Below are 115343 nucleotides of genomic sequence, written 5' to 3' on the forward strand. Positions count from 1 at the left end.
TTCGCGCGCTGACTGCCCCGGCCATCCGAGTGCCCGACACACAGCTGGCCTTCGAGCTGCCACTGCCCCTGCCCACTCGAGACAATGTGCACGCCCTCGACCTGCGCGGCCGCACGCAAATCGATCTCGAACTCGAGCATCTGCGGCTGGGCGTCAGCGGTCACGCAATCGAACGCTTTCATCCTGTGCTGCAGCGGCTCGGTGTCACCCCCACCCGAGATCTGCTCGCACTGCCCGGCGGCACCCCCGTGCTCATCGCCGGGCTGCGCCGAGCCACCAACACGCCTCCGATGCGCGGCGGGCGGCGAGTGGTCTTCGTCTCACTCGACGACGGCACCGGCCTCGGCAACGTGGTGTTCTTCCACGACGCACAGCAGCGCATCCGCAATCCCATCTTCCGCGCCCAAGTGATGCTTGTGCAGGGCGTCACCCGTCGCAGCGGCCCACGCGGCATCAGCGTCACCGGGCAGATGGCCTGGTCTCTGCCCGATCTCACCGACGACGAAGTGCAGCGCATCGCAGCCGCACAGGCGTGCCCGCCAGCCCCGGCGGCGCCCCGTCATCTACGATTAGAGGCATGACGTTCATCTCGACTCGCGGCCAGATGCCTGCCCGGCAGTTCTCCGAAATTCTCATCGACGGCCTCGCCTCAGACGGCGGTCTGGTCGTTCCTGAGACGCTGCCCACCGTCACCGCAGACACCCTCGAGGCCTGGCGCCCGCTCACCTACCCCGAGCTCGCCGCCGAGGTCATCGGCCTGTTCGCCACCGATCTGCAGCGCGATCTGCCTCGCCTCACCGCCGCTGCGTACGCCCCCAACGTCTTTCCGGCACCCGAGGTGGTGCCGCTCACCCGACTCAACGACTCCCTCACGCTGGTCGGCCTCTCTGAAGGCCCCACCCTCGCGTTCAAAGACCTGGCCATGCAGTTTCTCGGCCAAGCCATTCCGCACGTGCTCGCCCGCACCGGCCGGTGCCTGAACATTCTGGGCGCCACCTCCGGTGACACCGGCTCGGCCGCAGAGCACGCCTTCCGTGGCAAGCCGGGCATCAGCGTGTTCATGCTCTCGCCGCAGGGCCGCATGAGCGCCGTACAGCGAGCCCAGATGTACACGCTGACCGACCCCAACATCCACAACATCGCTATCGACGGCGTCTTCGACGACTGCCAGAACCTGGTCAAGGCGCTCAACAACGACGCCGAGTTCAAAGCTGCCCACGACATCGGTGCAGTCAACTCGATCAACTTCGGCCGCATCGCAGCCCAAACCGTCTACTACTTCTGGGCCTGGCTGCGCACCACCGACTCACTCACCCCCGCCGACCGGGCCGATCTGCAGCTCTCGTTCGCCGTGCCCTCGGGCAACTTCGGCAACATCTACGCCGGCCACCAAGCTCGACGCATGGGGCTGCCCATCCACCGCTTGGTGCTGGCCACCAACGAGAACAATGTGCTCGACGAGTTCTTCCGCACCGGCGTCTACACCCCGCGTTCCCGAGCCGAAACGCTCAGCACGAGCAGCCCCTCAATGGACATCTCGAAGGCCTCCAACCTCGAGCGCTTCATTTTCGACCTGCTCGGCGCCGACGAATTCGCACGACGCTGGCCCGAACTCGAGGCCACCGGCACGCTCGATCTGAGCGACCAGCAGCCTCGGTTCGAGAGCGAGTTCGGCATCGTCAGCGGCACCAGCACTCATGCCGACCGACTGGCCACCATCCGGCACACCGCCGAGGCCAGCGGCGTCATCATCGACCCGCACACCGCCGACGGCGTCACCGTCGCCACCCGCATCAACGAGCCGGGGCTCACCTTGGTACTCGAGACGGCCAAGCCGGCCAAATTCGAGGCCACCGTGGTCGAGGCGCTCGGCGAGAACGCGCCTGAGCTGCCCGCCGAGGTGCGACGTCTGCTCGAACTGCCGCAACACACGGTCGACCTGCCCGACGACGCCGATCAGCTGCGCACCTACATCGACGAGCACACTCGCTGAGGCGCTACGCGACGCTCGCGGGTAAACGGAATCGCCACCAGCGACACCACCACGAACCCGAGCACCAGCACGAAGGCATGCAGAATGCCAACGTGCTCACCGAGCACGCCGAGCAGCGGCGGCCCCACCAGCGACGCCGAATAGCCGAACACCGACACCAGACTGACTCGCCGTGCGGCGTCGGTCGGGTGGTCGGCGGCCAGCGTCATTCCCACCGGAAACCCGAGCGAGGCGCCGAACCCCCACAGCACAACTCCGACGAACGCCATCGCCGGCGTGAGCGCGGTCATGAACAGCACCAAGCCGACTACGGCGATCGAGGCCACGCCCACCAGCGTGCGCTGTCGCCCAAACCGATCGACGATCGGCCCACCGACCACACGCCCGGCCGTCATCGACAGCACAAACAAGGTGTAGACGAGCGCACCAGTGGTGTTGCTCATGCCATGACCGTCCACGGCCGCGAGGCTCAGCCAGTCATTGGCGCTGCCCTCGACAAACGACATGCCCACCATCATCACGCCGATCAGCAGCAACCGGCCGTCGCGCCACAGCGGCACAGAACGGGCAGTCACTGCGGTGGCATCGGTGGATGCCCGCGCACCGCCCAGCGCATCCTGCCGGCCGACTGCCGACTCGCGTCGTAGCCCATCGTCGCGGCGTGGCACCGAGTGCAGCCCACCCGCGGCCCCTGCGGCCACCACGACACCCATGAGTGCGGCGAACACCAGCATCGACACCCCGAGAGCCGCGGCCAGCGCCCCCAGTAGTGCGCCCACGATCGTGCCGGCGCTGAAGCAGGCGTGCATCATCGGCATGATCGTGCGTGCGGTGCGCCGCTCGACCACGGTGGCATCGAGGTTCATCGTCACCGAGGTGCTGCTCAGGCTGAACCCTAGGGCGACCAACGCTGCACAGGTCAGTAGCATCGAGTGCGCCACGTCGACAGCGAGGCCAACCGCTAGCAGCGCCACGGCGGCAGCCGGCAGCGCCACCGACATCATGCGGCGGCTGCCGAGCCGTGCGATGGCTCTCGGTGCGCACACCAGCCCGATGATCGACCCGACCGACAGTCCGGCGAGCAGCACCGCCATGCCAGACGTGCCCACGCTCAGTTGATCGCGCACCTCGGGAATGCGCGAGACCCATGCGGCAGTGGTCAGCCCGGTGATGCCGAACACCGCGAACACGGCGTTGCGCCAGGCGGTCACGGGGCGGCGAGCCTGTCGCTCGTCGATGACGTGAATCGGCTGGGTGACGACCGGGATGGTCTGCGTGATCACCGGGATCGACCCGGTGAGGGTAGCGAAATCAGACACGGGGCATCCTTTCGAGGGGTGTGGCACGGTGGCGGGGTGAAGGTGTGAACAGGCAGGGAAAACCAAGGCAGTCGCCATGGTGTGTGGGGCGGGGTGTGATCGCTGCGCTGCGGTCTGCGGGATGCCGTGGGCCGTTGGCCTCGTGGGCTTGCGTTCACGGCGATTCGCCGGTGAATGCATCGATGCTAAGACCCTGATGGCCCGTGGTGCAAGGGCGAATCACCGCAATCTGTGCAGAGTTCACACAGTCGTGATGTCTGCCACATCCACAGCCGATGTTCAGCATCAGAAATCGACTGTGCTCGACGCAGTCGCGTAGTGTGAGAAATGCACCAAACATGGGAGGCCCACCGAGTGCTTGAGGTCATCAGCTACAACTTGAGAAAGAACCGTGCACTGTGCGAGCTCGATGCACTGGTTGCCGAGCACACACCCGACGTGCTCTGCCTGCAAGAGTGCGATGTCGACCAGCTGCCGAAGCGTTTCGGCGAACTCGAACTCGTCGAGGCGACACGCGGCAACCGTCTCGGGCTTTCGGTGTTCGCCAGCCGTGAGCGCTTCGAGATCGTCTCCACCGACACGTTTCCGCTCAAGAAGTCGCTGCACGATCGCATCGCGGCTCCGGCCAACGAGCGCCTCGTGGCCACTAGGCTGCACGATCTGGCTCGCGACCGCGAGCTGTTGGTCGCGTCATTTCACGGTGCACCACTCACCGCCCGCAACGCCCTGCGTCGCAAACAGATCGCCACCTCGTACGATCTGCTGGCCAGTTTGGGCCCAAACCTGCCCACCTTGATGATCGGCGACTACAACTACCCGTTCTTTCAACGGCACCTCGATCGCCGTATCACAGCCCGCGGCTACAGTCTCAGCGCGAGCGAAGAGGGCACCTATCAGCGCTACAAGATCTTCCGCGGACACTACGATCTGGCCACCACATCGGGCTTCGACGTTGCCGCGCTGACGAGTCTGCCGCAGGGCACCTCCGACCACCGGCCGATTCTGCTGCAGGCAAGCTACTCTCCCACCGTGGTGCCGGTGCTCGCTGGCGCTGGCGCAGCCTGAGCCTTCCCACTGCCCCGCGCAGCCCGGTGCTGGCGCGCCCGCACGCGAGTAGGCTCAAGATATGAGCACCGTCGCAGCTGAGATTCCCACCACCATGCAGGCGTGGCAGGTCGTGCAGCCTGGCCCAGTCGAGACGACCACTCCCGTCGAATTCGTGCAGCTGCCGGTGCCGACACCCGCAGCCGGTGAGATCCTCGTGCGCGTGCTGGCGTGCGGCGTATGCCGCACCGATCTGCACGTCAGCGAAGGCGATCTGCCCGTGCATCGAGACCACGTCACCCCCGGTCATGAGGTTGTCGGCGCAGTCGCCGCTCTTGGTGACGGCGTCACCGGCTTCGAGCTTGGCGACCGAGTCGGCGTCGCGTGGCTGCGGCACACCTGCGGCCAGTGCAAATACTGCCTGTCCGGCGATGAGAACCTCTGCCCCAACTCCCGATACACCGGATGGGATGCCCCAGGCGGCTATGCCGAATACACCACAGTTCCAGCCGCCTTCGCGTATGCCCTGCCCGACGGCTACTCAGATATCGAGCTTGCTCCGCTGCTGTGCGCGGGCATCATCGGGTATCGGTCGCTCAAACGCGCTGCGCTGCCCGAAGGCGGCGTGCTCGGCATCTACGGGTTCGGCGGCTCGGCGCATCTCACAGCACAGGTCGCTCTGGCGCAGGGCGCTCGCGTGCATGTGCTCACCCGCGACGAACAGTCACGGCAGCTGGCGCTTGACTTGGGGTGCGCCAGTGCGGCAGGAGCCTACGATGCCCCGCCCGAACCGCTGGATTCGGCCATCCTGTTCGCCCCTGTCGGCGATCTCGTGCCCGTGGCGATGCGCGCACTCGACCGCGGCGGCACCCTCGCCTGTGCCGGCATCTACCTGAGCGATATTCCCGAGCTGCACTACGAAGCCGACCTGTTCTACGAGAAGCAGCTGCGCAGCGTCACCTCGAACACCCGCGGCGATGCCCGCGAGTTTCTGGCCTTCGCTGGTGCGCACCATCTCGACGTCGATGCGCACCCCTACGCTCTGGCTGACGGACTGCAGGCGCTGCGCGATCTCAAGGCCGGAGCGTTCGCCGGTGCTGCGGTGCTGGTTCCGGACCACTGACGCAGCCGAGGCACCGGCGACGAACAGGGCTGAGCCGCGGGTCAGAGCACCTCGGGGTGCAGCATGCCGCCGATGCGGTCGCGCGTGGCCGGTGAGACGCCTGCCGCCGTGGCGAACTCACTCCATGAGTCAAGCGCTGTGGCGATGGATTCTCGCGTCTGCTTGACGTGCTGCACTTCGAACTGGTCGGCGACTTCGAGCAAATCGTCACGCGTGATGTCACGGAATCGACCGTTGACCGCCAGCTGATGCTGATTGGTCCACTGGCCTCGGGGATTGTAGGCGAAGGTGAGGTCATACGCCGGAGACAGGCGCCAGTTTCCTTGCTCGTCGGCAAGAAATCCGATGTTCTTCGCATGGTCGTCATTGTTCGAGGCCGCGACGTTGAACGCCATGCGACGCCAGATCTCGGTTCGAGTATGCCTCAGCTGATCTGCAGGCAGGCCGAGTTCATCGATGGTCGTGAACACCTGCGCGTAGCTGTTTGCGCCGGATGCTCTGAAATCGACGGCGGCGAGCCCGGTCAACGATTGCAGATGCAGTCGACGAGTTCCCTCGCGATCGAAGCGACGGGTCATGAAGTGCGCTCGACCGTGCTCTTCGAGCAGTCTGGTCGGCGCCATCTCAACGCCGGCTGCCCGTGCCATCTGCGCATAGGCCTGTTCGATGCGCCCGTACTCGCTCGTCTCGCCCAGTTGCTCGTCGATGCCCACGCCGTCGAACTTGAGCAGCCAAGGTTCGGCGTCAGGCCCGGGCGCGATGTGCCCGGAGGTGATCTCGCCAGTGACGGTGTTGAGGTTGATGATGGCCTTGGCTCTTGCTCCTCCAGCGCTCGTGCCCACGTCGATGATCTGTTGCAGGGCGTGTTGGGCTGCGCGCTCGGTCGTCAGCGTCCCATGCACCGCTGCTCGAGCGGCGAGCACCACATCGTTCATGTCGAGTGCGCTGGGCCTTTGTGCAGCCGGCTGCACATCAGGCACGTATTCGAGTGCGCCCATGCCTCGATTGCCCAAATAGGCCAGACGGTCCAGTGCGGTGACACGATCGTGGGGGATGCCCTGCTCGGCCATCCAGGCGTCGATCAGGCTGTTGCCGAAGGCGTCGGGGAGGCTGTCGGCGATCATCGGCGGCAGACCCGAGTAGGTCTCTCGAGGAAGATCGGCGAACGAGAATGGGCGTAGGCGCCTGGGCATCAGCACCGGAGCGAGCTCGACACCTGTGCGCACCCAGGCGGGGTCGTATTCGAAGTCGTACGCGCCTCGGCGGCGGCCCGCTGCGAGCACTCCCACACGCCTGCCCCACGCGAACACCTGCACGACGTCTACTGGAGTGTAACTCATGACTGCCGGTTTCGAGAGACACGGCGAGGACGCGGTGGCAGACCTTCACGCGCGCGCAGCAGTTGCATCGGGGTCGGCCCCGCACCCACTGGGTCGAACGTCTCGAACCAGTCATGTCGCCCCAGCACTCGCCCCACGGCGATCAGTGTGCTGACCGAGGTGTCTGCACCTGCCTCCAGGCGGCGCACTGTGGCGATGCCGAGATTGGCCCGATCCGCGAGTTCAACCTGGCTGAGCCCCTCGGCGATGCGCACCTGGCGCACCTGCTCACCAAGAGAGGTCAGAATTTCAGCAGTCGACGTCATGATCCAAATATATCAAATGTGATCTCTCACGCTCAATTATGCCAATAACATATCTTTTCTGATCAGATACTTTTCTGGCGCTTCGGCTTGGCCCTACAGCTCGATATCTTCGCTGCCTGGTGCTACCTCGAGACGAGACTGCCCGCCACTTCTGGCGCAGCAGGTGCATCCGAAACCTCCGCAGCGTCCGTACGCTCGACCCCGGCATCCTCATGCGTGGCCACATGTTCGGCGAACAGCCCCGGCCACGCCATGATGCCATACGGGGTCTGCGCCACCACGAGCCGGCTGCCCTCGATCAGATGATGCAATGACGTCGCCGTCGACATCGGGTGCGCCGGGTCGGCGATCCAAGCCAGAATCAGCGTGGGCACCGTGATCTTCGACAGCTGCTCGGGCGCCGGCAGGTCGGCCTGCGCCGCCCCGCGCAGCACGGTCGGCAGCAACGCCTCAGCGACCGTCGGGCGGGTGTCTGGCACGTCTGCCAGAGCCGGCGGATTCGCCACCTGCTTGCCCTCGGCGACAAACGCCTCGATGCCCTCACGCTCGACTAAATCGGCCTGCGCCAGATAGTTGCCGGCCTGCGCACGCCGCGTCTGCCACGCCGTCGGTGGGCTCACCAACGTCAGGCTCGCGAAACGCCCGGGGTCGTGAACGGCCGCATGCAGCAGAGTGCCGCATCCCATCGACTGCCCCACCCCATGCACGCGTTCGCCCGGTGCAACGTGATCGAGCAGCGCCAGCAGGTCTTGGGCAAGGTGCGCCCAACGATACGTCGAAGCATCGAGGGTTCCCGTGGAGTGGCCATGCCCGCGAGCGTCATACCGCAAGATGCGATGGTTGCGCAGCGCCCGCCCATGGTCGAGGCCAAGTGCGGCGTCGCGTTCCCGACTCGACGTCAGCCCATGCAGCTGCACGACAAGCGGCCCCTCATCGCCCTCGATGTGGTAGTCGATCGTCACGCCGTCATGTTCAAACCCTGACACCCGCACTCCGTTCGTAGGCCGACGTGACTCTCAGCACGCCGGCCTCAGTTAGCCGCCCCGACGGTGCCGTCTCAACCAGGCCACGGCACGTGACGGGAGATATTCGTGCAAGTCTACCGACATCCGACCGCACAGCACAGGGCAGCAGGCGCGCGAAATGTATCCATCATGTTGCCGTCCACCCCTCGGTCACCGCTGCGCAACCTTCTGCCGGTAGGGTCGCCTCGTGCGCTTGACCAACATCACCCGAGTCACGCTGCCTGCGGGTTGCGTACGCCATTTCGCCGTGACCGCGGGCGACGTGGTGAAACACGGCCTGCCGATGTCGTTCGACCAGCGTCGCCATGTGGGCGAGGGTGATCGCGGCGGCTCTTGGATGGCCTTGACGCTTCGTCTGCCCACCCCGGTTGACGAGCGCCTGCTGGGTCAGGCCTGGATGGTCGTGCTGGCCCGCCATGGCACGCTGCGCACGGTGTTCTCACGCGATGAGAGCGGCCGGCTGCAGCTGAGCGAGCACCTGATGCAATCGGGGCACTGGCACACGCAGCCGGTGCAGCCCGGTCAGCCAACTCGCGACGCCGTGCGCGCTGTGCTCGACCGGCACTGCCGACCGTTCGACGCCCCATCGCACCGCCTGGTGCTCATTGAACCCGATGCCGATGCGCACGACCGGCGCCCAGTGCTGGTGATCGCCTCTGATCACTCGCATGTCGACATGTGGTCGGTGCTGATCATGGCGCGCGACCTGCTCAACGCACTGGCCGCCCTCGATCAGGGCGCCGCCCCGGAGCCACTCGTGGCGCAGGCCGCCAGCGATCAGGCCCCCGACTTCGCCGAGCACACCGCGGCGCTCGACTCCCGCGGCAGCACACCGCCTGAGATCCTTGAGCGGTGGAACGAGATTCTGGCGGTCGAAGACGGCAGGCTGCCCGCGTTTCCGCTCGATCTGGGCGATGTCTCACATCTGGTGCCCGAGGTGGTCGAGGTACGAGACGTGCTCGATACCGCGCAGCTCGCCACGCTCGCCGCGCAGGCCGACGCCCAGGGCGTGCGCCTGCTGCACATGGTGCTCGCCGAGATGACGGCGGTGACCCTCGAGATGGCAGGGCACCCACTGCGCGCGGTGTTCCCCGTACACAGCCGATACGAACCGCAGTGGCACGACGCGGTGGGCTGGTTCGTGACGAATTCCGTGATCGAGTGCACCGCATCCGACGCTCGCAGCTGCGCTGCCGATGTGAAGCGAGCACTGCAGCTCGGGCAGCATCCGGTGGGTCCCGTGTTCGCACCGAGAGGAGGCATGCCGCACACCCCCGGCATGTTCGCGATCTCGTGGCTCGACACCCGACGGCTGCCAGTCTCCCTCGATGCCGGACTCGAGATGCAGTATGTGTCGGCGTCGATGAGCGTCGATGGGGTGATGATCTGGTTCGTGGTGAGCGCCTCGGGTGTGCACCTGCGCTGCCGCTACCCCGGCACACCGCAGGCGACACGCAATGTGCAGGCGTGGTTGACCGCCCTCGTGGAACGGCTGCAGCAGCGCACCAGCGCGCCCCTTGATGCCGAGGTGCGGCACTGCGCGAGCTGAGGCCTCACCGACCTGATGTGGGTTACCACACTCGCATCTTGAGCGCGGAGGCCTTCCATGACTCACTTTAACGCACCTTTGATGCCCGAGGGGCGTCGCCGTCTTGCTGTTCTGATCGTGGATCAGCGTTGGTCGTTGCGGCGGGCAGCGGAACGGTTCACCCGCCGGTGGGGCCGCCGCCCCGACGGTGGCGGGTGGCGGCTCCTGCTACCGCTCACACACCTTCGCGGACGCACTCGGCGAGGGCGTGAAGCACAAATAGACCAAACCCTACCGGCCGCAGACCAGCGGGAAAATCGAACGCTTCAACCACACCCTCGCCACCGAATGGGTCTACGCGAAGCCCTACACCAGCGAGCCCGAACGCACCGCCGCCTACCAGACCTGGCTGCACCACTACAATCACCACAGACCCCACACCGGAATCGGCGGCCAAACCCCCTCAACCCGCGTTCACAACCTCCAGGGGAAGTACATCTAGCGGCTCGGCCTTTGGGCATTCGCCTGAAAAGCTCAGGCTGATCGTTCACAATAGAGGCATGCCCCTGTTCGTCGAGACTCTCGCCACTTTGACCAGGGTGGCTCCATAGTGAGCGCGGCAGATGGCGCAGCGACACCGGCGCCGTTCGACTTGGTCAAAATCAGTGAGCATCTGCCGGCAGGCGAGCTTCGCCCCGGCCTCGAACGTGCCTTCGCCACAGCCTCACCGCGAATCGTGATCGAAGCTCCGCCGGGCTCGGGCAAAACCACGGTTGTGCCGCCAGTCATCGCGAATGTGCTGTCAGCGACCGAGCAGCCACGGGTGATCGTTGCCGAGCCACGACGCCTTGCGGCCCGCGCCGCCGCAGCCAGGCTGGCTCAGCTGAGCCGCACATCCATCGGCGACCTCGCAGGCTACAGCGTGCGCGGCGACCGCAAGGTGAGCGAGCGCACCCGCGTCGAATTCGTCACCAACGGCCTGCTGCTGCGCAGACTGCTTGCCGACCCCGCGCTCACCGGCGTTGGTGCCGTCGTGCTCGACGAGGTGCACGAGCGAGACCTCGACGGTGATCTGGCATTCGCAATGGCTGCACAGATTGCCGATCTGCGCGGCGATCTCGCCGTCGTGGCCATGTCTGCCACGCTCGATGCCGACCGATGGGCCGCACTGCTCGGCTCATCCAGCACGGTGCTCAGCGTCGCAATGCAGCCACATCCGCTGCGCCATCTCTGGGCGCCGCCGCCAGCGGGTGTGGCCAGAATCGACGACCGTGGCATCACCCCAGCATTTCTGACCCATGTCGCCCGCACCGCAGCCCAGGCGTTTCGCACCCACCCCGACGGGTCAGTGCTCGTGTTCGTGCCAGGTCAGCGCGAGGTCGACCGCATCGTCACGCTGGTGCGCGAGCAGGGCATCCTGACGTTGCCACTGCACGGGTCGATGACTGGCCGTGAGCAAGATGCCGTGCTCACTGCCCCGCCCAACGGCGAGCGGCGTGTCATCGTCGCGACCTCCATCGCCGAGTCGTCGCTGACCGTGCCCGATGTGCGCACGGTGGTCGACGCCGGGCTGGCGCGCGAGCCGCGTATGGATGCCCGGCGCGGCTTCTCTGGTCTGGTCACCGTGCCAGCCTCGCAGGCTTCGGTGGCTCAGCGGGCCGGTCGAGCCGCGCGCCTGGGGCCTGGTGTCGCGGTGCACTGCGGTGACGAGCAGTCGTTGGCGCTGGCGCCGGCGCACTCTCGCCCGGCGATCACCACCGCAGACCTCACGTCGACGGCACTCACCCTGGCGGCCTGGGGTGACCCAGAGGGCCTCGATCTGGCACTTCCCGATCGCCCGCCCGTTCAGGCCCTCGACGCAGCCCAGCAGTCGCTGATCGCACTGGGCGCCCTGACCGAGCGCGAGCACGCCGATGGCCACGGCCCCCGGCTGCGCATCACCGAGCGAGGCCGTCGACTGGCGGCCATTCCGACTTCGCCCCGGCAGGCACGTGCGTTGCTCGACGGCGCACCCCTCGTCGGTGCTGCGCGGGCCGCCGAGCTGGTGGCTGCACTCGACAGCGACGCGCGTGCTCCTGGGGCTGACTTCGCGGCGTTGGTGCGGCAATTGCGCAACGGCAGCTCGCCAGCGACATCGAGATGGCGACGCGATGCCGATCGCCTCGCTCGATTGCTCTCATCCAGCGATCACCGGCAAGATCGCACCGCAACCTCAGTGGGCGACGAGCAGGCCCTCGGGCTCGTCGTCGGGCTCGCTTTTCCTGAACGTTTGGCCCGGCTGCGCGCGGGCACATCACATGAGTATGTGCTGGCCTCTGGAACTGCGGCCACACTGCCTCGCGACTCTGCACTGCATGGTGCGGCATGGCTGGCCATCGCCGACGTCTCTCGAGTGGGCGCGAACCAGGGCACCGGCGCGCTGATCCGATCAGCCGCGCCGATCAGTCGCGACATTGCCGAAACTGCCGGCGCCCACTTGCTGAGCGAGAGCATCGAGGCCACTTGGCGCGACGACCGTCTGAAGGCCGAAAGAGTGCGTGCCCTCGGCGGCCTCGAACTCAGTCGCACCAGCGCCCGACTCGCGCAGAGTGATGCACGCGAGCACGTTCGTCGCCTGTTGCTCGGCCCCCTCTCTGCTGATGCGACCGGCCCGGGCACTCACGGTGAGGGTACGCAGGATGCCCCGCTCGGCATCCTGCACTGGTCGCCCGCCGCCGATGAGCTGCGGCGACGTCTCGCACTGCTGCGGCATGTGCTCGGCGACCCGTGGCCCGATGTTGATGACGCGCATCTGGCCCAGCGGCTGGATGAGTGGCTTGCTCCCGAAATCGATGCCCTGGCTGCTGGGCGCCCGGCCCGCGACCTCGATCTCGTCACTGCACTGCGGCGCCTGCTGCCCTGGCCTGATGCTGCTCGGCTCGAGGAGCTCGCTCCAGAGCGGCTCGGAGTGCCTTCGGGCGAACATCATCGGCTGGCCTATCCCCCGCTCAATGCGCCGGATGCTCCCCCTGTGCTGGCAGTCAAACTGCAGGAGTGCTTTGGCTGGCTCGAGACCCCACGCATCGTCGACGGCCGCGTGCCGGTGCAGCTGCAGCTGCTCTCGCCCGCACAGCGACCTGTCGCGATCACTGCCGACCTCGCCTCGTTCTGGGCCGACGGCTACCAGCAGGTGCGCTCCGAGCTGCGCGGACGCTACCCGAAGCATCCTTGGCCCGAAGACCCGCTCACGGCTGCGCCCACACGGCATACCAAGAGACGGCAGCAATAGACCTGTGCTCATGTGTGAACTGCGCTGAGCCAAGTGGAATCCGGCTCGTTGAGCCGCTGCTGCCCTCAGCACGATATCTGGCAGCCCATTTGCGGGCGGTTGGCGGCGAGACCATGAACAGCCTCGCCGCAACACGGACGGGGTAGCCTCCATCGACGATCAGACGCGCCAGACGTAAACGTGCACGGGGCGTCAGAGCTGCATTTGCGTGGGACATGAGTGGCCTCTTGCATGGTGAAGCAATGTATCAACAGCTCCACTTCACAACAGGAAACAACGTCCCTGGACATCACACCTAGTGCGCGGCCTGGCCTGGTACGCAATATCGGTGTGGCCATGCCTCCGATGACTCACACATGTTGCATCAGCCGAAAGCCAAGTGGCGATGAAACACAAAACCCGCCAGACGAATCTGACGGGTTTTTGATAACGAGCTGATGTCTCAACCTTCTCGTGTGGACCTGACGGGACTCGAACCCGTGACCCCCTGCATGCCATGCAGGTGCGCTACCAGCTGCGCCACAGGCCCCTTTCGGGGCTTGGAAACACCCTAAGGTGTTTCAGCCAACTCGACTATGGTAGCAGATCTTCAGCACCTGCGCGAACCGGTTCAGGCTCGGCTTCGGTGATACCAAGATCAAGCACCGGCGCCGTATTCCATATGCGCTCCAGGGCATAGAACTCGCGAGCCTCCTGCTGGAAGGTATGCACGACCACGTCGCCGAAGTTCTGCAGCACCCACTCCCCGACATCGCGACCCTCTCGCCCGCGCTGCTTGACACCTTGCTCGACAAGGGTGTCTTGCACGGCATCGGCGATCGCTGCGACATTGCGCTGGCTCGACCCGGTGAGAATCAGAAAGACGTCGGTGAACGGGTTCAGCTCAGAGACGTCGAGCGCCACGATATCGTGAGCATTGAGTTTGATGGCGGCCTCAGCCGCGGCACGGGCGATCTCGATCGCCTGGTCGGTTGCAGTCATTATCCGAAGATCCTCAGGAGTACGAAGGCGGTCGCGGCGACGATCAGCACGCCGGCACCCACAAGCAGCCAGACGGCCGCGGCGTTGAGCCGCGAATGCTCGGGTGACGAAGGCAGAATCACGTCGCTCTCGTAGCGCCGCACGGTGTCGACCGCAGAGATCGGTCGGTTCTCGTCGGTGATGGGCAGTCGATCTGAGCTGTCGGCCAATGGGTCGCCGGCGTCACGTTCGAACACCGCAGGGATAATGCCGGTGTCGGTGGTCAGCTGCGGCAGTGTGATCGACCCGGTGGTGAGCACCACGTCGCCGGTCGAGTCGAGCGGCAGCGTGAAGTTCTGCTCAGGAGTGCTCGGCAGCACCAGCACGCTTGCCGTGGCCGGCCCGGTTGACACCCCACCGCTCAGCTGCACGGCATCGGCATCGTCTTTGTCTGCACGGTCGGATGCGGAAGCCTTGGTTTCAGGCTTCTCGACAGGCTCGGTGCGAATGAACGAGGCACCCTTGGGAGCGCCATCGCCATCGTGCTGATTCTGTGCGACAACACGTTCGGCGACAGGTGAGCGCTTGGGCAGCACCGCAGCTGCCTTTTCAGCAGAGGTCACCTCAGGTTTGGGCTCAGGTTTGGCAGCAGGCTGGGCCGGAGCAGCAGAGCGAGCCTTGTCGGCAGGCTTTGCCGACTCTTCGGCAGGAGCAGCCTTGGCAGGCTCAGGCCTGCTGGCCCGTGGCTCTTCGGCGAGCAACGGCAGAACAGACGCGCCCTGCTGGGCAGCTGCCGGGCGTGGCGGCACCGGTGCGTCAGCGGCAGGAAGACGCTCGCGGCTGCGGCGCAGCAACGGCTGGGGCGCAGCCTTCTCAGTGACGGGCTTCTCGGTGACCGGCTCGGCCTTCTGCTCAGCGGTAGCGGCTGCGTGTGCATGCGCGCGCGAACGCCGCGCCGGAGCCTCGGTGACCGGCTGCTGAGGTGCAGCATCTTGCTGGGCAGGCTCGGTTGACTCGGCTGCGTGATGATGGCTGGAATGCTGCACTGGAGCATCGGGCTGCGCAGCCTTGGCAGGCTGTTGGGCGGCCTGAGACTGGGCCTCACGCTCAGCGGCGAGTTGACGCTCACGCTCACGCAGCTCGCGCCGGGTCAGCTGATGTTCTTCTGCCACTTATTCCTCGTCATCCTGGTAGAGACCATATTTATTGATGTACTGCACAACCCCGTCTGGCACCAGGTACCACACCGGTTGCCCTGCCGCTGCACGTCGCCGACAGTCTGTCGATGAGATGGCCAGCGCAGGAATCTCCAACAAGCTTACGTCTTCGTGCGGCAGACTCGAAAGCGACAATGGATGCCCGGGTCGGCTCACAGCCACAAAGTGCGCCAGCGGCCACAGCTGTTCGGCGTCTTTCCAGGTCAGAATCTGTTCGATCGCGTCTGCTCCCGAGATGAAGAACAGCTCTGCATCGGGTCGAGCGGCATGCAGATCTCGCAGTGTGTCGATCGTGTAGGTGGGGCCAGGCCGATCAATATCTGCGCGACTCACCGTGAAGCTCGGGTTCGAGGCTGTGGCGATGACCGTCATCAGGTAACGCTGATCAGCGTCAGTCACATCACGGTCGGCTTTCATCCACGGTTGGCCGGTGGGCACGAAGACAACCTCATCGAGGTCGAATGCGTTGGCCACCTCACTGGCTGCCACCAAGTGGCCGTTGTGGATGGGGTCGAAGGTGCCGCCCATCACCCCGAGGCGGGGTCGGCGCTGCTCGGCCATCTATAGGCTCAGCGAAGACTAGTGCTCGCCCTTGCCACCGTGCTCGATCGACTCGAGAGCGGGGTTGGCGGGGATGACCTCGTCGTGATGACGGTTGTAGACATCGCGGAAGCTGAAGACGATGAAGCCGAGCAGCAGGAAGAAGCCCGCAGCGATCAGCGCAAAGCCCCATGCCGGAATAGGCAGGGTGCTCTCATGGTGTGACTCGGCGGCCAGAAGGATCGTGTTGATAGCTGACATAGCTCCCTCGATTTAAAACGTCTCTGCTCATACTACTTGATATGACCATGTGGTCGGTGCACCGAGGCGATCAGGCACGCACCTGCCCGGTGCCGCGCACCAGCCACTTGGTCGAAGTCAGCTCTGGCAGCCCCATGGGGCCCCGGGCATGCAGTTTCTGGGTCGAGATGCCGACCTCCGCACCGAAACCGAATTGCCCGCCGTCGGTGAACCGCGTCGAGGTGTTGACCATCACCACGGCAGAGTCGACCTCGGCCAGAAAACGCTCGGCCGACGCATAGTCTTCGGTGATGATCGACTCGGTGTGGTGCGTCGAGTACTGAGCAATATGTGCCAGCGCCTCGTCGAGCGAGTCGACTACGCGCACCGCCAGTTCAAGGGCCAGATACTCGGTTTGCCAGTCGGCATCAGTGGCCGGCACCACGTCATCGCCCAACGCCTGAGCCCGCTCGTCACCATGCACCGTGACGTGCTTGGCCTGAAGCGCCGCCAGCACTGCCGGCAGCACACGTTCGGCTGCTTTGGCATGCACAAGCACCGTCTCTGCGGCGTTGCACACGCTTACCCGCTGCGTCTTGGCGTTGATCACGATGTCAACGGCCTTCTGCAGGTCGGCAGTCTCGTCGATGTAGACATGCACATTGCCGTCACCGGTCTCGATGACCGGCACGGTCGAGGTCGTCACCACTCGCTGAATGAGTGCGCGACCACCACGCGGAATCAGCACATCGACCAAGCCCCGCGCATGCATCAGCACATCGGCGCCCTCGCGGCCGAAGTCGTCGACGCTCACCACCGAATCTTGCGGCAGGTCAACAGCCTCAAGCGCCTCACGAATAATGCCCACCAGCACCTCGTTGGTGGCCTGAGCCGCACTGCCGCCGCGCAGGGCGACGGCGTTGCCGCTCTTGAGCGCAAGTGCCGCGATATCGACAGTGACGTTGGGCCTGGCCTCGTAGATCACGCCGAGCACGCCAAAGGGTACTCGCACCTGTGTGATCTGCACCCCCGACGGCAGCCGGTGACCGCGCACCACAGTGCCCACTGGGTCGGTCAGACCGATGATCTCGCGCACGGCCGCAGCCAGCTGCGCGATACGCTCCTCGGTCAGACGCAGACGGTCGTGCAGAGCTACCGGCACCTGGTTGGTCACCGTATTCTCGAGATCGATCGCGTTGGCCGCCAGAATGCGCGCCTGCTCGCTGACCAGCCGGTCGGCGATCGCGGCCAAGGCCTGATCTTTGCGATCGCTGGTCAGCGTGGCCAGGGTGCGCGCGGATGCTTTGGCAGCTTGCAACCGCGGGGTCAGCTGCTGCTGGGCAAGTTCGAGTGACATGCGTCAAGTCTACGCGGCGCTCGGTGCGCCAGCGTGATTGACTTTGCGGTTCAAGGCTTCGGCTGGATGCTCGACACCGGCGCCGTGTCTGGGTTGCCTTCGTCGCTCGACTCCTGTTGCGGCAGCAGCGGCAGCTGCACGGTGAATGTGGTGCCCTCCCCCGGCACCGAGTCGACGCGGATGCTGCCATCGTGGGCATGCACCAGCGCCTGCACGATCGAGAGCCCGAGCCCGGTAGACCCCGCCCCGGGGGTGCGTGATCCGTCGCCCTTGGTGAAGCGGTCGAAGATGTGCTCGAGCAGTTCTGGCGGCACACCCGGCCCATCGTCGCGCACCGTGATAACCGCCTGATCGTCGACGCGGTGCGCGCCGAGCACGATATTGGTGCCCTTGGGCGTGTGTACGCGTGCATTCGCCAGCAGATTCACCAGAATCTGACGCAGGCTATTCTCGTCCCCCATCAGCTCGAGGGGCGTGGCCGCATCAAGATCGAGTTGCCAGTGGTGATCGGGGCCGGCGGCATGAGCATCCGCAATGGCGTCGATAAGCAGACCGCGCAAGTCGGTCTCGCGCCGTTCGATCACCGGCTCGGAGTCGAGCCTGGCCAACAGCAACAGATCTTCGACCAACCCCGACATGCGCTCAGACTCGCTCTTGACGCGCCCCAGCTGCTCGGTGGCATGCTCGGGCAGGTGTTCGCGATCGCGCAGCACAAGCTCGGTATAGCCACGGATTGAGGCCAGCGGCGTGCGCAGCTCATGGCTCGCATCGGCCACGAAACGTCGCAGCTTGCGCTCAGAGCGGTTGCGAATCTGAAAGGCTTCGTCGATGTGCGTGAGCATCTGGTTGAAGCTGCCAGCCACACGGCCAACTTCAGAGGTGCCGTCGACGTATTCCTCGGGAATGCGCGCCGAGAGCTGCACCCCTGTCGACGACAGTTCCGTGGCACTGACCGCCTGAGCGGTGGCGGCCACCACTTCGAGAGGGCGAAGAGCTCGACGCAGCAGCACCCAGCCAATGCCGATCGCACTGACCACAGCGATGCCCATAACCAAGAACTCAACGAAGATATATGACGCGATAGTCTGCGAGACCGTGGCCTGCGACACCGCGGTGACGATGCGGGCCCCGGTTGAGTCGGTCTGTGCGATAGCCCGGTAGGTGCCAAGACCCGGCACTTCGACTTCGTAGATGCGACTGTCATCAACGGGCACGGCCAGCAGCGCCGAGACCTGTGCCTGGGTCAGCTGATGATAGGTCGGGGTGCCGCTGTCGTCGATGTAGCCGGCGCGCAGCACACCGTTGCGCACGTCAACGCTGATGGTGCGAGCGCGCTGGGTGCGCTGGGTCAGCCCCGGCGGCAACGGATCACTCGGGTCGATCTGTGAGTCGCCGGTAGCCACAGAGGTCGACAATGACCGTTCTGCGGCCAAGCGCACCTCGGAGTTGAGCTGCCCGTAGAGCGAATTGCTCAGTGCAGAGGTGGTGACCGCAGCGATGATCGTCACGCTCGACAGCAACAGTGCGGCCATGAGCAGCGGCAGCGCTTTGCGCAGCGGCAGTCGTCGGTGCACCCGACGGGCAGTCGGTGCGCTGTCGGCACCGGCCGGTTGCGGGTCGGGGGTGGATGCGCGGGTCACGTCAGGCTGCGGTCGCGGGCTTCAGCACGTAGCCCACACCGCGCACGGTGTGAATCATCGGCTCGCGCCCAGCGTCGATTTTCTTGCGCAGATACGAGATATAGAGTTCGACGACGTTAACCTCGCCGCCGAAGTCGTAGTGCCAGACATGATCGAGAATCTGTGCCTTCGACATGACCTTCTTGGCGTTGCGCATGAGAAAGCGCAGCAGCTCGAACTCGGTGGCCGTGAGCTTGATCTCATCGCCGCCGCGGCTGACCTCGTAGCTCTCTTCGTTGAGCGTGAGATCGCCAACGGTGATGCTCGGGTCGTGCTCTTCTTCGCTCCACTGCCGAGACCGCCGCAGCAGCCCGCGCACGCGTGCCATCAGCTCTTCGATGTTGAACGGCTTGGTGACGTAGTCGTCGGCGCCCACAGTGATGCCCGCGATGCGATCTTCGACCGCGTCGCGCGCGGTCAGGAAGATCACTGGGATCGCCTCATCAATTTCGTGCAGTTTGCGCAGCACCTCGAAGCCCGAGAGATCAGGCAGCATCACGTCGAGAATCACGACATCGGGCCGGTTCTGGCGGGCTGCGGCGATCGCACCACGCCCATTGAGCGAGGTGATCACGTTGAATCCCTCGTAGCGCACCGCCGAAGCGACCAGCTCGAGCAGGTTCGGCTCGTCGTCGACCACCAGCACGGTGACGTCGGATGCCTTGACGGTCTTGTCTGCGTTCTTCGCTGACTGTGTTGGGTTGCTCATGTCTCCACCTCTCATGCACTCTCGACATTACTGAGTGAAGTCTGTGAACGCCTTGTGACACGTCAGTGTCGATGCCGTGAAGCCTACGACTCGTGTGTGAATACCTCGATGGTTTGCAGTGCCCCAGTTGTCGTGAGCTCGTCAGGGGCCGCCTCGGCCGCATGAAACCACGTGCCCACATCGGCGCCGCGAAGTGCCAGGCCCACCTGCTCGGCCGAGGTGAGCAGCACCGGAATACCGGCCTCGGCGGCCAGTCGCGCCGACGCCAGCTTGGTGACCGCTCCCCCGGTGCCGACACCGTTGACCGCGACCGGCGCCACCTCGACACCAGCGAGGTCGTCGTCGAAGGCCACTTCGCGAATCGGCTGGGCACCCGCACGCTCTGGCGGGCGATCATAGAGCGCATCGACATCGCTCAGCAGCACCAATGCGTCAGCGCGAACCAGCACCGCGACAAGTGCGGCCAGTCGGTCGTTGTCGCCGAATTTGATTTCGTGTGTGGCCACCGTGTCGTTCTCGTTGACGATCGGCAGCACACGCAGGTCGAGCAGTCGATCGATCGCCTCTTGAGCATGTCGACGATGGCCGCGCTCTTCGAAGTCGTTTGCCGTCAGCAGCACCTGTGCGGTGACGATGCCAAAGGCGTCAAGAGCCGACTCGTAGCGATACATGAGGCGCCCCTGCCCCACCGCTGCCGCAGCCTGGGAGGTGGCTAAATCGTCTGGCCGACCGTCAAGATTCAGCAGCGGCAGCCCCGTGGCAATTGCACCCGACGAGACGAGCACCACTTCGGTGCCACGCTCGTGCGCGCTGGCCAGTGCCGAGACGAGATGCCCGAGCTGATGCTCACGGTCGCCGGTAATCGACGACGAGCCGATCTTGACAACGATGCGGCGTGCCGCGGGAATCTCTGAGCGCGTAGTGAGGCTCATTCACCACGCTCCTCGTCAACCCGCTCTGCACTCTCTGACGCAGAGGAGGCATCTTCGGCGAGGAAGTCTTCAGGAGAGCTCCACAAGCCAGCCTCTCGCTCAGCCGCCAGCTCGTCTCGGGCTCGTGCCTTCGCATCCATGCGCTCATAGTACTCGGCGCGCTTCTCGGCACGAGTCGGCCGGTGCTGATCGGCCAGACGCGGATCGGTGCCACGCGGAGCAGCAATCTCGGCAGCCGAAGTGATCGTCGGCTCCCAGTCGAACACCATGGCGTTTTCATCGGGCCCGATGACCACGGTCGAGCCCTCGCGAGCCCCAGCACGGAACAGCTCGTCTTCGACACCGAGCTTGTTGAGGCGATCGGCGAGGAATCCGACGGCCTCTTCGTTGTCGAACATGGTCTGAGCCACCCAGCGCTCAGGCTTAGCGCCGCGCACGCGGAAGATCTCACCCTCGAAGGTCTTCTCGCGCGTGATGGTGAAGTCGGGCTGGTCGACCGCTTTGGGCCGCAGCACAATGCGTTCGGGCGTCTGCTCGGCAGCCGCTGCCTTGGCATCGCGCCCACGCTGCACCAGATCGGCCATGGCGAAGGTCAGCTCGCGCAGACCGGCATGGCTCACCGCCGACACGGGGAACACCCGCAGCCCGCGCCCGCGCAACTCGTCGGTGACGAATTCGGCGAGTTCTTGCGCCTCGGGCACGTCAACCTTGTTGAGCGCCACGAGCTGCGGCCGCTGATCGAGCGGAATCTGGTCAGGGCCCACGGGGTAGTCGGCGAGCTCTTTGAGAATCACATCGAGGTCAGAGATGGGGTCGCGGCCTGGCTCGAGCGTGGCGCAGTCGAGCACGTGAACCAGTGCCTCGCAGCGCTCGACGTGGCGCAGAAAGTCGAGCCCCAGACCCTTGCCCTGGCTCGCACCCTCGATGAGTCCTGGTACGTCGGCAATGGTGAAGCGCACATCACCAGACTCGACCACGCCTAAGTTCGGCGCGAGCGTGGTGAACGGATAGTCGGCGATCTTCGGCCGCGCAGCGCTGAGCGCAGCGATCAGGCTCGACTTGCCGGCCGAGGGATATCCGACCAAGGCAACGTCGGCCACGGTTTTGAGCTCAAGACGAATGTCACCGGACCAGCCGGGTGTGCCCAGCAGCGCGAAGCCTGGAGCTTTGCGCTTTGTCGAGGCCAGCGCATTGTTGCCCAACCCGCCCTGGCCGCCTTCAGCGATGGTTACTCGCATGCCGGCTTCGCTGAGGTCTGCAATCACCTCGCCATCAGCGGTGCGCACAACCGTGCCCACCGGAACAGGCAGCACGAGGTCTTCGCCATCGTAGCCGTTGCGATAGTCACCCATACCGAAGCCACCGGCGGTAGCCCGCTGGTGTGGGCGACGGTGGTACGCCAGCAGCGTCGTGGTGCCGGCATCGGCGTAGAGCACCACGTCGCCACCGTCACCGCCCTTACCGCCGTCTGGGCCGGCCAGTGGTTTGAATTTCTCGCGGCGGATCGACACACAGCCGTCACCACCGTCACCGGCAGCAACGTGCAGGGTGACATCATCGACGAAGCTCAGTGCCATGTCAGACTCCTTCTGCGGCGCATTGGCGCCGCCGCGGGGCACACTTCAGCGTAGCGTGCCGCCGTAGACAGAAAGAGGCGAGCCCGCATGCGGACCCGCCTCAGTCAGGGGTGTGCTCGACGACGATTACTCGGCGTCGGCACCCGTGAGAATGTTGACCACGCGACGGCGGCCCTTGCTGTTGAACTCGACCGAGCCCGCAGACAGTGCGAACAGGGTGTCGTCTTTGCCGCGACCCACGTTGGCGCCGGGGTGGAAGTGGGTGCCACGCTGACGCACGATGATCTCGCCGGCGTTCACCTCCTGCCCACCGAAGCGCTTGACGCCGAGACGCTGAGCGTTTGAATCGCGACCGTTGCGAGTAGAGCTCGCACCCTTCTTATGTGCCATGAGAGCGCCTTTCGATGCTTACTTGATGCCGGTGACTTTGAGGCGTGTGAGCTCGGAACGGTGGCCCAGACGACGACGGTAGCCGGTCTTGTTCTTGAAGTGCTGGATGTTGATCTTGGGGCCGCGCAGGTCTTCGACCACCTCAGCAGTGACCTTGATCTTGGCCAGATCGGCAGCCTTGGAGGTCACCTTGTCGCCGTCGACCAGCAGCAGAGCGGGGAGCTCGACGTTGCCCTGGGCATCGGCCTTGACACGGTCGACGGTCACGATGGTGCCGACCTCGACCTTCTCTTGACGCCCGCCGGCGCGCACGATTGCATATACCACGTGTCATCCCTCTTCTTGGAACTCTAGTCTTGAAGCGTGAAGCCTTGTGCTCTGTGACGGCATGACCGGCACGAGCCAACACTCTACTTTACTTGATCACACCAACTCAGGTCAAACAGCCCACGACGCGTGTCGCGGTCAATTTTTGCCTTCGTCGTGCGACGCGGCATCGACTGCTCCCCCGGCTGGCAGCGACGCCCGACGTGACCGACGGCGGCTGCCCGGCGCATTGCCGTCGGGCAGACTCGCCAGCACGTTGGCCAGCAGGCGATCAGTGTCTGGGCTCGATGCGCCCTCACTCTTGGCTGCCGGCTTGGCTTCCGGCAGTGTGAGCACCTGCGAGTCAGCCACTGGCTGTGCTGCAGGCTGCGGCTCGGGCTGCACGGTCACGGCTTCGGGCACGATGGATGCGGTGGCCGGCTTGGCCGGCTCGCCCTCGGCTGCGTGCACCGCGGCTGCACCGGCAGCGGCACCAGTGTTCGACGAAGCCGCCGCGATCGTGCTCGCCGCAACCGCGGCCACTGCTGACTTCACCTCGTCGTTCAGCTTGGGCTGCTGCGCCTTCGGCTGCTGCTGAGCCTTCTTCTGTCGCGACTTTTTGCTGTGGCTCTGCGGTTTCTGCTCTTGAGCCGCGTGCCCGCCATCGGCAAGCTGAGTGAAAGTCTCAGCCAGACCGATACCGATCTTCTTACGCGTCATCTGCACCAAACCAAGCGAGGTGACCTCGGCCACCTGGTGCTTGGTGCGGTCGCGCCCCAAGCACTCGATGAGTCGACGCAGCACCAGATCGCGGTTCGACTCAAGCACCATGTCGATGAAGTCGACCACGACGATGCCGCCAAGGTCACGCAGCCGCAGCTGGCGCACAATCTCTTCGGCGGCCTCGAGGTTGTTCTTGGTGACCGTCTCTTCAAGGTTGCCGCCAGAGCCGACGAACTTGCCGGTGTTGACGTCAATCACCGTCATGGCCTCGGTGCGATCGATGACCAGCGAGCCACCAGAGGGCAGGAACACCTTGCGCTCACTGGCCTTCGCCAGCTGCTCGTTGACCCGGTACTGCTCGAAGATGTCTTTGCCGTTGTGCTCGGCCGGGGCATAGTGCTCGACACGGTCGACCAGGTCGGGCGCCACTGTGTGCAGGTATTTGTCGATGGTCTGCTCAGCGTCTTCACCGCTGACCACCAGCTTGGTGATGTCTTCGTTGAAGACGTCGCGGATCACCTTGATCAGCAAGTTGGGCTCTGAGTGCAGCAGCGCCGGTGCCTTAGCGGTCTCGCGCAGACGCACGATCTCTTCCCACTGCATCTGCAGGCGGCTGATGTCGTGCTCCAGCTGCTCTTTGGTCGCACCTTCGGCGGCAGTGCGCACAATGACGCCCACGTTCTCGGGCAGCGTCTCTTTGAGGATCTTCTTGAGCCGTGCCCGCTCGCTGTCGGGCAGCTTGCGGCTGATGCCGTTCATGCCGCCGCCAGGCACATAGACCAGGTAACGACCGGGCAAGGAGATCTGCGAGGTGAGTCGAGCACCCTTATGGCCGACCGGGTCTTTGGTGACCTGCACCAGCACGATGTCGCCGGGCTTGAGCGCGAGCTCGATGCGCCGCTGCTTGGCGTCGGTGACCTCGGCAGCCTCCCAGTCGACCTCTCCTGAATACAGCACGGCGTTGCGGCCGCGACCGATGTCAACGAAGGCCGCCTCCATGCTCGGCAGCACATTCTGCACCTTGCCGAGGTAGACATTGCCGATCAGCGAGAGGTCGCGCGAATGCGCAGCGTAGTGCTCGACGAGAATGTCGTCTTCGAGCACGCCGATCTGAATACGGTCGTCGGTGGAGCGCACGATCATCTGCCGATCGACTGCCTCGCGGCGCGCCTGAAACTCGACCTCGGTGACACTCTGACGATGACGCCCGGCATCTCGACTGGCATTGCGACGCTGCTTTTTGGCCTCGAGTCGCGTAGAGCCCTTGACCTTCATAGGTGCGTCAATGACCGGAGCTTTCCCAGCAGCATCGCCGGCGCGCTGGGCGTCGGTGGTGCGCGATCGCGAGCCCTCACGATGCCTGGTGCGGCGACGCGATGAGCCAGACTCGTCGGCCTCGGGCTGCTCGCTGTCGTCGTACGACTCAGGCGACGGCTCGGGCAGCACAGGAGCTTGGAAGGTCAGGGCCACGCTCTGCTCGACCACACTCGGCACAGCAGGCGCGTGCTCGACGTTCTGCTCGATCGCACTGAACGGCGAGAACGGGGTGATGTTGGCCAGCGGATCTGTCGCGGCGACTTCGGCTGGGGCCTCAACCTGAGCAGGCTGGGCAGCTGACTCGGGCTGGGAGTCGACTGCGCCATTCGCTGGCTCAGCCGGCTCGTCTGCGGTCGGCACAGCCTCAGCAACCTCGTGCTCAACGGCGTCTGCGGCATGCGCCTCACCTTGAGGGGTCTCGGGTGCGTCGGCGACCTCGGGGGCGCTCGGCTGGGGCGCCGGTGCCTGTGCGACAACGGGCTGCGCGTCGTCGGGCGTTGCCACCTCTGCCTCAGCCAGAGCCTGGGCTGGCTGAGCCTGGGCTGGCTGAGCCTGGGCTGTCGCTGCCGCAGGAGGCTCGGGCGTGTCGCCCGACTGGCTCGCTGCAGACTCGGCCGACTCGGCTGCCCCGTGGCGAGCCACGTGTGCGCTGCGGCCACGACGCGACCGTTTGCCGCCGAACAATGAGAAGAGGCCAGTCTTCTCGTTCTCTGAATTCTCATCCACCATCGCTGGTGCACTCCTGTATCTGCCACTGCCCTGTCGCCCAAGGCCGGCTCTCACGCTGTGCGCCCGGGAGATCCGGGGCGCCAAATTCTCGCGAGGCACGTGCTTCGTGCCTAGTGGCCTCGCCCGCTGCGGTGCAGCTGGGCGGTGGCCGAAAACTCTGCGCGTGCGTGAGGGCGACTCACGCAACTGCCCTCCAGTATCTCATGAATCAGCTCTGAGCAGCAGTGCCGGCCCGACGTGCGATAATGAGCCCATGTCTTCAGACCAGCGCGGAAGCGCAATTTCGAAGCCTCTTGCCACACTGCTCATCGTGTGTGGCGCGATCGGCCTGTTCGCCGCATTCGAACTCGCCACCGAGTACATGAAAACCCTCAAAGACCCGACGTATGTGCCCAATTGCGCCGTCAACGTCTTGGTCACCTGCGGGCCCAACATGGGCTCGTGGCAGGGCAGCCTCTTCGGCTTCTCGAACACCATCATCGGCCTGATTGCCTTCGGGTTTCCGATCGCCGTCGGCATGAGCGTGTTCGCCGGTGCCCGCTTCTCCGCGTGGTACTGGCGGCTGTTCAATCTCGGCATGCTCGGCGGCTACGTATTCATCACGTGGCTGTACTCCGAGAGCATCTTCTCGCTGGGCACGCTGTGCCCGTGGTGCATGGTGGTGTGGGCCGTGACCATTCCGTCGTTCTGGTACACCACAGCCTGGAACCTGCGCGAAGGCCACTACGGCCAGGCACTGCGCGGCTTCGGCCAACACCTCTATGACTGGGCCTGGGTGATCACCGCACTCAACTACCTGCTGGTCGCCGTGCTGGCTCAGGTTCGCCTGGAGTGGCTGCAGCTGCTGCTGTGAGCCGCAGCCACTCGGCGTCGGTCGGCTACGCGCCGAACCAGATGTCGAGTTCGCGCTCGGCCGACTCGGTCGAGTCAGACGCATGCACGAGGTTGCGCTGCACGGCAACGCCCCAGTCGCGACCGAGATCGCCGCGAATGGTGCCGGGTGCCGCCACGGTTGGGTCGCTCGCGCCGAGCAGTGAGCGCACACCGGCGATCACTGCGTCACCGGCAAAGGCCGCCGCGACAATGGGGCCCGAGAGCATGAACTCGACCAGCGGCTCGTAGAACGGCTTGCCAGCGTGCTCGGCGTAGTGGCGCTCGAGAATCGCGCGGTCAGGCGTGACCAGGCGAATGTTGGTCAGCACATAGCCCTTGGCCTCGATGCGCCGAATCACCTCGCCAGTGAGGCCGCGTTCAACGGCATCGGGCTTGACCAGCACCAGAGTCTGTTCGGTCATAAGTTCTTTCCTCTCATTGCGCGCCGTCACGCTCGGCCTGATCAGCACGAGCGCCGGCGACGAAGACGTAAATCCACATGGCCACGAAGACCAGGGCGACAATCAGAATACCGAAGTTGAGCAGCCCCGCTGCCAACAGCACCACCTGCACGAGCCATCCCAGCATCAGCCCGGCGCGGCTGCGACGGGTCAGGGCAAGCGCTGCAATCACCAGCACCAGCACCGCTGCACCCAGCCACCACACGGCAGGCGAGGCGATCAGCTGCATGCCGAACGCGAACAGCGTGATGAAGATCACCACGAACACTTCGAAGCCCAGCATGATGCCGGCGAGCTTACTGCGCAGCCGGTCGCCCGAGGTTTTGGGCCAGGTGGATGCGCCGCTCACTCGTCCTCCTCAAAGTCGTCGAGGTCGCCGAGGGGGTCGAACAGCGATGACTCGTCGCCCGACTCACGGCTGTCATCACCCTCAAGCCCCTCGTCGGTGTCGTCTTCGAAGGCATCGCTGCCAGCGGTGGTGTCGAGCCCGGTCAGCGCAGCGACCTCGCCAATGACCGTGATCGACCCGGTGGCCACAATGCCGGAGTGCTCGCCCTGTCGGGCGATGTACCGGGCCTCTTCAAGCGCCTCGGCCACGTCGTCGACCACTTGCACGTTTTCGGCGCCGAAGACCTCGACCGCCAGGGCAGCGAGCTCGTCGGCATCTCGAGCACGCGGCGAGTGCGATGCCGTGATGATCACCTCGTCGAGGGCACCCTCGAGCTCGGTCAGCAGCCCCTCGGCATCTTTGTCGCTCAGCACCCCGATCACGCCGATCGTGCGATCGAAGTCGAAGTTCTCGGTCAGTCCGCGGGCCAGCGCACGGGCACCATGCGGGTTGTGCGCGGCATCGATGATGACCGTCGGATTGGTGTCAACGATCTGCAGGCGACCTGGCGATGAGGCCCTGGCGACACCGGCTTCGACGACCACCTGCGACAACGGTGTCTCGCCCCCACCTAAAAATGCCTCGACTGCAGCAACGGCCAAAGCCAGGTTCTCGGCCTGATGGTCGCCGTACAGCGGCAGCGCAAGGTCGGGGTAGGTGCCAGCCAGACCGCGAACGGTCACGACCTGCCCGCCGACGGCCGGGCGGTCGTCAGTCACCTCGAAGTCGGTGCCTGCGATGGCAAGCCGCACGCCCAAGAAGTCGGCCTTCTCACGCAGCTGAGCCAGGGCATCCACCGGCTGTCGCGCAGTAACGGCAAAGGCGCCCGGCTTGATGATGCCGGCCTTGGTATGCGCGATCTCGGCGACAGTGTCACCGAGCACCTTCGTGTGGTCGAGGTCGATCGGGGCGAACACCGCGACATCGCCATCGGCGACGTTCGTGGAATCCCACTCGCCGCCCACACCCACCTCGAGCGTGATCACATCGACCGGGGCATCGGCGAATGCGGCAAAGGCCAGCACCGTCAGTGCTTCGAAGAAGGTCAGCGGAGCCCGTCCTTCGTCGCTCAGCTGCGCGTCGACCATCTCGACATACGGAGCGATATCGCGCCAGGTCTCGATGAGACGCTCATCGCTGATCGGCTGCCCGTCGATCACGATGCGCTCGTTGAAGCGCACCAAATGCGGGCTGGTGAAGATGCCCACGCGCAATCCGGCGGCTTGCAGAATAGATGCAGCGATGCGCGCCGTCGACGACTTGCCGTTGGTTCCGGTGATATGAATCACCCCGTAGGAGCGCTGCGGGTCGCCCAGCAGATCGAGCACCCTGGCCGTGGCGTCGAGCCGAGGCTCAATGCGATTTTCGGGTGCGCGAGCATAAAGCTCGTCTATGAGCACGTCAACCTCAGGCTGTGACACCCGAACTCCTCACGATCGTCGGCATCACTCAATGCCACAAAACAGTATGCACCACCACGGCATCGTGCCTCAGGCGCGCTGCAGCGTGATCGACACCAGTTGACCGTCGCCGACCGGCTGATCCGGCTCGGCCTGTGCCTCGGCCGGGCTCACCACGGTGAACGAGGTGGCCAGTGTCTCGGCAGCCACCAGCTCGCGGTTCGCCTCAAGCGCTGCACGCACCTCGTCAGCAGCGCCCACGGTCAGGGCGATGCGATCCGAAACATCGAGACCGGCATCGCGGCGTGCCTGTTGCACTTGGCGCACGGTGTCGCGTGCGATGCCCTCAGCTGCGAGCTCGGGAGTGACCTCGGTGTCCAGCAGCACGAACCCACCGCCGGGCAGCAGCCCCACGGCCTGCTGCGCCTCAGCAGCGACTTCGTCGGCCACCAGATCGATGCGGTACTCACCTTCGCGCAGCTCGACGCCACCGGCACTCACCACGCCATCGGCCTGCGACCAGTCGCCCGCCTTCGACGCCTTGATCACCGACTGCACCTCACGCCCGAGGCGAGGCCCGCATTCGCGTGCGAACACGGTCAGTCGCTTCGAGACGCCGAATCGTTCGGCTGCATCTTCGCTCAGGGTCTCGAACACCACGTCTTTCACATTGAGTTCGTCACGCAGGATGCCCGCGAAGGTCTGCAGCCGCTCCGCACCGGTTTCGACCACGGTCAGTCGCGCCAGGGGCAAGCGCACACGCAGATGCTCCGCCTTGCGCAGTGCGAGTGCTGCGCTCGACACCTGACGAATCTCGTCCATCGCGCTGACCAGATCGGGATCGCTCGGGAAAGCGTCTGCGTCGGGCCAGTCGGCCAGGTGCACGCTGTCGCCACCAGTGAGATCTTTCCAGATGCGCTCAGTGACCAGTGGCAGCAGCGGCGCGGCAACGCGAGTGACGGTTTCGAGCACGGTGTAGAGCGTGTCGAACGCGTCGTGATCGTCACCGGCCCAGAAGCGATCGCGACTGCGGCGCACGTACCAGTTGGTCAGCACGTCGGCGAACTGACGCAGAGCGTCGGTAGCGTCGACGCCGTTGAGCACGTCGAGGCTCGCCTGCACCTGGCGTACTAGGTCGCCGGTCTTGGCCAGCAGGTAGCGGTCGAGCACATCGGGTGAGTCGGTGCGCCACTGCGCCTGGTAGCCCGAGGCAGTGCCATCGGCTGCCGTCGCGGTGTTGGCGTAGAGCTGGAAGAAGTACCAGGTGCTCCACAGCGGCAGGATGACCTGGCGCACGCCTTCGCGGATGCCCTCTTCAGTCACGATCAGATTGCCGCCGCGCAGCACCGGGCTCGACATCAAGAACCAGCGCATCGCGTCAGAGCCGTCGCGATCGAACACCTCATTGACGTCGGGATAGTTGCGCCGCGACTTCGACATCTTCTGCCCGTCGTTGCCCAACACGATGCCGTGGCTGATCACGTTGGTGAACGCCGGGCGATCGAACAGTGCCGTGGCCAGCACGTGCATGTTGTAGAACCAACCACGGGTCTGCCCGATGTACTCCACGATGAAGTCAGAGGGGTTGTGCGTCTCGAACCACTCTTTGTTCTCGAACGGGTAGTGCACCTGCGCGAACGGCATCGACCCCGACTCGAACCAGCAGTCGAGCACCTCGGGCACGCGACGCATCGTCGAACGGCCCGTCGGGTCGTCGGGGTTGGGGCGGGTGAGTTCGTCAATGTAGGGGCGGTGCAGGTCGGTGACCTCTACCCCGAAGTCGGCCTGCAGCTGTTCAAGCGAGCCATAGACGTCGACGCGCGGGTACTCGGGGTCATCGCTCTTCCACACCGGAATGGGCGCGCCCCAGTAGCGATTGCGCGAGATGTTCCAGTCGCGTGCGTTCTCAAGCCACTTGCCGAACTGCCCGTCTTTGACGTTTTCAGGCACCCAGGTGATCTCTTGGTTGATCTCGAGCAGACGCTTTTTGACTTTGGTGACGTCGACGAACCAGGCCGGCAGCGCCATGTAGATGAGCGGTTTGCCGCTGCGCCACGAGTGCGGGTACGAGTGCTCGATTGTGGCCTGCTGCAGCAGTCGGCCCCGCTCTTTGACGAGCTTGATCAGCGGCTTGTTCGCCTCGAACACGTTGACCCCGGCTACCTCGGGCACACTCGGCAGAAACTCGCCGGCCTGGTTGACTGAAAGCACCACGGGGATGTCGTACTTCGCACAGGTCAACTGATCATCTTCGCCGTAGGCCGGGGCTTGGTGCACGATGCCGGTGCCGTCGGTGGTCGATACGTAGTCGGCGACCAGAATCTGCCACGCGTTCTCAGTGTGATACTTCTCTGCGTCAGCAAAGTAGTCAAACAGTCGCTGATAGCGCACGTGCTCAAGGTCAGCGCCGAGCAGATGGCGTTCAACTGCCGCCTGCGCATCCGCCGCAGACTCATAACCCAGTGCCTTTGCATGCGCGCCCACCAGCTCGGCTGCCAGCAGAAAACGCTGCCCCGGCGCAGAACCGTCGCCGGCGCCAGCAGGCCCGGCCGGCACCACGGCGTAATCGATCTCGGGCCCGACGGCCAAGGCGAGGTTGGTCGGCAGGGTCCAGGGAGTGGTGGTCCAGGCGATCGCCTTCACTCCCTCGAGGTCGAGCGCGGCTGCCTTTTCACCGGTCAGTGGGAAGGTTGCGACCACCGTTGGGTCTTGGCGCATCTTGTACGCGTCGTCGAGCTTGGTCTCTTGGTTCGACAGCGGCGTCTGCTCGGCCCAGCTGTATGGGAGCACGCGGAAGCCGTCGTAGATCAGGCCTTTGTCGTAGAGGGTCTTGAAGGCCCAGATGACGCTCTCCATATAGGTGATGTCGAGGGTTTTGTAATCGTTGTCGAAGTCGACCCAGCGCGCCGATCGGGTGACGTAGTCGCGCCACTCGTTGGTAAAGCGCAGCACGCTTGCTCGCGTCGCCTCGTTGAAGGCTGCGATGCCGAGCTTGTCTTCAATGTCGCGCTTATCGACGATGCCAAGCTCTTTCTCGGCCTGCAGCTCGGCCGGCAGACCATGCGTGTCCCAGCCGAAGCGGCGCTCGACGCGCTGACCGCGCATGGTGTGGTACCGCGGAAACACGTCTTTGGCGTAGCCGGTAAGCAGATGACCGTAGTGCGGCAGACCGTTCGCAAAAGGTGGGCCGTCGTAGAACACCCACTCGGGAGCCTGCTGATCGCGGCGCTGGTCGATAGACTTCTGAAAGGTGTCGTCGCGCTTCCAGAAAGCCAGGATGCCCTGTTCGATCGCGGGAAAGCTCGGTGAAGGGCTGACCTGCTCAGGATGCTCACTGCCGGGGCTGGGAAGGGGATAGACCATGCGTCGTGCTGCTCTCGTGCTCATTCACCTGCACGAGGACGCCACACTCCGTCGGAGGGTGTCGCGGTACCACCTCGTTTGCACACCTGCGGTGTGCCACTCGCCTGCGGCTGTCTCGGGCCTGCCCCGTCTGGATCTACTGAGCGTGACGCCTCGCGTACGCCGTTCTGCCAGATGCTCCCCGGTGATGGCCGGATCAACGCATTGCCTCAGATTCTAGCACTGTGACCGCGACTGGCGGCGGCTCACTCCACCAGTTTGCCGTTGGTCGAAATGTCTTCGATCAGAGCAGCAGCTCGATCAGTGAGTTGCCCCCCCCAACGGTTGGCTCCGTGCAGGCCGCTGGAGGCTTCACCAATCGCCCACAGCCCGGGTACGCCGGTTTCACGCGCTCACCGAGACCGTTGCGCAGAATGACGCCCCGCCGCGGGCTGAGTCAGTACCAGCCGGTGCTCTCGGAGTGCGCCCACGCACCACACGGGTTGCCGTATCGCGCTTTGATGTACCCCAGCCCCCAATTGATCTGGGTCTGTGGGTTGGTGCGCCAATCAGCGCCTGCGCTGGCCATCTTGGAACCCGGTAGCGCCTGAGGAATGCCGTAGGCGCCGCTGTACGAGTTGCTCGCGTTATAGCGCCAGCCTGACTCGCGGGTCCAGAGGTTCACGAGACACGTGTACTGGTCGTCACCCCAGCCATACGAACTCAGGCGCCCACGGGCGTAGGCCTTGGAGGCTGCGGCTGACGTGTCGATGCTCGGAGTCGTGGGCGTTGTCGGGGTGGTGGGAGTGCTCGGTGTGGTGGGCGCGGTGGGCGCGGTGGTCGTGGGCGTCACTGTGGATGGCGTGCTCGCGCTGCCGCCGGAGCCAGACGATGACGACTGCCCAGTGGTGGCACCGGTCGAGGTCGATGCGCCAGGGTCGTTCGACTCGGCATACGAGGCGGCAAGCTGTTGCTGTTCGCGCTCGCGCGTCTCTTGCTCAATGGTGGTCTGTTTGAGCGCTGCCAGTTGGGCGATGAGCTCGCTCTGCCGCTGCTGCTGCTGGTCGACCGCGCTCTGTGCCGAGGCGCTCGCACTTGCCGCTGATGCCGCATCTGACTGCGCCTGCTCATTCAGCCGCGCGCGTTCTTGCTCAGCTTGTTGCTGCTGTTCGACGAGGGCGGTGAGTTCGCGATATTGGGCGTTTGCACGGCTGACCGCGTCATCGGTGCGATCCGATACCTGCGCCAGCGTGCTCATGCGCCACAGCGCGCCGTCGGCGTCTTCGACTCCGACAAGCTGCAGCGTCGAACCGACCTGCGTTGACTGCCCCCGCACCAGCTGCTGCACCACCGCTGCAGTCTGCTCTCGTGCGGTGTCAACTTGGGTCTCAGCGGAAGCGATTTGTGCACTAAGCGCCGCCACAGAGGCCGTGGCAGATTCCAGCTGCTGCTGAGTCTCGGCGGCGGCGCCGGCTGCGCTGACCGCAGCATCACCCAAAGAGTTCGCCTGCTGCTGCAGCTGGTCGAGCTGTGCGTTGATGGCATCGATCTGCGTCTGTGTGTCGCTTGCGGTGTCGGCTGCGGCCGGCTCGGCAACACCCGCGCACTGCCCAATGAGCAGTGCCGATGCCGCCAAAGCCAGCCCGGTGATCACGCGCACGAGTCAGTACTCCAGCCCGAGCCCGTCGGCGAGCAGCTGAGCCAGCGCGCGCCCCTGCACGTCGAGCAACTGATCGGCCTGAGTGCGGCAGGAGAACCCGTCGGCCAGATACACGCCTTCATCGCCGCATCGCTCACCCAGCTCCCGGAGCGCGGGCAGCAGATTGTTCTCTGCCACTGCCACTGAAGTCTCGTAATGCCCCTTCTCCATACCGAAGTTTCCGGCAAGCCCACAGCACCCGGCCACTTCAGTGAATGAGACGCCTGCCCGGGTGAGCAGCGCACGGTCGGCACCGAAGCCCATCACTGAGTATTGGTGGCAGTGCGGCTGCACGACGACCTCGGTGCCAGCCAGATCGGGCAGCGACCAGTCGGCACGGGGCCCGAGCGGCGCCGGTGCGCTCAGCAGCTCGCTGAGAGTGAAGACGTGATCAGCCACAGCCTGTGCCCGCTCGTCGTCAGGCAGCAGGTGCAGCAGGTCACTGCGCAGCACCGCGGTACACGACGGTTCAAGCCCCATGATCGGAATGCCGCGCGCTGCGAACGGCGCAAGCTTACCGACCAGGTCGGTGAGTCGAGCCCGCGCACCGTCGAGCTGTCCGGTGGAAATCCAGGTGAGGCCGCAGCACGCATTATCGGGCGGCAGCACCACCTCGTACCCGGCGTCTTCGAGCACTGCCACCGCTGCACGCGGAATCTCCGGGGCGATGCCGTTGCTGAACGAGTCACTCCAGAGCACGACCGGCGTGCGCACACCAGCCCGCCGCGCATCCACCGCACCCTTTCGGGCCGAGGTGCCCGCAGCATCCACCGGGAGCATGCCGCTGGCGGCACCCGACCGACCGCCGACCGCGGCAACCCAATCGACCTCGGTGAAGAAATCACGTGAGCGCGCCCGGCCGTTGGCACGCAGCCAGCGCCCGAACTGCTGTGGGGCGAACTTCGGCATGCGCCGACGCGAGTCCATGCCGCCACCGCGGATGATGGCCTGGCTGACGCCCGGCACTTTGAGAATCGCGTTGACCGCAGCGGGTGCGATGCCGATCAGACGCAGCCAGCGCGGCAGCCACCCCAGGGAGTAGTGCGACAGCGGGCGGATGCGCCCCTTGTTTTTGCGGTAGAGCACTTCAGACTTGTACTGCGCCATGTCGATGCCGGCCGGGCAGTCGCTGGAGCAGGCTTTGCACGACAGGCACAGGTCGAGTGCATCAGCCACTTCAGGGGCATCCCAGCCGCCTTCGACGAGCGTGCCGCGGATCATCTCTTCGAGCACGCGAGCACGCGCACGCGTTGAGTCTTTCTCATCTTTGGAGGCTTGGTATGACGGGCACATGAAGCTGCCCGAACCGCGCAGGTCGGCGCGGCACTTGCCCACACCCATGCACCGGTGCACGGCCTGCGAAAAGTCGCCGTGATCATGTTCGAACGAGAACCCTGAGGGCGTGGCTGGCACCGTGCCGGCTGCAGGACGGCGCACATGTGCATCGATGGGGTCTGGGTCGACCAGCACTCCGGGGTTCAGCACGCCTTCGGGGTCGAACACGGCTTTGACGCGGCGAAACAGTTCGATGGCCTCGGGCGAGTACATGCGCGGCAGCAACTCGCTGCGGGCTCGCCCGTCACCATGCTCGCCGGAGAACGAGCCGCCGTAGGTGGCGACGAGGTCAGCGGCGTGCTCCATGAACTCGCGCATGATCTGCGGCTGACGATCGAGGGGAAAGTCAATGCGAATGTGAGTGCACCCATCGCCGAAGTGCCCGTACATGAGCCCGTCGAGGTCGTAGCGTTTCATGAGCGCGTCGAACTCGCGCAGGTACGAGCCGAGCTTGGCCGGCGGCACCGCAGCATCTTCCCAGTTGGGGTACGCCTGCTCACCCCCCGGAGTGCGGCCGCCAAGACCAGCGCCGTCGGCACGAATGCGCCACATGGCGCTCGCCTCGGGCCCAGGTGGAAAGACTGCTGCAGCTGAACTGTTCGATGCCTGAACCATGGCGTCGGCTCGGGCGCGCGCGTCGGCTTCGTCGGCGCCGCCAACCTCGACCATCATCCAGCCGGCACCCTCCGGCAGCTCTGGCACCGCGGCAGGCCCTTTGTGGGCCTTCACCACGTCGACCAAGCGCGAATCGAGCCCTTCCACAGCCAGCGGCTTCAGCGGCAGCAAGTTCACCACGTCATCGGCGGCCTCGAACATATCGGGGTAGCCCAGCACCACCAAATGCGGTGCCGTGGGCACGGGCACCAGCCGAATCGTGGCGGTCAGGATGATCGCCAGCGTGCCCTCAGTGCCAGACAGCGCCTGAGCTAGGTGTTCACCACGCTCGGGCAGCAGATGTTCGAGCGAGTACCCCGAGACCTGGCGGCCGAAAGTGCCGAACTCGCGCCGAATCGTCGCCAACCCGTCGCGCACGATCTCACGCAGCTCGGGCAGCTGGTCAAGTCCGGTGCTGACGGTGAGCCGCCGGCCCAGGCCGTCGACGATCTCGAGTTCGAGCACCTGGTCGGCGCTGCGCCCCCATGCCAAAGCGTGAGGCCCGCAGGCGTTGTTGCCGATCGAACCGCCGATGGTACAGCGAGTCCAAGTGGAAGGGTCTGGGCCGAAACGAAGCCCGTGAGGCGCCCCTGCCTGTTGAATGTCGGCCAGCAGCACACCGGGTTGTACCACCATGGTGGCCGCTTCGGGGTCGAATGACAGGATGCGGTTGTAGTGCCGCGAGGTGTCAAGCACAATGCCCGGGCCGATTGCGTTGCCGGCAATGGATGTGCCAGCACCGCGCATCGTCACCGGAATGTGGTGCGCACGTGCGGTTTCAACAGTGGCAACGATGTCATCGGCTGTTCGCGGAAACACCACCGCTACTGGAGCGACACGATAGACCGACGCGTCAGAAGAGTACTCAGCGCGACGCCGAGTGCCGGTGTCGACGTCAGACTCGCCCCCGCTGAGTCGAGCGGCCAGCTCTGAGACGATCTCCTGAGACAGAGGCTGCGCATCTGGTTCTGGTCGCAGCACCGGGGGCACAGTGGTGATGGACATCCGAGTCGTCCTTTCTCTCACCCCGTGTGGTAGTGCCGCATGGCATGCGCTTTATCTTAGCCCAGCATGCTGTGGCGCTTGCGCGCAGTAGAGAGGCTCAGTAATGCACCGAGACCGGCGTGCCGATCGGCGCAAAGTCGTAGACAGTTTTGGCGTTGGCCTCGCTGAGATTGACGCAGCCGTGACTCATGTCGGCAATGCCGAACTTGTTGTGCCAGTATGTGCCGTGCAGTGCTTCGTCGCCGTTGTAGAACGTTGACCACTTCACATTCGGCGTCTCGTATGTGCTGCCGTCGGTGTTTGTGCCTCGCATGGTCTGCGTCGAGGTCTTGTACCAGACCTTGAACTCACCGACATCGGTAGCCGTCGCTGCGCTCTGCCCCACGGTGTTGGTGCCAAGCCCTGGCGACATCGGGAACGTGGCGACCACCTGACCATCTTCGATCAGCGAGGCAGTGCGAGCTGCCAGTGCAATGTCGATGCGACGATCGACCTGGATGGTCTCGAATTGCTGCTCGTCAACCGACACCGCAAAGGTAGTGGTGCCCTGTAGCCCAGTGGTGGCCACCTGATCGATCAGTCCGTCTACGTCAGTGATAGTGCGACCAGTCTGACCTTCAACCAGCGCAGTATCAGTGTCTTTGAGCACCTTGGCCGTACGTGTCTCACGATTGACCTTGGCCACAACCGAGTCATTGACGAACGCTGCGACGCTCTCGCGGTTCAGTGTGGCCTGATATTCGCCATCGACCACTGTGCCCACGACCCATGACCCGACTGTGGCTCGATCAGCCGTAGCCACCTCGTCGTCGCCAACGGTGAAGGTCAGCGCCTGCACGCTGGTAGGCAGTTCAGTGGCCACCGCAGTGGCCTGGTCAACGCTGATCGCGGGCTGCACGTCAACCTGCTCGACCTCTTGCGGGGTGCCGAGGCCGGCGGAAAAAGCCTTCACGAAATCGGCAGCTGCTTCATCGCTGTCGATGCCCTGGCCAGCTTCGCCGGGCTGCACACTGAAAGTGTCGCTCGCGGCAACGTAGCTCAGGGTGGGCTCTGTAGCAGTAAACGCCGTGGGCCACGTCTGCGAGAAGAACTGCTGTTCGCTCGAATCGTTCGTCTGTACGGTGGCAACAACCGATGAGGCACGGTTCCAGGTCCAGGGTTGCCACACCGGCTGGGCAGCAATGATGTCACGAGCAGTTGCCTCGGCATCGACGCTCAGGTCAAGATCTGCCGCCGTGACGGAAACTGCCTCGCCATCAAAGGTGTAGTCGATTGAGTAGTCGTCGAAACGCTGTTGAATAATCTCGGCGAGCTCTGCCGTGGAGGCGCCACCGACATTCTGCCCGGCAAACGTCACGTTGGGTGCAGCATGATCGGCGGAGTACCAAGCCAGCCCGCCGATGGCTGCAGCTACGACCACCCCAACACCGCCGAGTACCCAAGGAAGTTTGCGTCGCTTCGACTGCGGCGCGCCAGTCGGCAGCCCCAACGTCGACTGCTGTGCTGAACTCTCTGCGGCGTCGATGATGACCTCCTCGGTCGTTGCCGTACTCTCCCCCATGAATCTGTTCCTCATACTTGTCACGTACACCGACTCGCCTCGGGCACTGGTCTCTCTATTGTATGTGTGCAAGACGTTCCACGCTGCAAAGAAACACCCTTGATATGCTTGAGCAGTTCTCATTCGAACCACAATCAGGCACCAGGCGACCGCCGAGCGCGGTACATGACACGGTGCCGCCAACACAGAGGAGCGCCATGAGCGACCAGCCTGCACAGATCCCCGAGAAACCCGCGCTCGAGGGGCTCGAAGCTAAATGGAACGACCGCTGGCAGCAGCAGGGCACGTTCCGCTTCGACCGCGAAGCAGCCAAGGCCCGTGGCGTCTACTCAATCGACACGCCTCCCCCCACGGCATCTGGCTCACTGCACATCGGCCACGTGTTCAGCTATACCCACACCGATGTGATCGCTCGGTATCAGCGGGCCGCGGGCCGCGAGGTCTTCTATCCCATGGGCTGGGACGACAACGGTCTGCCCACCGAGCGCCGCGTACAGAACTACTATGGCGTGCGCTGCGACCCCACGCTCCCCTACACCCCAGACTTCGTGCCGCCATTCGAAGGCGGCGACGGCAAGAGTTCCAAAGCAGCCGACCAGGTGCCGATCTCACGCCGCAACTTCATCGAGCTGTGCGAACGGCTCACCGAAGAAGACGAACAGCAGTTCGAACACCTCTGGCGAACGGTCGGCCTGTCTGTCGACTGGTCACAGACGTACCGCACCATCAGTGATGAGTCGATCACTGCCAGCCAGCGCGCCTTCCTGCGCAACCTGGCCCGCGGCGAGGCCTACCAGGCCGATGCACCCACTCTGTGGGACGTCACCTTCCGAACCGCAGTCGCTCAGGCCGAACTCGAAGACCGTGAGCGCGACGGCGCCTACCACGCGCTCGCGTTCCACGGCCCAGACGCTGATGTGGTCATCGAGACGACCCGCCCAGAACTGCTGCCGGCGTGTGTGGCGCTGGTGGCGCATCCTGACGACGAGCGTTACCAGCACTTGTTCGGCACCACCGTGCGCACCCCGCTGTTCGACGTCGAGGTGCCCGTGCTCGCGCATCGTCTTGCTCAGCCCGACAAGGGCTCGGGCATTGCCATGATCTGTACCTTCGGCGACGTCACCGACGTGATCTGGTGGCGTGAGCTACACCTGCCCAACCGCACGATCATTGGTCAGGATGGCCGGGTGCTGGATCGCGAAACCGACTGGATCAGCACCCCGGCTGGTCGCACCGAGTACGACGCTCTGGTCGGTAAAACCGTCTTCTCAGCACAGAAGGGTGTGGTCGATCGCCTGCGCGAGACCGGTGAGCTGCTCGGCGATCCGAAGCCGATCAAGCATCCGGTGAAGTTCTTCGAGAAGGGCGATCGCCCGCTCGAGATCGTGAGCACCCGCCAGTGGTACATCACCAACGGCGCGCAGAACGATGAGTTGCGCTCGACGCTCAAGGCGCGCGGCGCCGAGCTCTCCTGGCACCCCGACTTCATGCACGTGCGCTACGACAACTGGGTCGATGGGCTGAACGGCGACTGGCTGGTGAGCCGTCAACGGTACTTCGGCGTGCCGATTCCGGTGTGGTACCCGATCGATGCGAACGGCGAGACCGACTTCGACCACCCGATTCTGCCTGCCGAGGCCGACCTCCCGGTCGACCCGTCGTCGCAGGCACCGGCGGGCTTCGACGAGAGCCAGCGCGGCCAGGCCGGCGGGTTCGTCGGCGAGGTCGACGTGCTCGACACCTGGGCGACCTCGTCGCTGACTCCGCAGCTGGCCGGTGCATGGGAGCGCGACAACGAACTCTGGGATCTCGTGGCGCCGTTCGATCTGCGCCCCCAAGCCCAAGACATCATTCGCACGTGGCTGTTCTCGACACTGCTGCGCAGCGAGCTCGAAGATCACCGGCTGCCGTGGGCGCACACCACGATTTCGGGCTTCATCGTCGACCCCGACCGCAAGAAAATGTCGAAGTCGAAGGGCAACGTGGTCACGCCCCTCGGGCTGCTCGAACAGTACAGCTCCGATGCTGTGCGATACTGGGCCGCCGCGTACAAGCTGGGCACCGATGCAGCTTTTGACCCGCAGAACCCCAAGCAGATCAAGGTCGGGCGCCGCCTGGCGATCAAGATTCTGAACGCAGCCAAGTTCGTGTTGAGCTTTGGTGAGCGCCCTGAGCAGGCGCAGGTGACTGACGCCCTCGATGCGAGCCTGCTGGCAACGTTGGCCGATGTCGTGGCGCAGGCCACTCGCGCGTTCGATGCATACGACCACGCACGTGCCCTCGAAGTCATCGAGTCGTTCTTCTGGACGTTCTGCGACGACTACATCGAGGTTGTCAAAGAGCGCGCCTATGGTGCGGCCGGCAAGGCTGGCCGCGACTCAGCGCTGCTCACCCTGCACACGGCCCTCGACGTGCTGCTGCGTCTGTTTGCCCCGTTCATCGTGTTCGCCACCGAAGAGGTCTACAGCTGGACGCATTCCGAGTCAGTGCACCGTCAGCCGTGGCCGACCGAGGCCGAGGTGACGGCTGATGTGGCGCATCCTGCCGAAGCATCGGTGTTTGCGGCGATCAGCGACGCACTGATCACGTTCCGTCGCGCAAAGACCGAGGCCAAGGTGAAGATGCGCACACCCATCGTGTCAGCGGTGCTGCATGGTGCACCTGAGCGCATCGAGCGCGTTGAGCTTGCCCTCGACGACCTGCGTTCAGTGGCCAAGGCAGAGCGTATCGAGTTGGCCGCAGACGGCACGGAATTCGCCGTCAGCGACGTGGTCTTCGGCGATCTCGACTAGTCCAGCTCGGGCGGGGCGGCTGCCGGGCTGGCTCGGCGCTGCCTCGCCCCCGCCTCACCCTACGCAAATTCGGCACCTCAGACGCAATGTCCGCAGCTGCATCGCGGGTCGTGCAGACACCTAGTTGCAGGTGCAGACATTGCGTCGGCAGCGACACCACTCACTGTTACGCGTAATCCCGGTCTTTGGTCTCGGGAGCGAGCCGAATTGCGACCAGCGAGATCACGCACATCACCGTGAGGTAGATGCCGACCCAGAAGGCGCTGCCTTCGCCCACCTTCCACAGCCACACCGCGATGAACGGTGCGACTGCGGCGCCCACAATGGCTGACAGGTTGTAGGCAATTGCCGAGCCCGTATAGCGAACCTTCGCCGGAAACAGTTCGGGCAGGGTCGAGGCCATCGGCCCGAAGGCGAACCCGGTGAGTGAGAACCCGACGATCAAGAACACGATCAGCCCGGTGAAGCCGCCGCCGAGCAGCGCACCGAAGACCAGGCCGAACAGCGCCATGGCCACATTCACGATCGTGTTGAGACGACGGCGGCCGATGCGATCGGCAACCACGCCCGACAGCACGGTGGTCACCGTGAAGAACAGGCACCCGAAAATAAGCAGCAGGATGAAGGTCCCCCGGTCGTACCCTAGACCTGCGGGAGTCTTTGTGGTCGCGGTGGTACCGAAGGTCAGTGCGAACGTGTTCACGAGGTAGAACACCGTATATGTCGCTGCCATCAGGAACGTACCGATGATGATCTCGCGCCAGTAGCCCGAGAAAGCTGCGGCGATCGGCTGCCGCTCGATCTCGTCTGCGTCGATCACCTTCTGGAAGACTGGCGCCTCGACCAGGCGCAGGCGCACCCACAGCCCGATCACCACGAGTACGAAGCTGACCAAGAACGGCACGCGCCATCCCCAGGCAGCGAAAGCCGCGTCATCCAACGTGAGCGCCAGTCCCAAGAACACGAGGTTCGCGAAGATGAAGCCGAGGGGTGCACCCAACTGCGGAAAGGTGCCCCACAGCGCACGCTTGGCCTTCGGAGCATTCTCGGTGGCGACCAGCGCCGCACCAGACCACTCGCCACCCAGCCCGATGCCCTGGCAGAAGCGCATCAGAGCCAGCAGCGCCGGCGCCCAGTACCCGATCTGGCTGTATGTGGGCAGGCAGCCGATCAGAAACGTTGCAAGCCCCATGAACAGCAGCGAGGCGACGAGCGTGCCCTTGCGACCGATGCGATCGCCGAAGTGACCGAAGATTATCGACCCGATGGGCCGCGCGACGAACGCAACCCCGAAGATTGCCAGCGAAGACAGCAACGCCACCGTGTGATCGGGGTTATTGGGATCGTTTGGAAAGAACAGCGTCGGAAACACCAGCACGGCCGCAGTGGCATACGCATAGAAGTCGTAGAACTCAATCGTGGTGCCGATCAGGCTCGCCACGATCACGCGGGCAGGTGAATTGGTGCGGGCGGTCGCGTCAGTCTGAGCGGGCGCGGCAGGCGTCGTTGCCATGGGCGGGGATTCTCCTCATCGCTGGGCGACAGACCGTCTGTCGACCACCGACCAAGAGTACCCCAGGTCGCGGCATGCCGGATGCCTTAGTCGCCTGAGCAGTCAATGGCCAGTTTGCCGCGCACTCGGCCCGCTTCCAGGCGCGCGTAGGCTTCGGGGGCCCGCGCGAGCGTAAACGTCTCTTCGACCAGCGGGCGCAGTCGCTCGTCACCGAGCCAGTCGGCCAGCAGGCAGAGATCGGCGCTGTTGACCTTCGTCGCCATAATGCGGTTGCGCACCCCACGCCAGGGAGCGCCAGCCCGCCGACCCAGCATCGCCATTCCTCCGCCGAAACGGTGGCCCGCATTGACCGCGCCCACGCTGACCACGGTGCCACTCCCGGCCAGCATGCGACGCAGCTGGGGCAGCGTCGCCGCGCAGATCATGTCGAGAATCACGTCGTACGGCCCCTCGGGCTGCTCGTGTTTGGTGTAGTCGAAGACCTGGTCTGCACCGAGTCGGTGTGCGAGCTCGACGCTGCGCGTCGACACCACGGCGTCGACCGCCGAGGCTCCCAGCAGACGTGCAATCTGCACGGCGAAGTGTCCTACGCCTCCAGCTGCTCCCCAGATCAGCACACGTGCGCCGGAGGTGAGCCCGCCGAAGTCGCGCAGCCCTTGAAGTGCGGTCAGCGCAGCGAGACCGGTCACCCCTCCGGCGGCAAAGCTCACAGAATCTGAGATGGCCGCCACCCAATCTGGGCGCACCCGAACGAACTGCGCGACTGATCCGCCGAGTTTCGCGGCAGCAGGCGACGTGCCGAACACTCGATCACCAACATGCCACCCGCCGACTTCAGCGCCAACCTCTGCCACGATGCCAGCGAAGTCCTCCCCCACACCGCGAGGCTCAGAGAACCGCGGGTGCAGCAGCCTCAGCACCGCTGGGTCGCCGCGGTAGAGATGCCAGTCAACGGGGTTGGGTGATGCCGTCGCGACCTCGACAAGCAGCTCTCCCGGGCCAGCCACAGGTCGGGGCACATCGCGAACACGCAGGTTCGTGTGATCGCCGAAGCTGCTGTGCGTCAGCGCAGTCATCAAGGTGTTCGACATCTTCTGCCTCTTCACTGGTCGTTTGTCTGCAACGCAACGTGGCGCATCCTTGATCGTGATTCAGCAGCCAAGCCGAGGAGCGCCAACCCTTATTGGAACAGCGTGAGTAGCGTTCGTATTCCGCTATGGTGGGTGAGCGCGACGCAGCAGCACCACACGCTCCGCCACCACCCGAACACGCAGGAGGATCGCATGCAGATCGGCAGCCGTTGGCCCGTGGGCGCACGCCCGCCGGCCCTGCCTCAGCAAGTGCTTGATCGAATCACCGAGCTCGAGGCTGAACTCACTGAGTCTCAACGGGCTCGCTTCGGATGGACGCTCACTTGGCTCGAACGGCACCCTGTTGTCGAGCTTGATGACGGCACCGTGATCACTTGGCGCCCCCAGCTGGGCGAGGCAGTCGTCGACCGCCCCGACGATATCAACGGGCGCTGAATCACTCGCTGCCGCAGCAGGCGTTAGGCGGTGCGCTCTTGCACGATGTCGCTGTGCAGCACGATCTGGGGCTCACCTGAGCCGTCAACGGCTGCGGCCGTGACGATGACTCTGGCGATGTCTTCGCTGCCGGGTACCTCAAACATGATCGGCCCGAGCACGGTTTCAAGGATGGCCCGCAGACCTCGAGCGCCCGTCTTGCGTTCGACGGCCAGGTCGGCGATGGCCGTGAGGGCGTCGTCGTCGAAGTCGAGTTCGACGCCATCGAATTCGAACATGCGCTGATACTGTTTGACTAGGGCGTTGCGTGGCCCGGTGAGGATGTCGATGAGCGCGGTGCGATCGAGCGCATCGACAGTGGTGAGCACAGGCAGGCGCCCGATGAACTCGGGAATCATGCCGAATTTACGTAGGTCTTCGGGCTCGACCTCGGAGAGGATATTGACCTTGTCAAGCTCGGTCGCCAGGCTCGCGGTGAATCCGACGCCGTGTTTGCCCGCGCGCTCAGCGATGATCTCTTCGAGCCCGGCGAACGCCCCAGCCACGATGAACAACACGTTGGTGGTGTCGATCTGAATGAACTCTTGGTTGGGGTGTTTGCGCCCGCCCTGCGGGGGCACCGACGCAACGGTGCCCTCAATGATCTTGAGCAGAGCCTGCTGCACGCCTTCACCCGAGACGTCACGAGTGATCGAGGGGTTTTCGGCCTTGCGCGCGATCTTGTCGATCTCGTCGATGTAGATAATGCCCTGCTGCGCACGCTCTACGTCAAAGTCGGCGGCCTGCAGCAGCTTGAGCAGAATATTCTCGACGTCTTCGCCGACGTACCCGGCCTCGGTGAGCGATGTGGCATCGGCGACGGCGAAGGGCACATTGAGCCGACGCGCCAGCGTCTGGGCCAGATAGGTCTTGCCGCAGCCGGTGGGCCCGACCATGAGGATGTTCGACTTCTGAATCTCGATGTCGTCGTTCTCGAGGCGCTTGCCCTGGGCAGAGGTGGCGCGAATGCGCTTGTAGTGGTTGTATACCGCCACGGCGAGATCTCGCTTGGCACGCTGTTGCCCGATGACGTATTCGCCCAAGAACGCGTAAATCTCTTTGGGCGTCGGCAGCTCGAGTTCGCCAACCGGCTGGGGCTCAGAGAACTCCTCTTCGAGGATCTCGTTGCACAACTCGATGCACTCGTCACAGATGTAGACGCCCGCAGGCCCAGCGATGAGCTTGCGAACCTGTTTCTGGCTCTTGCCGCAGAACGAGCACTTGAGCAGATCTGACGTCTCGCCGATGCGTGACATGCGCCCTCTCTTTCTGTGCTCGATTCAGTTGGCGCCCGTCAAGCGGCACCGTACCAGCAGCCTACCCCGTTGCACCGACAAACCGGTGCACCCTGGGCCGCTGCGTCAGGATGCGCGCGGCGCTTTGCGTGTGGTCAGCACCTGGTCGATCAGACCGTAGTCGAGCGCCTGCTCGGCGGTCAGGATCTTATCGCGATCGATGTCTTTGTGCACCTGCTCGCGAGTGCGGTTCGAGTGCGCAGCGAGGGTCTCTTCGACCCAGTCGCGCATGCGGTTGATCTCAGCTGCCTGAATCTCAATGTCAGAGGCCTGGCCATGGCCGCCCTCGCCACCGATTGCCGGCTGGTGAATCAGCACGCGAGCATTGGGCAGTGCCAGTCGCTTGCCGGGGGCACCCGCGGCAAGCAGCACGGCAGCGGCACTGGCCGCCTGCCCCAAGCAGATGGTCTGCACTTCAGGACGGATGTACTGCATGGTGTCGTAGATTGCCGTGAGCGCAGTCAAGGAGCCGCCAGGCGAGTTGATGTACATCTGGATGTCGCGCTCAGGGTCGAGGCTTTCGAGCACCAGCAGCTGAGCCATGATGTCATCAGCGGAGGTGTCGTCGACCTGTACGCCCAAGAAGACGATGCGGTCTTCGAAGAGTTTGGCGTACGGGTCTTGGCGCTTGTATCCGTAGGCGGTGCGCTCTTCGAAACTTGGCAGAATGTACCGCGAAGAGGGCATGGCGATACCGGCCTGCACGTTGGGGATTTGTGGGAAGTTCATCTGTGTGCTCATCTCTGCTCGCCTGCTGCTACTTCGAGGTCTTTGCCGACTTTGCGGCGTTCGAGGTGCCGCCGCCGCCCGTGACGTCTTGGGCCGAGCGCTGAATGTGGTCGACGAAGCCGTATTCTTTGGCCTCTTCAGCCGAGAACCAGTGATCACGGTCGCCGTCGATCTCGATCTGCTCGACGGTCTTGCCGGTCTGCTCGGCAGTCAGCTGGAACAGGCGACGCTTCATGTCGCCGATGAGCTGGGCCTGAATCGAGATGTCTGAGGCAGTGCCGCCGAAGCCGCCATGCGGCTGATGCAGCAACACTCGGGTGTTCGGCGTCGCGTAGCGCTTGCCTGCAGTACCGCTCGAGAGCAGGAATTGCCCCATGGAAGCGGCCATGCCGATGCCCACGGTAACAATGTCGTTGGGGACGTACTGCATGGCGTCGTAGATTGCAAAGCCTGCGGTAATCGACCCACCAGGTGAGTTGATGTAGAGGTAGATGTCGGCCTCGGGGTCTTCAGCCGAGAGCAGCAAAATCTTTGCGCAGATCTCGTTGGCGTTCTCGTCGCGAACCTCGGAGCCCAGCCAGATGATGCGCTCTTTCAGCAGCCGATCGTAGATCGAGCTCTCACGCTGCGGTTCGGCCATCTCAACTCTCCATTCACTTCTGCTGTGGGGCTGGTCACCCCTGCAGGCGGCCAGCTCGCGCACGGTTCGATGTACCGCGCACTACCGAATGTACTTGATGCCACTGACGCACACGCACGTGTTCGCCGTGGGCAAAAGCAACGGGGCGCCACAGCTGTGCTGCGACGCCCCGTCTGCTCTGGAACGAAACTATTCAGCGCTCTCTTCGGCAGCAGCATCCTCAGTCTCGGCCTTGGCCTTCTTGGTGGTGCGCTTCTTCTTAGCGGGAGCCTTGATGGCCTCAGCCTCAGCCTGATCGCCAGCAGGCGCCTCTTCAGCGGCTTCGGCCTCTTCGGTCTTCGGCAGGTAGTCGCTCAGGTCGACGGCGGCACCGGTGGTGTCAACGACCTTCACCTTGCCGAGCAGCGTCGAGATGGCCTTGCTGCGCGACACCTCGCCGAACAGAGCCTGAAGCTGGCCCTGCTCGCTGATGATGCGGAAGAACTCGTTGGGCTCGATGCCGTACTGCATCGACTGCTGAATGAGGTACTGCGAGAGCTCGTCTTGGGTGAGCTGCACCTCGAGGTCTTCGACGACCTTGTCGAGCAGCAGCTGTGTGCGAATGCCACGCTCGACGTCGGGGCGCACCTCTGCGGCGTGCGGATCGTCAGCTGACTTGCCCTCCTGCTCGAGGTGGGCGTTGACCTCGTCATCGACGATGCCCTCGGGCAGCGGCAGCTCGATCTTCTCGAGCAGCGTCTCGATCAGTTTGCCGCGAGCCTGCCCCACCTGCTCAACGTTCTTGCGCTTGGCGGCCTCGGTCTTGAGGCTGTCGCGCAGCTCGTCGATGGTGTCGTACTCGCTGGCCAGCTGAGCGAACTCGTCATCTGCTGCCGGCAGCTCACGCTCCTTGACAGCTTTCAGAGTGACCTCGATGAGCGCATCTTCACCCTCGTGGTCGCCGCCGACCAGCTTCGAGGTGAACGTGGTGGTCTCATCTGCGGTAAGCGTCTCAAGTGCCTCGTCGATGCCGTCGAGCAGCTGGCCCGAGCCGATCTCATATGAGATGTCGTGGGCATCGTCGATCTTTTCGTCGTTGATGCTGGCGACCAGATCGATGGTGGTGAAGTCGCCCTTGGCTGCCGGACGATCAACCTTGGTCAGCGTGGCGAAGCGTTCGCGCAGGTGCTCGAGCTCATCGTCTACGTCGGTGTCGGTCACCTCGGCCGGGTCAACCTCGATGGTGAGCTGATCGAGCTCGGGCAGCTCGAAGTCAGGGCGCACGTCGACCTCGACCGTGAGGTTCACATCACCCTCAAGCGTCTTGAGGTCGGGCAGATCGCCGATGTCGGCGGTCGGGCGGCCGAGCGGACGCAGCCCGTGCTCGGTGAGCGCCTGCTGGTAGTACGCGTCGAGGTTGTCGTTGATGGCCTGCTCGATGACGGCCGGACGACCGATGCGCTGGTCGATGATCGCTGCCGGAACGTGGCCCTTGCGGAAGCCCGGGATCTGCACGTTCTTCGCGATCTCTTTGTAGGCCTTGTCGAGAGTCGGCTTGAACTCCTCGGGAGTGACGCTGATCGCGATCTTCACTCGGGTGGGGTTCAGCTGCTCAACGGTGCTCGTCACAGTCTTGGTCTCCTCGTTATCGGTGCGTGCCTGACGGCACATGTACAACCTCTCGGCGGCCTCAGCCGCTGTCGGGATGACAGGATTTGAACCTGCGACCCCTCGCTCCCAAAGCGAGTGCTCTACCAAGCTGAGCTACATCCCGTGGCTGTGCAGAGCACTCACTCGGCACATCCTGCCGTATGAACGGCCCGTGCAAGCTTAGCGCAAAACCGCTAGACTCGTCAGTCGGTGCAACCAATCGGTGCACCGACTTGCGGCTGTAGCTCAATGGTAGAGCCCCAGTCTTCCAAACTGGCTACGCGGGTTCGATTCCCGTCAGCCGCTCGCAAGCACATCAATGGCAGTGCACCCGGTATACCCTGTGACCATGTGTGGACGAATCGTGCAGGCCAATCCAGGTCTCTATCCGGCGCAGTTTCATGTTGCCGAGAACCTCGCCGCCGACTTCACCCCCACCTGGAATCTCAAGCCCACGCAACAGGCGCTTATCGCGTTAGACGGCGCCAAAGACGGCATCCGTCGACTCGCCCCCGCACGCTGGTCTCTGGTACCTTCGTGGGCCAAAGACCTCAAACTGAAGTTTCCGACATTCAACGCACGCATCGAGACAGCTGGTGAGAAACCGACATTTCGAGCGGCGATGGCACGGTGCCGCTGCGTCTTTCCGATCGACGGCTACTACGAATGGCAGACCGTGGGAAAGTCGAAGACACCGTTCTACGTGCACGGTGACGAGCCGATCGGCTTGGCCGGCCTGTACTCCTGGTGGCGTGCGCCAGATGCCACCGAAGGCGAACGCTGGGTACTCACGGCCACAGTCCTGACTCAGGATGCTCCGGCTTCGATGACCTGGCTGCACGAGCGTGCGCCGGTGGTGCTGAACCCCGCACTGCTTGATCGGTGGTTGGATGGCTCAATCGACGGCACTACGCTGACTGCCGAACTCACCGCTGGCAGCACCAGCCTGCATCAACAGCTGACCTGGCATGAAGTTGGCCCCGTGCACGGCGACGGTCCCGAGCTCATCGACGCCGCACCCCATCGCTTCGACTCCTGAAGTCTGCTGCCCTCTTTCTTACTCACTTACTCACCTACTCTCGAAGGAACTCACGTGCGCCGACCCCGTCACCCTCGCACCGCGCTGCTCACGGTCGTTATCGTCGCAGCTCTGGCAGTCGCCGGCGTCTCAGCCGCGATGCAGAGCAACCACGACTCGGCTGAGACCGCCGCAACCAGTGTCGAGGTCTCGAGCTCGCCATCCACCGAGCCCGATGACGCTGAAGGTGACGAACCAGACGCGGCAGACGACGGCGAGGTCGTGCAAGACCTTTCCGCAAGCGCGGCGACCACAGGGTCGGCGTTTTCGAGCAGTGCACAGACCACCTCCACCGCACTCGAACTCTTGCAGTCGCTGCCGGTCAAAGGTCGCGCGCCAAAGACCGGCTATGCGCGTGATCAGTTCAGCAGCGGCTGGAAGGATCCCGACCGCAACGGCTGCGATGCCCGAAACGACATGCTGGCCCGAGACCTCACCGACGTCACGCGCGATGGCCCATGCAAAGTGTTGACCGGCACCCTTGACGACCCATACACAGGCACCGTGATCTCGTTCGTGCGGGGCAACTCGACGTCGACCGCGGTGCAGATCGACCACTTGGTGTCGCTCTCGAACGCCTGGCAGACCGGCGCTCAACAGCTCACCGCCGACCAACGCCTAATGCTGGCCAACGACCCACTGAACCTGCAGTCGGTCGACGGCCCCACCAACCGGAAGAAGGGAGCCGGCGACGCCGCGACCTGGCTGCCACCACAGAAGAGCTACCGCTGCGAGTATGTGTCACGCCAGGTGTCCGTGAAGGCCGCGTATGGCCTCTGGGTGACGCAGGCCGAGAAAGATGCAATCATTCGCGTGCTCGATGTCTGCCCCGGGCAGATTGCATATCAGTCGGCCCTCTCGCCGTACACCTACGCGACCTCGACGGCGACTGCGCCGAGCGCTGAGACGCAGACCGATTCGAGCAGTGCCGCCAGCACAGGCAACCAGCAGACCGCACCACAGACACTGCAGTCGACACCGACGCCTGCCCAAACAGAGTCGGGTGGTTCGGTGAGCTATCGCAACTGCACCGAGGCTCGAGCCGCGGGCGTCACGCCGATTTATCGAGGCCAGCCCGGGTATGCCGCAAAACTCGATCGCGACGGCGACGGCGTCGCCTGCGAGTAGGGCTCTCGACGCAAGTGACCCCGCAGCCTCAGGGGGATAAGACTGTGGGGTCACTTGAGCCTAACCGAGTCGCTGCAAATTGCGCAGTTCTGACACCTGAATGCGCGATCCGGCGTGTCGCGTGACATAGCGTCATGTTCGCGAGTGCTCACAGAAAAGCCCCCGAGTGCACGAGGCACCCGGGGGCGATACGTACTCAGGGGGGCAAGTACGTGAAACTCACACTAACTGCGTGATCTGTGCGCACACTGTGCGCGCGGGCCACTGCGCAACGATAGCGATGCCCAGCGACTCGTCAGATCAGTCGCGCAGCTCTTCTTCGATCTCGTTGCGCTGACGAACTGACTCCGCCTCAGCCTCAGCCTTTTTTACCTCAGCATCGGCCTTGACTTCGTCGGTCTTGTCTTTGACGCGATCCGCTGCCTCGTGCACCGCATCGCTCACCTTCTCTGCACCGGCTTTGATCGTCTCTTTGGCGTCATCCAGGAATCCCATGTGATCCTCCTTGTTGTTTCGGTGTACGCGCAGGCTAACGTGCGACACGCTCGCAACGCCAGCATCGAATACCATGTGCGCGCGCAGCGAACAGCGGGGTGAGGCGAGCCTGTGTAACACGGCTTAGCCCAGCCTCGGTTTCGTTGACGCTCGCAGACAGAGCATCTACCGTGAAGGTACGAGTTCGGAAAGGAATTCCAAATGACCACTCAAACCGTTGCACCAGTTCAGACCTCAGTCACCCCCGATACCGTCGCAGGCGTCGCTCAGTTCTTGCAGCCCGTTGTCGTTGAGCTCAGCGCGCTGTCGCTCAACGCAAAGCAGCTGCACTGGCATGTGCGCGGTGCGAACTTCGGCCCCATCCACGAGCTGCTCGACCAGCTGGTCGCCGATGCTCGCGACTGGGCCGACCTCGCTGCAGAGCGCGTCGTCGCTCTCGGTCTTCCGGTGGATGGCCGGCTGCAGACGGTTGCCGCACAGACCGCTGCTCCGCAGCTCGCTGACGGGTTCCAGCAGTCGTCCGACACCATCAAGGCAGCGATCGAGCAGATCGATGCAGCCCTGAAGGTCGTGCACACCGCAGTCGTCGAGCTCGACGGCATCGACCTCTCGAGCCAGGATGTTGTGATCGAGATCGAGCGCGGCCTCGACAAAACCCGCTGGTTCTTCTTCGCACACATCGCCGAAGCCTGATCCGCACCTCCGACTCTGCCACAGATGGGGAGCACCACTTGGTGCTCCCCATCTTCAGATTAACCACCAGTTGTGGTGGTGCGGCATAGAGGTGTCATGAAGTGCGGCTCAGAGAGCTCATAACAACATCTGGCGACACCTGTGTCGCCATACAGCTGTGTTCCGCCACCAACACGCGTGTCAGGATCGACACCTGTGCCTCCCTGCAGCTGTGGCGAATAGCAGCCGGTCGTCAGCCTCGTGTGCGCTCGTACTCGGCGATCTGGCCGATACGCCGCACGTGCCGCTCATCACCACTGAAGGGTTCGCGCACGAACGCCTCGACCAGCGCGGTGGCCTCGTCAACGCTGTGCTGACGAGCCCCGACCGCAACGACGTTAGCGTCATTGTGTTGGCGGGCAAGCACCGCAGTGTCGTGGCTCCAGACCAGAGCAGCACGAATGCCCACGACTTTGTTCGCTGCGATCTGCTCGCCGTTGCCCGACCCGCCGATCACGATGCCGAGAGCGAAGCGACCCTCGCGAGCATCCTGCGCGACTGCCTCTGCCGCGGCGATGCAGAATGCTGGGTAGTCGTCGACTGGATCGTATGAGCTCGGGCCGTGGTCGTGCACCTCGTAGCCGAGCCCGCGGAAGTGCTCGATGAAGTGATGGCTCAGATCGAGCCCGGCATGGTCAGTGGCGATATGCAGAATAGGAGTGTCGCTCATAGCGCAATCATAACGGCGGGGCTGCCCTGGCCCCGACCGCTCGCCTAAACTTGTGGCCATCGAGCACATACCGATGACGGAAAGAAGCACTGACATGCCAGGACTGAATCTCACTCGTGATGAGGCACGCGAACGCGCCGAGCTGATCGAGGTGCACGATTACCAGATTCGGCTCGATCTCGCCGGTGACTCCCCCACCGTGTTCCGCAGCACGACCACCGTGCACTTTTCGGCCACGGCGGGTGCCAGCACGTTCATCGATGCCGTCACTGAGCACGTGCACTCGATCACCCTCAACGGGGCCGAGCTTGACCCGGCCGTGGTCAGCGACGGCCTGCGCATCGAGCTGCCTGATCTGAACGAGACCAATGAGCTGATCGTCGATGCCGACGCACGCTACTCCATCACGGGTGAGGGCCTGCACCGCTTCGTCGACCCCGTCGACAACAAGGTCTACCTGTACTCCCAGTTCGAGGTGCCCGACGCTCGGCGCGTATTCGCCGTGTTCGAGCAGCCCGATCTGAAGGCGTCATTCAGCTTCACCATCACCGCTCCGGCCGAGTGGGTCGTGGTGTCGAACACGCCGGTCGAGTCAGTCGACGAGCAGGGCACTGCCAAGACTTGGACCTTCGAGCCGACTCAGCGCATCTCGAGCTACATCACCGCGATCATCGCCGGCCCCTACGTGCATGAGCACTCCTCGCTGATCAGCTCCGACGGGCGCACCATTCCGCTCGGCGTCTATGCCCGTGCGTCGTTGGCAGAGCACCTCGACGCCGACTACATCTTCGACAAGACTCGCCAAGGCTTCGACTTCTTCGAACATCTCTGGAACGTGCCCTACCCATTCGAGAAGTACGACCAGTTGTTCGTGCCCGAGTTCAACGCTGGGGCCATGGAGAACGCCGGCGCGGTGACGTTCACCGAGACCTACGTGTTCCGCTCGACGGTGCCCGACGCGGTGCGCGAGCGTCGCGTGGTCACGATCATTCACGAGCTGGCACACATGTGGTTCGGCGATCTGGTGACCATGCGCTGGTGGAACGACCTGTGGCTCAACGAGTCGTTCGCTGAGTACACCTCGACGCTGGCCGTTGCCGAGGCCACCGAGTGGCACGATGCCTGGGCGACCTTTGCCTCGACCGAGAAGGCCTGGGCATATCGCCAAGACCAGCTGCCCTCGACTCACCCGATTCTGGCTGAGATCCGCGATATCGAAGATGTGCAGGTGAACTTCGACGGCATCACCTATGCCAAGGGCGCCTCGGTGCTCAAGCAGCTGGTGGCCTACGTGGGGCGCAGCGAGTTCTTCGCGGGCATTCATCAGTACCTGACCAAACACGCCCACGGCAACACCGAGCTGCGCGACCTGTTCGTCGAGCTTGAGGCCACCAGCGGGCGCGACCTCAAGAATTGGTCGGCAAAGTGGCTCGAGACCGCCGGCGTCAACACCCTGCGCGGAGTGCTTGACACCGATGCCGACGGGCGCATTGCCTCGTATCGCATTGAACAGACCGCCGCACCCGAACATCCCACGCTGCGACCGCACCGCCTGGCCATCGGCCTGTACTCACTCACCGGCTCAGGGCTGACTCGCACCGAACGCATCGAGCTTGATGTGGATGGCGAGGTCACCCTCGTCGACGAGCTCACCGGTCACGAGCTGCCCGACCTCATTCTCATCAACGATGACGACCTCACCTACACGAAGGTGCGGCTCGACTCCCATTCGGAGCGCACCGCCATCGAGCACCTGCGCGATGTGCACGACCCCACCGCGCGCGCCACGATTTGGGGGGCCCTCTGGGATGCGACCCGCGACACCGAGCTGCCGGCGCGCGAATACGCGCGATTGGTGCTCGGCAACGTCGATGCCGAAGATCAATCGACCACACTGCGCACGGTGCTCGCCCAGCTCAGCACGGTCGTCGGCAGCTACGCCGAACCGTCGAGCCGCCGAGCCGCGCGCACCCACGCCGCCGATGTCATCTGGCAGTTCGCGCAGCACGCCGATCCGGGCAGCGATCAGCAGTTCCAATTCGTGCGCAGCTTCGCCGCACTGGCAATCAGCCCGGCGCACTTCGACGTGATCGCCGACCTGCGCGAAGGTCGCCTGACCCTGCCCGGTCTGCACATCGACACCGATCTGTCGTGGGAGCTGCTGCAGGCGCTCGTGGTCGCCGGTCGTGCCGGTGACGCCGAGATCGACGCCGCACTCGAGGCCGATCACACGGCCACTGGTCTGCTCGCTGCCGCACGGGCACGAGCCGCCGAGCCAGATGCCGCACACAAGCTCGAAACGGCCAAGCGCATCCTGACCGACGACTCGCTGACCAACCTGACCGTGCGCCACACCGGTCTGGGGTTGCTGCGCACGCTCGACACCGAGTCGCTGCGAGCCATCGCCGACGAGCACTTCGCGAGCCTGCTGACGGTCTGGCGCGATCGCAGCTACCACATTGCCGATGAGATCTTCGAGGCGACGTATCCGTTCCCGCTGGCCGACCAGCAGCTGGCCGACCAGACTCAGGCCTGGCTCGACCAGCACGCCGACGCTCCGCAGGCACTGCGCCGCATTGTGATCGAGAACCTTGCCGGGGTGCAGCGCGCCCTCGACGCGCAGAAGCGTGACGCCGCCGAGGCAGAGAGCACCGCACGGTGAATCTGCTGGCCGAAGACGCCGCCGACACCGCCGATGCGTGGTGGCGCACGGCCCTGTCGTATATCGCGAGTTTCACTGATCAGTGGGAGATCGTCGGCCGCATTCTGCTGATCGTGGCGGTGACGCTGCTGGTGCGCTGGGTGCTGATCGGCACCACATCGCGCATCGTGGCTCGCATCGTCAGCGGTGTCAAGACCAAAGAAGACGTGGCCAAGACCACTGAGCTGATGGTCTCGCCGCTGGCGAAGGCACGCGTGATTCAGCGCACTCGCACCATCGGTTCGGTGACCAAAAACGTGATCACCTGGACGCTGGTGATTCTCGCGGTCATCTCGATTCTGGGGCTGCTCGGGTTCAACACGAGTGCGCTGGTGGCCAGCGCCGGCATCGTCGGTGTGGCCGTCTCATTCGGTGCGCAGAGCCTGGTCAAAGACTTTCTGACCGGCCTGTTCATGGTGTTCGAAGACCAGCTCGGGGTCGGCGACTTCGTCGATCTGGGCGAGGTTACCGGCACGGTCGAGAGCGTCGGCCTGCGCGTGACGCAGGTGCGCGGCGCCGACGGCACGCTCTGGTATGTGCGCAACGGCGAGATCACTCAGGTCGGCAACCAGTCGCAGGGTTGGGGGCGCGCGATCATCGAGGTCGAACTGCCCACTTCGAGCGACTTCGAGGCCATCGAAGAGCTCATGCTCACTGCCGCGCGCGAGATGGTCAAAGAGCGCTTCTGGATGCGCAAGGTGCAGGGCAAACCCGAGCTGTGGGGCATCGACTCGATGACGGGTGACACCATCGTGGTCAAACTCGCCATTCGCACTCGACCTGCCCAGCAGACCGACGTCAGCCGCGAGCTGCGCCTGCGCATTCTGCGCTTGTTCGAGCAGTACCACATCTCCCCCGCACCGCAGCAGACGGTCTATGCGACCATCGCCTCGCCGAACCCGCGAGCCAAGGGTCATGGCATCGCCGAACGTGTGCAGCTGGGCGACAAGACCACCGACAAGCCGAAAGACGGCGACGCAGCGCAGCCCGAACATCCTGCCGAAAAGCCCAAGAAGAGCGAGCCCGACGATGAGTGATGACGTGACGGTGAACGCCTTTTTCGACGAGGTCGGCGGGCAGGCGTTCTTCGAGCGCTTGGCGCATGCGTTCTATCAGCATGTGACGGCTGACGACGTGCTGGCACCCATGTACCCACCCGACGATCTGCCGGGCGCCGAGCGCCGACTGGCACTGTTTCTCACGCAGTATTGGGGCGGGCCGACCACATACAGCCAGGAGCGCGGGCATCCTCGGCTGCGCATGCGGCACATGCCGTTCAAGGTGAACCCCGAGGCACGCGACCACTGGCTGACCTGCATGCGACTCGCCCTCGACGAGCTCGCTCCGGCGCCCGCTGCCCGCGCCGCGTTCGACGACTACTTCGATCGCGCCGCCCACGCGATGCTGAACACCTTCGACGCCTAAGTGCAGTCAGTCTCCCAGCTGCGGCGTCTCTTCAGAACCGTTCGCATCGCCGGTTGACCGTGTCGCGAGCACAGCCGCCCCCACCAACAGCAGCCCTGCCAGCGGAAAAGCGAATATCGCGCCGAACGACTGGGCGATCGCCCCGGTCAGCAGCGGCATGGCAAACTGGGTGATGCGGTTTCCCGCCAGCCGGGTGGCCAGCCAAGTGGCCCGCTGATCACGCGGCACAGCATCACTCACCCACGCCATACTCAGCGGCTGCCCCAGCCCAAGCACGAACCCCCCGACGGCAAGCAGAAGCGCGAGCAGCCAGACCGGCCAGGGGAAGGCCAGGCCGACCATACACGCCGCCGAAAGCCAAAGCCCCGACAACAGCACCGGCATGCGCCCTCGACGATCGACCAAGCGGCCCATCAGCAGTCTGGAGAGCATCGAGGTCGCACCTCTGAGCATCAGCAGTGTGGCGACCACCCCGGCAGTCAAGCCCTGTTGCGCCCCGATGAGCGGCAGAAAGAGCGTGATCACGTCAACCGCGCTCAGCACGATGACTCCCACGATGATTGCCGAGAGCACCTCTCGGCGCGCTTCTTTCGAGAGCGCAACCGGGGCATGCACGTCGCGCAGACGGCGCCTCGGTGCGCCGGCTTTCGCTTCTGGGATGCTCCACCCCAGCAGCACGAGCAGCAGCGCAAGTACCAGCGCGCCCCAGTAGACGGCCAAAAGATGCGGCACCGTCTGATGCCAGCCTCCCCACCAGCCAATCAGCAACGGCCCAACTGCCTGGCCGAGAGAGGTGTAAAAGGCGAACATGCCGAAACTGGCATCGACTCGGCGGCCACTGGCCTGCGCGACCGCGGCCTGTTGCCCCACGACAACCAGCAGATGACCACTGCCGAGCAGCGCAGAGATCGCGATCAGTGCGGCAACGCTGCCGGCGAAGAGCAGCAGCGCGGCCGTAGCTGCTGCCATGATCAAGCTGCCTGTGACGACTAAGAGTCGCACGCCGACCTGATCGGCGACTCGACCCGCTCTGATGGCGATGAGGATCGGCACCAACGCGAAACTCGCCGCGATGGCACCGATCCACCAGCCGCCGGCACCGACCTCTACTGCTTGATAGGTGATCGCCGGGCGCACCACGTAGGTGAGCGCTTGCAGCACGATCACGTGCAGCGGAAACAGCACCCGTGCGATCACGTACGCGGTCGGTCGCGTTCGGTTTCTTCGCCGTCACCATCTGCACTGCGACCGGACTGCTCAGCAGACGTGCTCACCGTGGTCACCGGCTCGGTGTGCTCAAACTGGCGTTCGAAACCAGGCGAGTGCGATGCACCCGTAGTGACCTCGGTGACCAGTTCGCTCACTTCGCCGTGGTCGCGTTTACGCGCCCGCATTCGCAGAGCGACCACCGCGATGAGCATGATCACCAGGATGCTGTAGACCGTTGCCGCGAAGGGCGAGTTCACCAGCGCTTTCGGGTCGCCGGCCGAGATATCGAGTGTGCGGCGCAGCTGCAGCTCGGAAAGCGGCCCGAGGATGGCACCGATGATGACCGGGGTAATGGGCACCCCAAATCGACGCAGGAAGTACCCGAGCACGCCGATACCGAGCATCAGAAAGATCTCGAATGCGGCCGAGCTGAGCGCATAGGCCCCGAGCAGCGCGAACACACTGATGCCCGCATAGAGATACTGCTTCGGAATGCTCAGCAACTTCACCCACATGCCGACCAGCGGCAGGTTCAGCACCAGCAGAATGGCATTGCCGATCAAAAGGCTGGCGATGAGCGTCCAGACTAGGTCGGCCTGCGTTGTCATCAGCTGCGGCCCGGGCTGCAGACCGAACTGTTGAAAGGCCACCAGGATCACGGCGGCCGTTCCGCTGGTGGGCAGACCGAGAGTGAGCAGCGGCACCAGAACGCCCGCGGCGTTTGCGTTGTTGGCAGCCTCCGGGCCGGCAACCCCCTCGATCGCGCCCTTGCCGAACTCCTCAGGGTGTTTTGAGAGCTTGCGCTCGAGAGAGTACGACAGGAAGGTCGGAATCTCGGAGCCGCCCGCGGGGATGGTACCCATGGGGAATCCGATCACGGTTCCGCGCAGCCAGGGCTTCCAAGAGCGTCGCCAGTCTGAACGGGTCATCCATTTCTGCCCTTTGATACTCATCGCACCGGTCACAAACGTGGTGCGGTGCGCAACAACATAGAGCACCTCCCCGATCGCGAACAGCGCCACGATCAGCAGCACCACGTCGATGCCGTCGAGCAGCCGGGCATTGCCGAAGGTCAAGCGCGCCTGACCAGACTGGAAGTCCATGCCGACAACCCCGAGCACCAGGCCGATTCCGAGCGCAGCAAGCCCACGAATCACCGAACGCCCCATCAGCGAGCTGACGGTCAGAAAAGCCAGCACCATCAGCGCCAGATAGTCGGCACTGCCAAGCTTGATCGCATAGTCGGCAATGACTGGCGCGAAAAAGGCGAGCAACAATGTGGCGATGAGACCGGCCACGAACGAGCCGATGGCCGCCGTCGCGAGCGCGGCAGCACCTCTTCCGGCTTTTGCCATCTTGTGCCCGTCGATCGAGGCGATGATCGACCCCGATTCGCCTGGGGTCTTCATCAGTATCGATGTGGTGGAGCCACCGTACATCGCACCGTAGAAGATTCCGGCGAACATGATGAACGCCGCTCCGGGGCCGAGACCATAGGTCAACGGCATCAGCAGTGCGATCGTCAACGCGGGCCCGATCCCCGGAAGCACACCGACCAATGTGCCGACCAAACAGCCGATGAAGGCATAGGCGAGATTCTCGGGAGTCAGGGCATTGCCCAGACCGCTGAGCAGCTGCATGAAGCTATCCATTTGCGATCAGTCCTTCGAACAGCCCGGGCAGGTAGATGCCGAGGCCCAAGGTGAAGCCGTAGTAGATCGCCACCGACAACACCAGGCCGATGACGGGGTCGAGCAGGTATCTGCGCGACCCGAGGGTGAATGCGATGCCCCAGAACGTGAGCGTGGAGGCAACGACGAATCCGGCTGGCTCAATAAGCAGCCCATGCACGATGATCACGGCAATGGCGGTGAAGAGCATTCCATAGCGCGTCTTGCTGGGATCGACGTCGCCCTCTGCCTCATCTGGCTCTCCTCGGTTGCCACGCAACAGCTGCACGAACAGCAGAATCGAGACCACAACGAGAAACCCACCGACCACTTTCGACATGAGGTCGGCGCCAATGCCGGAGGCCGAGATCGACGGTGGCAGATGCAGAGAGTCGACGATGGTGATGATGCCGGTCAGCAGGAGGAGTGCGCTGAACACGCACTCCCCCACTGGCAGACCGGCTCTCCGCGAAACGGAGCTGTCGGTCAGGGTACTCATGATCAGGCCAGACTCAGATCCTCGAGCACCCCGCGCACCCGCTCAGACTCGGAGGTCTGCCAGGTGCTGAAATCGTCACCGCTCAGGTAGAGATCCTGCCAGTCGTTCGTGGTCAGCGTTTCTTTCCACTTGTCCGACTTCACCAGTTCGTCGAGCACGGCCAGATACGTTGTGCGATCAGCATCGCTGATGCCTTTGGGTGCGAGCACCGACCGCCAGTTGTAGAAGTCGAGCTCGCTCTTATCGATGTCGGTCACCGTGGGTGCGTCAGGCAGTGACTCGATCTTCTCGGTGGAGCTGACCAGCAAAGGTCGCAATTTGCCGGCCTGCACCTGCGCGGCGAATTCCGAAGTTCCTGCCACCCCTGCGGCAACTTTATTGCCGAGCAGTGCAGTGGTTGCTTCACCGCCACCAGAGAACGGCACGAAGTTCAGTTTCGAGGGCTCAATGCCATAGGCCTGAGCCCACAGCCCCAAGAAAATGTGATCGGCGCTGCCAGCCGACCCGCCAGCAATGGCGACCGACCCGGGGTCGGCTTTGACAGCCTCCGCGAGGTCGTCAATGCTCTGGTACGGGGAGTCTGCCGGCACCACGATGAGCTCGCTTTCACCGGTCAGACGTGCCAACGGAGTGACGTCGTCGAGCGTCGTATCGGTCTTGTTCGTGATCACGCCGCTCATCATGGCCAGGCCAGAGGCCATCCACGTGCCACTCTTGCCCTCACTGGCGCCAAACTGTGCCAGGGCAACGGTGCCGGATGCTCCAGGCACGTTGGTGACCTCGACTCGCTTGGCGAGCCCGGTGTCTTGCAATGCTTCTTGCAGCGCACGAGCGGTGCCGTCCCATCCGCTGCCGGGGTTGGCCGGCGCGATGATTGACAGCTGCGAGAGGGAATTGGCGCTGTTGGAGCCACCGGAGCTCTGTGTGGAGCATCCTGCGGCAGTGGCAGCGAGCGCGGCGACGGCGACCAGTGCCGTCATTCGGGAGATCTTCATTGGTCTTCCTTCAGTTGTCAGTCAGACGCCGCACCGTTGCGACGCCTGGCCTGCGCGACCACAAGAGGACGCGATGTCTAAAGATGACGACGTCATTGTCGTCGCGCAGATGGCGAAGTGAGGCTAACACGCAGGGGTACAGAAGATGAGAGAAGGCTGTGAAATTCGCCGGGTTGTATACGACTGTTCGCCGAATGGGGTATCGAAGTACGGGATGTGCTAGGGCCGCGTGATGCCCAAGACGCAGCTCACGCGAGACGGGCGCGCAATCACATCGCCGAATGCGGCACTCGCGCGCTGCCAACGGCCGTTGGTCGACAGTCGCACCGGTTGCCCGTCAGCCAGAAACCCGAAGCCGTCGAGGGCGAACGCGACGCCGCTGACGAAGCCGGCCAGGGCATCCTCACTGACCCCCCAGATTCGCGCGCGCAACTCGTGCACGGCGAGTTCACCGGCCACATCGGGCACCCCCGCGCTCACCCGTTCGATGCCGGCGCGAGCAATCTCGGTAACGCGTGCTGAGGTCACCTCGGCGAGCGGTGCCCATCCTGCCTGCGGCGGGGTGACCGCCGCCCAGACCTCGAGGGTTTCGACCGGCGGGGCGCGAAACACAGTGTCATCTGTGCTGCGCAGTCGCGCGGTGCGGTCGGTGACAGCTTGGGCCGGGGCCACAAAGTGCACGGTGGATTCTTCACTCAGCTGCAGCACTTTCACGGCTAACAGCGTGGGCGCCTGGTCATTGAGGCCAGTGCTGTAGAGCGGTGACGCGGTGACCACGGCCACCTGCCCATGCGCCGCGACCGAGATGCCTGCGTTCTCATCGAGCCGCAGCGCCCGACGTGCGAACTGATCGAGGTCGGCGACGGCACGCTGATCGCGCAGTCTGAGGGCGTTGTCCATGCCCACCACGGTAGCGCACGTGTGGTCAGCACACCGGCGCGCGCCGACTATACTCGCAACAGAATCTCACAGGAGGCACCGTGCCAGAGCGCAACTTCTCGATCGATCAAGTGCAGCCGGTCAAGAGCATCAAAGAGGTGCTGACCCTGACCGATGCACCTGCAGCACACAGCAACGAGCGCGGTTTCCGTGGGCCCTCGCACTGGATGCCGACTGGACGCGTCTTCGGTGGGCAGATTCTCGCCCAGGCGCTGACCGCCGCCACAAAGACCGTGCCCGATGATCGCTTTGTGCATTCGCTGCACGGCTACTTTCTGCGCGGCGGCGACATCGAGTTGCCCGTTGACTTCTCAGTTGAGACGCTGCGCGACGGCCGCTCGTTCAGCCAGCGTCGCGTGCAGGCGTACCAGAACGACCAGCCCATCCTGTCGATGATCACCTCATTTCAGACCGACGACCCCGGGCTGCAACACGAGGTGCGACCGCCCGAGGGCATCCCGGCGCCCGAAGACCTGCCCTCGACGTCTGAGACTCTGGCCAGTGCGCCCGAGGTGGTGCGGCGGTACTTCTCTGACTACCGTGCGTTCACGATGCGCCACTACCCTTCGCCGATCTACGTGAGCGTCGACGATGATGCGCGCGACGCGCCCTGGCAGGCCGTCTGGATCAAGACCCGCGAGCCGCTGGGCGACGACCGCGGACTGCACGCCGCAGCACTCGCCTACGCGAGCGATTACACGACGTTCGAGCCGATTCTGCGCAAGCACGGCATCCCGTGGGCCTACCCCGGGCTGAACACGGCGAGCCTCGATCACGCGATGTGGTTTCATCGCCCAGCCCGCGCCGACGAGTGGGTGCTGTACGTGCAGGATTCCCCGAGCGCCCAGGGTGGGCGCGGCCTCACGGTGGGGCGCATGTTCACGCGCGACGGCACGCTCATCGCCACCGTCGCGCAAGAGGGCTTGGTGCGCCTGCCGCAGTTTCGAAAGTAGCGCCCGGGCGCTTGTCTAGTGCGGGCAACTGTGCACCCCAGCGCTCAGTGTGCTCAGGGCGCTCAGAGCGCTCAGAGCGCTGAGGTGTCACGAAATGCGAGATTCACCCCCGATGCGCTCAACATGCCGAACACACGTGTCACCAAACGCGAGTTTCACCACCGAAAACCACAATCCGTGACACCTGGGCGCACAGCACTCCACATCCACACCCAGACATCACCACCGTGCACCACACACGTGTCACCAAACGCGGGATTCACGACCGAAAACCCCAATCCGTGACACCGCAACCCACGCACACCGCATCCTGCGCTGCGAGCAGACGAAGAAAGGGCCCGCACAACGATGTGTCCGAGCCCCGTCTTCACAGCATGAGCGCTCAGTCGCGCGTGAGCTTGCGGTAAGTGACCCGATGCGGGCGCGCGGCGTCTTCACCGAGACGCTGCACCTTGTTCGCTTCGTAGGCCTCGAAGTTGCCCTCGAACCAATACCACTTGGCCGGGTCGGTCTCGTCGCCTTCATAGGCAAGGATGTGCGTGGCGACTCGGTCGAGGAACCAGCGATCGTGGGTGATCACCACGGCACAGCCGGGGAACTCCAGAAGCGCGTTCTCAAGGCTTGAGAGGGTCTCGACGTCGAGATCGTTGGTGGGCTCGTCAAGCAGCAGCAGGTTACCGCCCTGTTTGAGCGTCAGGGCGAGGTTCAATCGGTTGCGCTCACCGCCCGAGAGCACGCCCGAGGGCTTCTGCTGATCGGGGCCTTTGAAGCCGAAGGCCGACACGTAGGCACGCGAAGGCATCTCGACCTGGCCGACCTGAATGTAGTCGAGCCCATCAGAGACGACCTGCCAAACGTTCTTGTCGGGGTCGATGCCCTCACGGTTCTGGTCGACATACGAGATCTTGACCGTTTCACCGACCTTCAACTCGCCGCCGTCGAGCGATTCAAGCCCAACGATGGTCTTGAACAGCGTCGACTTGCCCACACCGTTGGGGCCGATCACACCGACGATGCCGTTGCGCGGGAGCGTGAACGACAGGTCGTCGATGAGCGTGCGCCCATCGAAGCCCTTCTGCAGGTGGCTGGCCTCGAGCACCACGTCGCCCAGACGCGGGCCCGGCGGAATCTGGATCTCCTCGAAGTCGAGCTTGCGAGTCTTCTCGGCCTCGGCCGCCATCTCTTCGTAGCGGGCCAGACGAGCCTTGCTCTTGGTCTGGCGCCCCTTGGCGTTGCTGCGCACCCACTCGAGCTCGTCTTCGAGGCGCTTGGCCAGCTTGGCGTCTTTTTTGCCCTGCACCTCGAGTCGAGCGGCTTTCTTTTCGAGGTACGTCGAGTAGTTGCCTTCGTACGGGTAGGCACGACCGCGGTCGAGCTCGAGAATCCACTCGGCCACGTGATCGAGGAAGTAACGATCGTGCGTGACGGCCAGCACTGCACCCGGGTAGGTGTGCAGGTGCTGCTCGAGCCAGAGCACACTCTCGGCGTCAAGATGGTTGGTGGGCTCATCGAGCAGCAGCAGGTCGGGCTTCTTCAGCAGCAGCTGGCACAGCGCGACACGACGGCGCTCACCACCCGAGAGGTTTTTGACCAGTGCGTCAGAGGGTGGGCAGCGCAGGGCATCCATGGCCTGCTCGAGCTGCGCGTCGAGATCCCAGGCGTCTGCGGCGTCGATCTGCTCTTGCAGGCGCCCCATCTCTTCGAGCAGGGCGTCGTAGTCGGCATCGGGTGAGGCCAGCTCTTCTGAAATCGCGTTGAAGCGATCGACCTTGGCCTTGATCTCACCAACGCCCTGCTGCACGTTTTCGAGCACCGTCAGGTCTTCGTCGAGCGGCGGCTCCTGCTGCAGGATGCCAACGGTATAGCCGTCGGTCAGACGGGCCTCGCCGTTGCTCGGGGTGTCGAGCCCCGCCATGATCTTGAGCACGCTCGACTTGCCAGCACCGTTGGGGCCGACCACACCGATCTTCGCTCCGGGGAGGAACGACAGCGTGACGTCGTCGAGGATGACCTTGTCGCCATGGGCTTTTCGGGCGCGGACCATCTGGTAGATATATTCAGCCATGCGCACCAGTCTATCGGCACGGCGTGGTCGCCACAGAGCATCCTGAGCCACGCCGAATCATCGGCTCTGCGATGTCACCAATCGATGTCGACCGTGTCACCGACCAAGCAGGCGCCGTCGATCGGGTCGACCACTGCGCTGCCACCGTAGGTGCCTTTGTGGTACTGCCCCACCAGACACTGCCCTTGCACTTCGGCCGAGACTGAGAGCGTGTCGGCGGCGAGCCCAGTAGGCGTGACCGCTGGGGTGACCTGCAGCTGGTCGGTCGTGAGCCCGGCCCCGCGCAACGCATTGACCACGTCATGCTCGTCGGGCACCCCGTCGGCGTTGGTCAGCGGCTGCAGCAGCCCATCGAAGGCCGCCTGATTGGTGGCGGCGTCTCCGTCGGGCTGCCACGTGGCCACGACACTGGGCGACACAGTGGATGACGGGCTCGCTTCGGTCTGCACAATGGTCGAGCACCCAACCAGGGTGGTGGGCAGCAGGGCAAGCACAACGAGAGAACGGGCAACAGAACGCATGTCGCCAGCCTACCGTCTGCACTGCCAGCAGCACGGTCGATCGCCCCCTATGCCGGCCCTGAACCGGACACTGGTGTCACCCTGCCTGAGCCTGCGCACCCCAGTCGGCCTTCTGCTGCCCTGGGTGATGCCACGCCTCGGAAGCCTGATCGTCGGCTGGCACCGCAGGCGCCTGTTCGTGCTGCGACGGCTCGGGCACCGCGTGCACGCCAGCGCCGGCATCGTGCGCGCCGCTGGCCCCCACTGGCTCATCGTGCGGTTGGAGCTGGGCGTCGCCAGGGTCGACGGCGCGCGGCGAGCGGTCGACTTTGGTGAATGTGGCCGTGCCCCACGAGAGATCGTGACCGATGCTGTCGGCGAGAATCTCGACACTGGTGCCGCGACGATCTTCTTTGACCCAGTTGCGCACGCGCAGCCGCCCCTGCACCAGCACACGGTGCCCCTTCTCAATGGAGCGCTCGATATTGGTGGCAAGTGACCGGAACGCCGAGACAGTGAACCAGTTGGTGTCGCCGTCTACCCATTGCCCGGCCTTGGCATCGTAGCGCCTGGCACTCGTGGCCAGCCGAAAGGTGGTGATAGTGAGGCCGTCGCCGGTGCGCACCGCACGGGGCGCAGTGGCGACGAAGCCGTTCACGCTGATGGTGTCTGAAGCCATGGGAGTCTCGCTTTCGCTCAGGTGTGCGCATCGGACGATGCACATGCCCAGACTCGCGCGTCAGACGCGACCGCACGAGGCGCATCCATTAGCTGTGGAGAAAATCAGCGAAAAACGCGCCTGTGCACAACCGGTCAGTCACGCAGCACCCCGGTCGTGCGAGAGGTCAGTCCCTCAGCAGGTCAGTCACGCAGCAGGTCAGCCCCACAGTAGGTCAATCGCGCAACAGGTCGGCGTTTTTTGCGCGCACCTTCGCAATCTTCGGCGGCACCACAGCCTGGCAGTAGCCCTGGGTCGGGTTCTTCGCGAAGAAGTCCTGGTGATACTCCTCGGCGTCGTAGAACGCCCCTAACGGCTCGAGCGTGGTCACGATCGGCTGAGTCCACAGCTGCCCCGAGCGCACGATCGCCCGCTCGAAGGCCGCCCGCTGATCGTCATCGGCAAAGAACAGCGCCGAGCGATACTGCGTGCCGACATCGGCGCCCTGCCGGTTGAGCGTCGTGGGGTCGTGCATCGTGAAGAACACGTCGAGCAGCTGGTCGAGCGAGACCTGATCGGCGTCGTAGCGCACCAGCACCGCCTCGGCATGCCCGGTGGCCCCCGTGCACACCTGCTGATAGGTAGGATGCTGAGTCACCCCGCCGGTATACCCACTGACTACGTCGGTCACCCCGCGCACCCGGCGAAACACACTGTCGAGGCACCAGAAGCACCCACCGGCCAAAACCACCTGCGCCATATCATTCCTCTCCATCACGTCGGTCTCTGTACAGCACGATCAGTGCAGCACGGTGCCGCGCCCGAGTCAAGCAGAAGACCCCGGCAGCTGCATAAGCCATCGGGGTCTTCGTACGCACTGCTCGATCAGCCGATCAGTGACTCGATCGGGCCGCGGGCGAAGTAGATCAAGAAGCCTGCGGCCACGATCCACAGCAGCGGTGAGATCTCGCGCCATTTGCCAGCCAGGCTGCGAATGATCACCCAGCTGATGAAGCCCACGCCGATGCCATTGGCGATCGAGTAGGTCAGCGGCATCACGGTGATGGTCAAGAACACCGGCACCGAGGCCGACAGCTCGCTCCAGTCGATGTCTTTGATCTGGGCGACCATCAGCGAGCCGACGGCCACCAGGGCTGCAGCGGCCACCTCGAGTGGCACCACCTGGGTCAGCGGAGTGAAGAACATCGCCAGCAGGAACAGCCCGCCGGTGATCACCGCGGCGAAACCGGTGCGCGCGCCTTCGCCGACACCTGCCGCGGCATCGACGAACACAGTGTTAGCCGAGCCCGAGGTTGCGCCACCGGCAGCAACCGCCACGCCCTCCATCACCATGGCCGACTTCAGTCGCGGAAAGTTGCCGTCTTCGTCAGCGAGCCCCGCACCCTTGGCCAGGCCGGTCATGGTGCCCATGGCATCGAAGAAGCTGGTGAAGAACAGGGTGAAGATCAGCATGGTGGCCGACAGCCAGCCGATGCGCTCGAAGGCGCCGAAGTTGAACTGCCCCACGAGGCTGAGGTCGGGCAGCGAGAACAGTGCGCCCGACAGCTGCGGCACGTTGAGCGACCAGCCCGAGGGGTTGGTGACCGAGCTGCCGAGGTGCAGCACCGATTCAACGATGGCCGCGACGATCGTCGAGAACACCAGACCGATCAGCAGTGCGCCCTTGACCTTCTTGGCCATCAGCACGGCCATGATCAGCAGGGTGATAAAGAAGATCACGACCGGCCACGTGGTGACCGAGCCGCCGTCGCCGAGCTGCACCGGCGGCGAGTTCTGCCCGCTGGCGCGCACAAAGCCCGAGTCGACGAAGCCGATGAACGCGATGAACAGACCGATTCCCACCGTGATGGCGGTCTTCAGCTGCTGCGGGATCGACTCAAAGATCATGGTGCGCAGGCCGGTCAGCGACAGGATCGTGATGATGATGCCATTGATGACGACGAGCCCCATGGCCTCAGCCCAGGTGACGTCTTGCACCACGCTGACGGCGAGGAACGAGTTGACACCGAGCCCCGCGGCCAGCCCGAACGGCAGGTTGGCGACGAACCCGAACAGCACGGTCATCACGCCGGCGGTGAGCGCGGTGACTGCAGCCACCTGCGAGTTGGGCAGCCAGCCGCCCAGCACGTCGACGGAGGCTTGGTCGGCGCTGAAGCCGCCGATGATCAGCGGGTTCAGAATCACGATGTAGGCCATCGCGACAAAGCTCACGACGCCGCCGCGCACCTCAGTGCCGACAGTCGAGCCGCGCTCGCTGATTTTGAAGAATCGGTCGAGCCACGACCGCTGGGTGGACGTTTCGGGGGTGACGCTCACAGGGGCTCCTCTGGGGTGCTACGGAATTCGAGATGCCCTGGCCGGCGTCGTCAGCGAGCTCGCGAGGAGCGGGCTGCGGGTGTCAGAGCCTGACCAGTTTAGCGCGCGCCAGCAGCAGGAACATCTCGCAGCCCAGGCAGTAACCGAACACTCCGTTGAGGAATGCCGCGATGAACGCGAAGATCACCGGGATCAGCAGCCCGTAGGGCACTCCGGCCAAGCCCAGCACTAGCCCGACCGCGGCGAACACAAACCCGACCAGCTGCGCGAAGGTCGGCGGCTTCGGGTTCTCGAAGTGATCTGGCGCCCCGAGCTTCGGGCGAATGACGTTCTTGAAGAACAGCCCGTAGGGGTGCCGCTCGACCCCGGCAAACGCACCCCACGCGAACAGTGCGGCAATCACGATCAGCAGGATGACCGAGGGCTGTGCCAGCCGAGCGCCCAGTGTCTCGCGCACAGCTGCAGGCCCCTCGATCAGGTTCAGAAAGATGGTGACCAGCAGCAGCGCCCACGTGATGTTCGCCCCGAAGCGCGGGCCACGCGGATCGACCTTGGGGCCGCCGGGCTGCGCCTCAAGCGTGTATTTGACTGGCTGGCGCGCGTCGGTGTGTTCGGTCATCGGTACTCCTCAGATGGATGGGCTGTGGTGCGGTCGCGCCTACAGTGTGGCGACCAGCTGTGCGAGGTCTGCTCGCTTCGGTGGCCCGACGATGCGGGCCACCGAGTGGCCTCCGCCGTCGAGCACCAGCACGGTGGGGGTCTTCATGACATCGGCCTGCTTGGCGATGTCGAGGCGCTGCCCCACGTCGATCTCAATGAACTCGATGTCGGCATGCTCATCGCTGATGGCACTGAGCGAACGTCGCACTGAGGGGCAGTTGGCGCAGTATTCGGTGGAGAACTGCACAAAGGTCGCACGCTGGCCAAGGGCCCCGAACTCACCGACGATCGAGGCGAGCTTGGGCTGGGAGTCGGCTGGGGCATCCGTTGGCTCACCAGACTGCGCGACCACGCGACCTGAGCGGCGCTGCTGCCAGACGCCCAGCACCGTCGCGACCAGCACAATGCCGATCACGATCGCGAGCGCCGGGAGAAGGTTCATAACAGAGTCACTGTAGGGCCGCGACTGCTGGGGCGCACGCGCAGTTGTCACATGAGGTCACATGGGTGAGTTGCATGCGCGCCTGGCCCCAGCCGCGCGCTCCCTTGCCGCCCCAGGCGCTGTAGCCTCGCGCGCTCCCTCGCCAGTAGGTGCGCTCCCTCGCCACCACCGCCCCACCTCGTGACCAACGAGCACGCATGCTGGCAAACGAGCACGCAGCGCACCTACTCCGCGCGCGACATGCTGCAGTTTCTTCGCGGCAGGTCTCGCGGTACTATCAAGGGGTGCAGAAAGCCCTTCTTCTTGAGAACATCCACCCACTCGCCGTGGCCAACCTGAAGGCTCGTGGCTTCGAAGTCGTGACCACCTCTGGCGCGCTCGACGAAGACGAGCTCATTGCGGCCACGCAAGACGTCTCGGTGCTCGGCATCCGCTCGAAGACGCATGTCACCCAGCGCGTGCTCGAAAGCTCGCCGCAGCTTGAGACCGTCGGCGCGTTCAGCATCGGCACCAACCAGATCGATCTGCAGGCGGCAGCCGACCGCGGCATCGCCGTGTTCAACGCACCCTACTCCAACACCCGCTCGGTCGTCGAGCTGGTCATCGGCGAGATCGTGATGCTCGTGCGTCACATTCCGCAGAAAGATCGCCTCGCTCATCGTGGCATCTGGGACAAGTCAGCCACCGGCTCGCACGAGGTGCGCCACCGCACCCTGGGCATCGTCGGCTACGGCAACATTGGCGCGCAGCTGTCGGTGGTTGCCGAGGCCATGGGCATGAAGGTCATCTTCTTCGACCCGCAAGAGAAGCTCGCCATGGGCAACGCCGAGCGCCGACACACGCTCAACGAGCTGCTGGCCGAGGCCGACATCGTCACCCTGCACGTCGACGGCCGCAAAGAGAACACCGGCTTTTTCGGCGAAGCGCAGTTCAGCGCCATGAAAGACGGCGCGATGTTCATCAACAACGCCCGCGGCCACGTGGTCGACCTCGACGCACTCTACGCCGCGATCAAGAGCGGCCACCTCGGTGGCGCTGCGGTCGACGTCTACCCCACCGAGCCCAAAAAGCGCGGCGACGCCTTCGACACTCCCCTGGCTGAGTTCGACAATGTCATCCTCACCCCGCACATCGGCGGCTCCACCGAAGAGGCGCAAGAGAACATCGGGCGCTTCGTGTCGGGCAAGCTGATCGACTACATCAAGCACGGCGACACGAGCCTCAGCGTCAATCTGCCGCCGCTGACGCTGCCCTGGACCGAGGGCATCCACCGTATCGCGCACATCCACCGCAACATCCCGGGTGTGCTCGCCAAGATCAACAGCACGCTCAGCGAGCTGGGCGTCAACATCGAGAGCCAGGTGCTCGGCACCCGCGGCCAGATCGGCTACGCGGTCACCGACGTGGCCGATTGGGTCGACGAAGAGGTGCTCAACGTGCTGCGCGACTGGGATGAGACCATCCGCCTGCGCATCATGGGCTGAGCCCGCCGCTGACGCAAACAGCGCCCCGACGAACGTGTGTCGTCGGGGCGCTGTGTTTTAAGCATGCAGTTGGATGCTCAGCGCACGTGATCGAACAGCTCACTGCTGATATAGCGCTCACCCGTGTCTGGCAGAATGGCCACGATCGTCTTGCCGGCATTGGCCGGGTCGTGGGCCAGGCGCAGGGCCGCAGCCAGTGCAGCGCCCGACGAGATGCCGACGATCAGCCCCTCGTTGCGGAACGCGGCGCGAGCGGTGGCGATGGCCTCATCGCCGGGCACCGTGAGCACCTCGTCGATGACGTCGAGGTCGGTGACCGGGGGCACACCGTTGCCACCGGTGACGCCCTGGATCTTGTGGGGCTGCCACTGGCCGCCATTGAGCACCGGAGCCTCGGCGGGCTCGACGCCGACCACCTTGATGGCGGGGTTCTGGCTCTTGAGGTAGCGCCCCGTGCCACTGGCCGTGCCGCCGGTGCCGGTAGCCGACACGAAAATGTCGACCTGGCCATGCGTATCTGCCCAAATCTCGGGGCCCGTGGTCGCCTCGTGCACCGCGGGGTTGGCCGGGTTGCCGCCCTGGCCCGACAAGAAGTAGTCGGGGTGCTCTTCGAGAATTTTGCCGGCGCGCTGGTTAGCGCCCGCCATGCCCTCGCTGCCGGGGGTGAGAATCAGCTCGGCGCCGAGAGCCTGAATGAGGCTGCGACGCTCGGTCGACACGTCGTCGGGCAGCACGATGATCACGTGGTAGCCGAGGGCTGCGCCGATCCAAGCGAGAGCAACGCCGGTGTTGCCGCTGGTGGCTTCAAGGATGGTGCCGCCGGGTTTCAGCCGACCGTCGGCTTCGGCCGCGCGCACGATCGACAGCGCGGTGCGATCTTTGACGCTTGAGGCCGGGTTGAACGACTCAACCTTGACGAGCACGCGCGTGCCGGGCTGAATGCCCTCGGTGAGGTGGTTGATCGAGACCAGCGGGGTGTGCCCGACCGTCTCGGTGAGGTCGTGAAAGATACGTGACATACCCCCATCGTACCGCCGAGCGCTCCCGGTCAGACTGTGGGTTACCGTGTAAGATCGAGGGCGTCTCTCCCCGTAGCTCAGTGGACAGAGCAGAGGGTTTCTACCCCTTGTGCCGCGGGTTCGAATCCTGCCGGGGAGGCAGCGAGGCCACCACACGCCAACACAGAGAGTCAGAGAGCCACCAGTGCCGCACAGCAGATACATCGTCTGGATCGACTGCGAGATGACTGGGCTCGACCTGCACCACGACGAGCTGATTGAGATTGCGGTCGTGGTGACCGACGGCGATCTGAACCCGCTCGACGACGGGCTCGACGTGGTCATCCGCCCGAGCGAGGCCGCGCTGGCGCAGATGAACGACTTCGTGCGCGACATGCACACCACCTCTGGGCTCATCGACGAGCTGCCCGCGGGGCTCTCGCTGCACGAGGCCGGCGAGCAGGTGATGGCCTACGTGCGCAGCCATGTGTGCACCGAGGGTACCGCTCCCCTGGCCGGCAACTCGATCGGCACCGATCGCGCATTTCTTGCCCGCGATCTGCCCGAGCTCAACGACTACCTCAGCTACCGCTGCCTCGACGTGTCGAGCGTCAAAGAGCTGGCGCGCCGCTGGTTTCCGAGGGTCTACTTTCAGAACCCCGCAAAGAACGGCGGGCACCGCGCCATGGCCGACATCATCGAGTCGATTCGCGAGCTCGACTACTACCGCCGCGTGCTGTTCGTCGCACCCCCTGGGCCCACATCGCAGGATGCCCAGCTCGCCGCCGCTGCCTCGGTCGCGCGATTCGCGCCCCTGCTCGAAAACCGATAGTATGTTCTACGCTGTGCACGCCGCGAGGCGCACGCATGGTGGCTATAGCTCAGTTGGTAGAGCGCCGGCTTGTGGTGCCGGATGTCGCGGGTTCAAGTCCCGTTAGCCACCCCAAATAACTACTGGCAACTAAGCTCCCCCATTCTCTTGTCGGCTACATCTGCGGCTACATGCATGACACCACACATGCACCAATTGCGCCCGATGACAACTGATGACGGCCCGAAATACCCAGCTCACCGAGGCGGCACCGATATGATCGATGGGTACCGCAGACGGTCGTCAGGGAGGAGCGCACATGTCCGAGCCATGGCGCTTCGCAGCTAGCCTCTGCGCGTACGTCAGGATCACCGAAGACAACCTCCGCGCGTGGCTCGCTAGGAGGACCATGCTGACAGAAAAGGCCAACACCTCCGGAGGATCCACAGGCCCAAGATCGGTGACTGGGGTCGCCCAGACGGCGCTGGCAACCTTCCAGAACGCATTACCCCCAGCTGGGATGCGCCACGCGTGCCCACGAGGCCCAGAATGTCAGTGGAACGTCGTAGCCTGATTGACTGCCATGATCGCAGAAAGGAGAACCGCTTGACACCCCAACCGGATAGCCATGATCACTACGCCTTGGCCTTCACCAGCGGTGCCCTCCTAACCCGGGAAACTGGCATTGCCGCACCCTTGTACTTGGACTCCCATGACTGGGGGGACGTCAGGGTTCGACTCTCCACGGACAACCTATTACAGACCCGTACAGCATCATCGGCCAAGCGCCTCGCCCGCGAGACCGTCCAACGCCTGACTGTTTTCACCGATCCAGAACTTGAGTTGTTGGTGGAGGCAAGCCCCAGCGAACGCAGTCTGCTCTTGTGGGTAGCAGCCTGTCGCCGGTACGCGTTCATTGGGGAGTTTGCTGAGGAAGTCGTGCGCGAACGCTTTCTTCTGCTGACGCCATCGTTGAGTTACCCAGAGTTCGACAGCTTCATCTCCGGTAAGGCGTTGTGGCATCCGGAGTTGGCGGAGTTGAAGGAATCCACGGTGAAGAAGCTGCGGGCAACAGTGTTCCTGATGCTGACCGAGGCTGGCATCCTCGTAGACGGTCAGATCCAGCAGGCAGTTCTATCCGAGCGCGTTCGCGAAGCGTTAGATGCCCGTCAACCTAGTGATGTCCGGTTCCTGCCAGTGAGAGTTCCAACGGAGGCAGTCCAATGACACCAGGTGAGTTGACACGTCAGGAAGAGCACTTGTTCGCTGTGATGTCTGGACAGCGGTTCTTGCGCATGGAGGGACTATCGAACGAGGTCCCGTTCTTCATCTATCCCTATGACCCGGAGAACGCTCTGGAGGTTGCCAAGGCACGGAAGCGTGTCTCGAACCGGCTGTCGCAGGCTGGCATCAGCGTGAGGACCATCAACCTGTACGACCTCTCGATCGAGATACTCAAAGACCGTGGGGTGTGGGAGCGACTCGTCGCTCTGGAGCCGAACCAAGATAAGGATGACTTCCGCGAGTTACTCCAAGGATTACTCGACCCTCAGGAGCACCTAGCCCCCGCCATCCGGGAGAAACTCATCGACGGTGGTTTCGACATCGTGTTCCTGACTGGCATCGGTGAGGTCTTTCCCTATATCCGCTCCCACAACGTGCTGAACAACTTACAGTCGGTCGTGGTGGGTAAGCCCATGCTCATGTTCTTCCCCGGCCGCTACGAGCAATCAGAGACACTTGGCTCTTCGCTCGTCCTCTTTGGGCGGTTGAAGGATGATCAGTACTACCGCGCAAAGAACATTCTGGAACAGGAACCGTGACCGCCATGCTACTCAACGAGATTTTCGCCAAAGACGTTCAGCGCCCCATCGAGGGCGTCATTAAGGCGGATGATGTCGCTCACCTGGGCACTGAGGTCGATGAGTATGTGCTCACCAACGAAGCGGCCAAAGGTCTGGAACAATTGCTGGAGGCCTACACGAACTACACGAACGCGAACGGCGTGTGGATCTCGGGCTTCTTTGGTTCCGGTAAGTCCCACCTGTTGAAGATGCTGGCCCACCTTCTGGGCGACGTCGAGGGCCAGGACTACTCCCGCGATGCCGTCTCGCAGAGTTTCCAGGCGAAGGCTGAGAACGACTCCTTCCTGACGGCCTCATTGGCGAAGGCCCAGCGGATCCCCGCTAAGAGCTTGCTGTTCAACATTGACCAGAAGGCCACGTTGATCTCGAAGGACCAAACGGATGCCCTGTTGAAGGTGTTCGTGAAGGTCTTCGACGAGTCGCGCGGCTACTACGGAAACCAGGGACACGTCGCTCGGTTCGAGCGCGACCTGGACAACCGCGGCCAACTCGACGCGTTCAAGGACGCCTACGCACGCATCTCTGGGAGGGATTGGATCCAGGGCCGTGAGGAGGGCGTCTTGGAAGAAGGTAATGTGGCGAAGGCTTACGCCGAGATTACCGGGCAGAGCGACGGGGCTCCGACGAACATCCTCACTAAGTACCGAAACGAGTACAAAGTCTCGATCGAGGACTTCGCGGAGGAGGTTAAGATTTGGCTGGACCGGCAGGAGCCAGGGTTCCGCTTGAATTTTTTCGTGGATGAGGTCGGCCAGTTCATCGGCTCCAATACCCATCTCATGTTGAACCTGCAGACCATCGCCGAGTCCTTGAACACGAAGTGCAGGGGCCGGGCGTGGGTGTTCGTCACCAGCCAAGAGGACATGGACAAGGTCCTAGGTGATCGGACGAAGTCCCAGGGCAACGACTTCTCGAAGATCCAGGCCCGCTTCGCCACTCGGGTCAAGCTCACCAGCGCTGACGTCGAAGAAGTCATCCGCAAGCGTCTACTCACGAAGAATAGCAAAGGCACCGAACTCCTCGACGCCGTCTACGCGAGCGAGCATGCAAACTTCAAGACACTGTTCGATTTCGTGGACGGTGCCAAGACGTACCGCAACTACACCGACGAGGATCACTTCGTCGGCACTTACCCGTTTGTGTCTTACCAGTTCCCGCTCTTCCAGGCCGCGATTGAGTCCATCTCGGATCACAACGTGTTCGAGGGCCGCAACTCCTCGGTCGGGGAGCGCTCCATGTTGGGAGTGGTCCAGCAGGTTGCCAAGGATCTGGGGACCCGCGAGGTTGGAAGTCTGGCCACCTTCGACCAGATGTTCGCCGGTATCCGAGCCTCGCTGATGTCCGCAGCACAACGCGCCATCGACGTTGCCGAACGCAACCTGGATGATGAGTTGGCGATTCGTCTACTCAAGGCGTTGTTCTTGGTGAAGTACGTGGATGACTTCAAGGCGACCGCCCGCAACCTGACCGTGTTGGTCTATGACCAGTTCGGGCTGAACCTGCCCGAACTGAATAAGAAGGTCCAGGCGTCGTTGACGTTGCTGGAAGCCCAGACGTACGTGCAGCGCAACGGCAACATGTATGAGTACCTGACCAATGAGGAACAGGTTATCGAGGCGGAGATTAAGAACGTCGACATCGACTCTTCCGAGGTCTCCTCGCGCCTGAACAAGATCCTCTCCGGTGACGTCATCAAGACCTCGAAGGTCCGTTACGCCAAGAATGGTCAGGACTTCCCCTTTGGATACAAACTCGATGATCAGGCTTTCGGGAAGCAAGGCGAACTGACCCTGCATGTCATCACCCCCGAGTATTCCTACGGGCCTGAGGAAATCCGGATGCACTCGGCTGGGAAGGACGAACTACGCGTCATCCTTGATCCCGACGAACGCGTTATGAGCGACCTGCGTCTGCTCATCAAGACCGAGAAGTACACCAAGCGGAAGCTCACCAGCTCCATATCGGCCAACGAACAGCGCATCCTCCAAACCAAGGCGACGCAAAACAGTGAGCGAGAGAAAGAACTCGTTGAGCGAGTTCGTCGCGCCGTCGGCCGCGCCGCGCTGGTCATCAACGCAGCCGACGTAGCGGCTACATCACAGGACGCTCAGACCAGGGTCACCGACGGATTTCAGGAATTGATCTCCCGTACCTACACACAGCTGAACTTGCTGGGTGGGCGCACCTATACCGAGCAGCAGGTTGCTGGCTTCGCGAGCCCTGACTCCGGCATGATCGACGACCCCACTTTGTCAAAGCTATCCGCGCCGGGGGAAGAGGTGCTGTCGTTCGTGCTCCAACGGGACCGGCTTGGCGAGCAGGTCACGGTCAAGACGGTCGTCGACCATTTCCAGGCCAAGCCCTATGGCTGGAACCTGCCCTCCGTCGAGGTTGTCATCGCATGGCTGATCGGCGCGTCCAAGGTGACGTTGAATGTGGACTCGAACACGATTAAACGCAGCGAGGTCGCCACTGTTCTGCGGAACACTCAGAAGCATTCTCATGCGATCGTGGTCCCGCAGAAGGATTTCGATCCCCGCAAGGTGAACGCGTTCCGCAGCTTCGTCACTGACTTCTTCGACGACCCCACAGCTCCCAAGGACCCGCTCGAACTCGCTCACTTCGGGGCAGAGAAGCTCCACTCGAAACTCGATGAGTTGAAGGCGCTGACGACAGGTTCAAAATACCCGTTCATCAGCCAGCTGAGCGAATCGATCTCTCTACTGGAACAGGTTGTTGGTCAAAAGGACGAATGGTATCTCACCGACTTCTCGCAGGGCAACAAACTCCTCGACGTGAAGTGTGACGTCATCGACCCGGTCATCGCATTCCTCCACGGTGCGCAGCGTTCTATCTACGATGACGCCGCTGCCTTGCTCGCGGAAAACACCAGTAACCTCAACTACCTCACGCCAGACTCAAGCGCCGAGGTTACCTATGCACTGGCAGACCCGCAGGCGTTCCGCGGCAACAAGATGACCAAGCTCAAGGCAGCCACTATCGAGCTGAAATCGAAGATCGGTGAAGCACTTGCCGCGAACCGGGCACATGCACGCCACGCGATCTCCTCCCGGCAGGATGGTTTGCACAATAGCACCATTTACCTGGACGCCACAGAGGACGCTCGACGCTCGGTCGATAGCCTCATCTCAGATCTCCTCGCTAGGACGAATTCTGAGCAGCAGATCGCGGTGGTCAACGAGATCGCCAACACCTTCGAGGACACGATCTACCCACGAATTCTGGACCAGCTGGCTGCGGCCAGATCTCAGTCCCGAGTAATGGAGATGCCAAACCAGGCGGAACAGGAAGTATCGCCGGTTCCGCCCGTCAAGCAGACAGTTTCCATCAAGAGGATCCGCACTACAGGAGTGACAGGGCTCCTGGAGACCGAGGAGGACGTGGACCGATACCTCGATGCTCTGCGCGGCGTGCTCCTCGACACCATCACCGACGGCAAGCGCATCGCGCTCTGAAAGAAGACCTACCTATGGAACCCGCACCGCTGAAAAGCTTCGCCACCTGGGCTCGCACCGAACTCATCACCCAGGTCAGCGCCCGTATAGCCGCCGTCCTGGCTCCAGCTTCGCCCGAACGCACGGAGAACCCGCGTGCCATCCGAGCCCTTGAAACCGACATTGCAACGGCGGGCGGAGATGCAAAGGGCAAGGATGCTGTCGCCGATAAGGTCGCGTACACGTGGTTCAACCGGATCATCGCACTGCGATTCATGGACGCGAACGGCTACACCAACGCAGGAGTTGTCTCGCCACCTGCGGACCAGATCGTTGGCCAGCCAGAAGTTCTTGCCGACGCCAAGCGAGGCACGTTTGATCCTGACGTAGTCAATCCCAAGATCGCCAAGGATGTGACGGGGCTGCTTGATGGTACCCGATCCAGTACCGATCCCCAAGGCGAGGCATACACCCTTCTGCTTGCGGAGTACAGCCGCTATTGGAATAAGTCGATGCCGTTCATGTTCAAACGCGAAGGTGACTACACCGAACTCCTGATCCCCTCCAACCTGCTGGCAGACGAGTCCATCTTGGCACGTGCCGTAACCACAATGACATCGGCGGTCTGCGAGGACGTCGAGGTCATCGGTTGGCTCTATCAGTTCTACATATCCGACCGGAAGGACGAGGTCTTCGCCGGATTCAAGAAAAACAAGAAGGCTGGTGCCGCAGAGATTCCCGCGGCTACACAGCTGTTCACCCCGCACTGGATCGTCCGCTACCTCGTTGAGAACTCCGTCGGACGCCTGTGGATGCTCAACCATCCAGAGTCCCGCCTAGTCGATCGGATGGACTACTACATCGCTCCCGCTGATGAAGAAACTGACTTCCTCAAGCTAGCGGGTCCCGAAGAGCTAACCGTCATCGACCCGGCCTGTGGTTCTGGGCACATGCTCACCTACGCCTTCGACCTCCTCTACGCCATCTATGAGGAGGAGGGCTACAGTCCCTCCGAGATACCCACACTCATCCTGACCCACAACCTCCACGGCACTGAGATCGACCATCGTGCAGGGGCGTTGGCAGCCTTTGCTCTCACCATGAAGGCTCGCGCCCGGCAACGGTCCTTCTTTACCCGTTCGTCGAACGAACTCGAACAGAACAAGCCAAGCATCTGTGTGATTGAGCCCATCGTTTTCCGTTCCGACGAGCTTGATTTCCTGATCCCCGCGGGTAGGGACCGAGAAGTGGAGGCAAAGTTCTGGAACCAGTTCGAGCACGCTGACACGTTCGGCTCGCTCATCCGCCCAGATGCTGCTCAGACAGCTCAGCTCGCCGAGCATCTCAAAGCTCTCAACGACGTCGATGATTTGCTGCGGAGCGACACCGTCGCCCGCGCAATGCGGGTAATTCATCAGGCCCAGCTATTAGCAAGACAGTACGCTGTCGCGGTCGCCAATCCGCCGTACATGGGCAGTAAGCAAATGAACTCCCTGCTTTCACAGTTCATGAAGGACGAGTACTCAGAGACCAAGCAGGACCTCTACGGGGCATTCGTCATGCGCGGGATCGGACTGGCTGACCGCAGGGGGTTGCTCGCCATCGTCATTGGGGATACTTGGATGTCCATCAAGTCATTCGAGGCACTACGGACCCGCCTGCTCGACTGCCACTCGTTCGACTCCTTCCTTCACATGCGCGACGTTTCAAACCACCCTGATATCTTCGGTGCGAATGCAGCGTTCGTACTCTCGATGGCTAGCGGTCGCCAGCGACGTGCCCCCTTCATCCGCTTGACGCCACTGGGACAGGAGAGTAAGGAACAAGATCTGCGTGCCGCTCTCGTAACCCGCACCCCCGACGATGGTTTCCATCTCGCCTCGAGTGTGGATTTCGAGGCGATCCCCGGCTCGCCGATCGTCTACTGGCTCAGTGAAAAGTTGCGGGCCGCCTTCTCGACTGGGAAGCCGCTCAGCGAAGTCGCGACTCTTCGACAGGGTCTGGCAACAGCCGACAATAATCGCTTCCTCCGCCAGTGGTGGGAGGTCTCCCGGGATCGCTCCGCGTTTGGTTGCACATCACGTAAAGAGGCCAAGGCGAGCGGCGCACGCTGGTTCCCCTACAATAAGGGCGGCGAGTTCAGGAAGTGGTATGGGAACCATGAGCACGTGGTCAACTGGGAGAACGACGGAGCCGAAATCGTCGCCTTCAAACCCCGCTCGGTGATCCGCAACCCCGGAACATACTTTTCACCGTCCGTGTCATGGTCGGACATCTCATCCGGAGAGGCCGCTTTCCGTCGCTACCCATCGGGCTTCATATATGCCAATACGGGGCATTCAGGGTTCGGTGAAGAAGAGTTGCTCGACCGGCTCGCGCTTCTTCTGAACTCGACATACGCAATCCAAGCCCTACGTGTGCTCGCACCGACGATGCACTTTGACATAGGGTATGTCGGGCTGGTGCCGGTAGCTCCGGGGGTCAGAGACTTCCCAGAAGAGCGGCTTGCTGACCTCATGCGTACTGCAGGCGCAGACTGGGACTCTTCCGAGACATCGTGGGGCTTCGAGCGCAGCCCGTTAGTCGAGATCGCCGCTCGCCATTAGCATTAGCGGGACAAGCGGATTCTGTACAAAGTTCCAGGACGTTTCCGTGGCGTTCCAGTCTTCACGCGCGGTCGCCACGAGCATGTCTATTGTCACTGTCGGCAGTTCCCTGACGCCCGCCGCAACGGGAACGAGACCCACGTATCCGACGTGAAAGTGAAGCGTTGGCGCGACGACCTTCATTACCTCCATCACGAACTTGGAGTTGAGAAGCAGGGTGATCTGGTCAAGTGTCGTCTGGTCACCAAAACCGGAGTGCCCCGTCGAGTCGTGGATGAAGCCATGGGGGTAGCGACGGAAAGCGGCCTCTCCGGATGAGATGTCCGACCATGACACGGACGGTGAAAAGTACCGGCCGCGACCTTGCCCCCGGACCAATGTCTTACCTTGCGGCACCATGTATGGGTACCGCTCGGCGAGCCCTTCCTCGATTTCGCGGCCGTCCTGTTCCCAGTTAATGACGTGTTCGTGGTTGCCGTACCACCTCCGGAACGCGCCGCCCTTGTTGTAGGGGAACCAACGTCGCCCGCTAGTCTCCGCACATTGCAAGGACTCGCAGTTGAACATCGTACGATCCTGCGACACTTCCCACCATTGCCGAATGAACCTTCCGTTGTCACCGGTCCGGAGTCCGACCAAAAGCTCCACGATTTCACCGAGCGGCTTTCCTACCCTGAACGCGGCCCGCATCTTTTCACTGAGCCAGTAGACGATCGGCGAGCCCGGGATCGCCGTGAAGTCAACATCCGACGCCACGTGGAAGCCCGCTTCCTTCGCCCGGACCTCAAGGGCAGTGCTCAACGCATTCTTCTTCTCCGCTTCGGAGGCCCCGTCGACGAGACGGATGAAGGCGCCAGCGCGCTTGCGGGCAGTGCTGCGAGCTTCTGGCGACACATTTACCAAGGTGAACGCGGTCGACGATACGACCTCGCCTCCGATCGAATCGAAGGCGCGAGCGCCAAGGTGCAGCATTGTAGTAATCCGCTGCTTGGAGAGCAGTGAGGCGCGGAGCTTCTCGTAGGAGCTAAGGAACATCCAGGACTGCATCGTGATCATGGCTACAGTTCCTTGCGGCCCCGCGAGGTTCGTGCAGCGCTCGATGAACCCCGCGAACAGATCCGACTTGCTGTCCGGGTACTCGTCCTTCATGAACTGTGTTGGGACCTACGACGGAGGTTGCCCAACGACGCGCCCGCCCTTCAGGAATACGCGAGGAACGGAGCCCGTACGACTTGCTCTTTCAGAGCTCAATGGCTACCCCAATGGCTAGCCTTAGCTGGCTGCAATGGACAGGTCTATCCTCGAGCAGAACGGCGGATCACAGTGCCCTCAGCAGTTTGCACACAGTTCAGAGGTGCGCAATTCAGATGGCTACCCTAACGGCTATCCAAACAGTTGATGCCGAATCGAGTGTGATAGAGAAATGGCACATAAACAACGCAGAAAAGGAACTGGATCCATCTATCAAAATGCTCGTGGCCAATGGGTAGCGGCTATCGAGACCGGGTGGACTGAGCGAGGAACACGCCGTCGGGTCACGCTCAAGGCTAAAACAGAAAAGGAAGTCCGTGCTCGGCTATCCGCGGCACAACGCCGAATTGCGGCTGACGGGGCTGTTATGTCCTTCGCTAGTATCACGCTGAAGCGGTGGGCTGATCAGTGGCTCGTTCAACGGCAGCGGGTCGTACGGCCCGGTACGTTTGTCTCTGATCGCTCATCCGTCGCGCGCTGGATCATTCCTACGCTAGGACACATAAGTCTCGATGCACTGACACCTGCTGACGTCCGCATGGTTGCGGCAGTGCAGGAGAATGCCGGGCTTGCGCTCCCGACGATGCAACGAACCCATGCGGTACTGAGGAAGATCCTTACTGACGCTGTAGCAGAGGGGTACCAGGTCTCCCAGCGCACTCGGGAGACAGGCGGTCCGGGCACCGGGCCAACGTCGCGGCAGGCGCTACATATCGATGACGTGATGCGTATATTCGCTACCATTAGGCAGCGCCCTGACGCAACTCGCTGGGTCGCGGCGCTCGTAGCTGGATTGCGCCCAGCCGAGGCGCTCGGACTCACGTGGGAAATGGTCGACTTCGACGCTGCAACGCTGACGCTCGCGTGGCAGCTCAAGTCGCTCCCATACATGGAACGCAGGAGACCGGAGAGCGGCTTCCGCGTGCCGCGCGGGTTCGAGTCACGGCGCCTTGTGGGCGCATATCACCTAGTGCGACCGAAGACACGCGCAGGAATCCGCGTCGTTCCGATGATGTCGTGGCTCGCTGAAGCATTGGCCGCGTGGCGCACGCGTGCACCGTCGTCTCCTTTCGATCTCGTGTGGGCTCGAGACGACGGGACCCCACGCTCCGCCGAGTTCGATCGTGCGCAGTGGTACGAGATCGTCGACCATGCAGGAGTGAAGGTGAAACTCTCGGACGGGGGGAGCCGTCGCCCATTGCTCTACGAAGCTAGGCACACCGCAGCCACTCTTATGCTTGCGAATGGTATCGATGAGACGACAATCAAGGCCGTGCTCGGCCATTCCACGGTACTCAGCACACAGGCGTATCTTCACGCCGATCACACTCGGACTCGCTCAGCACTCGAGGCGTCTGCCGCAAGTGTCGGACTAGGGCGGTAGCCTTATTGGCGGACGTCTCATTCCGCACCTGTTGCGCTCAGTGCGATTACAGGCGGCACAGGTGCGGGACAATACAAACAGAGGGGCAAAGCGTGAAGACACTTGAGCAGCTCGTTGCGCAGTATAGCGATGAGTGGAAAGCGCGCTCATTGGAGCAGCAGCGACTGGAAATTGAGAACAACGAGGCCGTCGCCAAGCTCTATGGTCTGGAGGATGAGGTTCCCTCTTACGTGCCACTCGAACGCGTTTCACTGACGAACAACTCAGCATTCCGCTGGCCGAATAAAACTCCCGAGGAGCGCGACACCTTGTTCACGGAGTCTGCCATCGCTGACTTAGTCTCGTACGCGGTGGGGTGCATGTTCGGCCGCTACAGCCTCGAAGCGCCGGGGCTCATCCTGGCGGATCAAGGAAGCACGCTGCACGACTATTTTGCGAAGGTGCCTTCACCATCGTTCGTCCCCGACGCAGATAACGTCCTGCCGATCGTCGATGGCGACTGGTTTGAGGATGATATCGTCGCCAAACTCCGCCAGTTCTTGCGCGTCGCATTCGGGGAGGAACACTTTGAACAGAATCTGCGGTTCGTCGAGGAGTCCTTGGGAATGCAGACCCTCCGCGATTACTTCATTACGAGGGGAGGTAAGTCTAAGTTCTACGAAGACCATGTCAAGAGGTACAAGAAGCGCCCCATCTACTGGATGTTCTCCAGCCCCAAAGGTTCGTTCAACGCGCTCATCTACATGCACCGTTATACCCCCTCGACGGTCTCCACCGTTCTGAATGACTACTTGCGCGAGTATGAAGCCAAGCTGGAGGCAAGCCTGCAGAACCTTGACCGCGAAGCAAAGGGTGACAGTGCTCCGCGGCAGCAGGCAGCGGCGGTCAAGGAAGCGGAGCGGCTACGGAAGATCTTGGTTGAGCTGAGCGAGTACGAGCACGAAGTCATGTACCCGCTGGCGTCTGAACAGATTGCAATCGATCTGGACGACGGTGTGAAGTCGAACTATCCGAAATTCGGGAGTGCGCTGAAGAAGATCCAAGGGCTGTAGGTGATGTCTGATGGATGATGTGCTGACTCTGGATTCGACCGGCCAGGTCATGGAAGTCGAGGGCAAACTCCTTGAGTTCAAACGTGACCTGTCGTCGCCGACGAAGCCTCTTCGCACGGTTGTAGCGTTTGCAAACTCGGCGGGCGGGAGCCTCGTCATCGGGGTCAACGACGACGGTAGTGTCTCCGGCGTCAAGGACCCTCTCGCCGAGGATGAGCGCATCACCAGCTTGATCACGGATTGGATCTCGCCGCAGCTGGTCCCTGGTATTGACATAGTGACTTTGGGCGAGACTACTGTTCTGGTCGTGGATGTGCCCCTGAGTACGCGGCGCCCTCACTTCATGAAGGATCAGGGTCCCGAATCCGGGGTCTACGTTCGGTTGGGTTCCTCGACCCGACAGGCCGATCCGGCATTGGTTGCGGAACTTGAGTGGAACGCGCGAGGTGTCGCGTTTGAAGACTTGCCCGAGTCACGGGCGGCGTTGGGCGACCTGGACCTAGAGGGTCTGTCGGATCTTTGCGGAAGACAAACCGGGGTTGAAGATCTCATAGCTTTGGGTCTCGCGGTCAAGCAGGGTGGCGAGACAGTGCCGACCAACGCGGGAATCCTAGCCGCGTGTAACGACCCGACACGATTCCTCCCGTCTGCACGGGTGCAGTGCGCCAGGCTGCGCGGACCGCATGGCACAGACATCTTCGACCAGAGGGAGATCCACGGGCCGATGCCACGTGCCGTCGACAAGGTGATGGAGTTCTTGCTCAAGCACGCATACAAGACGGCTGTGTTCAGCGAAGTCAAACGCCGCGACATTTACTCGATCCCGGTGGAGGCAATCCGCGAGGTTGTCGTCAATGCCCTCGTTCACGCGAACTATGCCGAGCGCAGCACCCCGATACGTGTCGGGTTCTACGACGACCGCGTCCAGGTCGACAGCCCGGGCCTGCTGCTGCCAGGGATGACGGTTGAGTCCATGCGCCGCGCGTCTCGATTGCGCAACCCATCTCTGGCACGGATCTTCCGTGAGGCTGGGGTCATGGAGCAGTGGGGCACGGGCGTCCAGCGTGTCTTCGAGCAACTCGCAGAAGCTGGGTTACCCGAGCCGCGGGTTGAAGAGGTGATGGATCGGCTGCGCTTCACCGTCTATGTGCCCTCTCATGCCCCGGAGAGTCCCTCCGCCACTAGTGAGTATCAGGGTAACGCTCCGAGTGAGCAAGGTGTGAGCAAGTCGAGTGAGCAAGGCAGTAACATGAGTGAGCAAGCTTTAGCCTTGCTGACCTTGGCATCGGAGGGTCCTCGTTCCCGTGCCGAACTGCTCACGGGCATCGACCGGTCCGATGCTTACGGCAACTACAAGCGCCATCTTCTCCCCCTGCTCGAAGGCGGCTACTTGGCTCGCACCATCCCTGAGAAACCGAACAGTCAAAACCAGCGATACCGCATTACCGATGCTGGGCGCGAGATCCTTGCTGAGAAGGAGACCACCAAGTGAATTCCCTAGCTTCCGTGATTCCGCACCTCGAAGAGGAATTCGCTCGCCAACGCTTGGTGTTCTGGCATGACCCCGATAGCAGTTACGCCGACGAGCTGTCCGATATTGACATCGCTGATGTTACAGTTCTTTCGGTCGCCAACGATGAGTACGCGCTCAAATACAGGATTCTTGAGGAAGAACCAGGAGCCAAGTTCCTCATCTACCGGCAGGGTAGCGTGCCTGTCGGAATCGGGAATTGGCTGCTCGATCTGGAGCTGGCCTACGGGGTGTTCACCGCTGACCGCACGGCTCTGCTGCGCCATGATCTCGGTCTGAGCAGTGAGAGCGTGGAGGGGGTACTCAATGCGCACGAGGCCTTCTTCCGGTCCTCGAAGCGAGCTGAAGCGCTCAGGGCACTCCTTCACACGGATGATTCGGTGGATCTGGTCCAGGCGAAGATGTGTGCGGTTCTGTTGGGCCAAACTGAGCACAGCATGCTGGAGCTGACACGTACCCTGTTGGCCGAGAACGCCAGCGGTTCGAGCCAGAAGTATGAATCACTTCACGAATACGACCTGCTTGACTTCCACTGGGCCGGGGTTGCCAGGATCTACGGGTACAAGGCAACCCAGCCAAGCGTCGACGACTTCATACTGTGGATGTTCCGACAGGCCATGAATGGATTCAAGAGTGACCAGCCGGGGGCGTTACGTAATATCCAGCTCGACTTCGCCAGCCTGCGCAACGACCGCCGCAGTTCCAAAGCGCTCATGGTCTTGGCCTCGCGCGCCGCCAAAGATCTTGACTATGCACGCAAGATCGAAGACGCCGACGTTGCAGCCCTTGCCGGAAACGACCTGTTTGAAGAGGTCGAGCAGAAGATCGTCAGCGCCCTAGCCCGTCAGGTCTCGGCCCGGACGATCAGCGCCCGCGAGGTAGGCGACACGATCCGCAGCCGCCAGTCGAGCATCTGGGTGGATGACTACCGGTATCTCTACACAGCAATCGGTTCTGCTTCCGAACTCCTCTCAATTCTGGCAACAGCATCGTTTGACGTGGCATCATTCGACGCGGGCTTGCTGAAGTACCAGCGAGAGTGGTTCCGGGTCGATCAGCTCTATCGCCACTTCCAACTTGCAGCGCGGACCAGCGACTACGACGGAGTGATTGAGACCCTACGTAGCGAGGTGGAAAACTACTACGTCAACAAATTCCTCTTCCCCCTCGGAATCGCATGGCAACACCAAGTGGACGCAGCTACCGCTTGGCGGTCCAACGTCTTGCGGTCGCAGCTAACGTTCTACCGCGATCGAGTAGAGCCTCTGGTACGAAAGGGCACCAAGAAGGCCGTCGTCATTATCTCTGATGCCTTGCGCTACGAGGTTGCCGACGAACTAGGTACCCGAGTTCGTCAGGAAGACCGCTTCGATGCCACAGTGGATGCCGTACTCGGCGTCTTACCCAGCTACACGCAGCTCGGCATGGCGGCGCTACTACCCCACAAAACCCTCGCGCACTCCCCAAAGGGCGACCCCGTTCTCGTGGACGGGCAGCGCTCAGATGGAACAGCGAACCGGAACAAGATCCTTGAGCTTGTGGATGGATTTGCGATCCAAGCCGAAGAAGTCTTGGCCATGGGCAACCGTGAGCTGAAGCAGCTCTACACCGAGCACCATGTGTTCTACGTCTATCACAACGGGATTGATGCCGCAGGAGACAAGGCGGCAACTGAGCAGTCGGTTTTCGAAGCCGCCGAGACGACGTTGGACACGTTGGTGAAGTTGGTGAAGAAGCTCGCCAGTGCCAACGCGACGAACATCTTCGTCACCGCTGATCACGGCTTCCTCTATCAAGACAGTCCTCTCGCTGACGCAGGGTACCTGTCGACGAAGCCTCAGGGCGATGATCTAGTGACGGTCAACCGTCGCTATGTCCTGGGTCGAGGGTTGAAAGACGAACCTGCCTTCAAGTTGTTTGAACCGGAGCAGGTCGGCTTGGACAGTGACCTTCAGGTGCAAATCCCGAAGTCGATCCACCGGCTTCGTCTCCCTGGAGCGGGATCACGGTATGTGCATGGCGGTGCATCGTTGCAGGAGATCGTGGTGCCGGTGCTTGCGATCAACAAGAAGCGCAAGAGCGATACCCGCCAGGTCAACGTCGAGGCCCAACCCGAGACGGACAAGATCACGACAGGCCAGCTGGTGATCAAGCTCTACCAGACCGAACCTGTCAGTGAGAAGGTCCAACCCAGAGCCTTACGCGCTGGACTGTATGTCGGCGAGACACTGATATCGAATCAAGTGGAGCTGACGTTCGATCAGACTTCGGGTGATGCACGAGATCGATACCAAAGTGCGCGGATGCTCCTGAGCCAAGATGCAGACGCCTTCAACAACCGAGCGGTTGAACTCCGCTTGGAAGAACAGATTCTGAACACCAGCCAATGGCGGGTGTATCAGCGCGTTCCGTATACGCTGCGCCGCTCATTCACAACGGACTTCGACTTCTAGGAGAGTGTGATACATGGAACCGGACGTCTCGAACCTAGACCCGACCGAGCAGTCGGATGCTGTGCGTACTTCAGGTGCGCCCGAGCAAAGTGACCTGGACCGGAAGATCAACCGGTACTTCCCTGGCGTGGTCGTACGCAAGGACCTGGTGAAGACAGTCAAGGGCAACGCGATTGTTCCGTCTTACGTGCTGGAATACCTGCTGGGCCAGTATGCAGCTTCCGACGATGAGGCAACCATCGTGGCCGGGATCGATGCGGTGCGCAAGATTCTCGCGGATCACTATGTGCATCGCAACGAGTCCGAGCTGGTCAAGTCGATCATTAAAGAGAAAGGACGCCACCGGATCATCGACCGAGCCAGCGTCGTTCTCAATGAAAAGGCCGACGTCTACGAGGCGTCATTTGAGAACCTCGGCATCCGCGGCGTTATCATCGACCCCGGAACTGTCAAGGCCAACGAGAAGCTCCTCGTGGGTGGGGTATGGTGTATTTGCGACATCGAGTACTCCCACGTCGATGATTCCCGGATCGTACCGTGGATTCTGGGATCGCTCAAGGCGATCCAGATGTCGAGCTTCGACTTCGACGGCTACCTTGCCTCCCGACAAGAATTCACTAGTGAGGAGTGGGTGGACCTGCTCATCCAGTCCATCGGCTTCAACCCTGACCTGTTCGGACGGCGGGCCAAACTCCTCCAGTTGGTGCGACTGATCCCGTTCGTGGAACGCAACTACAACTTGGTCGAACTGGGTCCGAAGGGCACCGGCAAGTCGCACATCTTCTCCGAGTTCTCTCCGCACGGGATACTGATCTCGGGTGGTGAGGTCACGGTGCCGAAGCTGTTCGTCAACAACTCCAACGGCAAGATCGGCCTAGTCGGCTATTGGGACGTTGTCGCTTTCGATGAATTCGCGGGCAAGAAGAAGCGGACTGACAAGGCACTTGTCGACATCATGAAGAACTACATGGCGAACAAGTCCTTCTCCCGTGGCGTGCAGACCATGGGCGCGGAGGCCTCAATGGTGTTCGTGGGCAACACTTCGCACACGGTGCCGTACATGCTCAAACACTCCGACCTGTTCGACGAGCTGCCCGAGTCGTACCACGACTCCGCCTACCTAGACCGGCTCCACTGCTACATCCCCGGCTGGGAGGTGGAGACGATCCGCGGCGAGATGTTCTCCACCGGGTACGGGTTCGTTGTCGACTACATCGCCGAAGTCCTGCGCTCCATGCGCAACAGCGACTTCTCAGACAAGTATCAGGCGTACTTCACTCTCGGATCGGAGATCTCTACCCGAGATCGCGATGGCATCCACAAGACGTTCTCCGGGCTCATGAAAATCCTCTACCCGACCGGCGAGGCCCCCCAGGAAGAGGTCGAGGAGCTACTGCGGTTCGCGATCGAAGGTCGCAAGCGCGTCAAGGACCAGATCCTGCGCATCGACTCAACCTTCGACCCCGTAAGCTTCGGCTACATCGACAGGGCTGGCAACTGGCACCCGGTGACGACGCTGGAGGAGGATGAGTACCCGGCTTACTACCACGTGGGCCAACAACCTGGGGCGGCATCGACTGGTGACGATGTAGTCGGGGCGCAGTCCGTTGGTGCGCGTCGTCCGTCGTCGACTCCAGGATCTGGGCCCGTTGCTGGTCCCGTTGGGGAGAAGCTCTTCGAGGGGCAGCGGGACTTTGTGGAGAACCAGCGCGGTGTCTCATATGAGGCTCTGTTCCTTCCGTACTTACGTGGGGCCGCTGAGATCGAACTGCACGACCCGTACATCCGGCTGAACCATCAGGGCCGTAACCTTGTCGAGTTGCTTGCCTTAATCGCCTTGGCCAAGGACCCAGCCGACGAGGTGACCTTCAAGCTGTACACGACACTTGACGACGACCCCAACTATCAGCAGAAGCAGCTGCAGATGCTCAGCCGGATTCGACAGGAAGCGGCGCAACAGGGACTCACAGTTGAGATCGCAAAGGACTTGGGCGGCCACGACCGCTGGCTACGCACCGACACGGGCTGGCGCATCAACCTAGGCCGCGGCCTCGACATCTTCCAGAAGTCCGACGGCGGATGGTTCGACCTTGGCACCAGCCGCCAAGAATTCCGCCAAGTCCGTGCCTTCGGCGTTACCTACATAAACGAGAAGAAAGCGGTTCAATGACTACCACAACTGTCGATTCGGGGTTGGCGGAACCTGAGCCTAATGGGCTCTTCATCGTAGGTGGAGTTGTCAAGTCAGTCATCGCTGGAGCTGAGGCGACAGCGGTTCGAGACCACCTGAGCTCGCTCCTGCAAGTGAAAAACCTCGTAGTTCTTCTCGGCTCGGGAGCCTCGTTCCATCTGGGCTCTCCACAGACTCGAAATTTAACCAACCAACAAGTTCTGGAACTTATTCGAAAGTCTGGGGATACGCCAACAGCAAAGGACGAGGAACTTCTTGCCACCATCAACCCGGAAGATGACGGAGATCTGGAAAAACTGCTGAACGGTCTTCAGCTCGCGGCGTCTCTAGCCGCTCAGGCAAGGCAGCCCAGCGTGGCGCTTGGGTCGGGCGAGCAAGTCAAGTCGTACTACACAGATGAAATCGACGGACTTCGGCAGCGTATCAATCATGCACTGGCACACGCGTGCCAATTGCCGAGCACTGACAAGCCGCTCGATGCTCCGTACGATGCCGATCCTCTGCTGGCACATAGAGCGTTCCTGTCGCGGATGGTTCGAAGCAGAGGGGCTAACCTTCCCCGCCCGCAGGTCTTCACCACGAACTATGATTTGGTAATCGAGCGCGCGCTTGATGAATTGGGTTACCCATACATCGACGGATTCAGTGGGACTGTCGATCGGCGCCTCAACTTCGCGTTCTACGGACTAGACTTTCACCGAGTTGAGACCACAACGCAATCAGTCCTTTCCCGTGCAGAGGGTGCGCTTTACTTACACAAGGTCCATGGCAGCCTCAACTGGCGTACATCGAAGGCACGCGACCGGCTTACAGGACTTCAGTCACTGGAGGTAAGGCAGAGCTCGTCCTCTTCCAATGACGATGACTTGGTATTGATCTATCCGACTTCATCGAAGGAGGGGGACACTCTCGCATACCCCTACTCGGATCTCCTTCGCCTTCTCGGTGATGCTGTTCAACAAGATGACACCGCCGTCATTGTCGCTGGGTACGGCTTCGCTGATGCCCATATCAATCGAATCCTACTTCGCACTCTCGCCACAAACTCTGCGCTCAACATTCTTGTTGCTGATCCGTTTGCTGTGCTAGACGACAGCGACTGGGGCAAGTTGAACGCAGACGCTCAGCAAAAGATGCTTGATGAACTAGCCGTCACGCCGAAACAGACCGCCATCGCGGCGCTAGCTAGGGCCAAGGATTCCCGCGTGGCAGTACTAACCGGGAATTGTGGAAAATTCACGGAATTTGCTCAGCTTATGCCAGAACCGTCGCTCCAAGGGGAAGCGCCAAGTGCGGTCACAGCGCTGATCGAAGCTCTAGAGCAAATGACGCAAGGCGATGACGTAACTGCTGAGGCAGATGATCTTCAATGAGCGAAACAGGCGCAATCGGGCATGTCGTCGATGTTCGCAGTACCACACTACGAGTCTCGCTCGGAGTTGGGTCAAAGGGCTTCACGAAAGTCGGTCCTTATGGGCTCCAAACTGTCGGTGTAGTCAATTCCTATATCACTGTCCCAGCGGGAGCGAATCGGGTCGTTGGTATCGTGTCCGGCGTCTACATCAACGGCTCTCAGGAACGGAGGGGAAGAGAACCGCTCGCTACAGAAGAAGACATCGCTGCCTACGAACTAGAAGCTACCATCGTTGGCAGGTTCGAGGGCAACGTGTTCAAGTCTGGCCTCACCGGATACCCGCCGCTTCATGCTCCAGTACAGGCGGCAACTCCTGAGGAAGTGAAAGACATCTTCCTCCCCCAGGGAGGGCCGTCACTTAGGATTGGGACGTCTGCCGTCGCAACCGAGCAGGCAGTTCATCTTGACGCAAATCTGCTCCTTGGCCATCACTGCGCCGTCGTCGGCTCCACCGGGTCAGGTAAGTCATGTACTGTTACCGCAATCATTGACGGACTGTTAGATCACGAAATTCCAAACGGGCATATCGTCATCTTTGATATAAACGGTGAGTACGCACAATCATTCGCGCCGGGAACTTCACGTGGCAAGAAGTCGAGGCCGTTGGTCCTAGGCCCCAAGCCAGGGACCGACTCCGGCCTGTTTCTACCTCACTGGTTCATGAATAACGAGGAACACCTCAACCTTCTACGTGCCAGTGAAGGCGTACAGGCGCCCGTCCTTCAGCGTGCAATTGCGGACGCGCGCGTCGCTGGGGCGACCACAAATGTGGAGATGCTCAGGCTTCAGAACGTTGCCAGCTCGCTCGCACTGGTCGAAGGAGCGTTCACCGATTCAAAGGGCGGCGCCGAGACCACCTTCGCGCAGCTTGCTGGCTTACAGAGTGTCGTAGACGAGCAGGTAACAGTCGGCGGAGCTTGTGCCGAGCAGTGGGTAAAGATCAAGGAATGTCTCGACTACGGGATACGGAAGGCTGCCGTACCAAATGCGAAGTGGACGGCCCTCACGCCTCAGCAGCGCGACGTGCTTGCTAAGATGATTGGCGCGGTACGTGCCCAGATCTCGCTGGCCTTCAACGCGCTCGGCATGGGAAGCGGACAGGCTGCCCCCGATTTCGACGCCCCGATTTACTACTCCCTGCAGGAACTGTGCGATTACTTCCTCCCGACTCGCATTCAGCTCGAACAGGCATCGGATAATAGAATCGCTAGCTACGTCACGACGCTTCAGATGCGTCTAAGCCGGTTGCTCGCGGATGGCAGGTATGACTTCATTACGCGGGTTGAGAAGCACTCTGACCCTCTGGGCAGTTACTTGAAGGCCCTGATGGGAATTGACCCGACCTCAGGGGACCCTGGTTCCGATTGGCCAGCTGCATCCCTTTTCCAAGAATTGCCGGAGACGCGCTGTTCGGGACCTTCAGTGACAATCTTCGACCTGAGCCTCGTAGCGAACGACATACTCGAAAGTGTCACTGCACTTCTCGGTCGTATTCTGTTTGACTTCGCGGTTCGGAGTAAGCCGAGGGCAGAGCATCCTGTCTTGCTGGTGCTTGAGGAGGCCCATCGTTTTGTTCCCTCGGGAAGAGATTCTTCGGGTGGCTTGAGCCGTTCCGCTGCCGTTTTCGAGCGTATCGCAAAGGAGGGGCGCAAGTTCGGACTATCGCTGCTTCTCGCAAGTCAGCGTCCAAGCGAACTCAGCGAGACCGTAGTCGCCCAGTGTGGCACCGTTATCGCCCACCGGCTCACTCACGAAGCAGATCAAGGACTGCTGCGCCACGCGACGGCGCTCAGCTCTCGTGCGCTACTCGATCAACTTCCTAGCCTTGCACAGCAGCACGCGCTCGTTACGGGTGTGAGTACTGGAGTTCCTGTGGCAGTACGCGTACGCGACGTTGATGACCCTCCGAAGAGCGATGATCCCAACTTCATTGCGACTTGGAATGATGCTGGGAAGCTGGCGGATCTGCCTGGCCATATTGACCGGATCGTGAAGGAATGGCAAGGCGAGTTGCCTTGAGAATGGGCTGCAGAAGGTTCAGTTGACCCTTAGTCACCAACACTGCGACGTGGGGCGTAGTCTTTACGCTTTCTGAACATGCCCAAGTGCCCGACGATTTCTATCATCTATTCCGAGCCACCATGGTTCGCCCTACGAACGTGACCGCAAGAATGAACACAGCCGCAGTCATGCACAGGGCAGCGACGTCAAGACCCGTTTGATATGCGTCCGCATGCCCGTTGCCCGGCGCGATCAGCAGGAACCGCGGAGAGAGCTTTAGCATCCACGAAGTCGAGCGGGAGCCCGGAACCCAGCCCGAAGAGGAGCATCGGTGCGGCACCCAACAGAAGTGGAACATCCTGCCAAAGAAGGAATGCAACCAGGTCGTGGATAGCTCCGAGGGCACGCGTCTCGGCCCGCTGCTGGCCGCTCTCGCCTGAGCCGACCAAGGGCAACTGCGCCGAAGCGAGATGCCGCGACCGCAGATCAGCGCTTCTTCGGGACGGTGGCTCCTGCAGAGCAGGCAGTGTTCTGAAGCAGCTGCATCGGCTGATTGAGGACTCATGGCTGAATCTTCAACACGGAGCTGGTACGACCAGCATCAATACGATGATGTCGCTCTGGCAGACTCAGCATCACGAGTTGCGTCAGCGTTCCAAGCCCATCGCCTACCCAAGCCTTATATACATCTTGTACAAGTTGTTCCTTGATCAAATGATTTCTGTCACGCTTTCCGAGTTTCGGGCACAACAGAGCGAATACATCGCTGCTGCGCAGCGAGAGCCCGTCGAGATCAGTTCACGTGGCGTGGGGCGACCGCAGCACCGCGCAACGCATTCTTCGTGCTATCGACGCATTAGCGACTGATCCGCGCCCGCCGGGCTGCCATCGTGGCCCTTACCTGATTGCTGCGCTACGGATGGTTTCTGCCAGGAGAGCTGCTACCGGTACTACAGGCCTCTCCTGATTCTCACATCAGGCAGTAGTGCCCGAGACCTCACGTGGATTTCGACCAAGCTCTGCTGTGGAGCAACAACCGGCACGCCAATGTCACGAGTCTCGTGGTGCAGTAGCGAGGCCAGGGCCCGCTGTGCGGTGAGCCCGGCCAGCGGAAGGGTCGCCGCAGTTGCCAGATCGATGCTTGTCGGTGCGTGCACGAGCAGATCGGAGCGAATGGCGGCGTGCTGTTGCTAGGGACCGGAGCCATCCGAGCGCGACGGTTTCATCGCGATGACGCGGTCGCCCTGTCGAGGATAACTCCGAGAGCACTGGGCTAGTACGTCAAGAACGTAACGAAGCAAAAGCCTTTGTCAGTGGTCACCCGTAGCCTGTAATCAACCGCATCCGCCGCCCAGACCTCAGGAGGCAACACCCGTGACCTCGATCCCCAACACCCCAGCCGCCACCCCAACGCACAGTCAGATCGTCTTCTACCAGCGTGCTGATGGCTCGCCTGACGTTGAAGTCAGACTCGAAGACGAGACCGTCTGGCTGACGCAGCAGCAGATTGCTGAACTATTCGACAGCTCGCGTACAAACATCGTTGAGCACATTCAACATGTGTACCAAGAAGGCGAGCTTCAAGAATCGGCAACCTGTCGGAAATTCCGACAGGTTCGTTCCGAGGGGAATAGACAAGTCACCCGTGAACTTCCGTATTACAATCTCGACGTCATCATCTCCGTCGGCTACAGGGTCAAATCCTCCGTCGCCACTCGCTTCCGCATCTGGGCCACTCAGCGCCTCAAAGACTACCTGGTACAGGGCTACGCAATAAATGAGCAGCGCCTGCAACAGCTCGGGCAAGTCATTCAGGTGCTGGCCCGATCCGGCGATGAGATCGGCACTGGCATTGCGGATGTCCTAGCTGCTTATCTGCCCGGGTTGCAGTTACTGCGCGACTACGACGAAGGCACATTCCAAGACGTTTCAGGCGCCGAGCCAAGCTGGCAGCTCACCATCGAAGAAGCCCGAGAGGTCATTCAACAGCTGCGCCGGCAATTCCCGAGCGACCAGCTACTCGGCAACGAGCGCGGCAGTGCTTTGGAAGGGCTCATCGGCAGCGTCTATCAGAGCTTCGGCGGGCAAGACCTCTACCCCACTGTCGAACAAAAAGCAGCGCACCTGCTCTACTTCGTGATCAAAGACCACCCGCTGAGCGACGGCAACAAGCGCACGGCGGCTGCACTGTTCGTCACCTTCCTCGCACACAATAATGCTTTGAACAGCGATCAGGGCCAACCACGCTTCACGAACAATGCCCTCGCCGCCACCACTTTGTTAGTCGCTGCAAGTAACCCGGCAGAAAAAGACTTGATGATCGACTTGATCGTCCGGCTGCTTGATGTAGATGCCGCAACAAGCGAGAACGCCAACTGACGGTCGGCCGTGCACAGCAGTGAGTGCCCTCAGCCGCAGCACACCGTTTCACCGTTCAGATCTCTCCAGGATGAGCTAGGTCGTTTCACTCGCTGAAGTCGTACGTTGGGCTGGCGGCAGGTATCCGTACTCGGCGCACCAGAACGTTTCGCTCCTCAGCGGAGGCAGCACCCAACTGGTTGTCGTGCCCCTTTTTGAGCAGCGGGACGTGAGAGATCGAGGTACCCGAATCAATCGACGTGCGCAACACATCCAGCGACTTGTTGACGATCTGCCTGACTCTCTCGCGAGTGACCCCGACTCGCTCCCCCACCGCGTCAAGCGTCTCTTCTTGCCCCGTCAGCAGACCAAACCGCGCACGCAGGATCAAGGCGTCGCGCGCGGGCAACTCGCTCAGCAGATCGTCGACAAGCTGATGTCGCTCCCAGGCGATAAGGCCTTCGTCAATTTCGGGCGCACCATCGTCGGCAATGGTATCGGCCACAGTGCCTAAGCGAACCTTCTCCCCATCGATGATCCACCGCGAGTCGTTGAGTGACACGGGCGGCTCGTCGCTCCGTATCAACAACTCCAGCTGCCGCTGAGAAATCTCGCACCTGCGCATCACTTCTTCACTGACCATTGAACGCGTAGGGGTCACGCCATTGCGCTCATACCCCTGCACCACAATCGCGGTCTGCTGTCGGATCTGACCGAGAGCCTCAACGGCATGCACTGGGAGGCGAATCACACGCGACTGATCGGCCAGTGCCCGTGTGATGCCCTGCCTGATCCACCAGGTGGCATAGGTAGAGAACTTGTTGCCCCGATCTTGCTCGAACTTCTCGACAGCCCGCATCAAGCCAATCGAACCTTCCTGCACAAGGTCGAGCATGTGCAGTGAGCCGCGCTGCCCGAAATAGCGTTTCGCGATGCTGACCACCAGGCGAAGGTTCGCCGCAGTGAACTCTTCTCGGGCTCGATGCCCAGCGACGGCCTGGCGTTCAAGCGACCGACGTTCTCGACGCGTCGACCACGCACTCTGCTGCAGCTGAGCCTCGGCGTTGTCGCCCTGATCACGCGCCATGCCGAGCGCAACCTCCTGTGTCTGATCGATCAGTTTGTACCTGCCGATCTTTCGCAGATAATCGTGAAAAGCATCAGCGCACACATGCACCGCACCGCTGAGCTGAGACACTGGCTCGCCAGAAGCATCGAGCTCCTCGGGAGGTGCGACGAATTCCACTCCGGGCACCAGCTCTGGGGCCTCAACTGGCACCGGGGTCGAATCAGCAAGGAAGTCCAACAGGCCTGGGGCATCCGGAGAAGGAAAAAACGCAACCCGACGTGCGTAATCGAGCACCGCACGCAAGTGTTTATCACCGCTGACAGTGGGGTCTTCGACGGTATTGCGCGCGTAGAGGTAGACGAGCCGCCCTGGGCCCGGGGGTTGTTTGCGGCGAATCACACGGCCCAGCCGCTGCACCATCTGACGACGACTCTGGTTCGCAGCGAGCACGATACCCAAGTCGGCGTCTGGCACGTCGATGCCTTCGTCGAGCACACGGGGCGCGGCGAGCACTTCAACGGTGCGACTGCGGAATTCAGCGAGGCTCTGCTGGCGCTCGTCTCGACTCAACCCGCTGTATGTTGCCGCTGCGCGAACACCTTGCCGCTGCAGACGAGACGTGGCCAGAAGCGCGGCCTGCTTGGTCTGTGCAAACACGAGCGTGCCATGCGCCCTTCGTACCGCCGGCCCAAGACTGTCGAGGGCATCGATCTTCGCCGGTGCATCTGCGAGCAGGCCGCGACGCCCGGCGATCGCGGTCAACAACGATTGAGCAACGCTGCGGCGAGCACTGGGTTCAGCAGCACCTGCCCACACCGTGACGAGATGGAGAAACACCGCGAATGGCACCGCCAGATCACCAGCCGCGTTGAGCATCTTCGGCGGCAGATAGCCGTAAAGTGTTCGTCTCGCATCATGGATGCGCTGGCTCAGCCTGTCGTACGCCTCACGTCGGGCGGCATCGAGTTCGACTGCCACCAAAGCGATGTCGAACGGTGCGATGACACGATCGGCCAGAGCCCGGTCGTACCACAGCCGATAGACGATGCCACCGAAGAACGGGTCAAGGACGTTCTCGTCGAGCTGGTCGCCACGCTCGTATGTGGCGGTGAGCCCGAGCCTCCAGTCGAAGTTTTCGCTGAGCGCAGACGAGAACTGCGCGGCTGCGTAGCGATGACACTCGTCGGCAATCAGCAGGCCTTGGCGGTGTTTGCTGAGCAAATCGGGACCATCGCCGCCAAACCTGCGTGCGATGCTGTGCACGGTGCCAATGAGCACATCGTATTCGTAGAGGTCGTCGTGGTTGCCGCCGCCGAGCCTGCCGATGGGCACATCGGTGAGTTCTTGACTCAACGTGCGATGCCACTGATCGAGCAGTTCGATGGTGGGCACCATCACCACCACGTTGTACCCGGCGCTCAATGCATGTCGCACGGCCAACACACCCAGGTGAGTCTTGCCAGAGCCGGTGATGGCTTCGACCACACCGCGATGCCACTGCGTGACCCAAGCGTCAAAGGCCTCACGCTGCCAACGATAGAGCTTTCTGCTCGACATGACCCCTCCCCGGTGATGCCAACCGCACTGCTGCACGGTATCGCTCACAGGTTAACGGCAGCCACTGACACTGCTCGCAATGGCCGTGCTGTTGTAAATGCACTCGCTCTACAAGGCTTGGGTAACGATCACCGCCTACGCTTGGGATCTGCGCACAGAAAGTTGCAGGCTAGATTCAGGGAATCGATGAGAAAAGGGGGCATGCTGCAGCGTCTGTACCTCCGCGCGCTGGCAAGACCGACTACTGCGGTCTTCTCAGGCACCGAAGCCCAGCACCTCACAAATTAGGAGCCCGAAATGCCTACAGAGGTTGTTCAGCCCCAAGTCAAGGACACTGGTTGGTCTCCGTTCTCCAGAGCGCTTGCCCTAGCTGTGTGCATCGGCCTCGTCGTACCATTTGTGTTCGTCATCTCACTGCTACAGCCGATTCTTGGGTTCATCATCGCTGGAATCATGCTCATCCCAGTGCCGCTCGTGTCTACTCTCGCTCACCTCGGGTTTGTCTTATCCGATGCGAAGGTGTCTGAAAAATTGATAATTACGGCAGCATTCCTTTTGCTCGACTACGTGCCATACGTGTGGGCTCTCACCCTCTTCTTTAGATAGCGATTTCATCCCTGAGCTACGGGGCTGACCGCGATGTCCACGCAGCGACAAACATGATCCGCCGCGGATTCGAATGAGGACGAGTGGTGTAGGACGGCGAGGAGGCTGGGTCGCCTGGTACGCCCACCAGCACCTGACCACTCACCGCGACAACAGCGGCTGCATAGCCGCCCCACCGATGTGCGAGAAGCGCTCTGGCTGACAGGTGAGCACCACCACCTGCGCATCACGCCCCACTCGGCTGAGCACGAGGTTCAGGGCACGCAACCGCTCGGGATCGGCGAACCCCAGAGCATCGTCGAGAATCAGTGGGGCCCCACCGTCGGCCGAGACTAACTGGGCGCAGGCCAGTCGACCGAGCAGGGCTAGCTGCTCACGTGCACCGCCCGACAACGACTCGAACGACACAGTCGCACCATGCAGTGTGCGAGAGATGATTTGCAGGTCTGCACTGACCTCGACCTGCACTTCGGAGCCGAAGACGAGCTCGGCCAGGCGCTCGATACGCTCTCTGAAGGGTGCCGCGTAGCGGGCCTGCGCATCGTCTCGATATCTCGTGAAGGTGTCGTGCAGCAGCTTGGCTGCCGCCGCCGCACGGTGCAGGCGGTCGAGGTGTTCACGCGAGCTGTCGAGTTCGGCTTCTGCCTGCTCGAGTCGATCGTAGATGCCTTCATCGGCATATGCGTTGATCTCGCCCTGCAGCGTGCCCAGTCGGTCACGCGCCTGCGCCAGATCTCGCGCACGATCCTCCACGATCTGACGTGCGTTGTCGAGCTCGAGTTCGATACGTTCGGCATGGGCATCTTCGAGTGCCCGCGCCGCCTGTGCACGAGACTGATCTGCCTCTTTGAGACGAGCTTCCGCGCTGGTGACTGCGGAGCCCAGCGCCTCGTCGGTGACCTCGCCTCGCGCCTGTTCGAGACGCTCACGCAGACGATCGCGATCGCTGATCGCGGCACGTGCCACTTCTTCAGCACGAACCAACGCAGTGCGATGCTCATCGCGGGTATCGCGCAGACGATCATGGTGGCCTCGAGCCTTCTTTTCGGCCTGCTCTGCGCTGAGCACACGCTCAGCAGCCTCGGCTGCCGCGCGTTCGAGCTCGTCGATGCTGGCCGTCGACGAGGCACCGGATGCACTCTCGGCAACGCTCTGTTGTGCTTCAAGCTGCGTGCGCAGCTGTGCCGCACGCAGACGCAGGCGCTCAAGCTGAGCATCCAACCCGGCTTGTGCGTCGTCATCATCATCGGCTGGGCCGAGTGCCGCTTTCAACTCGCTTTCGGCCGCACGCAGATCTTGCTCGGCTGTGGCGCGCAGATCGGCGATCTGCTGGGCCTGCTCGATCGAGGTGACACCGTCTTTGTCGAGCGCCTTGCGGAAAGCCTGCTGAGCCTGCTGCACCGCAGTGTCGAGCTCGGATGAGGTAGCCGCCGGCCGCACCTCGACGCTGACAATGCCCTCAACCACCACGTGCATTGGCTCGCGCACAGCGAGAGCCTGCGAGGCCTCGCTCTCAGGAGTAATCGTCTCGTCGTTGATGGTGACGGCGACGTCGCCGAGCTGGCGCACCTGCAGCTGGGCCGCTGCGGCGTCTCTTGCGCGCTCGGCCACTCGAACCTCAGTGTGCAGCTCTCTCAGCCGGCGCACGCGCTTTTCGGTCACGGTATTCGCGCTCAAGACGCCATTGGCGGCGGTGCGCTGTGCCTCGGCGTGCTCGGCACGTTCAAGACGGTCTTCAGCGTCGCGAAGATCGCGCGCGCAGCGGGCGTGCTGGGCAAGCGCTGCGGTGCTCTGCGCCTGGGCTCTCGCAGTCTCAAGCGCCTGCTCGGCTTCGCTCAGGTTGTGCTGAGCCTCTGCCAGCTTCTGCTCGGCGTCAGCTGCCTTCTGCTGTTGCTCGACGATCTGATCTTCAGCGTGCTTGGCCGCATCTGACGCCTTGTCGACCTCTTTGGCCGCAGCCTCGCGGTCGCTGAAACGTTCACGTGCCGCGGTCAAGGCATCATTTGCCTGCGCCCATTCGCGTTCAGTGGTTTCGGCAGCCTGGCGCAACTCACGCAGCCCTTCGGCGGCCTCGCTCAGGCGCTCAACATCGGCCTTGGCCTCGTGCTCTTGGGTGACGATCTGCCCCAGCAGTGAACGCTGGGTGGCGTGCTGATCGACCAGCGCATCCATTCGTTGGCTGCGCTCACGCAGATCTGCGACGGTCTGCTCGAGCTGCTCGACCTCATGATCGACGTCGTTGACCGTCTTCTTGTAGCGGCCCTTGGGCGTGAAGTAGCGCTCGTATTCGGCTTCGATACGCGTGATCAGCTCGTCGTGATCACCTGAGACGTCGGTGGCATCGATGTCGCTGTCGGCAGACAGCGCAGCCTGCAGCGATGAAAGTGTGGCCAGCTGCGGTTGATCAAGCGATTCGCCCTGGTCGACGTCAAGCGCATCGAGCAGTGCGGTGTCGAGGGTCTCGGTGAGGATGCTGTGGAAACGCTCGTCGGCCTCGCGCCCGCTGAGCTGCTCGTGGCGTGCACCACTCACTCGAAGTTCGGTCAGCGGCCGCACGAGCCATCGTTTGCGAAGATGCAGATCGTAGCCGCCAGACTGCAGCTCGATGGTCACTTGCGGACCGACGTCGCGGCCAACCGGCTGTACGGCTTTGACGGGCTGGGCTGCGCTCGATGACGGGTAGCGCCGCACCAGCCGCAGTGCCTCGGCGATCGATGATTTGCCGACCTCGTTGGGCCCGGAGACGACGGTGACACCGTCGCCCAGTTCAACCTCGCTGTGCGCGACGCCGCGGTAGTCGTCGAGGATAATCTTGCTGATTCTCATCGGTGGCCTCCGGCGAGTCGGTAAAGCAGCGACAAAGCGTCTGCCGCGACGGTGGATGCTGCGATGTCGGCCTCTGAACGCGTCGTCGGCGATGAACCAGCTGAGCCTGCTGCGGCCTGAGCGACGAGGTCGTCAAGAGCATCTTGGGCGAAGCCGGTCAGGTGCAGGTCAGAGAAGTCGGCTCCGTCGGGGAGCGTCTGGAGATCGCTGTGGCTCTGCCAGATCTCGAGCAGCGCGAACAGGTCACCCTGCTCGTCGATGAGGCGGTCGAGCTCGGCGGCGCCTCGCGTGGTGATCGTGCCCGTCAGCTGCAGCCACACCCCCGTCTGCGACTTGTTGTCGATGGCTGCGAGCTGCGCGCGCAGGGCTTCGAGATCGTCTGTCTCGCCCTCGTGATCGAGGCGCGCTGTGAACTGCTGCTCGAGGGTCACAAACTGCCACGAGCCAACGTGCACCTCTTCGACCTGCACGTGCCGGGCACCGGGCCCGTGTGTGCTGGCTGCGCCGACTGCACCGTCATCGTCAGGCACCTCGATCACCAAGACGTTGCCCGGGTGTGGGTCTCTGCGTGCGGTGACCTCAGGCGTGCCGGGGTACCAGATGCCAGCAGCCACCTCGGTGGTGGAGTGACGATCGCCCAGCACTGCGACATCGATCACCCCGTCGCGCAGCAACTGCGTCACCAGGGCATCGTCGATGGTGGCGGGGTCGGTGGCGTCTGGGTTCATCGAGGCAACGGCGCCGTGCGCGGCAAGCACGCGCGACACCCCTGATTCAGGAGGCTCGAGCCCAGCACACGCCTCGGCGACCAGATCTCTGCCCGGTCGCTTTGACGACCACGGCACCGGCAGCACTTGTGCATGTGCCGTCACGCGAATCGGCTCTGCAGTGCGAGCTACGTTCACGTTGTCGGGGCTGAGCCGAGTGAACGCCTCGGAGTCGTAGATCGAGGCGCTGTCGAGCGGGTCGTGGTTGCCGGGCACCAGAACGATCGGGATGCGCACGCTGCGCAGGGCCTCGAACGTGCGTGCGATGACCCGCCGATCGAGCTGATTGGTCTCGAAGACGTCGCCGCAGACCACGATGAACTCGGCACCGCGCTCTTGTGCGAGATCGCCGATGCGAGTGAGCACCTCGAATCGACTCTGCGTGTAGCGGGCGCGCGCCTCAGGCGGCAGAAAGCGCGCCGTCATGCCGAGCTGCCAGTCGGCTGTCGCGATGAACTTCATGAAGCACTCCCCTGCTGATGGCTCGTTGGGCGCAAGTGCCTGAGCGATCTGCACTTGTCTTGCGGCACCATTCTTGCAGCAACGGCCGACATGCAGCAGAACCGGGCCGAGTATCGTGAGAACCGCCACTCATCACCCGAGAGGAGCCGAATGCCCGAGATCTCGATCAAGCGCATCTACGACGCGCCAGCCTCCGATGACGGATTCCGTGTGCTCGTCGACCGACTCTGGCCACGCGGCATGACCCATGAACGAGCACACCTCGACGCCTGGCTCAAAGACGTCGCCCCCTCCCCCGAACTGCGCACCTGGTGGCACCACGACCCCGACACCGCCGCCGAATTCGCCACCCGCTATCGCGCCGAGCTCGACGCTGATGACGCGACGCAACAGCTGCTCGCCCTCGCGCGCGAGCATCCACACGTCACCTTGCTTTATGCCGCACGCAACCCCGAAGTCAACCATGCGCGTGTGCTGCGCCAATGGATGCTCGAGCGCCTTTCCAGCCCGCGCGCACGCCCCAGCGAGTGAGCGTCGGGGCCCATGCGCAACGGCGCGCCGGTATCACGTTGCGTGCTTCGCCTGACGTGCACCATAGGTGTCACGAGCTGAGGGCTTCACCCCTACGGTGCACCACATGTGTCACAAACTGAGGGCTTCACCCCGACGGTGCACCACAGGTGTCACAAAGTGCGCTCTCACGCGAAACACCTCACACAAGTGTCACGAGATGCGCGTATGTCTCGCGTAAACCGCACCTCGCGACACCTCTGTGCCGCACTACTGTGCCACACCCCGCAGGCACACCCCGAACGACGGCTCAGCGGCGCTCATGCACAGCGAGCCGCGCCCACCACACGCTCACCACGATGATCGCGAATGCACTCAGTGTGCCGACCACCGTCTCAACCGCGCGATCGGTCACCAGGGTCATCGGGTCGTTGGGCACCGCGAGCGCGATCATCGACAGTGTGAAGCGCCTGAGGTTTGGTGCCGCTTCTATGCGGGTTGCGGCTCTCGGTTGAGGGCCGCGTAGTAGGTCGCCTCGAATTCGTTCGGGGTGACCATTCCGAGACTACCGTGGAGTCGCCGGTTGTTGTACCAGTCGACCCATCCGGAGGTCGCGTATTCGACGTCGGCGATGGTCTTGTACGGGCCGTCGTGGAACACGGTGGTGCGTACGCATTCGGCTTTGTAGAGGCCGTTGATCGTCTCCATGAGCGCGTTGTCGTAGGCGTCGCCGACCGTCCCGATCGATGGGGCGATCCCGTCGAGGGCGAGTTTCTCCGTCCACGTCACAGACGTGTATTGAGACCCGGCATCGCTATGCGCCCGGAGTTGTTTCGGGCTGATCGGGTGCCCGGCGCGGTCGCGCTCCCAGAGCGCCATGCGCAGCGGGATCATCACCAGATCGACGTGCTTGGTGGTGGCCGCATGCCAGGCAACGATGCGTTGCGAGTACACATCGACGATGAACGCGACGTAGACCCAGCCAGTCCAGGCCCGCACGTACGTGAAGTCCGTCACCCAGGTGTGATCCGGGCGCGGGGCGGTGAAATCACGATTCAGCAGGTCCCCGGCACGGATACCGTCCTTCGCCGGAATGGTGGTGCGCACGGTCTTATCCCGGCGGATCCCGGACAGGCCAAGGCTCCGCATGGCTCGGTCGACCGCGCCCCAGGAAGCATCAGGGAGACGACGGCGGATCAGTGCGGTCATCTTCCGCCGTCCATACAGCCCCTCCGGGGTGAGCCGGCGGACCTTTCTGCCGTCCGGGGTGGTCACGTTCGCCCAGGCAGCCTCGCGTACCGCGTCGGTGACGATCGCATCCGTGACCGTCCGTGCCGACACCGGCCTGGTCTTCCAGGCCCGGTAGGTTCTCGCGGCGACCTTGACGCCCTGCTCACGCAGGACTCGGCAGATCGACTCGACCGCGAACCCCTCGGCCCTCATCTGGTCGATGAATCCCATGATCAACGGTTGCGGGGGTCGAGTTCCCCCACGAAGAAAGACGTTGCCGCCTTGAGAATGGCCACGTCCTCCCGCAGCCGCCGGTTCTCGGCCTTCAAGGCCTTGATCTCGGCGGTCTCGTCGCTGGTGACCCCTTCACGGGTGCCAACGTCGATCTCGGCCTGCACGACCCACCGGCGCAGCGACTCACGTCCCACGCCTTCCTGACGTGCGACCGCCGCTATCGCGGCCGCCCGAGACGGGTACTCACTCGCGTGCTCCAACACCAGACGCACCGCCCGGTCCTTGAGCACCTGATCTGTTCTCTTCGGCATAATGCCATCCTCTCAACTCAAAAGAGAACGGCACCAAACCTCAGGCGCTTCAGTGCCATCGGTGTGACCGTGAGCATCGCCCACGCGTAGTTGCGCACCACGATCAGCTCGGTGACGCCCTGCAACACGATCACCGCGATCACCGTAGCCACCTCGCCCGGGTGCATCACGAAGAACAGCCAGGTCACCCCGAGCCCCGCCATGGTGCCGACCAGGCGTTGCGTTCCGCGCAGCAGGCGGCTGCCGTGGCCCGATGCCGACAGCGGCGCCACCGCGGTGAGCACCGCCCACGACACGTGTCCGAGGCCGAGACTGTGCGCAATCAGGCCGGCCACTGCCGACACCAGCACGTAGGTGCCGGCCAGCCGCCACGCCGCACGGTCGCGCAGCACCCCCAGCACGGTGGGCAGCTCAGGGTCGGGGTGCACCGTGCGCCGAGGGATGACCCGCACCAGAATTGCGCCAAGCACCAGTGTCATGGCGGTCGCCGCGAGCGATACCACTGCGCTTACTGCGACGAGATGTGACGACGATGGCACCGCAGCAACGGCGCCGAGACCGAACATGTGAAAGAGTGCGCCGGCGGGCCGCCACTGCACCCGGATACCCACGAGCGTGATGATGCCAGCCCACACCGGGGCGACGATCACGAAGGCGAGTTCGCGATCGGGCATAAGCCCGAGCACGGCGCCGAGCACCACGGTCGCACTGAGCGAGAGCCCACCCACCAGTTGCACGAGAAAGTTCGGCTTCGGGGCCAGCCCTCGACCATAGGCCGCGCACATCACCCCGAACGTGGCATAGACCGACCAGCCGAGGTGCCCGATCGAGAGCAGACCGCCCAAGGCGATGGCCATCGCGAGCGCAGTGTGCACAGCAGGCATATGGGCGTCAGAGAACGGCCCCAACGCCCAGAAGGCTCTGACCTTTCGCGCCAACGTGCCTGCCAACTGCGCTGCCTCTCCTGCGGTGGGTGATCTCGGTGAACTCACCAAGAATACTCGCCGCGACAACCATCCGGGGCGCGCACCCTCACATCTCGCAGGTGCCGCCTTGTCGCAGCGCGCACATGCGCATCATGCCAGTGGCTATCAGCGCCGCAAACGAGAGCAGCGCCGCGATCTGGCCGAGCCCCTCAAAGCCGACGAGCGCGAGGGTGACCCCGGCGAGGGCACCACCGACTCCCCCGGCAAGGCTCATCAGGCTGTCTGATGCACCCTGTGCTGAAGTGAGCGATGCAGCATCCACCCGTTGCACGATGACCGCCGAACCGGCCACCGTGACGGCCGACCAGGCGAGGCCGAGCAGGATCATGCCGACCGTCGCCTGCATGGCCTCGGCGCCGCTGGTGCCGGTGACGATCGCGCTGACGCCCAACAGCACGAGCCCGCCATACACAACCCACAGCGCTCCGATGCGGTCGGCGAGCATACCCATCACCGGGGCCAGTGCGTACATTCCGGCGATGTGCAGGCTGACGGTCAGGCCGATCAGCTCGACGCTGGCGCCGTGACCGCCCAGGTGCACCGGCGTCATCGACATGACTGCCACCATCACCAAGTGGGCCGTCAGGATGCCGATGGTCGCGATACGCGTCGCAGTGCGGGCAAACAGGGCACGCACGCCGTCGACGAACCCGCCGCGGCTGCGATGGCTGGCTGCCGCGGTCGGCGTGGTGACTTCGCCGATGGCTGCCTCTTGGCGGGCACGGGCCAGCAACAGCGGATCGGGTCGCAGGCCGAACCACAGGGCGATCATGCTGGCGAACATGCCGACGGTGGCGACCAGAAACAGCCCGGTGAGCGCCGGCAGGCCCAGGGCTTGCGCGATCGACCCACCCCAACCGACCAGGTTCGGGCCAGTGACTGCGCCGAGTGTGCTCATCCACACCACCAGCGACAGGTCGCGCCCACGATGCTCGGGCTGGCTGAGGTCGGTGGCGGCGAAGCGCGCCTGTAAGTTCGCGGCGTTGCCGGCACCGACCAACAGCCCGCCGACGATCAGCAGCCAGAATGTGCTGGTCACCGCGGCGACGATGATCGACGCGGTGCCTGCGGTGGCGATGAGCAGCCCCAAGGTCAGTGATGCGCGCCGGCCGCGCTGCAGGGCGAAGCGCGACAGCCACGCCGCGGCGAAGGCTGCACCGATGGTCATAGTGGTCGTGGCTGATCCTGACCACGCCGCTGAGCCAGTCAGTTGTTCGGCCAGCAGCGCGCCGGTCGAGATCATCGCGCCGCTGCCGAGCCCGCTGAGAATCTGCGCGATCGACAGCACCGTGATCGTGCGGCGCTGCACCCGCCGCACCTGCTGCTCTTCGGCGCCCAAGGGCGCGCTCGAAGCGTCAGCGGGCTGCGGTGTGCTCGTCGTGGTCATGCAGACACCCTATCTCATATACCCCCGGGGGTTTATACTCGGGGCGAGCCACCTACCCCGCTCGCGCATCTCAGCGTACCGTGATGGGGTACATGAAAGGAGAGCTGCGTGACCCTTGGTCTGACTGGTGCCGTCTTGGGCGGTGTGCTCACCCTGCTGAGCCCCTGTTCCGTCATGCTGCTGCCGGCATTCTTCGCCTACGCCTTCTCGAGCCGCAGCCGCTTGTTCGCCATGACCGGCATCTTCTATCTCGGCCTGATCACCACACTCGTGCCACTCGGGCTGCTCGCCGGCTCCGTCGGCGCCTTTTTCTCAGTACACCGCAGCGCAATCATCACCGTGATCTCGGTCACCGTGATCGTGCTCGGCCTGGCCATGGCGGCCGGCGTGCCCATGCCTGCGCTGATGCGCGGCGAGACCGGCTCGCGCTCGCCCGACAGCCCACTCTCGGTGTATCTGCTCGGCACCGTCTATGGCCTGGCCGGGGTGTGCACCGGCCCGCTGCTCGGCGCTGTGCTGGCCATGGCCGCATTCGGCGGCAGCCCTCTGTATGGCGCCCTGCTGTTGCTGGCCTTCGCCGCCGGCATGGTGGTGCCGCTGCTGCTGCTCGCCTCGATCTGGCAGAGCGTGCCGGCTGTGCGCTGGGTGGTCAAGCCCCGCGAACTGGTAATCGGCCGGTGGCGCAACACCTATACCACCATGCTCAGCGGCCTGTTCACCGCCGCAGTCGGCGTGCTCATGCTGCTCACTCAGGGCACCACCGCACTCGGCGGGCTACTCAGCGCCGACACGCAGAGCGGGCTCGAGTCAGCAGTGGCCGAGTGGTCGTTAGGGGTCTCCGACTGGATGCTCGGTGCCGGTGCCCTGCTGCTGCTCGCTGCTGGCTGGCTGGTTCGCTGGTGGCTCAGGCGCCGACGTTTGCCAGCTGAGCATCAATCGTGTTCGTAAACGTCGTCACTGACTGTGCTCCGCTGAGCGTGGTGTCACCCACGATGAAGAACGGCACCCCCGTGATGCCATACCCCTGAGACTCACTGGTCTCACTATTGACCGCATCGGTCAGATCAGTGCGGTCGAGGGCTGCAGTGAACGTTGCCATATCAGGCACACCGATCTGCTCGGCGAAGCCCACCAGCTTCTCTCGTGGCAGATCTGGGTGCCCAGTCTCGGGCGCCGCGGCAAAGAGCGCCTCTACGTATTCGACGTACATGCCCTGTTCGCCTGCAGCCCGAGCGGCAACCGCGGCAGCCACCGACTGATCACCGAACATGGCCACATCATGAAACTCAATACGCACCTTGCCGGTGTTGACATAGTCGCTGATGATCGTCGGCAGGGTCTCGTTGGTGTATGACGCGCAGTACGGGCAGCGCAGGTCGGTCCACTCGATGATGGTCACCGGGGCGTCGATGCTGCCGACCGCCCGGGGGTCATCGGCATCGGCGCGAGCATACTGGTCGGCGAGCACCGTTGTCGCCGTTGACGCAGATGCACTCGTGTCGGCGCTGCCGCTGCTCTGCTGCTGAGCCACCACAACCACGACGAGCACCAGCGAAACCACCGCAGCAATGACGTTGAAGATGTGCGCTCGACGCAGCCTGGCATGCAGACTCGCATTCTCGGCACGCAGTTGCTGTGCCCCCTTCGACTTCGGTTGGTTGTTTTTCTCAGCGTTGGTAGTACTGCCCATGCGCTCGACCCTAGCACTTCACCCCTATACCCCAGTGGGTATTTTGCGTGTGTCAGTCGAGTATCCTCGAGACCATGCCCGACTCCGCCGCTGCGCTCGCTCCCCTGCTCGACACACTTCGCCGCGCACCCGACGTCGAGGCCGACAACCTGTCTGCGAGTGACGCCACCGACCGACTGCTGCTCGATGCCGCAGCCGAGGCCCTCGACACACAACCACAGGCCCGCGTGCTGGTCATCGGTGACACGCACGGCGCCCTCACCCTCGGGGTCAGCGAACTCGGCGCAACCGACGTCGCCGTCTGGCAAGATCCACTGGTCGCAGAGCTGTCGCTCGATGCCAACGCTCGCCGCTGGGTTGCCGCAGGCGGTCGCGAGCCGACCTATCGCCACATCGCCCTCGACCCGGCCGAATTCGCTGGCTTCGACCTGGTGCTGATGCAGCTGCCTCGCAGCCTTAGCCTGTTGGATGCTCTGGCCGGCTTTGTCGCCGCCGGTGCACACCCAGCCACCCGGCTGGTGGCCGGGGCCCGAGTCAAGCACATGGATCTGTCGATGACCCGCGTGCTCGAACGTCACTTCGCGTCGGTGCACGCCTCACTGGCCCGCCAGAAGTCACGCCTGCTGTTTGCCGAGGGGCCACGCGCGGGCACTGCCACACCAGCGGTTCAGCTTGTCGAGCAGTCACAGGTCGATCTGGGCGGTAGCGACCCCGCGCTGGTCCCGCTGACCATCTGCGCATTTCCGGGCGGATTCGCCGGCGCCAGCCTCGACATCGGCACGAGAGTCCTGCTCCCCCACGTTGCCCCGGCCGCGCGGGCCGCTGTGGAGCGAGCCACCGCTCAGCAACGCCAGGCTCGGGCCATCGACCTGGGCTGCGGCACAGGTGTGCTGGCAGCGGTACTGGCCCGGGCATCCACCGAGCTCGAGGTGATTGCCACCGACCAGATGCGCACCGCCGCAGCTTCGACCGAGGCGACCATCGCCGCGAACGGGCTCGCCGAACACGTCGCCGTGATACGCGACAATCTGCTCGACGCTCAGCCCGACGCTTCGGCTGATCTGGTGGTGTGCAACCCGCCCTTTCATGTGGGCGCGGCCGTGCATACCGGCATTGCCGAGGCCATGTTCGCCTCGGCCGCTCGGGTGCTGCGACCGGGCGGGCAGCTGCTCGTAGTATTCAACTCGCACCTGCGCTACCGCCCCACGCTGCAGCGAGTGGTGGGACCGACCGAGCAGCTCGACCGCGACGCAAAATTCACCGTGACGCAGACGACGCGCCGCTGAACAAGGCCAGCGGCGCGTCGAAGCGTGAGAACTGCAGTGAATCAGTAATACTCGCCGTGGCGGTAGTCCCAGCTGTTGAAGTGCTTGGCGAGAATCGCCAGAATGCGATCAAGGTAGACGCCGCGACGGATCAGCACCGGCGCGGGGGTGATCGAACGCTCACCGTGCTGCTCGGGAATCAGCTTGCCGTCTTTGTCGACCATCGAGACCATGACGCCCTGCTCGTAGCGGGTCTCTTCGCTCTCGTTCGGCTGAATCGAGGCCACGTAGTCGTCAGCCTCGATGACCAGGTCGGCGCGGTCGTGAATGCGCTCGCCGATGCCGGTGACCTTGCCACGGTTGCCCTTGCCCGAGGGGTTCGCCGAGCTGGCGAAGGCGAGCTTGCCGTTCTCCCACAGGGCTGCGGCGAGCTTCTCGCCCGGGGTGCCAAAGCGGATCACGAAGCAGCTGGTGCCGCGGTGGTCTTTGGCGAGCTCTTGCGCGTGCTCATCGGGAATGTACTGCAGGGCGTCTTCGCGCCACGGCAGAATGCAGCCCATCAGAATGTCTTCATCCCAGTGCTGCTGGTAGTAGGCCTCGATCTCGGGGGTGAGCTGAGCGAGGCGCTTGAGCTGCTCCATCGAGCCGCAGAGCACGACGCCAGGCTTGTTGCGGTTGCGCTGCTTGGCCTCGAACTTGCGCTCGAGCCCCTGGCCGTCGCTGGTCATGATGATGTAGCCGACCTTGGTGGGACTGACGATCATGCCGCCCTCGCCGAGCAGGATGTCAAGACCCTCCTGCTGCAGATCTCCATTCCAGTGGATGGTCTTGGTATCGTTCGTCATCTCGCCTTCGTTTCTGCCTGAGCGGCAACTTCTCATTCGTCGTCGTGGCCGCACCACGTCATTGTGAGCGGTGTGCACACAATGTTTCATTCTACTCGGCCTTATCACCCGGTGGGCGACGGCCGCATCTCACACCTCGAGTGTGGGATGCTCCCCCTCGCCGACCCACGCGCGCAGTTCGGCCGCATTCGAGAAGCGCTCCAGGGCTCGTCGATGCTGATATGGCGTGGTGTCGCGGTAGCGCTCGAACGGCAGCGGATGCACGCTGATGCGCTCTCCCGCGTCAAGTCGCTGCGGCACCACGTCGATGACCCCGGTGGCCACGAACACGTGCACGAACCACTCGATCTTGCTCTCAGGCTGACGCACCTCGAGCAGCCGCCAATTGCGAAACGCGTACCCCGTCTCTTCGCGCAGCTCACGCTTGGCCCCGGCCAGCACCGAGGCGTCGGAGGCCTCGACCTGCCCGGCTGAGACGCCGCCGTTGCGGGTGATGCCACCGGGCTGTGACTCGTTAATGGTGATCACGTTGTCGTCATCGTCGAGGCCGATGGTCACCACAGTGTCGGGGCGGCGCAGCATTTCGAAGGTCGCGAACGAGCCGTCGTAGAGCTCTTGCTGCCAGTGGTAGACGTCGTAGATGATGCCTTGAAACGCCAGTTCAGCGTTGTCTGGAATCATGTGCGCCCCGTCGGGCAGCCAGCGATCAGTCAACGCCCGGCCTTACTGCGCGGCGCGTTCGAGCACCAGCTCGCGCACGCGAGCGGCGTCGGCCTTGCCGTGCATGGCCTTCATGACCGCGCCGATGATGGCACCGGCTGCCTGCACCTTGCCATCACGAATCTTGGCCAGCACATCGGGCTGAGCAGCAAGTGCCTCGTCGATTGCAGCAACCAGAGCCGAATCGTCTGACACCACCGCCAGGCCACGGGCCTCGACAACAGCCCGGGGCTCACCCTCACCGGCGAGCACGCCCTCGATTACCTGGCGCGCCAGGCGGTCGGTCAGCGTGCCCTCGGTCACGAGTGACTCGATCTCGGCGACCTGCGCCGGCGTGATCGACAACTCAGCCGGGCCGATCTGCTGGGCGTTGGCGACGCGGCTGAGCTCGCCCGTCCACCATTTGCGCGCAGCTGCGGGGCTGGCACCGGCGGCAACGGTCTGCTCGACGGCATCGAGCAGATCGGCGTTGATCACGTCTTGGAACTCGAGATCGGAGAACCCCCAGTCGGCCTTGAGGCGACGGCGACGCAGCACCGGAGACTCGGGCAGCGTGGCGGCCAGCTCGGCCACCCGCTCGCGGCTGGTCACCACCGGTAGCAGATCGGGCTCGGGCATGTAGCGGTAGTCGTCGGCGTCTGACTTGGGTCGGCCGGCGCTGGTGCGACCGGCGTCTTCTTGCCAGTGGCGGGTTTCTTGGGTGATGCTGCCGCCATTTTTCAGGATGGCCGCCTGGCGTTGAATTTCATAGCGCACGGCGCGCTCAACCGACCGCAGCGAGTTGATGTTCTTGGTCTCGGTGCGGGTGCCGAGCTTGGCCTGGCCGTGCGGGCGCAGCGAGATGTTCGCGTCACAGCGGATGCTGCCCTGATCCATGCGGGCGTCGGAGATGCCGAGCGCCTTGACGATCTCGCGGATGGCCGCCACGTAGTCACGACCGACCTCAGGCGCACGAGCGCCGGTGCCCTCGATAGGCTTGGTGACGATTTCGACCAGCGGCACGCCGGCGCGGTTGTAGTCGACCAGCGACGAGGTGGCGTCTTGGATGCGCCCCGAGCCGCCCTGGTGGGTGAGCTTGCCGGCGTCTTCCTCCATGTGCGCGCGCTCGATGGGCACGTGCACCACGGTGCCGTCTTCGAGCTCGACCTCGACCGAGCCTTCGAAGGCGATCGGCTCGTCGTACTGCGAGATCTGGTAGGCCTTGGGCAGGTCTGGGTAGAAGTAGTGCTTGCGCGAGAAGCGGCACACCTCGGCGATCTCGCAGCCGAGCGCGAGGCCCAGGCGGATGCTGTCGGTGATCGCCTGCTCGTTGACCGTCGGCAGGGTGCCGGGCAGGCCGAGGCACAGCGGAGTGATGTTGGTGTTGGGGCCGTCGCCGAACGAGTTGGGCGCCCAGCTGAACATTTTGGTCTTGGTGTTCAGCTCGACGTGCACCTCGAAGCCCAGCACGGGCTCGAACAGTTCAATGGCCTCGTCGTAGTCAAGCAGTTCGGCACTCATCGTGCGCCTCCTTCTGCAGCGGCGGCCTGCGGCAGCGCCGGTGCCTGTTCAATGAGCTGGCCACCCCAACGCTGCTCGAGCAGAGCCTCGAGTGCGGCGCCGAACTCGTAGAGTCGAGCGTCTTCGAACGCCGGAGCGAAGGTCTGCAGGCCCACCGGCAGCCCGTCTTCGGGTGCCAGGCCAATGGGCTGGCTGAGTGCAGGAATGCCGGCCAGGTTGGCGGGAATGGTCGTGATGTCGCCCAAGTACATCGCCAGCGGGTCGTCGAGCTTCTCGCCGAGCTTGTATGCCGTGGTCGGCGCGGTGGGTGAGATGAGCACGTCGACCTGGTTGAAGGCCGCCTCGAAGTCGCGCTGAATCAGGGTGCGCACCTTCTGAGCCTTGCCATAGAACTGGTCGTAGTAGCCGGCGCTCAGCGCGTAGGTGCCGAGAATGATGCGGCGTTTGACCTCATCGCCGAAGCCCGCCTCACGAGTGGCGGCCATCATGTTCTCAACGTCGGGCTGCTCGCCCTCGGCAAAGGCCCGCAGACCGTAGCGCACACCGTCGAAGCGAGCCAAGTTGCTCGATGCCTCGGCAGGCAGAATCAGGTAGTAGGCGGCCACTGCGTAGTCGAAGTGCGGTGCCGAAACCTCAGTGACCTCGGCCCCTTCGGCAGTGAGCAACTCGACCACCTCGGCGAAGCGCTGACGCACGCCAGCCTGGAAGCCCTCGCGGTTGAGCTCTTTCAGAACGCCCACGCGCAGCCCCTTGAGTCGACCGCCGGCGCGACCAAGCCGTGCAGCATCGGCGAACGAAGGCCACTCGGTGGTCAGGCTGGTGGAGTCTTTCGGGTCGTGCCCCTTGATGACATCGTGAATGAGCGC

Annotated in this window: 92 protein-coding genes, 5 tRNA genes and 3 pseudogenes (2 of these 100 running past the window's edge); 39 read left to right on the forward strand and 61 right to left on the reverse strand. The window is 63.3% G+C overall.

Translation table 11 applies throughout. From position 1 onward, the window contains the following. Both G557_RS11435 and thrC read left to right on the forward strand, forming a co-directional pair. On the forward strand, positions 1-581 hold the 3' end of the coding sequence (locus G557_RS11435) for a PHP domain-containing protein (protein ID WP_156877062.1). It extends 2821 nt beyond the left edge of the window; the window shows 581 of its 3402 coding nt (coding positions 2822-3402); its start codon lies off the left edge, out of view; it ends in the stop codon at positions 579-581. After that, positions 578-1993, forward strand: coding sequence for a threonine synthase (thrC, locus tag G557_RS0103470; RefSeq protein WP_036961043.1), 1416 nt, complete (start codon positions 578-580; stop codon positions 1991-1993). The genes G557_RS11435 and thrC overlap by 4 nt, the downstream gene beginning before the upstream one ends. Here thrC and G557_RS11440 read toward each other — a convergent pair. Then, a complete protein-coding gene (locus G557_RS11440; protein ID WP_169337740.1) occupies positions 1969-3312 on the reverse strand; it encodes an MFS transporter in 1344 nt (447 codons plus the stop codon). The genes thrC and G557_RS11440 overlap by 25 nt on opposite strands. Positions 3313-3639: 327 nt before the next feature. Between G557_RS11440 and G557_RS11445 the strand changes: the two genes are divergently transcribed. Both G557_RS11445 and G557_RS0103485 read left to right on the forward strand, forming a co-directional pair. Beyond that, on the forward strand, positions 3640-4377 hold the full coding sequence (locus G557_RS11445; RefSeq protein ID WP_036961047.1) for an endonuclease/exonuclease/phosphatase family protein: 738 nt from the start codon (positions 3640-3642) through the stop codon (positions 4375-4377). Positions 4378-4438: 61 nt separating this feature from the next. After that, entirely contained in the window at positions 4439-5479 is a 1041-nt protein-coding gene (locus tag G557_RS0103485) for a zinc-binding alcohol dehydrogenase family protein (RefSeq protein ID WP_028244964.1), read from the forward strand. Between the two features lie 41 nt (positions 5480-5520). Here the strand turns inward: G557_RS0103485 and G557_RS0103490 are convergent, their stop codons facing one another. The 3 genes from G557_RS0103490 to G557_RS11455 form a co-directional block, all read right to left on the reverse strand. After that, a complete protein-coding gene (locus G557_RS0103490) occupies positions 5521-6819 on the reverse strand; it encodes a type II toxin-antitoxin system HipA family toxin (protein ID WP_028244965.1) in 1299 nt (432 codons plus the stop codon). Continuing rightward, entirely contained in the window at positions 6816-7124 is a 309-nt protein-coding gene (locus G557_RS13255) for a helix-turn-helix domain-containing protein (RefSeq protein ID WP_051224427.1), read from the reverse strand. The genes G557_RS0103490 and G557_RS13255 overlap by 4 nt, the downstream gene beginning before the upstream one ends. Positions 7125-7246: 122 nt before the next feature. Then, positions 7247-8110, reverse strand: coding sequence for an alpha/beta fold hydrolase (locus G557_RS11455; RefSeq protein ID WP_084626971.1), 864 nt, complete (start codon positions 8108-8110; stop codon positions 7247-7249). Between the two features lie 232 nt (positions 8111-8342). On the opposite strand from G557_RS11455, the gene G557_RS11460 reads away from it, so the two are divergent. The 3 genes and pseudogenes from G557_RS11460 (at position 8343) to hrpB (ending at position 12945) form a co-directional block, all read left to right on the forward strand. After that, positions 8343-9698, forward strand: coding sequence for a condensation domain-containing protein (locus tag G557_RS11460; protein ID WP_156877063.1), 1356 nt, complete (start codon positions 8343-8345; stop codon positions 9696-9698). A 199-nt stretch (positions 9699-9897) separates the two neighbouring features. After that, a pseudogene (locus G557_RS13660) lies at positions 9898-10179 on the forward strand (integrase core domain-containing protein); the annotation flags it as partial. Positions 10180-10287: 108 nt separating this feature from the next. Next, positions 10288-12945 (forward strand): ATP-dependent helicase HrpB, encoded by a 2658-nt coding sequence (gene hrpB / locus G557_RS0103510; RefSeq protein ID WP_028244966.1) that lies wholly within the window; start codon positions 10288-10290, stop codon positions 12943-12945. A 40-nt stretch (positions 12946-12985) separates the two neighbouring features. Here the strand turns inward: hrpB and G557_RS13665 are convergent. From G557_RS13665 to G557_RS11470, 14 genes and pseudogenes are all read right to left on the reverse strand, one after another. Beyond that, positions 12986-13162: pseudogene (locus G557_RS13665) on the reverse strand (helix-turn-helix domain-containing protein); the annotation flags it as partial. Between the two features lie 239 nt (positions 13163-13401). Continuing rightward, positions 13402-13474: transfer RNA gene (locus tag G557_RS0103515), tRNA-Ala, on the reverse strand. Between the two features lie 44 nt (positions 13475-13518). Continuing rightward, on the reverse strand, positions 13519-13926 hold the full coding sequence (gene rsfS, locus G557_RS0103520) for a ribosome silencing factor (RefSeq protein ID WP_028244967.1): 408 nt from the start codon (positions 13924-13926) through the stop codon (positions 13519-13521). After that, positions 13926-15077, reverse strand: coding sequence for a hypothetical protein (locus tag G557_RS0103525; protein ID WP_028244968.1), 1152 nt, complete (start codon positions 15075-15077; stop codon positions 13926-13928). Before G557_RS0103525 ends, rsfS begins: the two co-directional genes overlap by 1 nt. Further along, the gene (gene nadD, locus G557_RS0103530) at positions 15078-15683 is read right to left on the reverse strand and encodes a nicotinate-nucleotide adenylyltransferase (protein WP_028244969.1); all 606 of its coding nucleotides are present in this window, start codon (positions 15681-15683) and stop codon (positions 15078-15080) included. An 18-nt stretch (positions 15684-15701) separates the two neighbouring features. Then, positions 15702-15923 carry a hypothetical protein gene (locus G557_RS11465; protein ID WP_036961051.1) on the reverse strand — a complete coding sequence of 74 codons (222 nt, stop codon included), beginning with the start codon at positions 15921-15923 and terminating at the stop codon, positions 15702-15704. Between the two features lie 70 nt (positions 15924-15993). Then, positions 15994-17259, reverse strand: coding sequence for a glutamate-5-semialdehyde dehydrogenase (locus tag G557_RS0103540; RefSeq protein ID WP_051224436.1), 1266 nt, complete (start codon positions 17257-17259; stop codon positions 15994-15996). 50 nt (positions 17260-17309) lie between these two features. Then, on the reverse strand, positions 17310-18899 hold the full coding sequence (locus G557_RS0103545) for a sensor histidine kinase (protein ID WP_028244971.1): 1590 nt from the start codon (positions 18897-18899) through the stop codon (positions 17310-17312). A 1-nt stretch (position 18900) separates the two neighbouring features. After that, positions 18901-19647, reverse strand: a complete 747-nt coding sequence (locus tag G557_RS0103550) for a response regulator transcription factor (RefSeq protein ID WP_028244972.1) — start codon at positions 19645-19647, stop codon at positions 18901-18903. An 83-nt stretch (positions 19648-19730) separates the two neighbouring features. After that, entirely contained in the window at positions 19731-20579 is an 849-nt protein-coding gene (gene proB, locus G557_RS0103555) for a glutamate 5-kinase (RefSeq protein WP_028244973.1), read from the reverse strand. After that, on the reverse strand, positions 20576-22156 hold the full coding sequence (obgE, locus tag G557_RS0103560; RefSeq protein ID WP_028244974.1) for a GTPase ObgE: 1581 nt from the start codon (positions 22154-22156) through the stop codon (positions 20576-20578). Before obgE ends, proB begins: the two co-directional genes overlap by 4 nt. 126 nt (positions 22157-22282) lie before the next feature. After that, on the reverse strand, positions 22283-22546 hold the full coding sequence (gene rpmA / locus G557_RS0103565) for a 50S ribosomal protein L27 (protein ID WP_028244975.1): 264 nt from the start codon (positions 22544-22546) through the stop codon (positions 22283-22285). Between the two features lie 18 nt (positions 22547-22564). Next, a complete protein-coding gene (gene rplU, locus G557_RS0103570; protein WP_028244976.1) occupies positions 22565-22873 on the reverse strand; it encodes a 50S ribosomal protein L21 in 309 nt (102 codons plus the stop codon). A 138-nt stretch (positions 22874-23011) separates the two neighbouring features. Beyond that, positions 23012-25621: an Rne/Rng family ribonuclease gene (locus G557_RS11470; protein ID WP_084626973.1), complete on the reverse strand. Its 2610-nt coding sequence runs from the start codon at positions 25619-25621 to the stop codon at positions 23012-23014. A 253-nt stretch (positions 25622-25874) separates the two neighbouring features. Here G557_RS11470 and G557_RS0103580 point away from each other — a divergent pair, with 253 nt between their 5' ends. After that, entirely contained in the window at positions 25875-26474 is a 600-nt protein-coding gene (locus G557_RS0103580; protein ID WP_028244977.1) for a vitamin K epoxide reductase family protein, read from the forward strand. Between the two features lie 25 nt (positions 26475-26499). On the opposite strand, the gene ndk is transcribed toward G557_RS0103580, so the two are convergent. From ndk to G557_RS0103615, 8 genes and pseudogenes are all read right to left on the reverse strand, one after another. After that, complete coding sequence (gene ndk / locus G557_RS0103585) at positions 26500-26916, reverse strand: nucleoside-diphosphate kinase (protein ID WP_028244978.1); 417 nt, start codon at positions 26914-26916, stop codon at positions 26500-26502. 13 nt (positions 26917-26929) lie between these two features. Then, positions 26930-27304 (reverse strand): DUF4233 domain-containing protein, encoded by a 375-nt coding sequence (locus G557_RS11480; RefSeq protein WP_051224437.1) that lies wholly within the window; start codon positions 27302-27304, stop codon positions 26930-26932. Continuing rightward, positions 27301-28764: a bifunctional folylpolyglutamate synthase/dihydrofolate synthase gene (locus G557_RS11485; RefSeq protein WP_084626974.1), complete on the reverse strand. Its 1464-nt coding sequence runs from the start codon at positions 28762-28764 to the stop codon at positions 27301-27303. The genes G557_RS11480 and G557_RS11485 overlap by 4 nt, the downstream gene beginning before the upstream one ends. A gap of 69 nt (positions 28765-28833) precedes the next feature. Further along, positions 28834-32106, reverse strand: a complete 3273-nt coding sequence (gene ileS / locus G557_RS0103600; protein WP_028244979.1) for an isoleucine--tRNA ligase — start codon at positions 32104-32106, stop codon at positions 28834-28836. A 286-nt stretch (positions 32107-32392) separates the two neighbouring features. After that, a pseudogene (locus tag G557_RS14425) lies at positions 32393-32489 on the reverse strand (FAD-binding protein); the annotation flags it as partial. Between the two features lie 53 nt (positions 32490-32542). Then, positions 32543-33745 (reverse strand): coiled-coil domain-containing protein, encoded by a 1203-nt coding sequence (locus tag G557_RS14210; RefSeq protein ID WP_028244980.1) that lies wholly within the window; start codon positions 33743-33745, stop codon positions 32543-32545. Positions 33746-33748: 3 nt separating this feature from the next. Next, the gene (locus G557_RS0103610) at positions 33749-36778 is read right to left on the reverse strand and encodes an FAD-binding and (Fe-S)-binding domain-containing protein (protein ID WP_051224438.1); all 3030 of its coding nucleotides are present in this window, start codon (positions 36776-36778) and stop codon (positions 33749-33751) included. A gap of 97 nt (positions 36779-36875) precedes the next feature. After that, the gene (locus tag G557_RS0103615; protein ID WP_028244982.1) at positions 36876-38339 is read right to left on the reverse strand and encodes a L,D-transpeptidase; all 1464 of its coding nucleotides are present in this window, start codon (positions 38337-38339) and stop codon (positions 36876-36878) included. Between the two features lie 197 nt (positions 38340-38536). Here G557_RS0103615 and valS point away from each other — a divergent pair, with 197 nt between their 5' ends. Beyond that, positions 38537-41131 carry a valine--tRNA ligase gene (gene valS / locus G557_RS0103620; protein WP_028244983.1) on the forward strand — a complete coding sequence of 865 codons (2595 nt, stop codon included), beginning with the start codon at positions 38537-38539 and terminating at the stop codon, positions 41129-41131. Positions 41132-41297: 166 nt separating this feature from the next. Here the strand turns inward: valS and G557_RS0103625 are convergent, their stop codons facing one another. Beyond that, positions 41298-42644 carry an MFS transporter gene (locus G557_RS0103625; RefSeq protein WP_028244984.1) on the reverse strand — a complete coding sequence of 449 codons (1347 nt, stop codon included), beginning with the start codon at positions 42642-42644 and terminating at the stop codon, positions 41298-41300. An 86-nt stretch (positions 42645-42730) separates the two neighbouring features. Further along, the gene (locus G557_RS11495) at positions 42731-43750 is read right to left on the reverse strand and encodes an NAD(P)-dependent alcohol dehydrogenase (protein WP_156877064.1); all 1020 of its coding nucleotides are present in this window, start codon (positions 43748-43750) and stop codon (positions 42731-42733) included. Between the two features lie 177 nt (positions 43751-43927). Between G557_RS11495 and G557_RS0103635 the strand changes: the two genes are divergently transcribed. Then, positions 43928-44170, forward strand: coding sequence for a hypothetical protein (locus G557_RS0103635; protein ID WP_028244985.1), 243 nt, complete (start codon positions 43928-43930; stop codon positions 44168-44170). A 23-nt stretch (positions 44171-44193) separates the two neighbouring features. Here G557_RS0103635 and clpX read toward each other — a convergent pair whose 3' ends face one another. The 5 genes from clpX to G557_RS0103660 form a co-directional block, all read right to left on the reverse strand. After that, a complete protein-coding gene (gene clpX, locus G557_RS0103640) occupies positions 44194-45465 on the reverse strand; it encodes an ATP-dependent Clp protease ATP-binding subunit ClpX (RefSeq protein ID WP_028244986.1) in 1272 nt (423 codons plus the stop codon). Between the two features lie 105 nt (positions 45466-45570). Then, positions 45571-46233 (reverse strand): ATP-dependent Clp protease proteolytic subunit, encoded by a 663-nt coding sequence (locus G557_RS0103645; protein WP_028244987.1) that lies wholly within the window; start codon positions 46231-46233, stop codon positions 45571-45573. Positions 46234-46261: 28 nt separating this feature from the next. Next, complete coding sequence (locus G557_RS0103650; RefSeq protein ID WP_028244988.1) at positions 46262-46873, reverse strand: ATP-dependent Clp protease proteolytic subunit; 612 nt, start codon at positions 46871-46873, stop codon at positions 46262-46264. Positions 46874-47062: 189 nt separating this feature from the next. Continuing rightward, positions 47063-48481: a trigger factor gene (gene tig, locus G557_RS0103655; RefSeq protein WP_028244989.1), complete on the reverse strand. Its 1419-nt coding sequence runs from the start codon at positions 48479-48481 to the stop codon at positions 47063-47065. 71 nt (positions 48482-48552) lie between these two features. Next, positions 48553-48626: transfer RNA gene (locus G557_RS0103660), tRNA-Pro, on the reverse strand. Between the two features lie 111 nt (positions 48627-48737). On the opposite strand from G557_RS0103660, the gene G557_RS0103665 reads away from it, so the two are divergent. From G557_RS0103665 to G557_RS0103675, 3 genes are all read left to right on the forward strand, one after another. After that, positions 48738-48808, forward strand: a tRNA-Gly gene (locus G557_RS0103665). A gap of 43 nt (positions 48809-48851) precedes the next feature. Further along, positions 48852-49541 (forward strand): SOS response-associated peptidase, encoded by a 690-nt coding sequence (locus tag G557_RS0103670; RefSeq protein WP_028244990.1) that lies wholly within the window; start codon positions 48852-48854, stop codon positions 49539-49541. A 54-nt stretch (positions 49542-49595) separates the two neighbouring features. After that, positions 49596-50708, forward strand: coding sequence for a GmrSD restriction endonuclease domain-containing protein (locus G557_RS0103675; protein WP_245542761.1), 1113 nt, complete (start codon positions 49596-49598; stop codon positions 50706-50708). A gap of 300 nt (positions 50709-51008) precedes the next feature. Here the strand turns inward: G557_RS0103675 and G557_RS0103680 are convergent, their stop codons facing one another. Next, a complete protein-coding gene (locus G557_RS0103680; RefSeq protein ID WP_028244992.1) occupies positions 51009-51203 on the reverse strand; it encodes a hypothetical protein in 195 nt (64 codons plus the stop codon). Between the two features lie 201 nt (positions 51204-51404). On the opposite strand from G557_RS0103680, the gene G557_RS0103685 reads away from it, so the two are divergent. Then, positions 51405-51896 (forward strand): Dps family protein, encoded by a 492-nt coding sequence (locus G557_RS0103685; protein WP_028244993.1) that lies wholly within the window; start codon positions 51405-51407, stop codon positions 51894-51896. Positions 51897-52128: 232 nt separating this feature from the next. Here the strand turns inward: G557_RS0103685 and G557_RS0103690 are convergent, their stop codons facing one another. Then, entirely contained in the window at positions 52129-52605 is a 477-nt protein-coding gene (locus G557_RS0103690; protein WP_028244994.1) for a ribose-5-phosphate isomerase, read from the reverse strand. A gap of 94 nt (positions 52606-52699) precedes the next feature. Between G557_RS0103690 and pepN the strand changes: the two genes are divergently transcribed. The 3 genes from pepN to G557_RS0103705 are packed head-to-tail and all read left to right on the forward strand — an operon-like array spanning position 52700 to position 56731. Continuing rightward, entirely contained in the window at positions 52700-55267 is a 2568-nt protein-coding gene (gene pepN, locus G557_RS0103695) for an aminopeptidase N (RefSeq protein WP_028244995.1), read from the forward strand. After that, positions 55264-56343: a mechanosensitive ion channel family protein gene (locus G557_RS11500; RefSeq protein WP_051224448.1), complete on the forward strand. Its 1080-nt coding sequence runs from the start codon at positions 55264-55266 to the stop codon at positions 56341-56343. The genes pepN and G557_RS11500 overlap by 4 nt, the downstream gene beginning before the upstream one ends. Continuing rightward, entirely contained in the window at positions 56336-56731 is a 396-nt protein-coding gene (locus tag G557_RS0103705) for a globin (RefSeq protein WP_028244996.1), read from the forward strand. Before G557_RS11500 ends, G557_RS0103705 begins: the two co-directional genes overlap by 8 nt. 6 nt (positions 56732-56737) lie before the next feature. Here the strand turns inward: G557_RS0103705 and G557_RS11505 are convergent, their stop codons facing one another. The 5 genes from G557_RS11505 to G557_RS13260 form a co-directional block, all read right to left on the reverse strand. Further along, on the reverse strand, positions 56738-57928 hold the full coding sequence (locus tag G557_RS11505) for an MFS transporter (RefSeq protein ID WP_051224451.1): 1191 nt from the start codon (positions 57926-57928) through the stop codon (positions 56738-56740). Further along, positions 57925-59592: a tripartite tricarboxylate transporter permease gene (locus tag G557_RS11510; protein ID WP_084626978.1), complete on the reverse strand. Its 1668-nt coding sequence runs from the start codon at positions 59590-59592 to the stop codon at positions 57925-57927. The genes G557_RS11505 and G557_RS11510 overlap by 4 nt, the downstream gene beginning before the upstream one ends. Next, positions 59585-60109 carry a tripartite tricarboxylate transporter TctB family protein gene (locus tag G557_RS11515; protein ID WP_084626979.1) on the reverse strand — a complete coding sequence of 175 codons (525 nt, stop codon included), beginning with the start codon at positions 60107-60109 and terminating at the stop codon, positions 59585-59587. The genes G557_RS11510 and G557_RS11515 overlap by 8 nt, the downstream gene beginning before the upstream one ends. A 2-nt stretch (positions 60110-60111) precedes the next feature. After that, positions 60112-61104 carry a Bug family tripartite tricarboxylate transporter substrate binding protein gene (locus G557_RS0103725; RefSeq protein WP_028244997.1) on the reverse strand — a complete coding sequence of 331 codons (993 nt, stop codon included), beginning with the start codon at positions 61102-61104 and terminating at the stop codon, positions 60112-60114. A 219-nt stretch (positions 61105-61323) separates the two neighbouring features. Beyond that, complete coding sequence (locus tag G557_RS13260; RefSeq protein ID WP_051224456.1) at positions 61324-62004, reverse strand: DUF8185 domain-containing protein; 681 nt, start codon at positions 62002-62004, stop codon at positions 61324-61326. 80 nt (positions 62005-62084) lie between these two features. Here G557_RS13260 and G557_RS0103735 point away from each other — a divergent pair, with 80 nt between their 5' ends. Next, complete coding sequence (locus G557_RS0103735) at positions 62085-62996, forward strand: acyl-CoA thioesterase (RefSeq protein WP_245542762.1); 912 nt, start codon at positions 62085-62087, stop codon at positions 62994-62996. Between the two features lie 382 nt (positions 62997-63378). Here G557_RS0103735 and ettA read toward each other — a convergent pair whose 3' ends face one another. The 7 genes from ettA to G557_RS0103770 all read right to left on the reverse strand — a co-directional run bounded on the left by ettA (position 63379) and on the right by G557_RS0103770 (position 69658). Further along, positions 63379-65061, reverse strand: coding sequence for an energy-dependent translational throttle protein EttA (ettA, locus tag G557_RS0103740; protein ID WP_028244999.1), 1683 nt, complete (start codon positions 65059-65061; stop codon positions 63379-63381). Positions 65062-65135: 74 nt separating this feature from the next. Further along, on the reverse strand, positions 65136-65582 hold the full coding sequence (locus tag G557_RS13265) for a DUF6993 domain-containing protein (RefSeq protein ID WP_051224459.1): 447 nt from the start codon (positions 65580-65582) through the stop codon (positions 65136-65138). Between the two features lie 76 nt (positions 65583-65658). Beyond that, positions 65659-66240: a single-stranded DNA-binding protein gene (locus G557_RS0103750; RefSeq protein ID WP_028245000.1), complete on the reverse strand. Its 582-nt coding sequence runs from the start codon at positions 66238-66240 to the stop codon at positions 65659-65661. Positions 66241-66454: 214 nt separating this feature from the next. Next, positions 66455-66979, reverse strand: a complete 525-nt coding sequence (gene msrA / locus G557_RS0103755) for a peptide-methionine (S)-S-oxide reductase MsrA (RefSeq protein WP_028245001.1) — start codon at positions 66977-66979, stop codon at positions 66455-66457. 125 nt (positions 66980-67104) lie between these two features. After that, positions 67105-68556: an NCS2 family permease gene (locus G557_RS0103760; RefSeq protein WP_028245002.1), complete on the reverse strand. Its 1452-nt coding sequence runs from the start codon at positions 68554-68556 to the stop codon at positions 67105-67107. 82 nt (positions 68557-68638) lie between these two features. After that, positions 68639-69175: a DUF4395 domain-containing protein gene (locus G557_RS11530; RefSeq protein ID WP_051224461.1), complete on the reverse strand. Its 537-nt coding sequence runs from the start codon at positions 69173-69175 to the stop codon at positions 68639-68641. Between the two features lie 39 nt (positions 69176-69214). Next, positions 69215-69658, reverse strand: coding sequence for a thioredoxin family protein (locus G557_RS0103770; protein WP_051224464.1), 444 nt, complete (start codon positions 69656-69658; stop codon positions 69215-69217). Between the two features lie 284 nt (positions 69659-69942). Between G557_RS0103770 and serA the strand changes: the two genes are divergently transcribed. Next, a complete protein-coding gene (gene serA, locus G557_RS0103775; protein ID WP_028245004.1) occupies positions 69943-71142 on the forward strand; it encodes a phosphoglycerate dehydrogenase in 1200 nt (399 codons plus the stop codon). Between the two features lie 77 nt (positions 71143-71219). On the opposite strand, the gene cysK is transcribed toward serA, so the two are convergent. Next, positions 71220-72161 carry a cysteine synthase A gene (gene cysK / locus G557_RS0103780; protein WP_028245005.1) on the reverse strand — a complete coding sequence of 314 codons (942 nt, stop codon included), beginning with the start codon at positions 72159-72161 and terminating at the stop codon, positions 71220-71222. A 66-nt stretch (positions 72162-72227) separates the two neighbouring features. On the opposite strand from cysK, the gene G557_RS0103785 reads away from it, so the two are divergent. From G557_RS0103785 to pglX, 7 genes are all read left to right on the forward strand, one after another. After that, positions 72228-72300: transfer RNA gene (locus G557_RS0103785), tRNA-Arg, on the forward strand. 45 nt (positions 72301-72345) lie between these two features. Next, entirely contained in the window at positions 72346-72972 is a 627-nt protein-coding gene (gene orn / locus G557_RS0103790; protein ID WP_028245006.1) for an oligoribonuclease, read from the forward strand. A 38-nt stretch (positions 72973-73010) separates the two neighbouring features. Further along, positions 73011-73086, forward strand: a tRNA-His gene (locus tag G557_RS0103795). A 471-nt stretch (positions 73087-73557) separates the two neighbouring features. Continuing rightward, complete coding sequence (locus tag G557_RS0103800) at positions 73558-74178, forward strand: DUF1819 family protein (protein WP_036961065.1); 621 nt, start codon at positions 73558-73560, stop codon at positions 74176-74178. Then, on the forward strand, positions 74175-74774 hold the full coding sequence (locus G557_RS0103805; protein ID WP_028245008.1) for a DUF1788 domain-containing protein: 600 nt from the start codon (positions 74175-74177) through the stop codon (positions 74772-74774). The genes G557_RS0103800 and G557_RS0103805 overlap by 4 nt, the downstream gene beginning before the upstream one ends. Before the next feature lie 5 nt (positions 74775-74779). After that, positions 74780-78292, forward strand: coding sequence for a BREX system P-loop protein BrxC (brxC, locus tag G557_RS0103810; RefSeq protein ID WP_028245009.1), 3513 nt, complete (start codon positions 74780-74782; stop codon positions 78290-78292). 14 nt (positions 78293-78306) lie between these two features. Beyond that, positions 78307-80877, forward strand: coding sequence for a BREX-1 system adenine-specific DNA-methyltransferase PglX (gene pglX, locus G557_RS11535; RefSeq protein WP_156877065.1), 2571 nt, complete (start codon positions 78307-78309; stop codon positions 80875-80877). Here pglX and G557_RS0103820 read toward each other — a convergent pair. Beyond that, positions 80851-82026 (reverse strand): Eco57I restriction-modification methylase domain-containing protein, encoded by a 1176-nt coding sequence (locus tag G557_RS0103820; protein WP_028245010.1) that lies wholly within the window; start codon positions 82024-82026, stop codon positions 80851-80853. The two genes, pglX and G557_RS0103820, sit on opposite strands and share 27 nt — an antisense overlap. Positions 82027-82495: 469 nt before the next feature. On the opposite strand from G557_RS0103820, the gene G557_RS14430 reads away from it, so the two are divergent. From G557_RS14430 to G557_RS11555, 9 genes are all read left to right on the forward strand, one after another. Continuing rightward, positions 82496-83512: a tyrosine-type recombinase/integrase gene (locus G557_RS14430; RefSeq protein WP_425414034.1), complete on the forward strand. Its 1017-nt coding sequence runs from the start codon at positions 82496-82498 to the stop codon at positions 83510-83512. A gap of 92 nt (positions 83513-83604) precedes the next feature. Then, positions 83605-84564: a BREX-1 system adenine-specific DNA-methyltransferase PglX gene (locus G557_RS0103830; RefSeq protein WP_051224466.1), complete on the forward strand. Its 960-nt coding sequence runs from the start codon at positions 83605-83607 to the stop codon at positions 84562-84564. Between the two features lie 10 nt (positions 84565-84574). Continuing rightward, positions 84575-86056, forward strand: a complete 1482-nt coding sequence (locus G557_RS0103835; protein WP_028245013.1) for an AlbA family DNA-binding domain-containing protein — start codon at positions 84575-84577, stop codon at positions 86054-86056. 14 nt (positions 86057-86070) lie between these two features. Further along, complete coding sequence (pglZ, locus tag G557_RS0103840) at positions 86071-88548, forward strand: BREX-1 system phosphatase PglZ type A (RefSeq protein WP_036961275.1); 2478 nt, start codon at positions 86071-86073, stop codon at positions 88546-88548. Positions 88549-88561: 13 nt separating this feature from the next. Next, entirely contained in the window at positions 88562-90718 is a 2157-nt protein-coding gene (gene brxL / locus G557_RS0103845) for a BREX system Lon protease-like protein BrxL (protein WP_084626983.1), read from the forward strand. Continuing rightward, the gene (locus tag G557_RS13270; protein WP_028245016.1) at positions 90715-92112 is read left to right on the forward strand and encodes an SIR2 family protein; all 1398 of its coding nucleotides are present in this window, start codon (positions 90715-90717) and stop codon (positions 92110-92112) included. The genes brxL and G557_RS13270 overlap by 4 nt, the downstream gene beginning before the upstream one ends. Continuing rightward, positions 92109-94172 (forward strand): ATP-binding protein, encoded by a 2064-nt coding sequence (locus G557_RS11545; protein ID WP_028245017.1) that lies wholly within the window; start codon positions 92109-92111, stop codon positions 94170-94172. Before G557_RS13270 ends, G557_RS11545 begins: the two co-directional genes overlap by 4 nt. Positions 94173-94868: 696 nt before the next feature. Further along, positions 94869-95021 carry a type II toxin-antitoxin system prevent-host-death family antitoxin gene (locus G557_RS13670; RefSeq protein ID WP_156877079.1) on the forward strand — a complete coding sequence of 51 codons (153 nt, stop codon included), beginning with the start codon at positions 94869-94871 and terminating at the stop codon, positions 95019-95021. Between the two features lie 507 nt (positions 95022-95528). Next, the gene (locus tag G557_RS11555) at positions 95529-96533 is read left to right on the forward strand and encodes a virulence RhuM family protein/type II toxin-antitoxin system death-on-curing family toxin (RefSeq protein WP_245542763.1); all 1005 of its coding nucleotides are present in this window, start codon (positions 95529-95531) and stop codon (positions 96531-96533) included. Positions 96534-96618: 85 nt separating this feature from the next. Here the strand turns inward: G557_RS11555 and G557_RS13275 are convergent, their stop codons facing one another. Next, the gene (locus tag G557_RS13275) at positions 96619-99138 is read right to left on the reverse strand and encodes a sigma-70 family RNA polymerase sigma factor (protein ID WP_051224468.1); all 2520 of its coding nucleotides are present in this window, start codon (positions 99136-99138) and stop codon (positions 96619-96621) included. A gap of 297 nt (positions 99139-99435) precedes the next feature. On the opposite strand from G557_RS13275, the gene G557_RS0103885 reads away from it, so the two are divergent. After that, positions 99436-99744: a hypothetical protein gene (locus G557_RS0103885; protein ID WP_028245019.1), complete on the forward strand. Its 309-nt coding sequence runs from the start codon at positions 99436-99438 to the stop codon at positions 99742-99744. 141 nt (positions 99745-99885) lie between these two features. Here G557_RS0103885 and G557_RS0103890 read toward each other — a convergent pair whose 3' ends face one another. Together G557_RS0103890 and G557_RS0103895 are read right to left on the reverse strand one after the other, a co-directional pair. Continuing rightward, positions 99886-102570, reverse strand: coding sequence for an ATP-binding protein (locus tag G557_RS0103890; RefSeq protein WP_028245020.1), 2685 nt, complete (start codon positions 102568-102570; stop codon positions 99886-99888). Further along, positions 102567-103799 (reverse strand): metallophosphoesterase family protein, encoded by a 1233-nt coding sequence (locus G557_RS0103895; RefSeq protein ID WP_028245021.1) that lies wholly within the window; start codon positions 103797-103799, stop codon positions 102567-102569. Before G557_RS0103895 ends, G557_RS0103890 begins: the two co-directional genes overlap by 4 nt. Positions 103800-103949: 150 nt before the next feature. On the opposite strand from G557_RS0103895, the gene G557_RS0103900 reads away from it, so the two are divergent. After that, positions 103950-104330 carry a DUF488 domain-containing protein gene (locus G557_RS0103900; RefSeq protein ID WP_028245022.1) on the forward strand — a complete coding sequence of 127 codons (381 nt, stop codon included), beginning with the start codon at positions 103950-103952 and terminating at the stop codon, positions 104328-104330. Between the two features lie 289 nt (positions 104331-104619). Here the strand turns inward: G557_RS0103900 and G557_RS13900 are convergent, their stop codons facing one another. The 4 genes from G557_RS13900 to G557_RS11570 all read right to left on the reverse strand — a co-directional run bounded on the left by G557_RS13900 (position 104620) and on the right by G557_RS11570 (position 108457). Beyond that, a complete protein-coding gene (locus tag G557_RS13900) occupies positions 104620-104763 on the reverse strand; it encodes a hypothetical protein (RefSeq protein ID WP_156877066.1) in 144 nt (47 codons plus the stop codon). 35 nt (positions 104764-104798) lie between these two features. Then, a protein-coding gene (locus G557_RS0103910; RefSeq protein ID WP_156877067.1) for an IS3 family transposase occupies positions 104799-106084 on the reverse strand; the annotation gives its coding sequence in 2 pieces (ribosomal slippage) (positions 104799-105811 and positions 105811-106084; 1287 coding nt in all). Positions 106085-106101: 17 nt separating this feature from the next. Beyond that, complete coding sequence (locus tag G557_RS0103920) at positions 106102-107076, reverse strand: FUSC family protein (protein ID WP_211220514.1); 975 nt, start codon at positions 107074-107076, stop codon at positions 106102-106104. A 40-nt stretch (positions 107077-107116) separates the two neighbouring features. Continuing rightward, positions 107117-108457, reverse strand: coding sequence for an MFS transporter (locus G557_RS11570; protein WP_051224474.1), 1341 nt, complete (start codon positions 108455-108457; stop codon positions 107117-107119). A gap of 108 nt (positions 108458-108565) precedes the next feature. Between G557_RS11570 and G557_RS11575 the strand changes: the two genes are divergently transcribed. Next, a complete protein-coding gene (locus tag G557_RS11575; protein WP_036961078.1) occupies positions 108566-109405 on the forward strand; it encodes a cytochrome c biogenesis CcdA family protein in 840 nt (279 codons plus the stop codon). Here the strand turns inward: G557_RS11575 and G557_RS0103935 are convergent. After that, complete coding sequence (locus tag G557_RS0103935) at positions 109362-110147, reverse strand: DsbA family protein (RefSeq protein ID WP_051224478.1); 786 nt, start codon at positions 110145-110147, stop codon at positions 109362-109364. The genes G557_RS11575 and G557_RS0103935 overlap by 44 nt on opposite strands. Positions 110148-110221: 74 nt before the next feature. Here G557_RS0103935 and G557_RS0103940 point away from each other — a divergent pair, with 74 nt between their 5' ends. Beyond that, positions 110222-111433 (forward strand): class I SAM-dependent methyltransferase, encoded by a 1212-nt coding sequence (locus tag G557_RS0103940; RefSeq protein ID WP_036961083.1) that lies wholly within the window; start codon positions 110222-110224, stop codon positions 111431-111433. Positions 111434-111474: 41 nt separating this feature from the next. Here the strand turns inward: G557_RS0103940 and G557_RS0103945 are convergent, their stop codons facing one another. The 4 genes from G557_RS0103945 to gatA form a co-directional block, all read right to left on the reverse strand. After that, positions 111475-112257: an L-threonylcarbamoyladenylate synthase gene (locus G557_RS0103945; protein ID WP_028245028.1), complete on the reverse strand. Its 783-nt coding sequence runs from the start codon at positions 112255-112257 to the stop codon at positions 111475-111477. A gap of 129 nt (positions 112258-112386) precedes the next feature. Next, the gene (locus G557_RS13280) at positions 112387-112971 is read right to left on the reverse strand and encodes an NUDIX hydrolase (RefSeq protein WP_028245029.1); all 585 of its coding nucleotides are present in this window, start codon (positions 112969-112971) and stop codon (positions 112387-112389) included. Between the two features lie 9 nt (positions 112972-112980). Then, positions 112981-114477 (reverse strand): Asp-tRNA(Asn)/Glu-tRNA(Gln) amidotransferase subunit GatB, encoded by a 1497-nt coding sequence (gene gatB, locus G557_RS0103955; RefSeq protein WP_028245030.1) that lies wholly within the window; start codon positions 114475-114477, stop codon positions 112981-112983. After that, positions 114474-115343, reverse strand: partial view of an Asp-tRNA(Asn)/Glu-tRNA(Gln) amidotransferase subunit GatA gene (gene gatA / locus G557_RS0103960; protein ID WP_028245031.1) — the 3' portion only. Its footprint extends 672 nt past the window's final position; the window shows 870 of its 1542 coding nt (coding positions 673-1542); its start codon lies off the right edge, out of view — the gene reads right to left on this strand; it ends in the stop codon at positions 114474-114476. Before gatA ends, gatB begins: the two co-directional genes overlap by 4 nt.

Source organism: Pseudoclavibacter soli DSM 23366, from assembly GCF_000423505.1.
Classification (GTDB): Bacteria; Actinomycetota; Actinomycetes; order Actinomycetales; family Microbacteriaceae; genus Pseudoclavibacter_A; species Pseudoclavibacter_A soli.

Bases quoted from the DNA above. Each gene is read 5' to 3' on its own strand.
- G557_RS0103680 (WP_028244992.1), bottom strand. From the start codon at position 51,203: ATGGGATTCCTGGATGACGCCAAAGAGACGATCAAAGCCGGTGCAGAG.
- G557_RS13670 (WP_156877079.1), top strand. From the start codon at position 94,869: ATGATTTCTGTCACGCTTTCCGAGTTTCGGGCACAACAGAGCGAATAC.
- rpmA (WP_028244975.1), bottom strand. From the start codon at position 22,546: ATGGCACATAAGAAGGGTGCGAGCTCTACTCGCAACGGTCGCGATTCA.
- G557_RS0103820 (WP_028245010.1), bottom strand. From the start codon at position 82,026: ATGAAGGACGAGTACCCGGACAGCAAGTCGGATCTGTTCGCGGGGTTC.
- G557_RS14430 (WP_425414034.1), top strand. From the start codon at position 82,496: ATGTCCTTCGCTAGTATCACGCTGAAGCGGTGGGCTGATCAGTGGCTC.
- G557_RS0103725 (WP_028244997.1), bottom strand. From the start codon at position 61,104: ATGAAGATCTCCCGAATGACGGCACTGGTCGCCGTCGCCGCGCTCGCT.
- valS (WP_028244983.1), top strand. From the start codon at position 38,537: ATGAGCGACCAGCCTGCACAGATCCCCGAGAAACCCGCGCTCGAGGGG.
- G557_RS0103550 (WP_028244972.1), bottom strand. From the start codon at position 19,647: ATGAGCAACCCAACACAGTCAGCGAAGAACGCAGACAAGACCGTCAAG.
- G557_RS0103670 (WP_028244990.1), top strand. From the start codon at position 48,852: ATGTGTGGACGAATCGTGCAGGCCAATCCAGGTCTCTATCCGGCGCAG.
- G557_RS0103650 (WP_028244988.1), bottom strand. From the start codon at position 46,873: ATGGCCGAACCGCAGCGTGAGAGCTCGATCTACGATCGGCTGCTGAAA.
- obgE (WP_028244974.1), bottom strand. From the start codon at position 22,156: ATGGCACTGAGCTTCGTCGATGATGTCACCCTGCACGTTGCTGCCGGT.
- G557_RS0103645 (WP_028244987.1), bottom strand. From the start codon at position 46,233: ATGAACTTCCCACAAATCCCCAACGTGCAGGCCGGTATCGCCATGCCC.
- G557_RS0103750 (WP_028245000.1), bottom strand. From the start codon at position 66,240: ATGGCTTCAGACACCATCAGCGTGAACGGCTTCGTCGCCACTGCGCCC.
- G557_RS0103900 (WP_028245022.1), top strand. From the start codon at position 103,950: ATGCCCGAGATCTCGATCAAGCGCATCTACGACGCGCCAGCCTCCGAT.
- ndk (WP_028244978.1), bottom strand. From the start codon at position 26,916: ATGACCGAACAGACTCTGGTGCTGGTCAAGCCCGATGCCGTTGAACGC.
- G557_RS11530 (WP_051224461.1), bottom strand. From the start codon at position 69,175: ATGACCGAACACACCGACGCGCGCCAGCCAGTCAAATACACGCTTGAG.
- gatB (WP_028245030.1), bottom strand. From the start codon at position 114,477: ATGAGTGCCGAACTGCTTGACTACGACGAGGCCATTGAACTGTTCGAG.
- pglX (WP_156877065.1), top strand. From the start codon at position 78,307: ATGGAACCCGCACCGCTGAAAAGCTTCGCCACCTGGGCTCGCACCGAA.
- proB (WP_028244973.1), bottom strand. From the start codon at position 20,579: ATGAGCCTCACTACGCGCTCAGAGATTCCCGCGGCACGCCGCATCGTT.
- G557_RS13275 (WP_051224468.1), bottom strand. From the start codon at position 99,138: ATGTCGAGCAGAAAGCTCTATCGTTGGCAGCGTGAGGCCTTTGACGCT.
- G557_RS0103685 (WP_028244993.1), top strand. From the start codon at position 51,405: ATGACCACTCAAACCGTTGCACCAGTTCAGACCTCAGTCACCCCCGAT.
- G557_RS0103705 (WP_028244996.1), top strand. From the start codon at position 56,336: ATGAGTGATGACGTGACGGTGAACGCCTTTTTCGACGAGGTCGGCGGG.
- G557_RS0103890 (WP_028245020.1), bottom strand. From the start codon at position 102,570: ATGAGAATCAGCAAGATTATCCTCGACGACTACCGCGGCGTCGCGCAC.
- ettA (WP_028244999.1), bottom strand. From the start codon at position 65,061: ATGGCTGAATATATCTACCAGATGGTCCGCGCCCGAAAAGCCCATGGC.
- G557_RS0103580 (WP_028244977.1), top strand. From the start codon at position 25,875: ATGTCTTCAGACCAGCGCGGAAGCGCAATTTCGAAGCCTCTTGCCACA.
- G557_RS0103935 (WP_051224478.1), bottom strand. From the start codon at position 110,147: ATGGGCAGTACTACCAACGCTGAGAAAAACAACCAACCGAAGTCGAAG.
- G557_RS11515 (WP_084626979.1), bottom strand. From the start codon at position 60,109: ATGAGTACCCTGACCGACAGCTCCGTTTCGCGGAGAGCCGGTCTGCCA.
- G557_RS0103940 (WP_036961083.1), top strand. From the start codon at position 110,222: ATGCCCGACTCCGCCGCTGCGCTCGCTCCCCTGCTCGACACACTTCGC.
- G557_RS0103635 (WP_028244985.1), top strand. From the start codon at position 43,928: ATGCAGATCGGCAGCCGTTGGCCCGTGGGCGCACGCCCGCCGGCCCTG.
- nadD (WP_028244969.1), bottom strand. From the start codon at position 15,683: ATGGCCGAGCAGCGCCGACCCCGCCTCGGGGTGATGGGCGGCACCTTC.
- G557_RS13260 (WP_051224456.1), bottom strand. From the start codon at position 62,004: ATGGACAACGCCCTCAGACTGCGCGATCAGCGTGCCGTCGCCGACCTC.
- G557_RS11445 (WP_036961047.1), top strand. From the start codon at position 3,640: ATGCACCAAACATGGGAGGCCCACCGAGTGCTTGAGGTCATCAGCTAC.
- cysK (WP_028245005.1), bottom strand. From the start codon at position 72,161: ATGTCACGTATCTTTCACGACCTCACCGAGACGGTCGGGCACACCCCG.
- G557_RS11470 (WP_084626973.1), bottom strand. From the start codon at position 25,621: ATGGTGGATGAGAATTCAGAGAACGAGAAGACTGGCCTCTTCTCATTG.
- G557_RS0103490 (WP_028244965.1), bottom strand. From the start codon at position 6,819: ATGAGTTACACTCCAGTAGACGTCGTGCAGGTGTTCGCGTGGGGCAGG.
- G557_RS0103485 (WP_028244964.1), top strand. From the start codon at position 4,439: ATGAGCACCGTCGCAGCTGAGATTCCCACCACCATGCAGGCGTGGCAG.
- G557_RS0103835 (WP_028245013.1), top strand. From the start codon at position 84,575: ATGGATGATGTGCTGACTCTGGATTCGACCGGCCAGGTCATGGAAGTC.
- G557_RS0103770 (WP_051224464.1), bottom strand. From the start codon at position 69,658: ATGAACCTTCTCCCGGCGCTCGCGATCGTGATCGGCATTGTGCTGGTC.
- G557_RS0103540 (WP_051224436.1), bottom strand. From the start codon at position 17,259: ATGTCACTCGAACTTGCCCAGCAGCAGCTGACCCCGCGGTTGCAAGCT.
- rsfS (WP_028244967.1), bottom strand. From the start codon at position 13,926: ATGACTGCAACCGACCAGGCGATCGAGATCGCCCGTGCCGCGGCTGAG.
- G557_RS0103895 (WP_028245021.1), bottom strand. From the start codon at position 103,799: ATGAAGTTCATCGCGACAGCCGACTGGCAGCTCGGCATGACGGCGCGC.
- G557_RS13265 (WP_051224459.1), bottom strand. From the start codon at position 65,582: ATGCGTTCTGTTGCCCGTTCTCTCGTTGTGCTTGCCCTGCTGCCCACC.
- clpX (WP_028244986.1), bottom strand. From the start codon at position 45,465: ATGTCACGCATCGGCGAGACGTCAGATCTGCTCAAGTGCTCGTTCTGC.
- G557_RS11510 (WP_084626978.1), bottom strand. From the start codon at position 59,592: ATGGATAGCTTCATGCAGCTGCTCAGCGGTCTGGGCAATGCCCTGACT.
- G557_RS0103615 (WP_028244982.1), bottom strand. From the start codon at position 38,339: ATGGGGGAGAGTACGGCAACGACCGAGGAGGTCATCATCGACGCCGCA.
- G557_RS11570 (WP_051224474.1), bottom strand. From the start codon at position 108,457: ATGACCACGACGAGCACACCGCAGCCCGCTGACGCTTCGAGCGCGCCC.
- brxL (WP_084626983.1), top strand. From the start codon at position 88,562: ATGGAACCGGACGTCTCGAACCTAGACCCGACCGAGCAGTCGGATGCT.
- G557_RS0103885 (WP_028245019.1), top strand. From the start codon at position 99,436: ATGCCTACAGAGGTTGTTCAGCCCCAAGTCAAGGACACTGGTTGGTCT.
- brxC (WP_028245009.1), top strand. From the start codon at position 74,780: ATGCTACTCAACGAGATTTTCGCCAAAGACGTTCAGCGCCCCATCGAG.
- G557_RS11545 (WP_028245017.1), top strand. From the start codon at position 92,109: ATGAGCGAAACAGGCGCAATCGGGCATGTCGTCGATGTTCGCAGTACC.
- pepN (WP_028244995.1), top strand. From the start codon at position 52,700: ATGCCAGGACTGAATCTCACTCGTGATGAGGCACGCGAACGCGCCGAG.
- msrA (WP_028245001.1), bottom strand. From the start codon at position 66,979: ATGGCGCAGGTGGTTTTGGCCGGTGGGTGCTTCTGGTGCCTCGACAGT.
- G557_RS0103945 (WP_028245028.1), bottom strand. From the start codon at position 112,257: ATGACGAACGATACCAAGACCATCCACTGGAATGGAGATCTGCAGCAG.
- G557_RS13270 (WP_028245016.1), top strand. From the start codon at position 90,715: ATGACTACCACAACTGTCGATTCGGGGTTGGCGGAACCTGAGCCTAAT.
- ileS (WP_028244979.1), bottom strand. From the start codon at position 32,106: ATGGTCTATCCCCTTCCCAGCCCCGGCAGTGAGCATCCTGAGCAGGTC.
- G557_RS13900 (WP_156877066.1), bottom strand. From the start codon at position 104,763: ATGATCGCGCTCGCGGTGCCCAACGACCCGATGACCCTGGTGACCGAT.
- thrC (WP_036961043.1), top strand. From the start codon at position 578: ATGACGTTCATCTCGACTCGCGGCCAGATGCCTGCCCGGCAGTTCTCC.
- G557_RS13255 (WP_051224427.1), bottom strand. From the start codon at position 7,124: ATGACGTCGACTGCTGAAATTCTGACCTCTCTTGGTGAGCAGGTGCGC.
- G557_RS0103610 (WP_051224438.1), bottom strand. From the start codon at position 36,778: ATGTCCATCACCACTGTGCCCCCGGTGCTGCGACCAGAACCAGATGCG.
- G557_RS0103805 (WP_028245008.1), top strand. From the start codon at position 74,175: ATGACACCAGGTGAGTTGACACGTCAGGAAGAGCACTTGTTCGCTGTG.
- G557_RS0103690 (WP_028244994.1), bottom strand. From the start codon at position 52,605: ATGAGCGACACTCCTATTCTGCATATCGCCACTGACCATGCCGGGCTC.
- G557_RS11465 (WP_036961051.1), bottom strand. From the start codon at position 15,923: ATGTCAGCTATCAACACGATCCTTCTGGCCGCCGAGTCACACCATGAG.
- G557_RS0103625 (WP_028244984.1), bottom strand. From the start codon at position 42,644: ATGGCAACGACGCCTGCCGCGCCCGCTCAGACTGACGCGACCGCCCGC.